Origin of the sequence: Pseudoalteromonas sp. H105 (genome assembly GCF_001469215.1) — a bacterium.
Classification (GTDB): Bacteria; Pseudomonadota; Gammaproteobacteria; order Enterobacterales; family Alteromonadaceae; genus Pseudoalteromonas.
Map to the genome: position 1 here is coordinate 1 of NZ_LOFH01000005.1, position 115343 is coordinate 115343.

Genomic DNA, 115343 nt, shown 5'->3' on the forward strand with positions numbered 1-115343 from the left:
TAACCTTTCCTCCTGACTGAAAGTGCTTTACAACCCGAAGGCCTTCTTCACACACGCGGCATGGCTGCATCAGGCTTTCGCCCATTGTGCAATATTCCCCACTGCTGCCTCCCGTAGGAGTCTGGACCGTGTCTCAGTTCCAGTGTGGCTGATCATCCTCTCAAACCAGCTAGGGATCGTTGCCTTGGTGAGCCATTACCTCACCAACTAGCTAATCCCACTTGGGCCAATCTTTAGGCGAGAGCCGAAGCCCCCTTTGGTCCGTAGACGTTATGCGGTATTAGCAGTCGTTTCCAACTGTTGTCCCCCACCTAAAGGCATGTTCCCAAGCATTACTCACCCGTCCGCCGCTCGTCAGCAAAGTAGCAAGCTACTTTCTGTTACCGCTCGACTTGCATGTGTTAGGCCTGCCGCCAGCGTTCAATCTGAGCCATGATCAAACTCTTCAATTAAAAGTTTTTTGTCTTTCGACAGCTCAATGAATTCTGAATTTATTTAATATCTTTCGATATTGAATTGACTGTGCTGCAATTCCTACCGAAGTAGTTATTGCTGTTGGTCACTCAGTTTCAATTGAGACTCTAATTTTTTGCCTCGCTACCTAAGTAGCTTGGCTGTTAGAACTCAATCTGTACGAGTGCCCACACAGATGATTGCTTTATATTGTTAAAGAACGTTGCGATTAAAGTGTTTACTTTATCTCGCTAGGGCTGCGCATGTTACGCTTTCCAATTTTTTTGTCAACACTTAATTTTAAACTTTCTAAAAATCTAAACTCAAGTTTTACTCGACTTACTGAGTAGCTGCTTGCCTCGCTAAGCGTTGCCTGCTCTGCCGTCTCAGTGGGGTCGCATTATAGGGAGAACAGATTTTTACGCAAGCGCTTTTTAAAGAAAACTTGAAATAAAACTCTGTTCGCTCAATGTTTGTTCTAAACAGTGCAAAATAGATACTTAATTTACGTTTTACTAACTTTAAGCAGGTTTCTAACATAAAAAAGCCCAGTGAATATCACTGGGCTTTCGCTAAAAGACTTTAAAAACCTATTAAATTAAGCGATACCGTATTGCTCACGGTAAGCTTTTACTGATTCCAAATGTTCATTCATTGTACCTTTGCTTTCAAGGTAGCTTATAAGGTCAGCAAGTTTTACGATTGAAATTACTTTAGTTCCAAAGTCACGTTCGACTTCTTGAATAGCAGACAACTCTGCTTTACCTTTCTCTTGACGATCAAGGGCTATTAACACACCACTTAAATCAGCACCATTTTGAGCTATAATTTCCATTGATTCACGGATAGCAGTTCCAGCAGTGATCACGTCATCAACTAACATGATTTTACCTTTTAGTTCAGAACCTACTAAAGTACCGCCTTCACCGTGTGCTTTTTTCTCTTTTCGGTTAAAGCAATATGGCACATCTTTATTATAATGATCAGCAAGCGCTACAGCGGTAGTCGTCGCAATTGGAATCCCTTTATACGCTGGACCGAATAATACATCATAATCGATAGCTGCATCTTCAAGCGCGGCAGCATAAAAGCGACCTAGACGAGCAAGATCACGCCCGGTGTTGAATAAGCCTGCATTGAAAAAGTAAGGGCTAGTACGGCCTGATTTTAAAGTAAACTCGCCAAATTTAAGCACCTGCTTTTCAAGGGCAAATTCAATAAACTCTATTTGATAATCTTTCATTACTATTAAACCTATTACTTTATTAAGCTAATGCTTGTTTTTGAACGTCAATAATTTCACGGATTGAATGTTTTGCTAACGTAAGTAGCTCATCTAGTTCATCAAACGAAAATGGTTCACCTTCAGCTGTGCCTTGTACTTCGATGATTTTACCTGTTTCAGTTAGAATTACATTCATGTCTGTCTCAGCATCAGAATCTTCTAGGTATTCTAAATCACTAATCGCTTGGCCTTTATAAACACCTACTGAAATTGCGGCTATCATAAACTTAAGAGGATTAGAGTTAATCATACCTTTACTACGCATATGTGTAAGCGCATCAACCAAAGCAACACATGCTCCACTAATCGATGCAGTACGTGTACCGCCATCGGCTTGGATTACATCACAGTCAATTGTAATCGTGTTTTCGCCTAGTGCTTTTAAGTCAACAGCGGCACGAAGAGAACGCGCAATTAAACGTTGAATTTCCATAGTACGACCGCTTTGCTTACCACGCGCCGCTTCACGGCCATTTCGAGTATGGGTCGAACGCGGTAACATACCGTATTCCGCTGTGATCCACCCTTTACCTTGGCCTTTCATAAAACGCGGTACACCTGATTCAACTGTTGCTGTACACAGTACTTTAGTATTTCCAAATTCAACCAACACAGAGCCTTCAGCATGTAAAGTGTAATTACGTGTAAATGTAACCGGTCTAATTTGGTTAGGTGTTCTTTCGCTTGGACGCATTAACGATCCCCTTAATTCATAATTTGCCATATTATAAGTGTATGTGAGTACAGATGCCATGCTGATTTAAATAAAAGCCAATTGAAAAAAATTTCCTCTAGAGCTTGTGCAGTGATACGGTATAATCAATTTAATATTGTATAAACAAAACTAGGAAATCATTCATGATCCACAGTATGACTGCTTACGCGCGTCGCGAAATTAAAGGCGATTGGGGCACTGGCACATGGGAAATTCGTTCAGTAAACCAACGTTACCTTGAAACCTTTATTCGCGCACCTGAGCAATTTCGTGGCATGGAGCCTGTTATTCGTGAACGCCTACGAAAACACTTACAACGCGGTAAAGTTGAGGTCTTTTTAAAATTTGTCGCCAATCCTGCGCACGTGGGTGAACTTTCAATTAATGAAGCCTTGGCTGCACAACTTATTAATAGTGCTAAATGGGTGCAACAGCAAAGTAATGGCGACATTAACCCAGTAGATATTTTACGCTGGCCTGGTGTGATGGAAGCAGAAGAACTTGATATGGACAGCGTTCACACAGCCCTTATTTCTGGTTTTGATCAAGTGGTTGAAGATTTTAAATCAGCGCGTGGTGATGAAGGCGCCAATCTTGAAGAAATGATAGCCACTCGCCTTGACGCTATTTTGGAGCAAGTTGCTGTTGTTGAAACTCACATGCCAGAAATAACAAAGTGGCAACGAGAAAAACTAGCTCAAAAACTAGAAGATTTAACAACTACTATTGATGAGTCTCGTCTTGAACAAGAACTTATCTACCTTGCACAAAAGCAAGATGTAGCCGAAGAGCTCGATCGTTTAAAATCGCATGTCAAAGAAACTAAAAAAATTCTTAAAAAAGGCGGGGCTTGTGGCCGTCGTTTAGATTTTATGATGCAAGAGTTTAACCGCGAAGCAAATACGCTGGCCTCTAAATCAATTAATAGCGACATCACTAATGCCGCTGTAGAGCTAAAAGTATTGATTGAACAGATGCGTGAGCAGATCCAAAATATCGAGTAGAAATTAGCACAGTTAAAAATGGCCGTAATTATTAGTTACGGCCTTTTTTATGCTGTACATAAAATTTTTATAGTCCAGAAAGAGAGGCCTTTAATGTCTCAAATTTAATCGGTTTTGTTAGCACTTTATTCATCCCGACTTTAAAGCAAGAGGCTTTGTCATCAGTTGCTGCGTTAGCGGTAAGTGCAAAAATAGGAATATCACTCAAAAGCTCATTGCGAATAAATTGTGTTGCAGTTAAGCCATCCATCGTTGGCATCATAATATCCATGAGAATGAGATCAAAGTTTTTAAGCTTCATAAATTCAATCGCTTCTGCACCATCATTGGCAATTGTTACTTTATGATTTAACTTTTCTAAGAACGCTTTAATAAGTAATTGATTAGTTCTGTTATCCTCAGCAACAAGTACACTGAGTGTCGAGCAGTTTTGTGATGATACGTTTTCTACCTCACTTTCCAAGGCTGTATCAAATGGAATTGCGATGCTAAATGTACTCCCTAGACCTAACTGTGTCTGAACATCGATTGTACCATCCATTAATTCAATTAAATTTTTAGATATACTTAACCCTAACCCCACGCCTTCATCTTTTCTATTTATGCCATCATTGACTTGTCTAAAAGGCTGAAATATTAATGCGAGATCTTTTTGGGCTATTCCTACTCCGGAGTCTTTCACTTCAAAATTGAGTTGAGCATTTTCGATATATACTCTTAATGAAATACTGCCAGACCGGGTATATTTAAACGCATTGCCAATAATGTTAAATAGAATTTGTCCTAATCTAAATTCATCCCCCATGATAAAAGTAGGTACTTGGTCATCAATACTAATGGAGAAAATAATATCATCGCTATCTTCAATAATATGTAATTGCCCTACTATGTTTTCTATCAATAACTTTACATTGAGGGGTTTATTCACCAGTAAAATTGTACCCGATTCAATTTTCGAGAAATCGAGTACATCAGTAATCAAACCGTAAAGTATATCGGCACTGGAGTTAGCATAATCAAGCCACTGACGTTGTTCCACCGTTAGTTTAGTATCTAGAAGTAGCTCAATAACACCCATAATTGCATTCATAGGGGTACGTATTTCGTGCGACATGACGGTTAAAAATTTAGATTTAGTTTTACTTGCATCCTCAGCTTTTAACCTTGCGCTTTCTAGTGCAACCTCTCGCTCTTTGGAAAGAGTAATATCCTTTGCGATTCCCAAATACCCTATAAAATGGCCTAACTCATCAAATTGTGACTTACCATTTAATGAAACCCATAAACGTTGCGAAGCATTCACCTCAAACTCAAAGTTGTTAAAGTCTTCGCAATCTTCTACCATTTTTGAAAAGCGTTGCCATTTATCAATATTTTGTTGTTCTTTATGGGTAATAATAGAGGCTATTTTATTATTTAAAAATAATTGCGCATACGTGTTATCTTCACTCTCAATATTGTTCACGCTTACAAATGTCATCTCTGAATCTGTTCGCCAAAACCACTCACTCGCCAGTTCTTTGAACAAAATCGATAGCTGAGTCAGGTTATCTAACAGCAAAACTGATTTATTTGATTGATCATCTAAACGATTAAAATTGAAAAAAGCGAACACGACTTGTTGTAAATAGATCTTTATCATCGCAGATTGCGCGACTTTATCATGCCCTACCGTGTTTACATTTGTGAAAATATATAAAAAATGCCCCACTTCAAGCTCAACGCTTATTATTAAACAAGCCTTTGTATTGCGCTTTACTCGCTCATCTAAGTATGTAAACTCCAACTCTTCTGTTGCATTTTGGCAAAGGCTAAATCCATTTTTGAGAGCCTGTGAGAACAACGCACATTGTGGCCATTTATCAATATAAAAATCATGATTACTGGTTGCAACCACGGTGTATTGAGTGCTTTCTTTTTGCAAAATAATACAATCTTGATACTTCATCAATGGATTGATCACGTTATGCACCGAAGTAAATATATCTATTTCATCTTTACATTGAGATAGGCTCGCAAGGTATAGCTGTAAATCATTAACCGTAATGACATCATTGTGTTGCATGAATGCTCTCCGTTTAAAATGCATCGCGTTTTGCAAAAATTTGCATTCATCGATCTCATCACTCTTAAATATAGAACAAAATTTACTATATATCATTGAGTTAATATTTATTTGAAGATGGAATGATTTCTGCTTAATAGTAATAAGAGAGTTCTATGAGGCAAGAATATGAACATAGTGTGTATTGGTGGAGGTCACGGGTTAGCCCAGGTTTTAAGTGCGATAAAACCTGTATGTCATCAGTTGACGGCGATCGTTGCAACAACTGACAATGGAGGGTGTACTGGTAAAATCAGGCAATCACACGACTGCATTGCTCTTGGAGATATAAGACGCTGCTGTGTCCAGCTCGCGAGCAAAGCTAACAATACGAAAAGCATCTATGAACATAGATTCACCAACGGCGCTCTTAAAGGCCATTGCCTAGGCAATTTAATACTCTTAAATATGTTACAAAAAGCACGTTCAGCTACCGCGGCAGTGGCTGAGTTTAACAAGCTACTGAATAATTCTGAGACGGTACTCCCGATGTCTGAATCACCAACTGATTTGGTGGCAGTACTTCACAGCAAAGAAGAAGTTTTTGGCGAGTGCGCCATCGATGCATTAAACTCTTTACCTGAAAAAATATACTTATCTAATAAAGTATCTGCATCGCCCGGCTGTGTTGACGCTATCTTAAATGCCGACTTAGTCATTATTGGTCCTGGAAGCATTATATCCAGTGTGATGCCTGCACTATTAGTCGAGGAAATACTAGACGCGATTCAAAACACCTCAGCATGCCGTGTTTTTATCGAAAACACTGTTGATGAAGACAGTGTCATGAAGCATAGCGCAAGCGCTGGAGTAGATTGGTTACAAGCACAATTAGGTAGCAAAATATACGATTTAAGCATTTCGCCCTCAGCTATTTCTGAAATATTGAATATTGATTCATGTTACAAGAGTGACTGCGGCCATTTGCACGATATTAGTGAACTAAATCATGTGTTCTCTGCTTTTTTAAAAAGCTCTATGCACAAAGGTATCCAATCTTAGGGCTCTTTTATAAGTGATTGTATTTGTGCAAAACTAAGTTTGCTTTGAGATTCTGCTTTGGTTAATAGTTGTTGTAGTTCAGAGTCGATGCCAACTTGCTTGACCCTTGTCTCAATTTGCAAACACGTTTGAGCCAATTGAGTTGCGCCAAAACTATTACAGCTACTTTTTAAACTGTGAGCGTTTATTTCTATCTCGTGAGAATTAGATGAATTAATCATCTCTTTCACCAGTTTTTGAGATTCGCCAATAAAAACATGGATTAGTTCGATGGCTAAGCTTTCGCCCACATCTGATTTAAGTTGTTCAATTATGGAATTATCAATCATAGCGTTCTTTAGGAGTTATATATGAATTGTCATGTCGTTTTATTTGTTGACTCATCCATGATTGGTGGTATTGAAACCCATATATTGGAACTATATAAGCTGCTAAATAACAATCATGTTGGTTGCTCTGTATTATTTTATCAAAATCATCAGAATCAGGAATTCTATAAACTACTAGATAAAGAGAAAGTAGAGTATACCTTTGTTAAAGGTACACTCAGCAGCCTGATAAAGCAATTAACTCAGTATGATAAACAAACAGTTATTCACACTCACGGCTATAAGGCGGGTATTTTAGGTCGTGTAACATGCAAACTTATAGGCCGACACTGTATTAGTACCTATCATGCGGGAGAAGTTGGTACAGGCAAAATGTGGTTATACAATAAATTGGACCTTTGGCTATCACGCTTTTCGACTAATTTTGCAGTGTCTAATAAAATTAAAAATACAATTCACAATGCAACGTTGCTTGAAAATTTTATCGATCTCCCCCTTATTAAACCTCAATACGAATCAAGTAAACCTCTCAGAGTCGGGTTTGTAGGCCGATTATCTTATGAGAAAGCACCTGATATCTTTTTTTCATTAGCTAAAAACATGCAAGAGAATCTGAATGTTAGCTTTCATCTTTTTGGTGATGGACCAATGAAGAAAGATATCCCAGAGCTTAACAATCTTCACTACTACGGATTAGCCAAACGAGATGACATTTGGCATAAAATTGATGTGCTACTCATTTGCTCCCGTGAAGAAGGCTTACCAATGACGCTGTTAGAGGCGATGGCTGAAAATAAGCTGGTGATTAGCAGCCCAGTTGGCGCTATACCGAGTATTATTAATCATACCAACGGGCTGTTAATGAGCGAGGGAAATGAACAAGAGTGCCAACACTGCATTGAAACACTACTGACACTGACACCTGAAAACAGAATATCAATGACGCGTAATGCTTATACAGTGCTTGAAGAGCGGTTTTCAGGTAAGAAACAACTTTCATTACTGCTCAATGCTTACAATACACACTAACTAAGAAGCATTTTCCTCCCACCCTTTAATTTTTCTATAAAGCGTTGACGGGCTAACATCTAATAATGCAGCCGCTTTAGGAATATTACTGGCACAAATATCAATCACTCTCTCAATGTATTCTTTTTCAGCTAACCAGAGTGCTTTCACCTCAGTTTCTGCTTCTGGCAACGCTGTAATTACTTCTATCGGAGCACTCACTGTAGGCTGTTTTTTAACCTCACTCAGCTGCGGTGCTTTAATGTTATTGTTGGGCAACGTTGGAAGCATAGTGGCATCAATAAGCTCTTGCGGATTGAGTACTAATATATTTCGAATTACATTCTCTAATTGCCTTACATTACCCGGCCAATCATATTGATTGAATATTTGTTTTACATCCTGTGTCATCGATTTATATGGGTGGCTTTCCTCTTTCGCTAGTTTGATAAACAACGCTTCTGCTATTTCAATAATATCCCCTTCTCGCTCTCGTAAAGGGGGTAGCTCAATTGGAATAACATGTAATCGATAGTATAAGTCTTCTCGAAAACGGCCAGCTTCAACCTCCGCTAAAGGATTTCGATTTGTTGCACAAACGAAGCGCACGTCCACTTTAACTTCTTTTTCACTGCCCACTAACTGATAGGTACCTGTTTGGATAAAACGAAGTAACTTACTTTGTAAGTTGATATCCATCTCACACAACTCATCTAAAAAGAGAGTTCCACCATCAGCTTGGCCAGCAGCACCTGAGCGATTAGCAATTGCCCCTGTGAAAGCACCTTTTAGGTGACCAAATATTTCACTTTCAATAAGATCTTTTGGAATTGCAGCACAATTTAAGGCCACAAAGGGTTTATTGGCCCTGTTTGATGCTTGATGAACTGCGCGTGCACACAGCTCTTTCCCTGTTCCACTTTCTCCCGTAATAAACACCGTCGCTTTACTCACTGATGCAGAACTAATGATTTGATACACAGATTGCATTTGTTTTGAGCTACCGATCAAATCAAAATAACGACCATTTTCATACGTGTTTTTGTAAGTGGTTACTTTTTGTTTTAGGTCTTTAATCTTTAGTGCGTTATTTATGGTGATCCGAAAACGATCCGCTTCAACTGGCTTTTCTAAAAAATCACTGGCGCCAAGTTTAATAGCTTGGATAGCCATTTCTTTGGTGGCATGCCCCGTTAATACGACCACTTGAGGGGAATGTTCTGGCTCTAATTGCGCTAAAATATCCAAGCCATTCATATCAGGAAGCATAACATCGAGTACAATTAGATCAGGCTTAACTCGGTCAATAATTTCTAATGCAGTGGCGCCATCATTCGCAAGCAATGTATTCACGCCGGTAGGAAGTAAATATGCTTGGTACATCATAGCTAATGACTGGGTATCTTCTACAATCAAAATTGTCGGTGGCATTATCCTTTCCCCTTAGCTATCCACTAAAAATTACTTTATTTATTATTTGCCTAGCGAAATTTAAGTTAACTATATAAAGCCAATTAAATCAAATTCAATTAATGATCACTAAAGAGGCATCGTCCACTTCTTTTGACAGAATTACCTGCGAATTTTTCCATAATAATTGCGCGAACTCTTCTGCAGAATCCTGCTGAGGGGGGATTATTTTTTCCAATTCAGCTATTTCGTCCATATCCGCACATCGGTTTTCTGTCCATCCATCGGTATACACTAACAGATGTTCTACATTATTTAATTCAGCTTCATACTGTGTATAAGTATGATCTTTAGAAAGGCCCAGTAATGGACCCGTCCCGGTAAGTTGCGATACGGACCCATCGTTATAAATGACCACTGGCGCAGGGTGACCTGCATTCAACCAATACAGCTTATTGTCTTTTATAAAACAAATTACCAGCGTCACAAGACTCGACTTACATAACTGCTGCTTATAAAGCGCATCGTTCAGTGCGCTTAACATATCTTGATAAGGTAAACCCGTCGCTAAAAAGCCACTTATAAACCCTTTAATTGCAAAGCTTTCTTTTAATGCTTGTAATCCATGCCCCATCATGTCGCCAAGTATAAAAGCACTGCCTTCATCATTTATCGGCATAAAGAAGTCGCCACCATTGCCCACACTGATAGAACCAAAAATATGCGCTGTTTTTTTATTCGCTAGGTGCACTTTTGCTGGTGCCTGACCAAATGTACTTTGATACGATAAATAAGCGAACCGATGTGTTACACGCTCAATACTTTGTAATAGCTTATTTTTTTTAACGGGTTTAATTAAGTAATCATCAACACCTAAACGGTTAATTTTACTAATGACTTCTTCACTATCATCACCCGTGAGCATGACGACAGACAATTGAGATTTAAGATTCGACCGATTTAACTTTTCTAATAGCGGCTCACAAGTACCATTTTTTAGCTTATGATCCAGCAGCAGAATACTCGCATCCGACGTTAATATTGCTTGCCAACCTGCGTCAATATTTTCACATGTAATGACTTGAAACTTATCTTTTAAATAGGCTTTCATCAGTGCAAGCTGTGTAACATCATCATCGACATAAATGACGCAAGGTCTTTTATCTATGTGGGTTAAAGGAAACGAGAAAAAGTTTTTTGACTCAGCAGTTTCATAGGAAGCATCAGCGAAATAATGACGAATTAATTCAACCCCCATTCCACCTTCTACCAGCTCTTCAGAGTCTATTTTCCAGGAGGAGTCATTTTTTTCAAATAAGTTATAAGGCTTTAGTTCATCAATAAAGGTTAAGGTATATGAATCACTGCTAACTTGGCTAATACGCACAGTGATCCATTGTTCACTGCCTTCATTATGGCGAATAAGATTAGTTAAGTATTCCGTTGCAACCAACCCAGCTGCATCAGACTCATCACGCTTAACAGATAAAGCCCCTAATACATGCTTAAGTACTTGGCGTATTTCGGTTAATGTTGGCCAGAGTAATTCAAAACGTCGTTCAAATAAAATATCCATGCAGCTCTCAATAATGTTTAAACAGCCATTTTTGTTTGTGTATTTTATTTTTTAATAGTGTACACAACTTAGGCCATTTCTCTTTTCTGCTTTCTAAGAACAACAATATTCTTTCACCTAAAGGTGCAAAATCATGTTGGCTGACTAACACTTTGATATTGCTGTGCCCTGCTTGTTTGAGCTCACGAACGCCTTCACATAATGACTCTTCATCATTGATGCCCAAACCAACAGTAACCAGTGTTAAGTCACTGCAAAGGCTAATTGAATGTAGAGGTACATTGTTACGGTTAAGTTTTAAAGCAGGCGACATATCCAACAAAATATAATCATACTCTTGCTTCAAGCGAATGATTGCTTCATTTAAAACCTGCTTGTTTTTTGCTGACTCAATAGCCGATAAATTTTTGATAGTCAGTATATTCACTTCTTTGTAAGGAAGCACACTGAGCTGACATGAAATATCATCAAATCGCCACTCATTCGTTAAGTTAGGTAAATGCTCATCAATATTAAAAGAACTTATCGGATTTAGATCGATGATAAGAACCGATTTATTTTGGCTTTGTAAACGCCTTGCTATGCTTATACATGCGCTCGATGAGCCCTCCGCACCATGTAATGAGATAAAGGTCACGCAGCGAGCATTGTCATCATTTATGGTATTACAGATTGTTTCTAACTCATGAAACTGCTCTGGTATAATTTTCATAAGCTCACCACCAACGCAATAATGGTAATAAAGTCAAGGAAGTTATCTTTGAATTGGCTGAGTAAGTCTTGGCCTTTATCTGGCACATACAATGTATCACCAGCGCGTAATACAGGGATGTTGGCTGAATTGGGTGATTTAATAAATGCCTCTAAATCAAATACCCTTGATTGTTCTTTACAGCAAGAGTGATTTACAACAACAATCTTATCAATTAACGCTGAATTCAATGGCCCGCCAGCTTCTGCCAATACATCAAGAATAGACATCGTATCATCAAAATTATAACGGCCAGGCTTTTGCACAGCCCCCATAATACGAACAACCCGCTCTTTTGGTGTGCGTAACCAATCCTTATTTTTCTCAGGAATAAAAATAGTATCCCCAGGCTGAACGTAAGGAAACAGTGTTTCATCTCCTGTTTCAAAATAAAGCGCTAAATCAAGTTTACTCACCCGTGCTCGATTGCTATTGCGGTGTGTTACGCGAATATTCCGAATATCAGCATTTCCATTAGGCCCATCTGCCGCTGCAAGAATATCAATGAAATGCATATTCTCATTGAAAGCATATCGACCTGGAGACCCAACTTGCCCCATGATATAAATTGACTTACCTGACTCTTGGCGTATCCACTGTGATTTATTATCTGATGGATCAACCGGTAACTCTTCCACGATAATTGTATCCCCGGCGTTTAAATCAGGTAAAGCGGTTCGCCCGTCAGTGATCGTATATTTTTCCAAATCAAAACGCTGAGTAACATCACCCTCTCGAATAATTTTGATGTCATTGATGTTTGCACCTTTTGTTGGACCACCAGCATGTGCTAGCAAATCAGTGAAGTCCATTTCATCACTCCACTCATAGCGTCCGGGAGACTGAATTGCACCAATAATTTTTATTGCACGCTTAGTGGGGATCTTTAACCAGCTTTTTTCATTTACGTCTGTTTTCTCTGGCACAAAGATGACATCGCCAGGGTTAAGATCAGGCACTTTCACTGTTTGCGTACCTTCGCTGTAACCTTGCAAATCAAACAGAATACTTTCACCTTTGGGAGTGAGTATTTTTATCAGGCGCGTTTCAGCAAATCGAGTCGGTCCACCTGCATTGGCTAATATATCTAAAAAGTTAGTACTGTCTGCCGCTTCATAGGCTCCGGGCTTTTGCACTTCTCCCATGATGTAAACAGTACGAGACGTAGTATTCACATCATCTACCATGATGGGCACATAAATGGTCGAACCAGCTTCTAACTGTGGCATGCTATTTACAGGCTTATCAAGGTACGCTTTTAAATCAAATATCACTGGTGATTCATTTACAATCACTCTAATTTTGGTTACATCGGCATAACGCGTCACCCCTTCAGCACGCATTAATGCATCTAAAATGGTCATTTTTTCTTTAAACGAAAAACTTCCTGGGTTATGCACTTCGCCTAATATGGTGATAGCACTTTTATCGCTGGCGTCACCCGTTGCACTCAGCGTTTGAGCGTCAAAATCTATTTGTACATTGCCTAATAAAGGAGATACAGGCACAAAAACAGTGTCTTCACTTTTAAGCTTAGGTAGCAGACTACTATTTCCCGTGTCTAAGTAAGCCTTGTAGTCAAACTCAATAACCTCGTCACCACGTCTAATCTGTAATCTGTCTAGTTGGGCACCGGGCTTTAATCCATTGGCTTTAGCAATAACCATTTGAATATTACCATCGTCAGGAATGCTCACTTGCGATGGATTTATGACATAACCCATAACATTAATAAAAATATCACGGCTACGTATTTCTACGTAAAAGTCATCTATAGCAACGTATAGCTCTGTTAAAATAGGCTTTAATTCAGCCTGAATTTGTGCAGTCGTTTTATTAGCAGCATTAAATTGCCCGACTTCAGGAATGTTTATCTGCCCATTTTTATCGACTTCAAATAAGCCATCAAACTCAGCTTCTCCCGGTATATACAAGAACAGTTTATTACCGACTTGAACTTCAAGTTCATCAGTAACGGGGTTTGCAAAACCAGGGCTTATCAAAAATAGTAATATCAACATAGTAAAAATGGTTTTCATGGCACTACTCCTTTTTACCTGCAATAATTTTTGTCCATTTAACCAATGCTTTTTCTTTTTTATCTTGCGGGTTTTGGTTATTTGCATCGAGTATGATTGCTTCAACTCGGCGATCTGAATGACGAGAGCTGTCGTTTGGGGTTGTCTCGCTGTAAGGCTTTAAACTCCCTTGCGTCAACGTTGTAATACTTACTTTAGGCACGCCGTATATCACCAACCATTGCTTTACTGTTTCAGCACGCTTTAGTGCAAGCTCATAGTTACTGTTCGTTGTACCCACTCTATCTGTATGACCCACGAGTAAAATATTGACACTTTCTAACTGCTTAATTAAATCGGCGGCTTGGGCAACCCTAACTGCATATTTAGGCGTTATTTCAAACGCATTAAATGCAAATTGATTGTCGCTGTTAAGCAAGTCCGACAATTGCTTTTTAATCGTTTCAAGCGCTGGTTTTGTGATACTTACCGATGCACAATCTGTAAGCTGACGCACAGTATCAAAGTGATTAGTAAGTTGATTCAGTGCATGATAATGAAGTAATAAATCATGCTCAGCGTCTTGCCACATTTGCGCTGAAATTAAACGACGGATCCGATTCTCGTATATTTGTGCTTTGAGTAGTTGAGCAGGCATACATGCCTTAATATCTTGTGATTTTAATAGCTCAAGTTTAAGCACTAAATGCTCAAACTCGCTGGTCACAACATCTTCAGGTTGTGCATAGTTACTATCGTATAACTCATCTTCAAGCGGGTAGTTTTGATATTTTTCGGCCAGTCCCCCTTTACCGTGCTCAGGCCAAGAAGAACACCCACCTAACAATATAATAACGGCTACGATGACATAAGATCTCATTATACTCTCCTTAGTCCATTTAAATTGAGTCAATAAATGGGATTGTTTTATCCACTCTTAAAAGGTTCATTAGCTTAAACGGCTGACCCGTCACGTTGAGTAAAGATAATGAATTACTTTGTTTTTCAATTCTTTTATATAGAAAAACAATAGCACCTATTCCAGAAGAGTCGATAAATTCCGTTTTTGAAAAATCAAGAATAACCGAGCTTGCATCGTGTTCTACTAGATGCTCAAACTTATCTTTTAATTCGTCTACTGCAAAACCTGAGAAGTCTGTAGGAAGTGCTAAAACTTTTTGCTCTGTATCGTTAGCTAAATTCATCATGATCATTACCTTTTAAGTTTAAAGACTCTTAAAGTAATCCAAGAAGAATGCCAAGTTTAAGCTATTGAATTTTAAGGATTTGAATTTAATCAGAAGGAAGGGGCTGACCAAATACGCATAATGCAATCGCTTTTTAAGTATGCTTTTGCATTATGCGAAAATTAATTACTGTCCTTTACCCGTGAAAACCACGACAAATGTTTTAAATAAAATGCTGCACTCCATATAGCACCAACTACGCGCTGAGGATGTACTGAGCATATAAGCATAATCCCACCCTATTTTATTTCGTGCATCATCAATACTTTCATCATACCCGTTCATAACTTGCGCTAAGCCTGATATACCTGGTTTTATGCCATATGTTCTTTGGCAAAAATAAGGGATGTCTTTTTCTAGCTTCGAATAAAATACAGGGCGCTCTGGACGAGGGCCAATTAACGACATATCACCCACTAGCACATTCCAAAGCTGTGGCAACTCATCAAGCCGAGTCTTACGGATAAAACGGCCCACTGGCGTTATTCTAGCGTCATTTTTACTTGCCCACACTGCCCCGCTTTTACTTTCAGCATCAACGACCATCGAGCGAAACTTAAGCACATTAAACAATGCAACAAAATCATCATTACTTTCACCCACTCTTTGCTGTCTAAATAAAACAGGTCCCTTCGACGTCATTTTTATACTTAGCGCGACCCCAAGCATCACAGGAAGCAGTAAAATTAGCCCTGTTACCGAGCCTATAATATCAATCCCGCGTTTTACCGTTTTAATCCATGCATTATTTTGCGGCTTTAAGTGATGCACACGTTGCCAGTGCGTTTTGTAATCACCGCGTTCAAATTTAACAATCCCCCAAAGCGCCAACGCATAAGCACCTACAAGGTAATTAATACTGTCAACAATTGGAAATTTAACTTTAATTTTTGCACTACTTTTAATAACCCCAGCGCCGTGTACGGCAAGCATCAGCCCACTCGCAATAGACGGTAATACCCAATTAGACACCAACGCTAACGTAAAAGTGAGTACGTATACACTTAACAATATAATTGGCATAAGGCCACGCAATACTTTGTGGGAAAAAAAGTTAAAACTAACCCATCCGAGCTTAGGGTTAAGTAAGCTAAACAATGCTTTTATTTGCTGCCAGTTCCCAGCGCCTATTCTAACTCTTCTTGCATTATCGTGACTTTGCTCATCACACTCTCTTTCTAAAATATTGATGTCACTATTGACCTGTGATTTCCCCCCTTTCTTAAGTGCTTTCATCGAAAGGATAAAATCATCATTTATGGTACTGTCGTCTAAAAGTTCAGCTGCGTCAGAACGTATAGCAAACATCGCACCGGGCATACCAATAACAGCGCCAAGTGAAGACTCCATACTTTTCACTTTATTCTGGTAGTGCCAATACTGCTTCTGCTGTGCTGAAGCTAATTCATCAAGGACATACACTCCGGTGATGACATTGACTTCAGGGTTTTTAAAATCTGCGTCGATTTTATCCAACACATCAATACTTAGTAATGCACTGACATCTGTAAACAGTAACGCATCATAATTTGACTTGGTGAGTTTAATTAATTCATTAATACCATATGCTTTGCCTTTGTTCTCTTTGCTAAAATGCAAATGACAATTGACATTTTGCTTTGCAAGATGCGATTGAGCAATCATGGCTTCTTGATACGTTTTATCAGTGCAACCATCAAGGTAAACATGAATTGCATAATGCTGAGTATCATAAAGCATAGACCCAAGATTATGCAGTTTCTCTTTAATATGTGCCTGCTCATTGTAAGCGCACATTAAAATACCAAAGCGTGTGGTGGGAATTATAGCTGGCTTATTTTCCTTATGTTGTTCATTACTAAATAGTTTTAGAATAATTAAATAACCAACGTGATGATACAAAACAAGCACAATTAAAATTACCCATATCGTAAATAAGACAGTCATAATGTTTCCCCTATAAAGCTAAACCATTGTAAAAATGATCGTATGCTTTGCTCATTTGATCTGCATCGGCAATTGAGAAGATATATTCTCGAATACATTGCCCTTGCTTCATGTTTATAGCTTTTAATAGAGCAACTTTTAAACCAACTGGATCATTTAACCCAATAAGAATTCCCTGCTCTTGCGTTACCACTTCACTAATCCCACCCACATCACTGGCAACAATCACTTTTCCGCATGCCATCGACTCCAATATCGATAACGGTAAGCCTTCTCTTTGAGAATAAAGGCACATCACACTTATCGCGGAATAAAACAACTGCATATGCTGTACATTCCCTAAAAAATGTACCCGCTTTAACACCCCAAGCGCAGACGCTGCGTTTTGAAGAGACAGCATTAAACTGCCATTACCAGCAAACACGAGTTCAATATCTTCGTCTAACTCAGGCAGTAGTTGTATTAAATCTGCATGCCCTTTGCCAGGCTCTAATCGGGCAGAACAACCAATCAGTTTCCTATTTTGAGGCAATCCAAGCTGACTGCGGGCAGTGGCTTCATTGATGTGAGTAAACTGCTGGAAATCAATCCCATTGAGTATGGTTTTATCCGCCTTAATCGCTGTTTGTTGATAAAAATCATTTGCAACTACCTGCGCATCAGCAACCCAGTTAATTTTTGTCAGGCCATTTAATACTTTCGTAATCAAGCGTTGTTTAAAGTTGTTTAAATACCATGCATCGTGAATAGTAGACACATGACGCACGCTTTTATTCGTCATACATACAAGGCTGGCATAAAGCATTGGCCCTACATGGTGACTGTGTACGACTTGTATATTATGCTCTTTAATCAATCGACTTAGTTTTTTAAGGACCGTTAAGTCAAACTTTGGCGCTTTATTTAAGCTCACCATTTGGTGGCCAAATTGTGCAAGCGCTGGCCATTCTTTTATTGCATCTTGCTCCTTACCTTCAAGAGAAACAATCAAGCTGTTATGTGCAAACTGGCTTTTTTGCATGAGTGTTACGGCCATTTTTTCCAAACCGCCAATTTTAAAATGCTGAACCAAATGTAAAACATTCATGTTAATTCCCCTTACTTAAGAAGTTCATCGTTGAGTTTGAGTTTGTATACAACTCCCCCTTACCCACGATAGGCAAAATAGTGACCACCTCGACCGCTGATAATTTCTCGATGGTTTGGATATCTTTTAAGTGACTATCAAACAGCGTTGCAACAAAAACACTGGTTCCACTTGCAAATAAACCTAATACAATTCCAACAATAATGGCGACCATCATTGAGGTGTTTATTGGTTGAGTTGGGCTGTAAGCACGCTCAATCGTTTTAACTTTATCCGGGCCTTCATATTTCACTAACTTGCCGGTTACTTTAGCCATTTCGTAGCGCCCTAACATGTCTTTGTACAAAGACTGTTTCACATCATAATCGCGCTCAAGTTTTCTTAACTGTTTTTCAATATCACTGGTGACAAGTAAACGCTGGCTAAGCTCATTAACTTGTTTTTCAAGCATTTCAAACTCTTGCTGGTGTTGATGAACTTGATTTTTAGCTTCTTCTAATGCAAGTATTTGTGAAACAAGTACATTACTTTCATTATTTTTATTAGCAGGTAACGTATTAGCCATTTGCCATAACTGTTCGATATTGGCGGCGTCTAAATTTTTACCACTTTCGATTAATGCTTGTTGACGTGCTCTGATGCTGATCAATTCACGTTGTTTAGAAATGACTTTACTGTGCTTATCTGTGTAACGCGTTTTTAAAAAGCTGAGTTCCGACTCAACAGTAATAATCCGCTCTTCTATACGCCCTAGAATAGGGTTCGCCTGGCCCATTTTAGAAGTTAGTGCCTCAAGCTTAGCGCTTGCACCAGACAAAACGATTGATTTCTGTTGCAAATCGCTCAATAACTTATCAAACGTCTGTCTATTACTGTGAAGAACTGTGGGTAGCGTATTACTATTTTTAGCTTTAAACGCGGCGAGCTCTTCTTCTGAAAGCTCTAGCTCTTGACGTAAGCTAACGAGCTGTTGATAGAAAAACTGTTCAGATGTATCTAACGATGCCTTTGTGGGAGCCAACAAGCTTTCGATAAACTTTTCAACGACTTTCTCAAGCACTGGCTTCATTTGCGAGGGTTCATGCCACGTAAAATTGACCCGTACTAGCTCATCACCCACTAACGATAATGACAGTGATTGTGATAACTCTTGGTGTATTTTCTCAATTGCTGCTGGGCTTGCATTTTCTGACACTAGATTAGTCTCTTTGGCAACAGCAATAAGCACCTTGCGGCTAATCACTAGAGTTCTTAATGCAGCCATACGGTTTGTTAAGTCAAACGAAAATGATAAGTCATCTAAATAAGGGTTCAATAATGCCGACTCTTCAATTAAGATCGTCGCATGGTTGGTGTATTTTTTTTCAGCAGTTGCAGCAAGAAATATAACAACAATAGGCACAATCACTAAAGGCAACACAAAAAGTTTAACTCTGGTATACAGTGCATACAAAGCTAAATAAAGTAACCGTTTTATCTGCTCTCTAACTAACATAATCTCTACCTATATATTTGCATTTTGCTATGCATAAATGAGCGGTTATTTGCAAAATAAAAATGATTAACTGCTAATAACTGGCTTTCTTAGGTAGTTGCACAGGGCGCGCCAACATTACGTTTAGATATAAATTTTAACGGTTAAGCAAGCGCATATCGCTGACAACGATACTCGCTTTCGACTGCCAACTATGCTGACTCGCTATGTGTTGTTGCGCCTGTTCTAAGTCCATTAATTGTGATTCACTCAGCGCTAAAGCACTATCAAGCTGATTTATAAATTGCGCTGCCGTATCAGCTATAAAAAGGTGTGAATCATAACGATTTACAGCAGGAAAACCTGTCGTCACAATGGGCTTCCCTGCAGCTAAATATTCTTTTAATTTGAGTGGATCACATGCCCGTATTTGTTCATTAGTAACAAACGGTAAAATAGACACATCCCAATGTGCTGAAAAAGACGCTAACCGTTTATGGCAAACCGCAGGAATATGCGTCACATTCTTAAAACTTAATAATCGCTCAACGTTAGTAACAACATGGCCAATCAATACGAGTTGATAGTCAGGTCTTGCTGCAGCGAGTGCCTCAAGCAAGTCAATATCAAGCCATGCATTTATACTGCCGTAAAAACCCACTACGGGACCAGTCAGGGCTTTTATTTCATCTGCTTTGATTATACTTTCGCTAAATAGCTCAACACTCACTCCATGACTTAACATTTTTGCTTTACCCGCGGGCATTTTTGCCAATAAGAAGTCACTAATAACATAAATTAAATCAGCCGTTGCAATTAATTGCTTTTCAAATGGCGCAACTAGATCAGCGTCAACCCCCGCTAATGCAGAAAAATCATCACCGCAGTAGTAGATCATTTTGTCTTGGGATTGTGTATTAAAAAGGTAAAGTGCCGTTGGTACACTTAACCAGTAATTCACAGGTTCGGCCTGTGTATTTGCTTTAAAGAAATAAGAAAAAATGCGCTTATTTACATAGCGAATAAATCGATTATCGTGCCAAGGTAAAATAGGGAGTTTATACACTTTCATGTTGGCTGGTGTGGCGATAGCTTGCGTCTTAGGGCTACTAAAAAGTTGCAAAACTTTATCAAAAACACGTTTAATATCATGAACTCTAATGCGAGGTTTACGCATACCAACAGAGTTTACCCAGTGCACCTCATGCTTTTTTGCAAGCTCAGAAAATAAATGTTGAGTACTGCTTGGATGGCTTCCCCAGTCTTCCGCAAATACAATAAATTTCATACGTCGCCCTCTATCGTTTTCACTATTTTCGCAGGGTTTCCGGCTGCAATACTGTTCGCAGGCACGTCTTTTGTAACAACACTACCAGCTCCTATAATAGCCCCTTTACCAATCGTTACCCCACCGAGTACCGTAACACCAGTCCCCAACCATGCACCTTGTTTGATAATAATGTCACCCACTTGTGAATCATCATCACTTTCACCTGCAGCTCTGCGATCACAATCAACAGGGTGGCCAGGGAACCCTGCAAGAAAGACCCGACCAGCGAGCCGAACGTCATCCTCAAGAATAATATTTCGACCAACCGAAAACGCATTTTGCCAACCAATATCAACGTTATTGCCAATCCTAAGCTTAGCCTGCATATTTACAGAGGAACGACCGCATAATGTGCTAATACCTGAAATCCTGACATCATCACCACACTCAATTTCAAGGTCACCGAGAATTTGCGGCATCCCAGAATACAAATATAACCGCTTCTTAGTACCTAAGATCTGGCTTTTAAAAAGTGGTGTGAAATATAAAACTCGTAACAACTCCTGGCATAGCTGCTTAATCAAATTGTGGAGGTGGAATAACCCAGAATGAAAAACGGGTATCACCATCATTTGCGGATTGCGAACCGCTTTTGCAAAACGAAAAAATGAGGAGGCCAATGGGTGTTCACTATTTTTTAGCCAATGCTTTAATTGTATTAACATGCAATTATTCCTTATTGTTTTCAATTGTGAGCTTTTCAAGTGCAATCGTCAGGGACAAAATTATGTAAAGAGGCCATGTAAAGGCTTGCGTTAAAAACGTGCCAGCTACCATAAACCCGATTAAACCCGCTTTTAATGCGTTGGCATTAACAGCAACATCAGGATTAAACTTAAGCTTATTAATACAAAGTACCCTTGATAAACTGCGATAAATCGCAGCAATCACCAATAAAAAGACACACAAGCCTACAAACCCTGTTTCACCTAACACCTGAAACCATGTGCTATGTACTGCATGATTCTTGCCATCCCAGTGTGGACTGTAAAAATAATAATTTACAAAAAAATTATTCACGCCAACACCGGTGAATGGATTCGCTATTGCCATATTTATCGCCGCTTGCCAGGCGTATATCCTTCCCATGGCTGATTCGTCAACACCTGATTCTGTGGCCCCACCACTTTGTCTATCGGCGATCCCTGCAAATACCATCATTGCCAACATGCCAAGCACACCAAATATGGCCACAACCACTGGGTTTTTAACTTTTTGGTACAAGAAGAAACTTAAAATTGCGGCTATACCCAATAGCCCTCCCCGACTTTGCGTTGCGATAACTCCCGAAATAGCTAAAATCAACCCGACCCCCGCAAAAATTCGTCGGTATTTATTTGCGTTAGAGTCAAACAGCTCTGCTGCTAAAAAGGAAACGGGAAACATAAGTACCAAGGATAAATCGTTAGGATCCCCTAATTGCGAACGATACTCTCTTGAAATAGTCACCCGCGAACCTTCAACCAAACCAACCCCATTCATTTTGTTATTCAGGGCAACTAATGAAATCGTCACCCCTGAAATCATTATTCCTAATCGCACAAAACTAAAATGAGAAAAACGTGTCAGCCACCAGCTGATAACAAACACCATTATAAAAACTTTAACCAACACCCCTGACCAATACTCAATAGCAACCCCTCGATTTGAAGCAGAAAACACACACACAGTGAGCCAAGCAAACCAAATGACAAAAATCAGATGAGTCGAACTCCAATGCGGCTTTAATGTTTTTGAAATGAACAAGTGCCATGCAATAGCCAGCAGTGAAGCTAATGCGAGTAATTTGGGTATTTTTAGGGGCATAAGCACTACAAATGCTTCATGGATTCTAAAATAACTAAAGAGAATAAAAAGTATGACAAATACTGTGCTTAAACGGATAGCTAAAAAGCCAGCAAATGGCAGCAGTAGTAACGCAAATGCAGCTATTGGACCAAACAATAAATATAGTACCGAAATTAATACCGTTATCAGTAGTCCATTAATTAATAAGTAATTGTTCTTATACCAGTTAACCATGGACACCCCTTTTCGTTAATTGCTGGAGCGCATTCATTACCAGTGGCTTATATTTGTTGGTAAGCACGATAAGTAAAGACAAAAACATTAGGCATTGAATACTCATTGAGTATGTAAAATCAACCACGCTAAAAACAAACACCCCCAAAAAGCAAAACCAACTCGGTATAATTCGATAAAAATTAAATGGTAAAGGTTCTAACTTTTGACTCATAAAAAAGAACAAAATAGTTTTAAGGGTTTGCGCCAAGGCCAACGACACAACAGCACCTAGTACGCCCCACGCAGGTACTAAAAAAGTGAGTAGTATCAACACAAAAACTGCACTTACACCATTAATTACTGAGACATATAATCCATTTAAGTGGATATAACAGCCAATATTTAATAAGTCGCTGTGATGGCGTAATACCACAATAAAAATAAGACTCGGCAGTAACCAAGCATTGAGCAAATAACTTTGCGGCAAAACAAACACAAACAGATGAGGCGTGATAATTAACATCAATATGCAAAGCGCAATACCAATCTCTAAGCTAAGTTCACACAAATAAACATAACGCGTTGGGCTTGAAGTTAATTCGTTAAACCGACGGGAAAACCACCACATTCTGATCGGCTCGAACGTAAAGGACGTCATCACTGCAAATTGCAAAGCAACATAATATTGTGCCAGTTTTTCTTTACCAATACTGGCTGCAATAAACCAGTTTTCAGCTCCGTTATTGGCATATACAAAAAGTGATGAAACTAAAATACTTAATAAAAACAAGCAATTTTTACGCGTTATACTCCAAGGTATTGCTTTAAAATCAATTTTAATTTCTGAAAAAATAATCCTAAGAGAGATAGCTAAAACAACAAAGCTTGCAACCGCACCTGAGGCCATTACACCCGTTACCCCAAAGCCGAGGTACAGTGAAGCAATGGTCAGGATTGTTTGACCTATGCCTTGCAAAATAGCTAGAAAACAAAACTGCTTAGCCATTTCGTAATACCTAAAAAAACAAAATACAATGGATAGTAGTGATGAAAAAGCGAGATTAATCGCTAATAATTGCAAGTCAATTAATGACAAAGAAATAGGAAGGAGCTCACTTAAAGGTTGAGTGAAAAACCAAAAAAGTAAGACAAACACCAAACTCAACAGACCGCATAACAGCAATGCATCTCTAAATAAGGCACGTTTGTGGACCTCACTTTTCATTTGCTGTTTGAATAGAAGTTCTGGTAACCCTAAGCATAAAAGCAACGACATAACAGCGGATATAGACACTAAAAAATTTAACTCACCAAACTGGGCTTGGTTTAATAGTCGCGTTGAGATAGGCAATAAAGCAAAGCCTAAACCTTTAAGCAGCAAGGTCGATAATCCAAAATAGGCTATTTGCTTTATTCCATTCATACTCTACCCCTGTGCTTTTTGCACCCACTGCGATAATTTTTTAGCTTGAGAATTCGCATTAAACTTCGTCGCTGCTAAGCGTTTAGCGTTAACCCCCTTTGTATATCTTTCATAAGGGCTTAACTCACAAAACTCCCTGAGTATTTTTTCCAATCCTGAAATACTCGCTGGCTCACACTTATATCCAACCGCATCATTTATAATTTCTTTCGTCCCCATTAACTCAGTTGTTAAAACAGGAATCCCACTGGCCATTGCTTCTTTTAACACCACCGGGCCGGTGTCTCTATCTCCGTTACGAGATACACAAAAAGGTGCAACGAGGGCAGAGTAATTACACGTGTTTTTTGACAACCAAAACGGTGTCTTACGACCTAAAAAACGAACATTATGCTCAATACCTAAGTTTTCACACAGAAACTTTAGATCATTTAATAATGGACCATCCCCAACAATATCTAAAGAAATTGGGTACTTATTATTTAACGCCTTAATTGCAGGAAATAGAAACTGCAACCCCTTCTTCTCAACCAAGCGACCCACAAAGAGTAATTTAACTGATTCACTTAGGCGGTTAGGTGCACAATTAAATAAACTAAAATCAACTCCACAATGAAGTAGCTCCACTTTTCCTACCTTGTACTCATTCAATTTTTCAACCATCCCCTCGCATACCGCCACAGAAAAATCGCAAAGAGACAGCTTCACCTTCAAATCTGAATAGTTAACATACACATCATGGCCATGCCCGATAGAAGACACACTCACACCAGCCATTTTGCTCCCTGCGATTGCATAGGCCAGGGGGGCATGCATAAAGTGACAATGTATGTGCGAAATTTTGTGCAGTTTAATAATGGCTGCGATATTCGCACCAAAGCCTAACAGTGATGTTGTCGAAATTGATTTAAATTTAGACGCAATAAATGCCGTTTTTAAGAATTTGAATGGGTGTGCTGCTGCAACCTTGGCGGCTTCTGGCAGCGATCTTTTTACAACAATCACGTTGACGCTTTTATCAATGTTGCTTGATTCATCTGAGTTCTCAAATGTAATGACACTCACTTTGTGCCCAGCTCTAACAAGCGCATTAATTTCTGTCACCACAAATGTTTCTGACGGTACGTGAAAGGTAGGGACGACTATGCCAATGTGTTTCATGGTGAATGCTCCTAATAATAACTTAACGTTATTTCGCAAGAACCATGCCCACTCAATCGCCCTTATAAATCGCTAAAACAAACCTAATTTGCGAACATATATTGCAAAATGCAAAGCATTAGACAAAAAACATCCTAAATAGCCACTAAAATAGTTGGCGCTTAAATTGCGTATAACCTTAGTAAGTTACTTTTAAACTAACAGGTGAATATCATGAGCGTAGATGTCAGCGTAATCATTCCAAACTACAACTGTAAGCAGTATTTAGCTAAAGCGATTAGTAGTGTTGTTAAACAATCTAATGTCAACGTCGAGATTATTGTTGTTGATGACGGTTCAACAGATGGCAGCCTCGAGTGGTTAAAAAAAGCACAGCAAACATTTCCACAATTGGTTATCTTAGAACAAGAAAATACAGGGGTTGTTAATGTCAGAAACAGAGCCATTGGCGCAGCAAAAGCAGAATATATTGCATTTTTAGATGCTGATGATTACTGGACCGATGATAAACTTTTTGAGCAACTACATTACATGAAACAGCACAACGACTGTGTATTGAGCTTTACTAACTATATGCACGTAAATGAGGCATATGAGCCGATAGTCGATTGCTTTTCATTTTGGCCTGAATTTGCAAAACACATAGACAAAAATGATTCTGGCTATCAAGACTTAAAATCACCGATGGATTTACTCATTTATGCCAATGTTATAGGTACTTCATCCGTTATGGTAAAGCGCTCTACCATTAACTACATCGGACGCTTTGATAACGCATTAAACAGTGCCAGTGACTGGGATTGTTGGCTTAAACTGGCACGCATAGGCGCTGTTGCGTTTTCACCTAATGTTTCTATGGACTACTTAATGCGAGTTGGCTCTATCACAGCTAATAGAACCAATAGGCTCAACGCGATGAAAGAAATTGTATCGCGCTGTAAAGATGATGCTGGTATGTTTGCACAAGTCAAAGCGCAAGCACGTATACTAGAATGCTATGGCGAATACTATCGCGAAATAGGCAATAAATTTAAAGCACTTACAACAGCTGCAGCGGCCTTTACCCTATTCCCTCATAAAAGAAATTTACGTCATTTATTACATGACCTAAAACGCTCATTATCATCATCTCAAAACTAACCAACCAACAATAAAGCGTGCATATAATATGCACGCTTTTACGTTTTATTCTTTAGCTTTTATTCAAACTTAGCTGATAACTCAACATTTTATGGTCGCTTCCTTCAAAGGAAGTCACCGATAAGTTTTCAAGCGAAAATTCATCACTAAAAATACAATGATCTATCGGCAACCCTGTGAACAATGAATCAAAAAACCTAAACGGCGTAAAGCTAACATAGGCATTCGCTTGGGTGTAGCAGCTACTTGCTGTACCAAAATCAAAATAATATGACCAAGGCACAACATTTAAATCCCCTATCACTAACCAGGGCGTTTTTTCACTCAGTAAAGCCTCTCTCATAGCAGCCAGTAGATAATTTCTATTTTGCCAATGTTGTTTTGTTCTCGGAGAAGGTGGGTGCGCTATATAAGTCGTAATAACCGTGTCTTTAAATAACAAACGAAGTTTAATGAAACCTAATCGATCTCCGTCTAGTTTGACTTGTTGTCTATAAACAATAGGTAAACGTGAAATCACGACTATTCCATAAGGGATCCCCTCAACCTCCCGGTAACCAAATAAGTCAGCTTGAGTTAAAAAAGGGCGAAGTAAATGCCGATTTAAATCACTATACTCTTGTAGAACTAACATATCCCACGATTGATTTTTTAATGCAGCCAACTGCTTTGCAATATGTGGATTATTATAATTTAAGTTAATTTGCTTGATGCTAAGCATTTCAGCCGAGAGGCTAGTGGTCCATGAAGGTGAAGGCAGTAAAGTCAACAACCCCGCAATACACGCGGCGAGTATACCTAACGCTATTTTCTTCACGTTCATCAATAGAAGTAGCAAACCACATACAAACGTTAATACTAATAACGGCATTCTTAAAGACGTAATGAGATCGCCGAAATAGCTATCAAAAGGCAAATAGGCACAACCTATAAAGACAATGCACAGCATTATTATCCCCGACTTTAAGAGGCTTCTTCGCAGTAATTTCATAGACTTTTTCTGTTTAGTTAAATCAACCATTGCCTGCTTACCCTCATGCAAAGAAAAAGAATATACCTAGGTATATTCTTTTTTCTTTGCATTATTACTTTCTATTAGCGAATCTCGAATACCTGGTCATTTTGTTGTGTATCGAACTGCCATGAATAGGATAATGGCTCAGTGCTGGCGTCATAAAACCAAATCTCAGCGACTAAATCGATATCTTGACGACTCATGACAATGGTTGTTTCAACCATGCCTTGCATTAAAGGCGTTCTTACAACACAATTATTGTAGTCTGCACGGTCTGAATCGCCTTTTCTGTAACACACATTTAGATATGCACGTTGGTCACCCGCATTTAAGTTTACGTCTATATCGAGTTCAAACTTAGTCGATAAATTAAAATCATCCTCGATAGTTAACCCCATTACTCCCTCTGAAGCAGGCTCTGTCGTTGATGTATCGGTTGATACTGTGCTCGTAGTTGTAGTGGCTGTTGTTGCTTGTACTGGTGTTGGCGTTGATTTTTCATCGCCGCCGCCACCACATGCCGTTAAGCACACTGAAAAACATAAAGTAATCGTTAACTTATTCATTATTGTTCCCCTTCTGCAACGACATTGTTTGCATTGTAATTTTCAAACCATTGAGAGTTTTGTTGCCCTGAAGATTCAGCAAAGCGAGCAAAGCGGTCATAAGCAATTGTAATATCAACGCCTTCAAGTGGGTGTAGCCACTGTGTGCCGACTTCGATAGCCCAAGGCAAGCCGTTTTCAGTTTGAAAAAATAAGTTACTTGCTGGGTCACTTATGTCGTCACTTTGTTCATACTTAAACAACGCGTTATCAAATGCCTCTGTTGGTTGCTGGTTTTTCATATGAACCTCCCAACTGCGCGCTTGTTTACCAACTAAGAAATCACCATGATAAAACCCTTCACTCGCAAAGATAAACGGATCTAACAAGGTACCAGGAGATACCGATTTTGCTTTAGGTGCTTTGAGAGGAATAGTCATTGAAAACGACACTTTCATATTAATATCGCAATCTTTTTGCGTTCGAAAGTAGCTGCATCCAGTTTCAGGGGTAACATACTCCCATGTATCTTGCATAAATATCAAAATAGCGTTTTTACGATCAGCTTCTAACACAGGCTTATTCTGTAATTTTCCATCGATAAGATAGGTGATATTTGCCTCATCAACCTCATCACGCAAAATAGCCAACGTGTTGTTGCCAACCGTTTCTGTCAAGCTAACCGCAAAGCCATTGTGATAGGTTGCGCCAATCCCGATTAATTGACCTTCAATTCTGTAACCAACAACATTGCTATCTTCAATTAATTGCGTGGTACGGTAGTTTAAAACAACATCATTAAAATCATAATCCCCTGCAAATGGCCATTTGTCTTCATAAGCAAGGGTAACCCAATCGCTCTCACCGGGGTAAACAGCACTGGCAAATGTAGTGATTTCGTAATCTTCAACCTCGCCACCTAATACGCCACCCGTTGCCGTGATCAACGATGCCTCGGTTCCATCCGTAACCCTAAAGCGCGCCCACGTTTGGCCTGACTTTGTATCACTGGGAACATCAACTAAAATACTATTGTCCCCCGCGTTTAACACCGTTTTAGTCACCATTCGTTCCGTTTCGCTGAATACTCCATTTTGATCCCAATCAAACCAAGCATATAAAAAGCTTTCTGCTGAAGCATTCACAATAATTTGACTTGTTTGCCCTGCCGAAAAGGCAGTAACAAAGCGAACACCATCATCAGAAGCATCAACAAAGTTGCTAGCAAGGTCGCTGTCTGTATTTATATTCTCACCGTCAACACTGGCCCCTAAATAAATCAGATTACTGTTATCACTGTTAGGATCAAATAAGTGGCGTGCCCCGCTTTGTTCTAAACTAGTTCGGTAAGGAAAAGGCGCGTCACCAAAGTCGATTGAACTATCCGTTACTTTTACCTCAGCAATTGCGCAACGAGCGCCATCATTTTGGCTTGATTTAGGCCCAGAGGTAAAAACATTTGCTACCGGCGTGTAACCCACAACAGGACTGGTACTTAAATCTACTTTGTGAATTTTACCGCTTTTATTATTACTAAAATAAAACTGACCATTGATATCAAAATATGCCGCGCCAAATGCCCCTGTATCAGTGCCGATATCAAGTTGGGTGATAAACTGACTGGTGTTTGCGTCTACATTTATCTCATGTAAATCACCATTAGACTCAACGGCATAAAGCAAATTACTTTGAGGGTGAAATGCAAAATCATAAATCCCTAGTTTCCAATTTTCTGTTCCAGGCATAAGATTAGCGTTAATGGGCGCATCTAAGTCGCCATCTAAATCGATTTCATACAGCCCGAACCTTGGAGAATACACATAATATGAAGCGCTTTGTGCTGCATCTTCGCCTATGACACGCACATCGCCAACATAAAAATTAGTATCTGGGAGGCCTAAAATATCAAGGCGAGTCATCTCGTAATCACTACCAATTTGTACAACACTTTTGGGGGCTTGACGACTAAAGCCATACAGGTATTGATTTTTGTAGTTAAAGCCAACCGCATTAACGCTTTCATTGTTCGCTTCTGCAGAGAACGTAAGCTGCGAAGCTAAAACGGTTGATTTTGCTGAAACCAAGTCTATTCCATAGAGTTGTGCATTCGCATCCTGCATTAAAAATGCTTGGCTCGGACACGTATCGAATGACTGGCTAAACGCGGTGCATGGGAGTAGCAATAAACATGCTTTTGCTAAATAGGTTAATTTCATTAGATACCCCTAAAAAGTTAAGTGATTAAACAAATGCAGGCTTCATTCCAAAATTTAACCAATTGATATTTAATATTAAATATATTCATAAAAGGCATAGAGTGCATCTTGCAACTCAATTTTTTGCATTATGCGAGTCTTTTTCGAACTAATACGAGGCCAAGGACTAATAACTGGCAGTTTGCCTGTGCGTTAACGCTATTAGCGTGATAGTTGAGTAAGACAAGAAAAATACAGTACAATAATAGAATTAAGGCTTAGCTCCATTAACGCTAAGCCTCTTTCATTTTAGGTAACGAGCATGGCACATAATCGCGGAAATCTATTTATCCTATCAGCCCCTTCGGGAGCTGGTAAATCAAGCTTAATAAATGCGTTATTAGCAAAGCATACAGATATGAAAGTATCTGTATCACACACCACTCGTTCTCCTCGACCTGGAGAAGACAATGGTGTGCACTACCACTTTGCAACAGTTGATGAATTCAAAGCACTTATTGAAAAGAATGATTTCTTTGAATGGGCTCAAGTATTTGATAATTATTACGGCACATCTAAACAAGCTATCGAAGAACAACTTGCTGCGGGTATTGATGTATTTTTAGATATTGATTGGCAAGGCGCACAACAAATGCGCAACCTAGTTGATGATATAGAAACCATCTTTATTTTACCTCCTTCTAAAGATGAATTAGAAACCCGTTTAAACAATCGAGGTCAAGACTCAGCAGAAGTGATTGCCGGGCGTATGGCACAAGCACAATCAGAAAGCTCGCATTATAATGAGTATGATTATTTAGTGATAAACGATGACTTTGAAACCGCACTCACGCAGCTAGAAACAATTGTGCTCGCAAAACGCCTGTCATTAAAATGTCAGGCAGTAAAACATCAACGATTAATCGCTGATCTGATAAAATAACTGTTTAAACATTTATAGATAAAAATTAACCACTAGCTATTGGCGAATCTTACTCTGTGCAGTAAACTACGTCTTTGCTTAAAAATTTATTTGGAGTGCTGAAGATGGCTCGCGTAACTGTTGAAGATGCAGTAGATGCAATTGGTAATCGTTTTGACTTAATTTTAGTTGCGGCTCGTCGTGCCCGCCAAATCGCTGTGGGCGGTAAAAACCCACTTGTTGACCCTGAGAACGATAAGCCAACCGTTGTTGCTTTACGTGAAATCGAACTTGGTTTAGTTGATAGCTCATCAATGGATGTTATTGATCGTGAAGAGCAACAACATCAAGAAGCGGCGGAAATGGCTGCTGTTGCTGCTATCGTTGGTGGCAACCAATAATCTGACTTCCCGGTCTGATTTAGCCAGCGGCGTAGTATTTCTACTCTAGCCGTTGGCAATCCCCTCTTTTCATCGTATATTCTAAACATACCGTTACCTATTTGCTTCACTAGAACATTGGAGTGTGAATGTATCTTTTTGAAGGTCTAAAAAAGAAAATATCAGAATATTTGCCACCGGCAGATGTAGAACTGGTGCAAAAAGCCTATGTTGTTGCGCGAGAAGCGCACGAGGGGCAAACTCGCTCGAGTGGCGAACCTTATATTACTCACCCTGTTGAAGTAACCCAAATTCTTGCTGGCATGCATTTAGACCATGAAACCCTCATGGCAGCTTTGATGCATGATGTGATTGAAGATACTGACTTCAGCCAACAAGACTTAGCCGACATCTTTGGTGACACTGTCGCAGAATTGGTTGAGGGTGTCAGTAAGCTCGATAAGCTCAGCTTCAAAGATAAAAAAGAATTTCAAGCAGAAAACTATCGTAAAATGATTATGGCAATGACGCAGGATATTCGCGTCATTTTAATCAAACTCGCTGATCGTACTCATAATATGCGCACGTTAGGTGCACTTCGCCCAGATAAGCGCCGTCGAATTGCACGTGAAACGCTTGAAATCTATGCCCCGATTGCCAACCGCTTAGGTATTCATGATATTAAAAATGAACTAGAGGATTTAGGATTTCAAGCCCTTTACCCTATGCGTCATCGCGCTCTGAAATCACAAGTGGCAAAAGCCCGTGGTAATCGCAAAGAAGTCATTTCTAATATTCAAACTGAGATCACTGCACGCCTTGAAGAAGCAGGCATAAAAGCGGGTGTGTCAGGTCGTGAAAAGCATTTGTATAGCATTTATAAAAAAATGCTAAATAAAGAGCTTTTATTTAATGAAGTCATGGATATCTATGCTTTTAGAATTGCAGTTGACTCCATGGATACCTGCTACCGCGTGCTTGGTGTTGCGCATAATCTTTATAAACCAATAGAAACACGTTTTAAAGATTATATTGCAGTACCTAAAACTAATGGCTATCAATCGCTCCACACCTCCTTGGTTGGGCCTCATGGGATACCAGTCGAAATACAAATTAGAACTCACGACATGGATCACATGGCTGATAAAGGTGTTGCTGCACACTGGATGTATAAAAAATCAGGTGATGGTGCTGGCCATACAGCGCAACAACGTGCTCGTCAATGGATGCAAAGCCTACTTGAACTTCAGCAAAGTGCTGGCTCTTCGTTTGAATTCGTTGAAAATGTTAAAACTGAGCTTTTCCCTGAGGAAATTTATGTATTTACGCCAGATGGTAGAATAGTTGAATTACCGATGGGCGCCACTGCTGTTGATTTTGCTTATGCAGTCCACACAGATGTAGGCAACACCTGTGTAGGTGCGCGTGTTAATCGCAAGCCACACCCATTGAGTAAAGCGTTAGACACAGGACAAACAGTCGAAGTTATTACCAGCTCTGGCGCACACCCAAATGCAACATGGCTTAACTTTATTGTGACTGGTAAAGCACGATTAGGCATTCGTAACTATTTAAAAAATCAACACCACGAAGAAGCATTACAACTGGGTAGACGTTTACTTGACTCAGCATTAGGTGAATCAAATTTAAATGACTTGCCAGATGAAAATATAACTCGCGTACTGAACGAACATAACTTAAATACCGTATTAGAACTGTTGGTCGAAATTGGCTCTGGTAATCTTATGAGTATGCTCATTGCACGACGCTTGTTACAAAACGACGATGAAGATTTAAGTGATATAGCCAAAAATGCCAAAGCCACTATTATCGGCACAGAAGGTATGCTCGTTAATTATTCTAAATGTTGTCGACCTGTACCAGGTGATGCGATTACGGCACACATTAGCCAAGGTAAAGGTGTTACCGTGCATCGCCAAGAATGTAAAAATATTCGTGGCTGGGAGTCTGAGCGCTCTAAATACCTCGTAGTGAAATGGGATGACAACCCTGAAAAAGAATACATAGCTGCACTGCGTGTTGAAATAATTAACCACCAAGGTGCACTCGCTAAATTGACCAATGTAGTTGCGACTACACAAGCAAACATTGTAGAAATAGCGACCGACGAAAAAGAAAGCAACCTCTATGTGATAGACCTTGGGATCACCGTGAAAAATCGTATTCACGTTGCAAACATTATGCGCAGAATCAGAGTTATGCCTGACGTACAAAAAGTCTATCGAAAAAAATAAATAGGATAATCATGAATAAAGCATTTATTTCTACTGATGATGCACCAGCAGCAATCGGTACTTATAGCCAAGCAGTTAAAGTAGGCACCGCTGTTTACTTATCAGGTCAAATTCCGTTAGTGCCGGCAACCATGGAAGTGGTTTCAGAAGACTTTGCGGAGCAAACACATCAAGTTTTCAAAAATATCAGTGCAGTCTGTGTTGAAGCGGGCGGTACAATACAAGACTTAGTAAAAGTGAATATTTATCTCACTGATTTATCAAACTTTGCTACTGTAAATGAAGTAATGAGCCAATACTTTAAAGCCCCTTACCCAGCACGTGCTGCAATTGGTGTACGTGCACTGCCTAAAAACGTGCAAGTTGAAATTGATGGTATTATGGAATTGCCTTCAACCAACTAGCATTTTTACTGAAACACTTGTTTGAGTATGCAATGACTAAACAAGTGTTTGCCAACAATATCAACCCACTTACTCCTTCTCCCTAATTCCTTGACAGTTTCTAAATTCTCTAGCACTCTATGGTTATAAATTTTGATGACCTTTAACTTTAGTAGTGTAAAAGGATAATGTGTGTTTAAGCTTGCCCATAACGGAAACGTATTACTGGATGTTGTAGAGCATTCGCCACCTAGTGCGGCCTTCGTCGTCGAGGCACTTGAGCGCTCACAATTTTGCGACTATCGAGTAGAACATGACTCAATAAAAGCCTATTTTGATGCGCCAAATAACGAGCGTACAATTGTTGTTGCCAGTAAACATGATGCTAAACTAGAAGTAACTATTGATAGTGAAAAGATGCTTGCTACGGGTGAACTAACCTTAGCTGAAGGTGGCAAAATACTTGACTTAGATACCGCTAAACAATTAATAGTCAAAGCTGGTGTCTCGCGTGGTTATAAACAAGCCTTTTTAGAACATTTACTACAACAACAATTTGAACTCGCCGCAGGTAAAACGGCAAAGGGAGTCCTTGCTAAAGGACGCCTCCCCGTAGATGGTCAATCATCACGCTTAATCCCTCATGTTGAAACATTAAAAAAACGCTTAAATTCTCCAAAACTGCGCGAAGATGGCACCGTTGATATGAGAGACTTTGGCAAGCTTGCCAATGTTGAACCTGGTACTTTGCTTATTCAACAATTACCTGCAACCCCAGGTAAAGAAGGTTTCACAGTCACTGGAGATAGTATTTCAGCAAAGCCTGGAGAAAGCTCCCCCCTTGTCGCTGGCGACGGCACTGAAATATCAAAAAACAATCCTTTAGAGTTAGTTTCAACAATTTCTGGTGTACCTATTGAAATAGCGAATGGGATGCGAGTAGATGATATTTACACAGTCAAAGATGTTGATGTAAAAAGCGGCCATGTGAACTTCGATGGCAGTGTGATAGTTACTCATAATATAGAACCAGGCATGAAAGTAACCGCCAAAGGCGATATAACGGTTCTGGGAACTGTCGAATCGAGTGAGCTAACGGCACAAGGCAGCATTACAATTAAACAAGGTGTGATTGGTCACCAACTTGATGATAAAACGTTGTCTTGCAAAATAACTTGTCAGGGGGATGTTCATGTTTCGCATGCTCAATATAGTTTTTTGAGTGGGCACAATATATTTATCGACCGTCAAGCAAGCCACTGCACAATGAAAGCTATTTCACTTTTGCAAGTGGGCCAAAACGAAAACCCACAAGGTAAAATATTTGGGGGTGAAATTATTGACGCAGGTATGGTGATAGCCGGAGAAATTGGCAATGAATCTGGCGCTAAAATGGTACTAAATATGGCGTCATCAGCGGCAGACATCACAATACAAATAGATGAATGTTTAAAAGAAACCGCTAAGGCAGAAGAGCAATTAGATACACTTCAAGCAACACTAGATAGAGCCGCTCTTGTAAAAGATGCTGAAAAGAAAAAAGCACTGCTTGCCAAAATAGGGGCGACACAGCAGCATTATTGTCAACATGCGGAAGAGCTCGAAAAGCGTAAATCAAGCCTCGAACAACATTTGGATGATCTACTAAGTAACGCCAACTTAGCGGTGAATAAAGCACTTCACTCTGGGGTTGAAATTCACATATTCGATAAAGTACTCAAAACTAACCGTAACTACCCTCCATGTAATGTTAAGTTGCAAGAGAAAAAAATAGAGATTGAGTTTAAAACCAGTTAATAAAGAGGCTTTTCAGCCTCTTTTTTGACTCATGTTTATAAAATTTCGCTCACTTGCTGTTTTACCTCATCGCCCCACACACCGACTTGCACTTGACCAATATGCTTCTTTTGTAATAGCAACATAGCTAAACGCGACTGCCCTATTCCACCACCAATCGTCTGTGGAAATTCATTAGCTAACAATTGTTTATGCCAATCAAACTCTAATCTTGCTTGATCTGCGGTAATGGCAAGTTGTTTTACTAGCGCCGTCGCATCGACACGAATACCCATGGATGAAATTTCAAATGCATCTTCAAGTACAGGGTTCCACACAATAATATCACCATTGAGTCCACTGTATTGCTCACAGGTTGCACTAGACCAATCATCGTAGTCTGGTGCGCGCACATCATGTATTTTCGCATCCCCTAACGGCCCACCAATGCCGATTAAAAAGACGGCGCCATATTCTTGCGATATCGCTTTTTCTCGCTGTTTTGCTGTGAAATCAGGATACATTTGACGCAGCTGCTCAGAATGAACAAAGGTAATGTCTGCAGGTAAAAAACCACGGATACCAAATTCATCTTCAACAAATTGCTCTGTGGCTTTTAGGCCTTGATACAATACTTTTACGGTGTGTTTTAATTTATCTAAGGAGCGTTCAGAGCTGGCACAAATCACTTTCTCCCAATCCCATTGATCAACATATACAGAATGGATTGGACTCAAAGACTCTTCGTCAGGGCGCAATGCTTTCATATGAGTATATAAGCCCTCCCCTACGCTAAATTCATATTGCGCTAATGTTTTGCGCTTCCACTTAGCTAATGAATGTACAACCTCAAATTGACTGCTTGGTAGCGTTTTAACATTAACGCTAACCGCATTTTCAGTACCACTTAAGTTGTCCTGAATACCATCACCTACTTTAGCCAAAATTGGCGCCTGCACTTCAACTAACCCAAGCAGCTCTTCCAGTTGCTGTGAAAAAAACTGCTTAACTTTACTTATTTGCTGCTGTTGCTGCACATAGTGTGAACTCATAATAATTGGCCTCATTCCCAGTTATTGTTTTTTAGTTGTTTTACCCTGCGGGAAAACTCAATAAAACAATCCTCAATCATTTAGCAACTAAATTCAATAACCGATAACAAAAAGACCTTTTATATATAAATACAATCAATTTAATGGTATAAAAAATAAAAATACGATAATTAAAGCAGCTTATTTATATGGAAAATTATCAAATCGATAATCTCGATAAACAGATACTCTACGCATTAATGGATAATGCGCGTGCCGCCTATGCAGAATTGGCCAAACGTTTTGCAGTAAGCGCAGGCACAATTCATGTCCGCGTTGAAAAAATGAAGTTGGCAGGTATTATCACGGGAACTCAAGTCACTATCGATGCAAAGCAGCTAGGCTATGACGTATGTTGCTTTATAGGAATTAATTTAAATAATGCACGTGATTACCCGCAAACCCTGTTACTTTTAAAAGAGCTTGAAGAAGTAGTTGAAGCTTATTACACCACAGGTAACTACAGTATTTTTATTAAAGTGATGACTCGCTCAATCGACCACCTACAGGATGTGTTAATTAATAAAATCCAAGCAATTGAAGCAATTCAATCGACTGAAACGCTTATATCACTACAAAACCCGATTAGCCGCAGCGTAATGCCTTGAGGAACTAATTGGCGTATAATCACGCTACTTTAAAGCTAATAGAAAAGGTAAATGATGGAAAACACACGCTTTCACCGCGTTAAAAATGTATTGGATCGTCGCCAAACAGATTTAACCGTGTGTTTAGAGGATGTGCACAAGCACCATAATTTATCAGCAATTGTGCGTAGCGCTGATGCCGTGGGCTGCCATCATGTTCATGCCGTATGGCCTGAGAACCAAAAATGGCTGACCAACAATACCTCTGGGGGCAGTAAGAATTGGATTGAAACGCACCTTCACAAAAATATTGATGGCGCTGTAGATACAATGCTTCACCATAACCCTGACGTACAAATCCTCGCAACAAACTTATGTCCAGATGCTGTGGATTACCGTGAGATTGATTACACGAAACCCACTGCTATCATTGTGGGCCAAGAAAAAACGGGGATTTCACCTAAGGCACTCGCCTATGCAGATAAAAATATTATTATTCCAATGCAGGGCATGGCGCAATCACTGAACGTATCTGTAGCGGCAGCATTGATTCTATTTGAAGCACAACACCAGCGCCTAAAGGCCGGATTATATGATCGTGATATGCTAGATGAACGCATAAAACACGCCATGCTATTTGAAGGCTGCCACCCTATAATTGCGCAAAAATGCAAAGAAAAAGCACTGCCATACCCTGCACTTGATGAGAATGGAGAAATTGTGGCTGATGAGATTTTTTGGCATACACTAAAACACACTTGATGCCTTGCCTATTCGCACGTAAACTCAAAAACAATCTAAAAATTAAAGTGTTGAGCCTATTTTGTCAAAGCCCGATTTAAATCGATTTCCGATAACCGAACTAAAAGGTGTTGGGCCAAAATTGGCTGAACGCCTAAAAAAATTAGGCATTTTCACTGTACAAGATATGCTCTTTCACTTGCCTCTTCGCTATGAAGATCGCACGCGAATATATGCAATAAATGAATTACAAGCTCACAGCCATGTGAGTATTGAAGCCACGATAGAGACTAGCCAAATCACATTTGGCAAACGTCGTATGCTAGTGTGCCAGGTTAACGATGGGACTGGCAGACTTACACTCAGGTTTTTTAACTTTAGCGCCGCACAAAAAAATGCCATGGATGCAGGGAAAATCATTAGATGTTTTGGTGAGGTGCGCCGTGGCCGTGTTGGCTTTGAAATGACCCACCCAGAATATAGCATCAGCGACTCACCCGCAGAGCAAACTAGCGCCAGCACACTGACACCCGTTTATTCTACAACAGAAGGGTTAAAACAACTTTCAATTAGAGCATTAAGCGATCAAGCCATTGCACTTTTAGACAAATATCACGTTGAAGAACTGCTACCAGATAAATTTCAACATGCTGGGATGGGACTAACAGGAGCACTGCATATACTGCACCGACCTAGTAATGACGCCGATATCAGCGCGTTAGAGCTCGGCTCACACCCTGCGCAACAAAGGCTTATTTTTGAAGAGCTGATTGCACAAAACCTGAGTTTATTAAAATTACGCCAGCAAGGTCAGCAAGTTAAAGCCGTCGGATTAACTCCCTCGAATACGCTAGAGCAAGATTTTCTTTCGCAACTCCCATTTACACCTACGAATGCTCAAAGCCGAGTAGTGAGCGAAATTAAGCATGACTTACAGCACCCTTATCCAATGATGCGTTTAGTACAGGGTGATGTAGGCTCCGGTAAAACCTTAGTTGCCGCATTAAGTGCCCTAACAGCGATAGCACAAGGCTATCAGGTTGCACTAATGGCGCCAACCGAGATATTATCTGAGCAGCATGGCATTACATTTTCACAGTGGTTTTCTGCTCTAGGAATAAAAACAGCATGGCTTGGTGGGAAAACCAAAGGCAAAGAGCGAACAACCACACTTGAGCAAATAGCATCAGGTGAAGCACAAATGATTGTAGGCACACACGCTTTATTTCAAGAGCAAGTCGTCTTCAACAACCTCGTCCTTATTATTATCGATGAACAGCACCGTTTTGGCGTTCATCAACGATTATCGCTAAGAGAAAAAGGTCGCTTTGGCGATTGCTATCCACATCAGTTGGTCATGACTGCCACCCCAATACCTCGAACCTTAGCAATGACGGCCTATGCCGATTTAGAAACTTCAATTATTGATGAGTTACCCCCTGGCAGGACTCCAATAACAACTGTAGCTTTGCCCGATCTCAGGCGTGAAGAAATTATCCAAAGGGTTAAAACTGCCTGCACAGAGCAAGGAAGGCAGGTCTATTGGGTATGCACTTTAATAGATGAATCTGAGGTGCTTCAGTGTCAAGCGGCTGAAGACTCAGCCTTACAGCTTACCCAGGCACTCCCAGAGCTCACGGTGGGCCTTGTTCATGGCAGAATGAAGCCAGCTGAAAAACAAGCCATCATGAGCGACTTTAAAGCCGGTAATATTCATGTGTTAGTTGCAACGACTGTCATAGAGGTTGGTGTCGATGTACCTAATGCCAGTTTAATTATTATTGAAAACCCAGAGCGTCTTGGGCTTGCTCAGTTACATCAATTACGCGGACGTGTTGGCCGTGGAGCCACCGCTTCCCACTGCGTATTGCTTTACCATGCACCACTTTCAGCAACCGCGCAAAAACGCTTAGCAGTACTGCGTGATAGTAATGATGGATTTGTTATTGCTGAGCGAGACTTAGAAATAAGAGGGCCTGGTGAAGTGCTCGGTACCAAGCAAACAGGGTTAGCCGAATTTAAAATTGCCGATTTAAGTCGTGATAAGTATATCTTGAACCAAGTAAGGCCAATTGCCTCAGAATTGCTTAGAACACACCCTAAATTAGCTGATAAGTTAATTAACCGCTGGTTGGCAGGGAAATCAGATTACGCACTAGCTTAACAACACCTTCAAGCATAAAAAACCCAGCAATTCGGCTGGGCTTATTATCAACTATTAAAAGTGACGATAGTTTAGAATTTGTATTCGATACCAACACCCATGTAATCTTGGTCTACTAAGCTATCCATATCGAAGTTAGAGTAGAAACCAAATACTTTCGTGTTTTTAGTAAGTTTGTGGTCAACACCTGCTGAAATAGCTGTTTTAGTGTCACCTTGATCAAAGTCGATAACTTGGTATTGTACTTTGAAGGTATTGCTGTTTAGCTTGTAAGCCGCATTGACCAAGTAGCCATCTGCTTCACTGCTGCCATCTACCTTTTCCTGTGTTTGGTACATTGCGCCTAGTTTAAAGTCGCCTAATTTACCTTGCACAGTAGCACGAACAACATCGTAGCCTTTCACTTCGCTGTCTGCGGCAACTGATGCATAAATATCGCTTTTCTTAAGGCCTACATCGCCGTAGGTTAAGGCTACTGAGTAACCATTATCACCATCGGTTGAATCTTCAGCGATATAAGAGGCAAGCACTTTAAATCCATTGAGGTCATTTGACGCGTAAGAGATGCTATCGCCAACACGGTTTTCGCCTTTAAATAAATTTTTAAGGTCAGCTTCTAGGTCGTTAAATAAATCGATTTTGCCCTGAGACTGCTTCGTGGCAGTGTCATTTCGGCCAATAACCACTTGACCAAAACCACCTTTGATACCCACATACTGGTTGCGAGAAGTAATGTTGTCTTTATCACCTTTTGAATCGGCATCAGATACATCTACGCCAAACTCAAATTTATAAACAGCTTCAAGGCCGTCTGTTAAGCTTTCAGATCCTTTAAAGCCAAAACGAGAGCTATTACTTTTAATTTCAGTAAATGAACCTTCACCATCATCTGATGATTGTACAGTAACGTTCGCTTTACCATAAACGTCGACATCTGCTGATGCAGAAAAAGATAAAGCACCCAATACTGTTAGCAACAGACTAGATTTTACAAATTTCATATTAACAACCTCATAATCGCAACAAACTAATTTTCAAAACAGCTGCAGTTTGCCCGCATTTAATGACAGAATTATTACAGCGGAAATATTTCTGCCTTATTTGTTTAATAAAAAAGAACAATTAGCGACACGTAACTGTCATAGTTACTCGTTAAGCTACTGACCTAGCTTTGGCCCTAACTCAATTAGCAAATTCACTAGCTTTTCAAGTAATTGTTTTTGTTCATTATCTTTATGGTAAGCAACAAAAATATCCCTTGAAGTATGTTCAACATCAGGCACTTCAAATAATTCACCCGCTTCGATGTAGTTTTTTACCAATACATCAGGTATAAACGCACTTCCGCCACATTGCAAAATTAAATCTAATGCAATTCTTCCTGTGCTTGTTCTAAAGAAAGGTGGTGTACGGCCATTAAACTGGCGAGCATGCCACAGTGAAAATGTAGTTCCCCAGTCAACATAAACATATTTATTATCAAAGAAATTTTCATTTTGAGCAGTCTCATAGGCACTCACAGGAATGATTGGCAGCTCACAAATACGCTCGACCACCAGCTCATCCACCTTGGGAGGATCAAACAAAATAGCTAAGTCCAATGTCCGCTCTAACAAAAGTCGAGTGCTTTCTTGTTGTGCTTTAACTTCAGCGATTAAGGAAACGCCTGGCATGGCTGAAACAATATTTGTGATACCAAATTGTAAAAACGCATCCCATATATTAGGCGTGCCTGCTAAGCTAACTTGCTTATGCATATTATCAGCCAACGCCACATCTACTTTTGCACGTTGCATACCTGTAATAATCATTTGCGCGTGAGGTAACAGTCGCTCACCAGGAGCTGTAAGCTGAATATTATTACGTTGGCGAATAAATAAATTTACACCCAACCCCTGCTCAAGTTGACGTATTCGAAAGCTTACTGCAGACTGTGTTATATATAAGTTTTCAGCAGCTTTACCAAAGTGCCTTGTTCGTACCACTTCTACAAACGTTTTTAATAAATCGATATCCAATTATTTATCCTCACGATAAAAATTTCTTGCTTAAAAAATCACACAACTTGTTCCATACTCCTGCATGAAATTAAGGCATGAGGAAACAGCCATGAGCAATGATATTTCAGTACTTCGTCAAGCATTCGTAAACCAACGTCAGTTCTATGATGATAAAAATTTCCCACGCGGGTTCAGCCGCAGTGGTAACTTCACACTGCTTGAAGCAAGCATCCTTGAGCAACATGGTGTTATTCTTAATGGGTTATACAACAAAACCCTCGCACCGCAAAATGAAATTCAAGAACAATTTTTAATGGTCATCAATGGAGAATCTGCACTAAGCAATTCAATTGAAAGAGCATGGTTAAAATACTTAAAGTTAACAACCTGTAAAACCAAGTTCCATACGTTATTTGGACGCTCAAAAATGGCAGCCCCTGTACCGCAAAGCAAGCTATTTCATTTTGAATCTGACGGGGCTTAAACCCTGTCAGTTTATTGAATAATATCGTAATGTAATTTGCTTTTTTGTGTTTTACCAGTTACAACTTGTACTAGAAGCTGTTATTGCTTAAGTAAATTAGTATCAGGGTGATACGTGACACGAAAAATTCTAATCATTGAAGACACGCCGACTATTGCAATGGTACAAAAACACATTGCGATAAAAGCCGGTTATGATGTTGATATTGCGGGCTCACTTGCGCAAGCAAAAAAATGCATTGAAAATAACAAGTACTTTTGCGCTGTAGTAGATTTTATATTACCAGATGCTCAAAATGGCGAAGCCGTACCATGCACTGTTGGTGCAGAAATCCCCACAATTGTAATGACGGGCAGTTTAGATTCTGCGACCCGGGATACCGTTGAAAAGTACCCTATCATTGACTACATCACAAAAGAAAATAAACAAGCCTATCAATACTTATCTAAGCAACTTTTAAGATTACCAAGAAACGAGAGTATAAAAGTACTCGTTGTTGATGACTCTTCATCCACAAGAAGACACATCTCTAACCTTCTCATACGACACAAGTACCAAGTATTACAGGCTGACAGCGGTCACCAAGCTCTGAAAGTGCTTTCCCAAACGCCTGATATAGATGTAATCATTACAGACAATGAAATGCCAAATATGAATGGTGACGAATTATGCAGTGAAATTCGAAGGCTCTACAGTAATGATGAAAAAGCGATTATTGGTATTTCAGGTTCTGATGCAGAACACTTATCAGCTCGTTTTTTGAAAAGCGGAGCGAATGACTATTTACGTAAACCATTTAATAACGAAGAGTTTTATTGTCGCTTAAGTCAAAACGTCGATATGCTTGAAAATATAGCCACTATTAGGCTGCAAGCAAACTCTGACTATCTGACTAAACTACCTAACCGGCGTTACTTTTTTGAAGAAGCTAACAAGTCGTTAAAGCATCTGCAAAAGCAAACTGAAAATTCATCATTGGCAATGATAGACATTGACCATTTTAAATCAATTAATGATACCTATGGCCATGATGCTGGAGATGAAGTATTAAAAGGCTTATCAGTCTTTTTTGCTAAACACTTTAAGAAACAGTTAGTGGCACGTTTAGGGGGCGAGGAGTTTGCAGTTTACTTTGCCGACACACCGGAATCCGAAGCCATACCGCTACTTGAAAAGTTTCGGCAGTTCATTGAGATAAACAGCCCAAAATTCAGTGCTGAAAAGATTAAGTTCACCATTTCTATTGGCTATGCCCGTGGGCCTGTCTATAAAATAGATGAACTATTAAAACAGGCCGATATAAACCTTTATAAGGCAAAAGAGTCTGGGCGTAATAAGGTGATTGCTTAAACAGCCTTTGCCGGCGCAAGTGTACTTTCTCGCTTGCGCTTTTGTGATTGACGATATGAATCCCAACTAAAAATAGCTAGCGCACTCCAAATACAAGCAAACGTCACCATACGCTCATTACTAAACACTTCACCGTACAACATAACCGCTAGAATAAACATTAAGCTTGGGCCTATGTATTGGAAAAACCCCAAAGTCGAGTACTGTAACCGCTTTGCGGCACCAGTAAAACACAATAAAGGTAGCGTAGTAACTACACCTGCACTGACCAATAATAGATTGGTATGCCACTCATTCAGCATTAAATCAGAGCTGGGGGTAGGCGCCATTAACCACCAATATACAAGAGCAATCGGGAGTAAAATTACAGCCTCCAACAGTAATCCTGGTAAAGACTCAATAGGCAGTTTTTTTCGTAACAAGCCGTATATAGCAAACGAGCCAGCAAGTGAAAATGCGACCACTGGAAAGGAGCCAAAGCTCACAAGCTGAATAACCACACCACTAAACGCAAGTACGACAGCAACACCTTGCCATTTACGTAGTTTCTCCCCTAAAAACAGCATTCCAAGCAACACATTGAGTAATGGATTAATATAGTAACCCAAGCTAGCATCAAGCATATGGTCATTATTGACAGCCCATATAAACAACCCCCAGTTAAACCCGAGCAAAGTCGCTGTAAGCCCTAACATAAGTAGTAGTTTGGGTTGTACAATAACCTGTTTTATTTTATGCCACTGCTGCATGATCGAGACTATGAACACAATAAATAGTACAGACCATACAACGCGATGCATTAATATTTCAAATGCCGAAATATGCTGTAATAATTTAAAGTAAATGGGTGCCAAACCCCACATAAAAAAGGCCATACAGGCTAAAATAACGCCCTTACGTTGTTCTGGATTTGTTGGCATGAGTCTATTCTAAGCATGGAAAAGGCCGCTAGTTTACTCCTCAAGTGCTGTTTTATCCAACTAAATAAGTCCCTGTGCCAAAGGCAATTTGTACACCCAGTTCATTATGAAGTTCCATCCGACATACACAGACTTTATTTCCTGAGCGAATCAACTTAGCACTGGCGGTAAACTCAGCGCCTTTACCTGGGCGTAAATAGTCGGTTCTTAAATCAATTGTGCCCAGTGTTGATAGCTGTTTTTGAATACTGACTACATCAATCGTTTCAAGCTTATCAATGATAGAAGCCGCAGCAAGCATACCACCGACATTATCAAGTACTGCGGAGATAACTCCACCATGCAGAATTTTTTGCGAAGGATTACCAATAAATACATCCTGCCAAGGAAAGGTTATCTGTGCTTGCTCTGCATTAAGTGATTTAACACTAATTTGTAAAAATTGATTAAACGGCATTTGCTCAACAAAAACGTGGGCAACTTGATTGGTTAGCATGGTTTTATTCATTGTTGTTTTTCACTATTGCAAACTGGTAAGATGAGTAAAGCACAACTAAAAAGAAAGTGCGATAAAAAGCTCCTATGCAAGGTCGCATAAAAGCTCTAAAATAACCGCGATGAATACACTAGCCCCTACTTCAAGCGCCGTAGTGCGCACTCCCGCAGCCATACTAAAGCAAGTATTTGGTTATAGCGAATTCCGAGACGGCCAAGAAGCCGTGATTAATGCTGCACTTGATGGCAAGGACTCGCTTGTACTGCTTCCAACTGGCGGAGGTAAGTCAGTGTGTTACCAAGTTCCCGCGCTGGCTTTAACTGGCCTTACCGTTGTCATTTCACCACTGATCTCCCTCATGCAAGATCAGGTAGCTCAATTGCAAGCCCTTGGTGTAAAAGCTGCGTATATTAACAACAGCCTAAATCGTGATGAACAACAACAAATTTACCAACAATTACACAGTGGTTTAATAAAGCTGCTCTACGTTGCACCAGAAAAAGTACTCCAGAGAGAATTCTTAGATCGACTGTCACATCTTAATATTAGTTTATTTGCTGTTGATGAAGCTCACTGTGTATCCCATTGGGGCCATGATTTTAGACCACATTATTGCCGTTTAAGTGAGCTTAAGCAGCACTTTGCGCATGTACCAATGATGGCTTTAACTGCAACAGCAGATAAAGCAACTCGCTTTGACATAGTACAACAACTAGGACTACAAAAGCCTTATATACACACGGGCAGTTTTGATAGACCGAATATACGTTACACCATTGAAGAAAAATTCAAGCCGCTTACGCAACTGCTTCGCTACTTAAAAGAACAACAAAATCAAAGTGGTATTATCTATTGCACCAGCCGCAAACGTGTTGACGATGTCGCTGAAAAGCTCGCTGATGCGGGTTTAAATGCTGCCGCTTATCATGCAGGCATGAGCAATGAACAACGTCAGTTTGTACAAACAGGCTTTGCCCGCGATGATATTCAAATTGTTGTTGCTACTGTCGCGTTTGGAATGGGAATAAATAAACCCAATGTACGCTTTGTTTTGCATTACGATATCCCCAAAAGCGTTGAAGCATACTATCAAGAAACAGGCAGAGCGGGACGTGACGGACTTGCAGCAGAAGCAATCATGTATTTTGACCCAGCAGATATAGGCCGGGTTAGGCGTTTTTTTGAAGATATTGAAGATGAACAGCGTCGTCGCGTTGAAGAACAACGTTTTAATGCAATGGCCAGTTTTGCCGAAGCGCAAACGTGTCGTAGGCAAATACTGCTTAACTACTTTAGTGAATATCAACGTGAGCCCTGCGGTAACTGTGATATCTGCTTAAACCCACCAAAAAGCTTCGATGGCACTTTAGTTGCCCAGCAAGCTCTTTCATGTGTTTATCGTGCTGAGCAACGCTTTGGCTTAGGTTACATAGTGGAACTTCTGCGTGGTGCAAATACCAGCCGAATAAGGGATAACAACCACCACCAATTAAGCACTTACGGCATTGGAAAAGATCACAGCAGTGAATTTTGGCTCAGTATACTGCGCCAGCTGATTCACCAGGGGTTACTAAGCCAAGATATAACGCAAGGCTCAACGTTACGCTTAACCGAAGGTGCACGTGCTGTATTGAAAAGTGAATACAGCTTGCAAATGGCTGAACCTCGATTACAAGCTAAACACGTATACCAAGACAAGCTAGCGCAATTTAATTACGACAAAAAACTATTTGCGAAGCTGCGCGCTCTGCGTAAACAGCTTGCTGACGATGATGATGTACCACCGTATGTCGTATTTAATGATAAAACGCTGGCAGAAATGGCGCAGCTTATGCCGACCAACGACAGTGAGTTTTTAAAAGTGTCAGGGGTTGGGTTTACGAAACTCAATAAATACGGCAGCCCTTTCTTAACAACTATACGTAATTACTTAGCCACACCATAAATGACGGTAACACCATGATAAACTTTCAATTCGATAATAAGCATAGCGCCATTATCATTTCACCAACAGAAATGCCAAACGATGAAGACTTTGAATTGTGGGCCAACTTGTTTTTGCACTTTCCCCTGATCACCATCACAGCGTTTGAAGCAGGTGCCGATCGCCATCAATTACGCTTTAATTATGAACAACACAATTTTAATTTAAATTTTGAGCACTATACTAATAGTATCTGGATAAATGGAGAAGGCACAGAGGCCGAACACTTACTGGCAGCATTAACACATTACTTTATAACCCAAATGAAACAATGAACTAGACATAAGCCAGTACTTAGTGTTTAGTAGATATACACAAACCATCTAAAGATACGAGTTGCAGTTGGAATGAAACGCGATTTAGACAAGGCATTGATTGCAAGTAATAGTGGTTCTATTGTTAAAATCAATAACGCAGCATAAACCGCTCTAAACCAATCCCTTGTAAGTTTTACAGGCACTTCCTCTCATTGTTGTTACTTCTTAAAAGTGACTGCCATTTTTATTAAGTAACGCCTTGATATTAAGTCCTGTGAAACGCTGAATCCTGCATCTTGAGGTGGCTTGGATACAACACTAAATAAGGGATTTAAATGGGCGCAAATAGTTATTACACAACAATATTACTTAGCTACTTTAGTATCGGCTTATACAGCCCACTTACTAATGCAGCCTTATTTGATAATGACAGTTGTAGTAATCAACGCACTATTTCCCCTTCAGAACAAAACCTAAGGCGCCAACTTGATGGGGCGGAGCTTTTACCCGAAAAAACAACCGATGCTACAGTAGCCAAAATCACTCTCAATCAACTCAATGTCTTTAATACTGAATTAGAAGAAGAAAATAACGCTATTTTTAGATTCGCAAACCGCGTACATATGACCACTGAACCTGACGTCATCACTAGCCTATTACTTTTTCAACCTGGCGATGAATATGAACCTCGAAAGTTATCTGAGTCAGAGCGCTTACTCCGTAAACAAAACTATTTATACGACGCTAATATAAACGCAGAACTTAATTGTGATGGCAACATTGATGTGCAAGTAACCACGCGAGATTTATGGACTTTGTTACCTGAGATAAGCTTTAGTCGCAGCGGTGGTGAAAATAAGTCCAGTATCGGCTTTCGTGAGTCAAACCTATTTGGTTGGGGCAAACGTTTATCGTTATCACGTACAAGTGATGCTAATCGTGATGGCTACCTATTTGTTTACGACGACCCAAACATACTCTCTACAAGATACCGTGGTCGTCTTGAATACTCTGATAATGACGATGGAAAGCGTCACCTAATGGAGCTCACTTATCCATTTTATTCTATCGAAACACCCTATAGCTATGGTTTAACCAGTTATTCAGACCAACGCATTGAGTCACTTTATAAACGAGGCGAAGTGTACAGTGAATTTGAGCAAAAAACGGATTACAACCAGCTTCATTTTGGTCATTCTAAACAGCTAGAAGATAGCTGGACGCAGCGATTAAGTGTGGGTTATATTTTTGAAGCTCACTCATTTAAACGTACCCTTGACACTCAAATACCATTAGCACAAAGCCGAGATCTTAGTTACCCCTATGTAAGTGGGCACTGGTTCGAAGACCAGTTTATTAAAGTACGCAACTTCGACAGTATTTACCGAACGGAAGATTTAAACTTGGGCTGGAATATAAAAGCGTTAATGGGCTATTCTAGCGAAAGTATAACTGGTGACGATAGCCGAACGGTCTATTCATTTAATGCTAAAAAGGCCCACTTTAGTAGTGATAATACATTATGGCGCTTTTATGCCAATCTCGATGGTAATTGGAACGAACAACAAAGTAAGTTTGAAAACCTGTTTGCTACCAGTCAAGTGCAATACTACCTCAATACTAGCCTTCAACAGTCATGGTACACCAAAATACGTTTGGATTTCGCGAAAAACCTAACCCCTGATAAACAGCTTAATTTGGGTGGCGAGAATGGTTTGCGAGGTTACCCCCTCAATTACCAACAAGGCGATCGCAGCTTTTTAATTAATTTAGAAAAGCGCTATTACTGGGAATATGATTTATTACAATTATTTAAAGTCGGTGGCGCCGCTTTTGTTGATATTGGCAGAGCGTGGTTCAACGATAAGCACAACGGTGCCAATGGCCAAGTATTAAAAAATGTCGGCGTTGGCCTGAGATTAGCACCGAGTCGTGCAAATGCTGGCACTGTTATCCATATAGACATAGCAGCACCGCTAGATAAGCGTGATGACGTTGACTCAGTGCAATGGCTAGTGAGTGTGAAAAACGCCTTTTAAAGGGCGCTAAACACGTTACACTACGTTTATAAAAACTAAGCGTTGGAATCGGGTCTTGGAACTACTAGATATTCTTAATATGCAATACAGATGGGTGGTCACTTTAGTCGCCTTAGTATCTTTTCCTGTATTTTTAAAATTAACTAAAAAGTTACTCGAAAAAACAATCAAAGGTAAAGTAGATATTCACCGCAAATACCGTGCAGAACTTTTATTGAAAATTATTCTCGCGATTGTGATGTTCTGTTTAGTACTGGTTTTTTGGGGCATTGAGCTACGAGGCCTCTTAGTCCTCGGTTCGTCGTTGTTTGCAATGCTCGGTGTAGCCCTGTTCGCTGCGTGGTCGCTCTTAAGTAACCTCACTTCTTTCTTATTAATGTTCATCCAAAATGATTGCCGTGTTGGTTATTGGGTTCGCGTTATTGATGGCGCTAATTTTGTTGAAGGACGCATCGTTGAAATGGGTTTAATGAATGTAGTACTTGAGCATATCGATGGTCACCGCATTATTTATCCAAACAATTTATTTGTTACGCGCCCAGTGATGGTATTAAAAAATGAGCCAAAACCATCAAAGGGAGTTGCAAACAAGCGAGTTCTGGGTCCGAAAAAGTCCTAAATTAAAAAAGGCGCTTGTAAGTTGCCCTACAAACGCCTTTTTATAGCCAATGAATAATTAACTAATTATTTAATTATTTAATTCAGCTGTTTTAAGCTCATCTTCTAGATCATTAATACCATCAATAAAAGTTTCTAATTGCTGCTCTACTAGACTATTTGCATGAGCAAAGTAAGCAATATGGAATACAGCGTCACCTTCATTTACAAGCGGCATTGTTTGCTGACCAATAATAATTCCGCTGCGCGGAGCTAATAACTCCAGCTCAGAATCACCTAGTGGGCTGCTGATGTATGCTAATATTTGCCCCTTAACCACCCGCTCACCTAACGATACTTGCGCACGAACGATGCCGTCGACTTCAGCACGCACCCAACTCGTTGAGCTGGCAATAATAGGCTCAGCTAATTTTTTAGCGCGCTTACCACGAATCATTTTTAAATGACGCATAACATAATCTACGCCTTGTACGCCTGCAGCAATCGCGATTGGATCAAAACGCAACGCTTCTCCTGCTTCATAAGTAATAACAGGGATTCCTAGATTAGCCGCCTCACTTCGTAGTGAACCATTGCGCAATGAAGCATCAATTACAGCAGGTGTACCAAATGCCTTGGCCATTTCAGCTGTTGCCCCATCACTCAAATCAGCCCTTATCTGTGGCAAGTTGGTGCGGTGTATTGCCCCTGTATGTAAATCAATAATATGCGTGCAATGAACAGCGACCTGTGAGAAAAACATGTGCGCCATTCTGCCAGCCAACGAGCCACGAATAGAACCCGGAAAGCTTCTATTCATATCTCGGCGATCGGGTAAATACCGTGACTTATGAATAAAGCCAAATACATTCACTATCGGCACAGCAATAAGTGTTCCGCGTAACTGGTTAACATCAATTTTAGAAAGTAGCTGGCGTACAACTTCCACCCCATTGAGTTCATCACCATGGATAGCCGCACACACCATCAGAACAGGGCCTTCTTGTACACCATTAACCACTTCAATAGGGATATTTAATGGGGAATGGGTATAAAGCTTCGCAGCTTCTAAAGCGAGTGTTTTGCGCTCACCTACACCGACCGTTTCACCTAGTAATGAAAAGGCGCGATTGATCTTAACCTTTGCCACGTGTTGCGGTTCCTTTGGTGATTGCGGCTTTTTCGATAAAATCGATTACCATACCTGCAATGTCTTTGCCTGTTGCAACTTCAATGCCCTCGAGGCCTGGCGATGAATTAACTTCCATCACAAGTGGGCCGCGCGATGAACGAAGTAAGTCAACACCCGCTACATTCAAGCCCATCGCTTTAGCAGCAGCAACTGCTGTTTTACGCTCCTCAGGTGTAATTCGCACCAAGGTTGCGCTACCACCACGGTGAAGGTTTGAACGGAATTCACCTTCCTGTGCTTGACGCTTCATCGCTGCAATCACTTTATCACCTAACACAAAACAACGAATATCCGCACCGCCTGCTTCTTTAATGTACTCTTGAACCATGATGTTCGCTTTTAAGCCCATAAACGCTTCAATTACACTTTCAGCGGCTTTACGCGTTTCAGCTAACACCACACCAATACCCTGAGTCCCTTCTAGCAACTTAATGACAACAGGTGCGCCACCGACCATTTCTAGTAGATCTTTCACGTCATCAGGCTTGCTTGCAAAGCCTGTAACAGGCATACCGACCCCTTTACGAGATAAAAGCTGCAATGAACGTAATTTGTCTCGTGAACGAGAAATTGCCACAGATTCATTAACTGGGAATACGTTCATCATTTCAAACTGACGCAAAACAGCACAGCCATAAAACGTAACAGATGCACCAATACGTGGCACAATCGCATCAAAGTCTTTTAGGTTCTCACCACGATAATGAATTTCAGGTTGCTCTGAGTTAATGTTCATGTAGCAGCGTAATGCATCAATCACTTTAACTTCATGACCTCGCTCTGTAGCGGCTTCAATTAAACGGCGTGTTGAATACAAATTTCTATTACGAGATAAAATACCAATTTTCATAGTTAAAACCTTAACTACCTAATAAATAAGATAAAGCCGGATCAACGACTATGCAATTTTCCATGGCGGTACGCCCTAATAACATTCTAAACTTCATACTTGAGCGACGTGTTAATGTCACTTCAATTGGCCAACTCTCGCTTCCTGCGTGGAGCATGGTCTCAATAAAATAACGTAACTGGCGCTCTCCACTAGAGCTGGTGACGTATTTCATTTTTTTTACTTTTGCCTCACACTCTATTTGAGTGTGTTCATTATCTTGTATCGGCTGAGCAATAAAGCGAACCCACTGCTGTTCGTCTCGCTCAAATTCTTCAATATTAATAGCATGTATGCATGACGTTCTGGCACCAGTATCCACCTTCGCTTTTATTTTATTTATACCAAGCTCAGGTAAGCTTACCCACTCACGCCAACCAACTGTAATTTTTGCCGTCATAAATGCGCCCTTTAATAAAAAAATGACTTATACGCGATTGCCAAATAAACACCAACGAAATAAATTACTCTTATCGATAAAAAACTTTAATTGACCTAACCTTCACTCTAGTCAACTATATTCATCATAAAACATTAATGGAAATCTTCTATGTTCGACGGCTTACTTCATGCGGTGCTTCTCGATGGAAAAGGCGGTGCACGCACACTAGACACTAGTAGTAATGTTAATGATTGGCAACCTGAACAAGGAAAACTTTGGTTGCATCTAGATTACTCTAAAGATCAAGCTGTTAACTGGTTAAAAAACAGTGAGCTTTTGACTGACTATGAATTAGAGTCTTTTATTGCCGATGAAACCCGACCACGCCTAAGCAAAGCGGCCAAAGGCTCGATGCTCTTTTTACGCGGGGTCAATCTCAACCCAGCACAAAGCCCTGAAGATATGGTGTCACTGCGTCTATTTATTAATGATGATATTGTGATTACGGCTCGAAGACGTCGCCTGTTATCAGTACAAAATGTACTGGACTCATTGATGCAAAACGATGGTCCATGCAATATTTCTGAATTAGTGTGTCATTTAACACAAAGTTTAACCTCTCGAATGCAAAGTGTGATTGATGAGCTCGACGATACTTTAGATATTTTTGAAGGTGAGATTGATGAGCCTACAAAGCGCTTTGATAACCAAGGCTTATCACAGCTGCGTAGGCAGACTATTGCTTTAAAGAGATATTTACGACCACAAAAGGAAGCATTAAGCTCGCTTGCCAACAACCGTTTTTCATGGTTAGAAGACACGGATAAAGCCAAGCTAAATGAAACTACTAACTTACTGGTAAGGTACCTGGAGGAGTTGGACAGCTCGATTGAGCGCGCCCAAATTATTCAGCAAACACTCACCAACCAAGTGTCTGAGCAGCTTAATCAGCGCATGTATGTAATGTCTGTTGTTGCGGCGCTATTCTTACCGCTAGGCTTTTTAACAGGCCTGCTGGGCGTTAATGTAGGAGGTATTCCGGGCACTGATAGCCCGTACGCGTTTAGTGCATTTGTGGTTTTTTTAATTATGCTCACTGGCGGTATAGGCGTTTATTTTAAAAATAAGAAATGGCTTTAATTTTATCAAGGCGTACTTGATGTTCGCCTTGCTTTTCGCAACGTATAAGCAAAAACTCCCCCTGCCCTTTGCAGTTTTCAAGGTTAATCGCTTTACCAATTAAAATTTCATCGTGAGTTGTCGTAATTGTGACCTTAGCTTGCTGCATACAAAAAAGCTCAAGCTGATCGTAACCACTACACTTAATAGGCTGATAAGCCATAACTAATCTCATAAGAGTAAAAATTGAGTGTAACAAAGAAAGTGAGATTTAACATATAAGAAAAGCAAATGGCGCTCTCGGCAGGAATCGAACCTGCAACTTAGCTTCCGGAGAGCCACGTGATATCCATTTCACCACGAGAGCACATTTGTTGCCGCCACACCAACTCGCGATATCGATGCTTTAGCACGGGCAATAATAAAGACATCTTGGGCTAAATGCTAGCATCTGTTGCTTATATGCTTATTAATTAGACTAATTATAATAATTTACTTCACATGCAGACAAAAAACAGCTATTAAATTATACTTAGTAAAAATTAATAACTATTTTGTAACATGTGCACGGTTAAAAACCGCTTTTCGAAATAGTTAACCACGAGGAAGTAGAGTTATGAGTTTAATGTCGACAGAACAAGTCGCCGAGTTTTTAGGGGTTAAAGTTGAGCGAGTTAAGCGCCTAGCCAGAGAAAGCCTATTAATAGCAAAGTCTGAAGATGCCAATGGGGAGCCGCAGTTTGACGCGGAAGAAGTAGCAAAATACAAAGAGTTAGCTGCTCGTTTTGGTGGTCTCTAACAAACGGTAAAGACGACACTTACAATTTGATTATCAAATTATCCAATTGCGCACGTAAAGTCGTTACTTTATCTTCAACATTGCGTGCGCTGTACCAACATATACACAACACTAAAAAAATCACTTCAAAGCATACCAACTTGTCCATAGAGTGTTGGAATGCAGCCCTATTTGAACGCTTGTTTTGATAAACAGTCAGTAAGTCTATTTTTTGTTTTTCATTTAATTTAAAGCTCACCGCTAATGCCGCCAAATCAAAATACACGTCATTGCTTTTAGCGTATTCAAAATCAATTAAATACATGCCAGTCTCATTCTCAATGATATTTTCTTTGACTAGATCATTGTGACAAAAACCAAGATCAACCTCAAAAGCATTTATCCTTGCCAACGCGTGCTCAATATTACTCAGGTAATGTTGATAAATAGGCGTGGCGAGATAATATTCAAGCTCGTGTTTAATATCCATTGGTTCAGTCAATACTGAGTACTGATGAAGATGAACAAGCTTACTAATTAGCTGTGGTTGCAATCCGCTTTGAGCCGTTGCACCCTCTATGTATTCGAATATAGCTATTCGTTGTGTTTGATCAGTCCATAATGGGCGGGAACAAATACTTAATTCTGCAAACTTCAATTGCGCAGTTAAACCAATGACAGGCCAGTGTTCCCGATAGACTTTTAATAAATATGCATGATGTGAAGTGCGAATAAGGAAATTATCGTTACTTAAACCGCTGTGTAAACGTTCACTATGAGTAATAACTAACTGAGGATTAAAAGCACTAAATAATGCGCTGATTTTATCAAAGTTCATTGCTACTCATTATAATTGTGCTAAAGGTTTTGCTTGCTCTTGCTCGTACTCTTCGTACCAGGTTTTAAATCCCCATGCAGCCATCACCGTATAAAATACAAATAACGCGAGCGTTGGGTAATAGCCTTTTTCATAATATAGATACATTGATGCGGCATCTATCACTATCCAATAAAGCCAATTTTCAAGTACCTTTTTAGCCACTAAATACGTAGTTACCACAGCAAAACAGGTTGTAAAGCTATCTAAGTAAGCAAAATCTGCATGGGTATAATTAGTCATTATGTAGCCTAATACAACGGCAACTAACGAAGTACCTATAATGATAGCTATATGCTGATTAATGCCCCATGAGGTAATGGCCAGCCCTTGTTTATTTGTGCCACCTTTACGCCATACCATCCAACCATAAACAGCCATGTACATATAATAAAAATGAAGAAATGACTCCATCAACAAAGCACCATTCCAATACATGATGGTATAAATTAGCGTGCTAAAGAATGCTGCCGGCCAGCACCATAAATTTTCTCTAATAGCCAACAACAAATAGGCCATAGACAAAGCGACTGCAATATATTCCCAATGTGACATTGCAGTAAACCCTGCAAGAGTTTGCGTAATAAAGTCCATTATTGGCTCACTAAAATATGAAGTTTATTCAGGTGAAAGATCACCAGAGAGAAATTTACACACAAAAATAGCTTTGCCAAACTCTTCATAGGAGCGCTTTATTTCAGTATTGAGAACTGACATAACCAAATCATAGTCACCAAATATTTGCGTAGATAGCGTATTCGTTATGACTTTTAAATCATCGTAGGTATTTAAACGATCAATAAAACCTTTTATAAATGGGATGTAGTCTTGGTGCAGGGGGTATTTACTGATCTCAACAGATAATTTCATAACTTACGCGCTCATTATTAAAATAATTGCCATATTGTAACTCGGTACCGCTTACAAGTCATTCAATGGTAGAGAGGACGGCAAAGAAGGTGTAAAATTAGCATATTAGTTTTTATTATGAGTATCTCATGGCCAGACGTATTACCTACACCTTCAAAAACCAGCCTCGCGAAATTAACTTCGCCAAAGATAAATACCAAGATATGTATCAGGCAATAGCTGCAGCTGAAGGCATCGATTTAACTAATTATTTAAATATGGTACGACAAATTGAAATGACATCAAAAGGGTCAGCTGCTGTTCGTAACTTTCGCGATCAAGAGTTTGCTCGCATGGGCTTCAGTGATATTTATTTTATTAAAGAATAACCTTAATCGAGATACTCGTAGCTCACTCGTGGGGTAATATTACACAGTAACTCATAAGGGATCGTGGTTGCACATTGCGCGATCTCTTCAACAGGTAATTCAGGACCCCACATAACGACTTCATCACCTACCTTGACATTATCTGGGTTTTGGCCAATATCAACGCTTATCATATCCATTGAGACATTTCCGGCAATACCATAGCGCTTATTACCGATTACCACTGGCGTTCCGTGCTTCGCATGACGCGGGTAACCATCCCCATAGCCCATAGCGACAACAGCTAACTTAGTTGCGCTTTGAGAGTGCCAGCTACCACCGTAGCCAACACATTGCATTGCATCTACGTCGCGAATAGCAATCACACGGGTCGTTAAGCGCATGACTGGTTTTAAGCTATGCTGACTACCCAAAGCGCCCAACATAGGCGATACACCGTAAATCATTAACCCTGGACGCACCCAATCACCATGCCCTGCAGGCCATGCAATAATCCCAGCTGAATTTGCTAAGCAATGTGCTTGTTCTTTACCTGCCACTAAGGAGTCAAATAAGGCGATTTGTTCAGCTGTTTTTATATCATTAATATCATCTGCGCATGAAAAGTGCGTCATTAAATTAATCGTATTTTTAGCATTTTTGGTTGCGCTTAAGCGCTGATAAAAATCAGTGAGTTGAGATGGTGCAATACCCAAACGATGCATACCCGTATTGATTTTAAGCCAACAACTAATTGGCGCATCTAATTGTGCTTCTTCCAATGCTATCAACTGATTTTCATCATGGATAATGGTTTGAAAATTATTCGCTAAAAGAATGGCTAAATCTTCAGGGTGAAAGACCCCTTCAAGCAGCACTATTGGTTTGGTTAGGCCTCCTGCACGAAGCGCTAAGGCTTCATCAATTCTTGCCACTGCAAACGCATCCGCATCATTTAAATGCTGCGCTATTTTAACTAAACCATGGCCATAGGCATTGGCTTTTAATACCGCCATCACTTTACTATTAGGCGCAAATCGTTTTACTTGCGCAAGGTTATGCGCAAGGTTTGATAAATTTATTTGTGCTACTGCTAAACGCATTAATACTCGTCATCAACTGCTGGGCCAGCGTAATTATCAAAACGCGAGAACTGGCCTTGGAAGGTCAAACGTACTTTACCGATAGGGCCGTTACGCTGTTTACCGATAATGATTTCAGCGATGCCTTTTTCTGTACTGTCTTCGTTGTACACTTCATCACGATAAATAAACATGATCAAATCGGCATCCTGCTCGATAGAGCCTGATTCACGTAAATCCGAGTTGATTGGTCGTTTATCAGCACGTTGCTCTAGAGTACGGTTAAGCTGAGAAAGTGCGACAACAGGGCATTTTAGCTCTTTTGCTAAGGATTTGAGTGAACGTGATATTTCTGCAATCTCTAAGGTACGATTATCTGACAGGCTCGGTACTCGCATTAACTGTAAGTAATCGACCATGATCATACTAATACCACCGTGGTCACGCGCAATACGACGAGCTCTTGAACGCACATCGGTTGGTGTTAAACCGGATGCATCATCCACATACATCTTACCTTTTTCCATCAGTAAGCCCATGGTTGATGATAAACGCGCCCAATCATCATCATCTAATTGGCCCGTTCGTACTTTAGTCTGATTAATACGTCCTAGCGATGCCAGCATCCTCATCATGATTTGCTCAGAGGGCATCTCTAATGAGTAAATCAGTACAGGTTTGTCTTGCGTCATTGCGGCGTGTTCGGCTAAGTTCATCGCAAACGTGGTTTTACCCATCGATGGACGCGCGGCAACAATGATTAAATCAGAGGGCTGTAACCCCGTTGTCATTTTATCTAGATCGGCGTAACCGGTGCTTACACCCGTTACACCATCTTGTGGTGACTGGTAAAGCTCTTCAATCTTATCAACCGTTTTTTCTAAGATATTATGAATACTTTGCGGGCCTTCGCTGCTTTTTGTTCGTTGCTCAGCAATTTTAAATACTTTACTTTCTGCAAAATCAAGCAAATCATGGCTGGTTCTCCCTTCGGGGTTAAACCCCGCCTCGGCAATTTCGTTAGCCACACCGATCATTTCGCGAACCACTGCACGCTCACGTACGATATTAGCGTAAGCATCTATATTGGCTGCACTTGGCGTATTTTTGGCAATTTCAGCTAAGTAGGCAAAACCACCTATATTACTCAGTAAATTCTTTTTTTCTAAACTTTCAGAAATCGTGATTAAATCTATAGGATCACCAATTTCAGCCAGCTCCACCATGGCTTCAAAGATAAGCTTATGAGTACGCGTGTAGAAGTCTTGTGCAACAACCAGTTCCGCAACTCGGTCAAAGGCTTGATTATCAAGCATTAAGCCACCTAAAACAGATTGCTCTGCTTCAATGGAATGGGGAGGAACTTTAAGGGTGTCGACTTGTTTATCTGGTTTAGCCATAACTTCGCAATACTTACAGGGAATAGCTCTATTCTATCGACTTGCTGAGGTTGTGAAAATAGCAAAGCAGGAATTCTTTTCCTGCTTTGCCTATAAAGTGGCAGCTTATTTTTTACGTAATTCAATGCGACCGCTGATTGTATCAATTTCAATATCAGCATCACCGCCATTTACGCTAAACTCAAGTTCACTTGACGGGCCATATTTAGCTTTTTTTACTTTATCATTACTTAGCTCATTAACTATCTTGCCATTTGCATGCGCTTCAATTTCAAATTGAGCCGAAAGGTCATCAGGAAAAAAGAATTCTACATCACCACTGACAGACTCATATGAAACTTGCGCGCCTTTGAGCAACTGATTAATGTGTACTTCACTTTCGCCATTGACTGTACTGATCCTCAACTTTTTTAACTTATTAAGTTTAAAATCAATGTCACCATTGACGTTTTCCAAACGTACTTCTTCTGCCGAAGTTGTCGATTTTATATCACCATTAACGGCTGTGAACCTAAGTGTACCGTTCGAGTTTTTATCGTTGATTTCACCGTTGACGGTTTCGTAACGAATATCCCCCGTCAAATCAGTTGCGCTGACGTTACCGTTGACCGTTTCAACACTGATGTCACCCTTGATTGTATCCAAAGTAATATCGCCATTAACAACATCAATATCAGTACCATTATTAAGTTCACTTGCCACAACATTTACATTTACACCCGACAATTCTAGCTCACTGCTATTTGGCATGTAGATTACAAGCTCTGACCCATCGCCGCTATTCCAGCCGTAGTTTTGACTGCGCGGCATTTTGACAATAAATTCAATACGATCATTTTCAACTTCTAAACGATAACCTTGCGCTTTATCATCAAGCTCGCCGCTTATTTTCAGTTCAGCTTTATCCCAGCCTTCAACGCGGATATCACCTCGCTGATTATCAATAAAAATACGTTTGTTGGCAGGCACGCTAATTTGCTCATCAATTTTTTGCCCTGCGACTGCCATCAGCGGCAGCATACTCATCGCTAAGATTAATGCTTTCATACTTCTCACTCCTAAATTGTTTGCCACTTAGGTGCATGCACCTTATTAATTAGATCTAATTGCTGTTGATAAACTTGCGCTAACATTTTTAATAATGCGGAGTTTTCTGGCTCATTCTCTAACGCTTGTTTAATTGCCCGCTCCGCATCTTCTAATTCAGCCAGCTGTTGCTGCCAGTTATCCGTTAACGCGGGCTGGTTTTGGTACTGCACTAATAGTGTTTGCTTTTGCTCTGCAAAAAAGTCACTCATTGCAACGCTGGTGTCATGAGCAGGACGAGTAAACACAAGCTGCACGCTTAATAATGCAGCAACACTGCATGCTGCAATACCTACTAATTTTGGCCACACAGATGATTGGCGTTGCTCAACAGCAGGATTGGAAATTGCTTTTTCAATCCCTTGCCATAACTCTTTTTCCGGCGCAATGTGCGCCTCTGAGTTACTAAGTGACTCCGCTAAGAATGTTTCAAAATCTGGTTTACTCATTTTCATACCACTCTTTTAATAACTGTTTTGCACGATGATATTGCGATTTACTCGACCCGACGGCCATTCCTAACATGGTCGCAATTTCTTCATGGCGGTACCCTTCAATAGCATGAAGCACAAATACCATCCTGGCTCGCTCAGGTAATCGCAGCACTAATTTATCAAGCCCGTTTAACCCTTGGCAGTCAGTCGTACTTTGTTCATCCATCCCACTTTGCTCAAAACTCACCACCTTTTGTAGCCAGTTTTTATGCTTTCTTAAGTAACTAATCGCAATATTACTGGTGACACTGTGTAACCATGTGGAAAATTGTGACTGCCCTTCAAAGCTCGCAATTTTATGCCATAGCTGAACAAAGACCTCTTGTGTTGCATCTTCTGCATGCTCTTTATCCGCAAGTAAGCGTAAGCACAAGCCATAAACGCGCTTTACATGTAATGTATACAGTTGAGCATAGGCGTGTTGGTCACCCATTTTTACTTGCGCAATTAATGCATCCTCAGAAGGCGGTGCAAAAGCCTCTTTAGCATCTATCAACATCGTTGATGTTGTCCCTTTATGATTGTTATTATGAGTTGAGTTTATACCCAAGCCATTAAAAAATATGTTTTATTCATATTTATTTAGTTTCTTGAATAGTTAGACGTTAGGTAAGGTAGAAAAGGTTTAAAGGAAAAAAATTATTTTATTGTCCAGATCAAAAGCCAGTGATTAGCTGGTTCTTAGTATTCGCTTGACGTGGCCACACTGGCGTGTAGCCATATTTCTATGGGGTTGCCTCTTCTTCGGTCTCCTCTACAACCGTTTTAGGGGCTTTGTATGACCACCCTAAGAACTGTAATTTAGGCATTGTAGCGCCCCCGCCTCCAGCACTAATATTTTTTAAGCGTTTGTCATAATGAATCCCACCATTTCCGCAAGTTGAGACCGTTTTTCCTCTCAATGAACCATTAAAATCATTGCCAGAATCTGAGTTAACTTGGATATGAGCTCGAGGAGCATAAATCGCGGCATACATCGACGCATTAGACAAAAGTTCGACACCAACTTTATTACCATTTGAAGGCACTGCATGGCACACCAACGATTCCATATCTGGTGTTTCGTAACTTGAAAAAATACTAAAAACAGCTCGCCCAGCTGACGAAATAGGTTCGTGAGTCGTTATTTCATCATCAATAATAACGCGCCCTTCAATATAAATTGTTAACGTGGCACCCGATGCAATCTCAAACCCGTTGCTAGGATGATTATTATATTTAAAATCATTTTTGATATATAAAGTGACATCACCACTTTGAATAGTCAGTTTGCCGCCTGAAACGGTTAAACTATTCAAGACATAAACTTGTTGATTTGGTTGTTCGAAAACCGTTCTAGAAACAGGAGTAATACTTCGCCCTATCGGTTTTTTCCAGCTAGGCCACTTGGTAAACGTGCCCTGACTTTCGGTCAAGTTGAACGCTGAAAACTCGATAATATTTAAGTCATTCAATGTATCATTGCCCGCCAAATTTTCATTGTTACGAACAACGAGTATTGGGTCACAGTTAGTGCGCGGGTCGGTATAATCGTGATTTGGATCTGGGTTAGTTGGATCTACTGAAGGCACAGGCTTTATATCGGGTACTTTTTTAAATATATCATCAGAGTAAGGTTTACTGTTTTGATATTGATGAGCACCTAAATCACTCGGGAATTGACCTTGGCCACCGTACATAATATCAAGCCCATTCGCATCTTTGTTTTCAACAATAGCGTCATCATTATTACGAATCGTTATATCTTTTATCGCTCTTAATACACCTAAAACACGTCCCCCAGTGAAATCAATGCTTTGCACTGATAAAATATCACCGGCTACACGAGTGTCCGTTGGATAACCGGCAGGCACACCTGTACCAGTACCGCCATTAATCGTAACGCTTCCATTGGCATGAATATCCCCCATAACCGGCGAACTTCCACTTAGAGTCACACTCCCTGTTACTATAACATCACCCCAAATAGGTGAGCCACCACTTAGAGACACATCTGAGTTATAATGAATCGTACCAATCCGTGCATCTGTCCCTGCATTTTCTTCTTTATATGGCCCATCTGCTGAGTCGTAACTGTCAATGCGACCACTGCCATTAACTAACACTCCTTCACAGCCCACAATGGCTTGTTCAAAAGGTGACTTGGGTGCACCTGGGATCATTTTATACCGCGCAACCAGGTTACTTACAGCATCACCACCATATCGCCTACCCTGACTGGCGATTTCAATTTCTCCTGCTGCGTTTTTGCTTAATGTCGCATTATAAATTGCATCGTCGCCAATTAGACCGCTCCCTGTCGCATTGCCTGCTGCAGCGATCAAGCCATCGACATCAAGTGCCTTATTATCGTTCAGTGCCTGTTTTAATAATTTAGCCTCTTCAAATACTCCTTTTTCAGCTAACAGGCGGCTGTTAATCTTTTTCTGGAAATTGCCTGTTAAGCGCTCTTGTACCAGGTTTTCACGTAGTGAATTAAGCACAACAATGCTGGCCATACTTGTTAAAATAAGCACTGTTATTAATGTAAAGCCACGCTGTTTCTTACTCATTAACTACCACTATATACTTTTTCAAGAATAACGTTAGATGCTGCAAGTTCGATTGTAACTGCCCCGCCAAACTGTGCCGGCAACTGCTCTGGCTTCACTTTAATAGTTATTAAATCATTATTAATACTAAAACTCAGGGACTCAATACCGGTCAGCAATCGCTCTGCAGGCAAGCCTCCGAGTGCACACATAAGATTGTTTGCGTCTAACTGATATGTTTCATTTACGTTGGCTATTGCAACACTCCCCGCACAGGTTACAACCCCTGCCGATTGCATTATCGTAATGGATGAGCCATCCGCACTAACGGTTGGGATCACGGGTGTTTGTTTAATACTGCGAGTAAACACTTTGCTGGTATAGCGTATGACTTCTTGTGCATTTTCTAGCTCTTTACCAACTAACACAGTTCCTTTTATTGCCGAATAAGCCAAGCTGATGCCACTGAGCAAAAATGCGCCTGCAGCAAGGGCCACCATCAATTCAACTAATGTATAACCACTGTGTGTTTGCCTAAAATGTAACATCAGCTACACCCTGCTGATAAATCAGGAAAAGTTGCATTGAGTGTAATTTGATTTTCTAAAGATTGAGGGTCATTTTGCTGAATGCGCTCATCATTCCAACTCACCACAATCTGCATTTCATTACTAAACGCTTCGGGTAATGTTAATGTATAATCGGTAATTTGCGGCTCAAGCGATGCGCGAAAATTCACATCAGTAAATAAATCTGGACTCGTTGTTTGTAGCTCACAAATATGAGGCCAAAGTCGCTCTATGGTATTTTGCGCTTGGACTAAAGAAATCGTGTAATTAAAGCTATTTGTTGCATATTGCAAAGATTTGAGCTGCGCAGAGGCAAGCCCTAGTAAAGCAATACCCGCAATAACAACCGAGATCATTACTTCAAGCAATGAAAAGCCATTTTGCAACCTCATTAAGCACACCCTGTTGACTTTTCGGCTAACCAATTTTGACCACTTTTTAAAACACAAAGGTAGTAGTCTGTTGTTTTTTCATTATTGTCTTTAACCAAAATGGTACTTGCTAACGACACCTCACCTGTAGACATAATCGTTCTATCAACTAATGAAACATCAATACCTTGATGTGAAATAGCAAACTCACGTAGTAAGGTTTCTACACCGTCAACGGGTGCCTTTACTTGCCATTTTTTTCCGCTAACAACTAATTTTACATCACTGTCGCGCTTTACCGCCTCACTACGCGCAAACTTGTATACACTGTTCAGCTGATTAGCAGTTGTAACAACACGATCTTGCATTATTTGTTGGCTAAATGAAGGAAATGCAAGCACAGCCATAATCGCGATAATACCAACCACGACCATTAACTCAACAAGGGTAAAACCTGAGGCCTTGTTCATTTATCTAACCCCAGCAATTATTAGAATTAGGTAGCTGTGAACCATCGTGGATTAACGTCATGGCACCACAACGGTCATTCGCTTGAGCTGAGCCTACTTTAGGGGTCGCTTTTAAAGTGTACTTTCGACTACGAAAATCATCATCAGCAGCGGCCCCGGGGACTCTATCTGATGGCGTGTATGAAAAAGTATAAAATTCAGTATTTACGGCAGCATTAAACGCATTTGGGTAACCTCCATTGCGAGAATATATTCGCTCAAGGCTCGCTGCATATTGCAACATCACATGTTGAATATCTGCACGACGGCTACGCTCCATATGCTCTGTGTATGAGGGTAAAGCAACACCATAAAGAATACCGATTATCGCCACAACGATTAACAATTCAGTTAATGTAAAACCTTGCTGTAAAACACTTTTTTTCATTTCATTGTTCACTAATTACTTCCTTCACACCATGCCCAGTGCACAAACAATATACAGTGACAACGCTGTCAATGTCAACAAACTGTAATCAAAATGAAAACAACAAATAAATATACGTTTACTCTTTGACTTTTCTTCGATTTAACTCGGTGATGTAATAACACCGAAAAAATAATAGGTAGGCTAATACATTTTCACTAGCAGTTACCTAGATAATACGAACACTATAAGTAGTTAGTTCATTCTAATAGGTAACAAAAAGCCGTGCTCAATGAGCACGGCTTTTTTAACTTAATTAAAAATTAAGCTTCAGCGATTACGATTACTTTAATAGTAGCCGTTACGTCTGAGTGTACTGCGATTGCAACGTCAAATTCGCCAGTCTCACGGATAGTACCTAGAGGTAAACGAACTTCTGATTTAGCAACTTCAACACCAACAGCTGAGATAGCGTCAGCGATGTCACGAGTACCGATTGAACCGAATAATTTGCCTTCGTCACCAGCTTTAGAAACTAGTGTAACTTCTGCTAATGCTTCAAGTTTATCAGCGCGTGCTTGTGCAGCAACAAGCTGGTCAGCGATTTTCGCTTCAAGCTCTGCACGACGTGCGTCAAAAGTCTCAACGTTAGCTTTAGTTGCAGGAACTGCCTTACCTTGCGGGAAAAGGAAGTTACGTGCGAAGCCAGATTTAACAACAACCTGGTCACCTAGGCCACCTAGGTTAGCGATCTTATCTAGTAGAATAACTTGCATGTTTCTACACCTTTTAAAAACTGTTAATCCGCTGCTTACTTATGTAAGTCAGTGTATGGAAGAAGGGCTAAGTAGCGAGCACGCTTAATAGCAGTTGCTAGCTGGCGCTGGTATTTAGCGCTTGTACCTGTGATACGGCTAGGTACGATTTTGCCACTTTCTGTAACATAGTTTCTAAGAGTAGCTAGATCTTTATAATCGATTTGTTGTACGCCTTCCGCTTTAAAGCGGCAGAACTTACGACGTCTGAAATAACGTGCCATGAGATAAATTCCTCAATTAATTCTTTCTATATGCTGAGCATGCAAAACCAATTGGCTAAGGCCGTTACGGCCTTCGTGGCGATTTAAAAAACCACTCACTTGCAATGCCTGCCCAACGTGCAAATGTTGAGTCTGTTGTTGCATTTGCTTACCACTAGCAACCACTTGAAGTTTTACATAACTATTACGGTTAAGGTCAGCTTCAATTTGCATCGATTTATGTTCAACAACAAAAATACAATGCGGTATGCCAGCAGGGCTTTGGCTATATTTGGGTGTTTTACAAACAACTCCAGATAATGTTAGTTGGTTCATATAAGGACTAAGCTTTTGGCTCATCTTAAAATCTCAACTGAACAGCGCCATGCTAGGACTCAAAACAATTAAGCAGCTGGTGCTTCTTTCTTCTCTTCTCTTACAAGAGGAGACGCTTCAGTTACAGCGTTTTTAGTACGCATAACTAAGTTACGAAGCACTGCATCGTTGTAGCGGAAAGTAGTTTCTAGCTCGCTGATTACTTCAGTAGGTGCTTCAACGTTCATAAGAACATAATGAGCTTTGTGAAGCTTGTTGATTGGGTAAGCCAATTGACGACGGCCCCAGTCTTCAAGACGGTGGATAGTACCACCCGCTTCAGTGATAGAACCAGTATAACGTTCGATCATACCAGCAACTTGCTCACTCTGATCAGGGTGAACCATGAATACGATTTCGTAATGACGCATGGATATTCCTTACGGTTAATAGAGCCTTCTACCGTTTCAGCCAGTCGGTTTAAGGCAAGGAATCAATATTAAATAGGCCGAAATGAGCGCGCATTTTACGCTTAGTTTGATAATTAAGCAAGTAGGTTTTTAGCATTTAGCGGCAAGTTTAAAGCCAATTATCAGCTCATCAAGAAAAACCATGCTTATCAAATCAAGCATGGTCTCAAAGTTTATCTCTAAACAAACGGCTATAAGCCAAAAGTGAGATTAAGCTTGTGTCGCATTTCTCTGGCGCAGCACTTCAAACAAACAAATGCCCGTGGCAACAGATACGTTTAAGCTTGAAACACTGCCTGCCATAGGTATTTTAACTAATACATCACAATGTTCACGCGTTAAGCGACGCATGCCTTCGCCCTCAGCGCCCATAACAATCGCCATAGGGCCTGTTAAGTTTGCATCAAAAACGTGGGTATCGGTTTCGCCTGCCGTGCCTACAACCCATACACCCGCATCTTTTATTTCACGTAACGTGCGAGCAAGGTTGGTCACTTGAATCAATGGCACGGTTTCAGCTGCACCACACGCCACTTTACGTGCTGTACCGTTGAGCTTTGCAGACTTGTCCTTTGGTACAATAATGGCATGAACCCCCGCAGCATCAGCACTGCGTAAGCACGCGCCTAAATTATGCGGATCAGTAATGCCATCAAGCACCAATAAAAACGGGGTGTCTTCACGGGCAATGATCACATCAAGGTCTTTTTCATTAAAAGTAGGTGCTGCTTTTACATTGGCAATAATACCTTGGTGCTTCTCATCTTTTGCTTTATTGTCCAACGCTTTTCGCTGCATAAACTGTACAGAAATACCAAATTTACGTGCTTCATTAATAATCGGCGTAAGACGCTTATCATCACGCCCTTTCAAGGCGTAAATCTCTAAAAAACGCTCAGGCTCTTTTGCTAGAATTGCTTCAACAGAGTGAAAGCCAAAAATTAATTCATTACTCACGTATTACTTGCTCCTGGGCTGGTACGTTTACGGGCATTTTTGCCGGGTCTTTTCGGCTTTTTGACAGCCTTTTTCTTGGTTTTCTTTTTAGTCACGCCATCAGTTGTCGCCTTTGATTTAGAACGACTGGCAGGTTTATTTTTACCTTTTTTACGGGGTTCTGAATCTGCTTCACCCTTAGTGCGGGTTGATGACTTACCTTTGCGTGGCTCTTTTTCATCGCCTTTTTTGCCAGGAATTTTACCTGCTTTTAATTGCGAACGAACACTCGCCGGTGCATGGCCACTTTTCGATGAACCACGACGGCGGGAATAACGATCTTGAGCTACATCACCGCTTAAAGTTAAGTTTATACGACGTTCATCTAGGCTGACAGAAGCAACCCGCACAGTCACTTTATCACCTAAACGATATACCTTATGAGTTTGCTCACCAATCAAGCAATGTTTAGCGGCATCGTGTTGGAAGTATTCGCTGCCTAAATTTGTGACGTGAATTAAACCATCTATTTGTAAATCAGCTAAACGAATAAACAAACCAAAGTTTGTCACTGAAGAAATTACGCCTTCAAATTCATCGCCAACATGATCTTGCATATACTCGCATTTAAGCCAGTCAGCAACCTCACGGGTAGCATCATCAGCGCGGCGTTCAGTTGTTGAACATTGCTCACCTAATTGATCAACTTCGTCATCACTATAAACATACTCACCTGATGTGTGCATGCCCTGCGCTTTTAAAACACCTTTAATAGCACGGTGAACAACTAAATCAGGGTAACGGCGAATCGGTGAGGTAAAATGAGCATATTCACCTAGAGCTAAACCAAAGTGACCAATATTATCAGCCTGATAAACGGCTTGCTTCATTGATCTCAATAACATTGTTTGAATCAATTCAGCTTCTGGGCGATCTCCTAACTTGGCTAGAACATGGGTAATTTCTTTTGGTGTTGGTTCATCACTTAATGTTGATTCAATGCCCAGCTCCGATAAAAACTGCCTAAAGTTTCCAAGTTTTTCACTGTCTGGCTCATCATGAACACGATAAAGGGCACTGGCTTCATGCTTCTCAAGCATTTTAGCTGCAGATACATTGGCTAAAATCATGCACTCTTCGATAAGCTTATGCGCATCGTTACGCACGACTGGCACGATTGATTCAATCTTACGTTGCGCATTAAAAACGAAACGGGTTTCTAATGTTTCAAATTCAATAGCGCCACGCTGTTGACGCGCTGACTTAAGCGCCATATACATTTGCTGTAAATCAGTTAAGTGCGGAACAACTGCAGCATATTCATTACGTAACTTTTCGTCACCTTGCAAAATAGCATTGGTTTTAGTGTACGTTAATCGTGCATGAGAGTTCATCACTGCTTCATAAAAACGATAGCCTGACAGCTTGCCAGCCTCTGATACCATCATTTCTGCGACCATACATAAACGGTCTACTTTTGGGTTTAACGAACACAAACCATTAGACAACACTTTTGGCAGCATCGGAATAACTTGCTCAGGGAAATACACTGAGTTGCCACGCTCTATCGCTTCTTTGTTAAGTGGTGTATTCATACCGACATAATGTGACACATCCGCAATCGCAACCCACAAACGCCACCCGCCTGACTTTTTGCGCTCACAGTAAACCGCATCATCAAAATCACGTGCATCCTCACCATCAATGGTGACCAAGGGTAAGTCACGTAAATCAACACGATTTTGTTTATCGGCTTCTTCAACAAACTCACCTAAATGAGCAACTTGCTTTTCGACCGCTTCAGGCCATACATGAGGAATATCGTGGTTTCGCAGCGCAACTTCAATTTCCATACCTGGGGCTAAATGCTCACCGAGTACGTCAATTACTTTGCCGACAGCGTTCATATTTCGACTTGGATTTTGTGTTATTTGTACTTGCACCATTTGATTATGGCGAGCACCTTTTTCAGTGCCAGGTAAGATAATGATGTCTTGCGTAATGCGAGGATCTTCAGCAACGACAACAGCAATTCCATGCTCAACAAAATAGCGTCCTACAATGGGCGCGCGCTCATTAGTAAGTACCTTAATGATCCGTGCATCACACTTACCACCTGAACCACGTTTTGTCCCTTTAGCGAGTACGATGTCACCATGAAGCACCATATTCATCTGATGCTTGGCAATAAACCAATCTTTGTTTTCACCTTCAATTTCTAAAAAGCCAAACCCATCTCGATGCCCTATTACTTTACCTTTCGTTAGTCCTGCTTCGTCAATTAAGGCGTAACATTTAAACTTATTAAAATAAAGTTGCCCATCACGTTCCATAGCACGCAAACGACGCTTAAACGCAATTTGACGCTCATCATCATTTACAGCTAGCTCGTCACATAACTGATGAAAGTTTGCTGGCTTGGCACGGTCTTTAATATGAGTAAGTATAAACTCACGGCTAGGGACGGGATTTTCGTACTTTTCTTGTTCTCGACTGAGATTAGGATCTTGGTTTGACATTCACTATCTTGTTAATTGGTTATGTTGCTATTTTAACCCATAACCGAACAATGAGACAGGCAAAAGCTATGAAACTTTTAAGAAACCCTATTTAGTAGCAATAATGCGCATTAAAACCGCTATAACCAGCCCTTTTGCTTGGCTATGCGTGCAGCATCTACACGGTTACTGGCATTTAATTTTGCGATGGCCTCAGATAAATAATTACGCACAGTGCCTTCACTCAAAAATAACGTTGAGGCAATATCAGCTGTTTTCAAGCCTTCACCTGCTAACTGCAACGCTTTTCGCTCTTTATCTGACAAAGGATCGTTATCTTCAAGTGCATTTAAGGCGAGCTCTGTATCAATCACTTTTTGCCCCGCCATGACTTTTTTTAAAGTAGCAATTAAACTCTCACTGGGCGCCTCTTTAAGAACAAACCCTTTAACACCAGCAGCCATGGAGCGGCGAATATACCCCGCTCTTGAGAAGGTTGTCATAATAACTACTTTGATATCAGAAAAATCTGTTTTTAACCGCTCAGCTAACTCAATCCCCGTCATAATGGGCATTTCAATATCTGTTAATACGATATCAGGTTTTAATTCGGTGATTTCTTGTAAGGCGGTTTGACCGTTGGTTGCTTGACCTACTACCTCGATACTAATGTCTAAACTCAATAAAGCAGCAACAGCCCCACGAACCAAACCTTGATCTTCAACTAAATACACTTTAATCATACAAGCTCCTTGCGTGATTCTAATAATGGCAACGTAACGTTTAAGTCAAAACTTTTGCCCGTGTTAATTTTAACAATCCCACCTAACTGCGCTGTACGTTCTTTAATTCCATTTATGCCATTTCCGAAGGTGACTTTTTCGCATTTGTCTTGATTAGTGATAACAATTTCAAGTTGTTCATCTGTTTGTGAAATCGTAATTTCACATTGCTTACTTATGCTATGGCGCATTAAATTTGTTACCCCTTCTTTAACAATCAGGCTTGCAACGCTCTCCACAACCGCGGGTAATTTATCAACCTGCGCTTTAAAAACAACATCAAACCCTTGGGAAATTAAACGCTGCTGTAAAATATCAAGCTGACTATGGATATTTAATTCTTTTAAATCACTCACTGCACTGCGAACATCGCTTAACAACTGCCTAGCAAGCTCTGCAACTTGCTCTATCTCATTGTTTGCTTGTGTATAACGCTCAGCATGGTTTAGCTTACTAGCCAATTCTGATTTTAATGCGATTGATGACAACGAGTGCCCTAAAATATCATGTAAATCACGGGCTATTCTTTCGCGTTCCGCTATGGCTGCGAGCTGCTCTAACTGCTTGGCGCTTTCTTGCTCTCGTAACTTATGAATATGCTCTTTTTGCGCGGCCGATCCAAAACTGAATAATGCAATACTCAGAATCAATGACCCACCTAAAAAATATTCAGGGTTGTGAATATCTGCAATATATGCACTCAACAATACACCAATAAAAACACTGCTAATAGCAACCCATTTTGGTAATTTTATAAAGCTAAACCCTGCTATATATGCCGCAAAACCAAATAGTGTAGAGGTACCTGTTGTAAAAAAGCTGGCACAAACACACACCAAAATTATGGCTATAAATAATGAGGTAACATCTCCCTGCTTTTTATTTACAGCAAATATATATAAAACAATGAAGGCAATGTACAAAACAAGCGTGGCAGAGATATTTAACACACTTAATTGTGAAAAATTAAATATTGTGGGCAACAAATAAAAACCAGTAAAAAGCAAAGGCCCCCAACTCCAAAAAGATTTGGTTTTAATATGCTTATTAACTATTGTGCTCAAATTCATAATAACCTACTGAAAAAAATGATGTTAATACCCGAATGCAAGTGGCACGACGGGTATACCGTAAATAAGATACACTCTCAAAATTTCACAATACTCCGCAACCTGCAAACTGAATAAAGCAATATCATTCATATGTAACTCGTATTTATATTGTTATTTGATAGATTAAATATCGCTTTTAATTCGAGCTGTGTGTAGTGTAAATTGTCACTAATCAAGCTGACAAATGTCATGTAGTTGATATAAAAAAAACCATAACATGCCACTCACTTTAGTCAGTATTATTTAAGAAAAAGAAGAATTTAATGCAACCTCAACAACAGAGCTTACTCTATTTACACATTGCAGTATTGCTATTTGGCGGCACGGCATTGTTTGCTAAATTGATTAACCTAAATGCGTTAGACATCACTGTATATCGGGCTACAATTGCAGGCATTGCCATTTTGCTGTTGCTCTTAATTCAAAAGAAAAATATCCAGCTACACGCGAAAAAAGATTATTTCATTGCGCTTTTTCTAGGTGTGACGGTAGGTATTCATTGGGTGACCTATTTTGCAGGTATGCAAATGGCCGGTATTGCGATAGGTATGATTGCTTTTTTTACTTACCCCGTAATAACCGTTTTCATCGAACCTTTTTTTAACGGTAGTAAACCTAAATTAAAAGATTTAATAAGCGCAGCAGTTGTCATGCTTGGGATATATTTATTAATCCCCAGTGCAGATATTGGTAACGATGTCACTTTAGGTGTAATAACTGGTATTGTATCGGCTTTATTTTTCGCTGCTAGAAACATCATTCACAAACGTTATTTCAGCCAATACGGTGGACCTCAAACAATGCTTTACCAAACGGTGGTCGCGAGCTTGTTGTTATGTGTATTTGTAGAAGTACCCATCACAAAAGTATCTCATTATGATCTAAGCTTGCTTATCATTGCAGGTGTTATTTTCACGGCAACACCACATTCATTATTTGCATCGAGCTTGCAACACTTATCAGCGTCAACGGCTGGGCTTATCTCTTGTTTGCAACCTTTATACGGTACATTTTTAGCGTTTTTATTACTGCATGAAAAACCATCTATAGTAACCTTAATTGGTGGCTCGCTTGTAATTAGCGCTGCATTCTATGAAACTTGGTCTGTCACACGGAGAAACAAATGATAAAAGTATTTGCTCACCGCGGCGCAAGCGGTACTTATCCAGAAAATACAAAACTCGCAATACAAGCAGCTGTTGATATCGAAGTTGATGGTATTGAAGTTGATGTGCAAAGCTGCCTAGATGACTATGTAATCATTCATGATTCTTGGCTTGATCGCACAACCAACGGCCATGGAAAAGTAAATTCATTAACCCGCGAAAAAATACAACAGTTTGATGCTGGCAATGGTGAGTGTGTGCCCACACTTGCACAGTTAATCGAGTGGGTTGGTGACAAAACACTCCTAAATTTAGAGCTTAAACACACCTATTCACTAGACAAATTTGTCACAGAAATTGAGAGAAGCGTTTCAGAGAATAAACTCTCGAGAAATAACCTATTAGTTTCATCCTATGACCACCATCAATTAATGTGGCTTAAGCAACAGTTACCTTGGGTAAAAATCGGAGCGCTCACGTCATCAATTCCAATAAATTATGCTGAATTTGCTCAACGATTACATGCATTTAGCATTCACATTGATAAAAACTTTATCAATCATGAGTTTGTTGCTGATGCAAAAAAACGTAACTTGCACGTTTATGCTTACACGGTCGATAAACAAGAGGATATAGAGCAAATGCTTAGCTATGGTGTCGACGGCGTTTTTACTAATTACCCATGTAATACTAAAATGATTTTAAACTCACTGTAATTGTGACATGCCATTAGGACTATATATACCCAAGCCACCTCAAGGTGCAGAGTTCAGCGTTTCACAGGGGGCTAACATCAAGCCGTTACTTTGCAAAAATGGCAGTCCCTTTTAAAAAGTAATAACGATGAAAGTAAGTGACTGTGAAACGCCTAGAGGGTTGGTTTGGGTATATATGTTTGAATTAAAATATAATTGAACGATACTGAGTAAAACACTATGCAACAGCCAAGTGGAACATTAATGAGTGGGTATATGCGTATTTATAATTTTATTGAACAAAGCTTTTTTTTTACATTAACCCGAAAGATCATAGGCAACCTTAGTTTTGTATTTGCTTTTCAAGCTATTACACTTATATGGTTGTATAACAGTTTAACGGCTCAAGCCTCCAACACAGGGTTGTTTTGGCTACTCACCGTGGTCATTATTGCCGGCTTTATTTTCACTGTTTTTTATATGCGTTTTTTAATCGTACGCCCAGTTAAAGCAATGCGTGACACATTAACGCAAATTAACTATCAAGATGCTAATCTAGCAGCTAAATTGCCACAGTTTACTTACGATGAATTTCGTGAAATAAGTGAACAATACAATGTATTTACAACCCACTTAAGTGAATTGCTTGCGACAACCTATCAAAGCGCTCAGGCTAGCGCACAGAGCAACAGCGATGTCACCCATTCTATGCAACAAACGGCAACATTGAGCGAACAACAAATTAATTTTAGTCAAACGATTACCTCGGCAAGTAACCAAATTACAGATAGCTTGCAAGCAATTGTAAGTAACACTGACAGTGTGCATGAAGTTAACTCTGAGCACTTAGGCTTTGTTAATCACTCTGCAAACGAATTAACCGAGCTTGTTACCCAAGTGAAAGCCATTGGTCAGGTACTTGGTAAGTTTTCAGAAACTATCACGGGCTTAAAACAAAATAGTGAAAATATTCGCAGTATTCTGAAAATGGTTGAAGAGTTTTCAGATCAAACCAACTTATTAGCTTTAAACGCAGCCATTGAAGCAGCACGCGCAGGTGAAGCTGGCCGTGGTTTTGCCGTTGTTGCAGACGAAGTAAGAACATTATCCGTCAAGGTAAGCGATGCAACGCGCCAAATCAGTGATTTTATAAACCAAATGGACTCTTTAGTTGGGCAAACAAATAAAGAGTCAGAGCAACTAATGAGTTACTCAAATCATGCTGAAGATACAATAAGTAAAACATCGCATGGCTTTACTCAAAGACTGATTGAATTTGAACAAAATCAGCAACAACTTCAGCAAATCGTAAGTGCTGTACACCTGCTTGAAGAAACACAAAACCAGACACATCAATCCGTTGAACAAATCGTTGAATTGGGATCGCAAGCCAAAGCACAAATCGATATTGCACTGGCTGACTGCCAACAATCGCAACAGTTGAGTGAGCAAACCCAGCACCAGCTCAAGCGTTTTGTATAGTGTGTCGTGATATTTATAAATCATTATGGTAAGTTACGCAGCCATTTAATACCTGATGAGCCCGCAGTGTGACTAGCCAAACTTCTGATTACAAACAACTCGCTTTAGATATTAAACGATGGGGTGAAGAACTTGGCTTTAGCGAAGTAGGCATTACTGACGTTGACTTATCGGTCCATGAAGCGCAGCTTCAACGCTGGATTGATCTGGGTTATCACGGTGACATGGATTACATGGCCGCTCATGGAATGAAACGTGCCCGTCCTGCTGAGTTAGTTCCTGGTACCCAGAGAGTCATTTCAGTCAAAATGAATTACCTACCACCTGACGCGCGCTTTGCCAAAAACTTAAAAGAAAACAGTAAAGCCTATATAAGCCGTTACGCACTTGGGCGTGATTACCATAAACTCATGCGTAATCGCCTTAAAAAGCTAGGCCAAAAAATAGAGCAGAACGTTGATAAATTAGGGTTTCGTCCTTTTGTAGACTCCGCACCGGTGCTTGAGCGCCAGCTAGCAGAAAAAGCAGGGCTTGGATGGCAAGGAAAACATAGTCTATTAATCAATAAAGAAGCTGGATCTTGGTTTTTCTTAGGTGAGTTGTTTGTTGATATCCCGCTGCCTATTGATAAGCCAAATGAGTTTGAGGGCTGTGGAAAATGCGTAGCGTGCATAACGTTATGCCCGACTGGCGCTATCGTCGAGCCATATGTGGTTGATGCGCGTAAATGTATATCTTACTTAACGATTGAACTACAGGGGCCTATCCCTGAACAGTACAGAACACTATTGGGTAACAGAGTATATGGATGTGATGACTGCCAATTAGTGTGTCCATGGAATCGCTATGGCCAAATTACAGACGAAGCTGATTTTCATCCACGAAAACAGCTGAAAGACAAAGAACTACTTGAACTGTTTGCATGGGATGAAACTACGTTTTTAACGAATACAGAAGGAAGTCCAATACGGCGTATAGGTCACCAACGCTGGCAGAGAAATTTAGCCGTTGGCCTGGGCAATGCGAACTTTGATCAACGAATTATTGATGCGCTCAATGCTAGCCGTGAGTATGCAACTGAATTAGTCCAAGAGCATATTGACTGGGCACTCGCGCAACAATTAAAAAAACAAAAGCAACTTCGTAAAACGGCCCGCTTAATACGTATAGTAGAAAAGGGGCTACCCAGAGATGCCTAATTTTGCTATTCCTTACTGGTTAATAACGCAAGGTCTTGCTCAATTTCACTAAATGCTTTTTTCACATCGTGCACTGACTCTTCTCTGGCGACTGAGTTTTGAATAGTTTGGTCTACCTTTTGGTAAATAAAGACCTCTTGATCCTCATCTAACCCCATGCTTGGAATACGCTCTTCTAGCTCTTCTTGCAGTTGCTTAAAAACGGCCTCATTACTGATACGATTTGTATTAAGTAAATCAATTAGATCATGAAACTTTCCATGAAGCATGGCAACTACGTCATTAAATTTAGCCTGTTGTGATTCTAATTTTTGTCGAGTCAAGATCGCGCGAAACTGCTGCTCAGTTACGCTGACTAAAAAACAAACATGGTCACGAATTCGGCCATGTTTGTCAGGGTCATGGTCCGGCATATTTAAAATCAACATACTGATCAATTCGTAATTAACTAAAATTCGGTGGGAAAACTCGTGCAATCGCCCTTTATTCTTAAGCATATCAAATAACTCAATCACAATTGGAGAGCAACTACCATGCAATGCAAAGTGTTGTGGCGGCGCAGAATCAAATCTAAACTCAAGGTTACTTTGTAAATCAAAGCTTTTCAGGCAACTTACCAACGCGCGTCCAAGCTCTGGAACATTATCAATTAACGCAATGCTCTCTATATAATTAACTATTTGGCCCATTTCACTGCTATTTGCCATCGCATTAAAAGCAGTAGAGGTTGCATCTTCGACTTGCTGTTCTAAGTTTTCTTTTTCTATGATCACCTGGTTTAAATGCATGAGTTTGGCCTTTAACTCATTATGACCAAATGGCTTAACGATGTAATCTTCTGCCCCTACTGAATACCCTTCCATCCGCTCCTCAACGGTGCCTCTAGCAGAAACAAACATAACAATAATATGAGCTGTATTAGGATTAGCCTTTAAGGCTTTACATACTTCATAACCATTCATTTTAGGCATGCTTACATCCAGTAAGATCACCTGCGGTGAGAAATCTTCCACCACTGCTAAACATTCAGGACCACTGTTTGCTAACTTTAATTCAAATTGTAAGTCTTCTAATATTTCTTCAATAATTTCAAGATTAAAAGGCTCATCATCTACAGCTAAAACTCTCGTTACCGACATAATAATTTATCATCCATTTTCATCATCATTTATAAACAGTCTAGTACCAATATATATTCTTACAACAAGCCATTAGTATTTGTTTTCAGAACAGTCAATCTCTTCAATTTTTAAAGGCAAGACAATGCGAATTGTTGTTCCTCCCAATTCATTGTTATGCGCCGAAATTTGACCTTTATGAAGCGAAATAAACTCCCTACACAGTGCAAGACCAAGCCCTGTCCCGCCCGAACCATTATCAGTTTTACTGCTCTGCACAAATTTAGAAAACACGTGCTCTAGTTCGTCTTCGGGTATCCCTACCCCACTGTCAATTACTTCTATCAACGCCTTATCATTGTCAAGGTTGAGCATAACGATGATTTCACTGTGCGGGCTACTAAATTTTAAAGCATTGCCTAATATATTACGCAGTAGTTGGTTTATTTGTTCTTCATCGCATTGCGCCGAAACTTGCATCGCAGCGTTCTGGTATTTAATGTCAATTCCCTTTTCCATGGCTGTACCAGATACATCATCTATTGCCGTTTTGATGATGTTACTCAGTAAATGAAGTTTAGGGTTAAATGGAAATTTGCCCACATCCAACTTTGATAAATCAAGTAAGTTGTTTAGCAATGATAATAAACGCTCTCCACTGGACTCTATCCGCGTAAAATATTTGAGTAACTTATCAACTGCCAATTCACCTTTTCTCAGCTTATCTAGGCCAAATCGTGCAAAGCTCAGTATTGAATGCATAGGAGTACGAAGTTCATGAGACATATTTGCTAAGAACTCTGATTTACTGTGGTTTGCAGCTTCAGCTAAATTTTTAGCATGCTCCAACTGTGATGTACGTGCTCTAACTTGCTCCTCAAGCATATCTTTAGCTTCGAGTAGCAAGTCTTCCTTTTGTTTTAAATGAGTCACATTCTTAAAAATAGCGGCTAATGCAATCTCACCATGATGGTCAATTTCATTAAATGAACCAACAAGTGGTATCCCTTTACCACCCTCTCTGGGCAAATATAAATCACAACTAAATTGGCGATTAATATTGAGCGTAAATAGTTTTTCACTAATATTATCGGCAGACGGTTGATCTAATAGGTTAAATACATTCAAACCTTGAAAATCATTACTCGTCAAATTAAACAAAGAGCAACACGCATCATTTGCTTCTATTATTTTTCCATCTCGTTCAAAAAGCATGATTGCATCAGGTGTGTGCTTATAGATTACTCTCAGTAGGCTGTCTTTCTCGATTAAAGCATCAACCGTATCTTGAAGTCGTTCAACCAGCTCACTGTTGTGTCGCTTTAATAATTCTGTTTGCCAGAGTTTATGAAGTGATTGTAGCAATGCATTTTCATCAATCGGTTTAACTAAAACGTCCTCAACCCCTTGACGAATAGCCTCAATCATAGAGACTTGATTAGGTTTAGATGTAAACAGTAGGCACCTACATTGGGGCTGTATTTGCTTCATTTTGGCAAATATTTCAAGGCCTGAACCATCAGGTAAACTGAAATCACTGAGTAATAAATCAAATTTGTGTTCTTGCGCCAAAGCAATTGCTTCATTATAAGTACTTGCTGATATTGTTTTGATGTGCGCGCCGACAAGGCTATTTTTTACTTTTTCGAGTCGCTCTGGCAAGTGATCCACAAGTAAAACTATCGGTAGCTGCAAAATATAATCAGGGCCAAGATCTAAAATACTTTCAAGTAATGAGCTAATTTCTTTATTAGCAAAAAAAGGATAGATAACGACAGCATTAGGAATAAGCTTATTTAATTCGCTAAATGCACTTAATTGATCACCGCTTTCAGCTTTTGGTGCTAAGAGCAAATAGTTATTATTAGTTACTTTATGAATAAACGAACTGACACTATCTATTGGTACCCCATGAGCAATAACTGTTAAATCATAATAGTCATAAACGGTGTCTTCATCCAACATTGAGTAATGCATAAGATCAACGTCGCATTGGATAAGCTCTAATAACACCTTTACCCGCATTGCTATTACACTACTACTATCAACAATCAGAATTTTGCGCACAATAGGTCCATCTTTTGAATACACTATATGTAAAAGCGTAGCTTAAAAATATAGAATTAACATAAATGTGGACTTTTTAATCTAAGCGTTTACCCAGTATAGAAAGGCTGTAAGTATTTCCATCCATAATTGCTACGTTTGGCAACAACCCCCATTGCTCATAAGCAAATTTTTGGAACAAATAGATACTCGGTAAGTTATGACTGAAGATAAACGCTAACAGTACTTTGATATCTAGTTCTTTTGCTTTGTGCTCTGCAAAATTTAGTAACTTCTTACCTAACCCCTGCCCTTGGACTGATGAGGTGATATAAATACTAATTTCAACTGTACCATCATAAGCAGGGCGGCCATAAAAAGACTTATAACTAAGCCATGCAACAACTTTATTATTTTGCTCAAACACATATATAGGCCGCTTCGTTGTGTGACTGTCAAACCAAGCTTGTTTATCTGATACACTCACAGGCTGAGTATCTGCTGTTACCATGCGACTAGCAATTGTCTCATTGTAAATAGCCACAATCGCTGGTAAGTCACATTTATTAGCAATTCGAGTCATTATTAGATTACTTGTTGTTGATCTGTTTATTGCATAGTAACGTAAGATTTGCGACTACTCTACAGAAAATAATGGGCACGACTGGACTGGCTCAGCATCATATGTACCTATAAGGAATTGAAAAAATGATAAAAAATATAATATTTAGTACAGCGATTGCTGGTTGTAGTCTCATGGTTAACGCAGAGCCTATGCAAAACAATCAGACTCAAAGTGCTGAACAAAGTTGCAATGACTTCACTAATGTCAGTATGCGAAAACTGCGCTCAAAAGACATGCTGAATTTATGTCAATTCAAAGGCAAACCATTACTCATTGTTAACACTGCGAGTAATTGCGGTTTCACATCTCAATTTGAAGGGCTAGAAGCTGTTTACAAGAAATACCAAGACCAAGGATTAGTGGTATTAGGCTTTCCATCTGATGATTTTTTTCAAGAAGAAGACGATGAAAAAGATGTCGCTAAGGTTTGCTATATTAATTATGGTGTGACGTTCCCGATGTTTGCAACAAGTGAAGTTCGTGGCAGTGATGCTAACCCAATATTTAAGCACCTCAATGAGCAAACAAGCTCGCCAAATTGGAATTTTTACAAATATATTGTGTCAGCAGATCGAACTCAAGTTGAGCGTTTTAATAGTAAAACAAAACCAAATTCTGATAAATTAACGCAAGCAATTGAGCATGCCATAACAAAGATTTAAAATTTATACTAGTACTAACGGTTGAATATAGACTAGACTAGAAAACATATAATTTTGTTTGAAAAAACACCACTAATCCACGGGGAGATTTTATGACAGTTGCAAGTGCAAGACATATACTAGTTGATAGCGAAGCACAGTGTTTAGATTTAAAAGAAAAAATTGAACAGGGTGAAGACTTTGCAGAACTAGCCAAGGCACATTCAAACTGTCCATCTGGCCAAGATGGCGGTGCACTGGGAGAGTTTGGTCCAGGTATGATGGTGCCAGAGTTCGATAAAGTCGTTTTCTCAGCTCCAATTAATCAAGTTCAAGGGCCTGTTCAAACGCAGTTTGGTTTTCACCTACTCGAAGTAACAAGCCGCACTGACTAAAGAAATATTTCCATATAAGCAATCAAAGCCACATTTACTTTAAGTGATTGTGGCTTTATTTTTAATAATAAAAAATATAACTCATTCGCTCTACATTTTTTCTCGGATAGCCGTATTCACATGTAATTATTACGTCACAACCTTGTTTTAGCGTTTAATAACTTCGATATACTTTCATACATAGTTCGCAAAAAACGGGCTAATAATAATCCTGCCCATAAAACTCTCATTTTAATCGACACCATCCAGACGACTCTGGATTGATAGTACTACTCGTTACTTGCTCAAAAAATTACTCAGCGATGACATGGCAGCAATGAAGCGTGCTCATAATTGGGTTTAATGACAATTCCTATGACTTCAGTGCTCGTTTTAATACAAAAACGAATAAATTACTTTTTAATCTGCAAAACGAACGTATTACTGACACATTGCGCTATTTAAATAGGCACTAACTGATGAGGTATTCATTAACTGTGAATAGCGATATCAGCGTTTGCACAGGCTTAATATCAAGGCGTTACTTTGCAAATTTTAAAAACTAACAACGAAGGGTAAGCCCATGCTAAACGCCCTCAGAGGTAAATTAAAAGCGATTTATGCTGGGTTATTGATTTTAACAAGAGAACCACCGCTCTCTAAAATCAACGCTTTGCTTAAATCACTTTGTATTACAACTGAAACCCGTATATTGAAGTGGCTTGGGTATTCACATCAGTTTATACTGCTTACTTGATTGGATTTGTTTTCGTAAATTCGAAGATCTTGCAGCTTTTAAGGCCCTCACTGATTTTTATCAGTCGTTTGACCTGCAAATCTTCGCAAAATAAACCGATCCCCGAACTTAATATAAAGGATAAACACATGAGCGAAATCGAAATTGAATCTGAACTAGTTAGTTTTGTCGAAAAAGTACGTCTAAGTGAACAGGTTTGGGCACTTGGTGCAGAAGATGGCGGCTTTGTTGTTTGCGAATCTAACCAGTTTGAGAACACCGATGTGCTACTCCTGTGGGAAAGTGAAGCTGCGGCAAAAGCGCAATGCAAAGAAGAATGGACTGAATACAGCCCCGTTGAAATTAACCTAGATGAATTCTTAGATGACTGGGTTGAAGACTTGAAAGAAGATGATGCATTAATTGGCCTTAATTGGAACGATGATCAAGTCTGTGTTGAAATTGAGCCAGTGGGTCTTGCACGCGCATTGAGTGAATAACTTTCGTAATGTAAGTTCGCTAGTTTATTTGCTTCGTAAAATTTGCTATAAACTAGCGCAAATCTTTATTTTCAGGGTATTACGTTGAAATCCCATCTTGGTCGGCGTCCATTTTCAGCAATGGAATTACATACCCTTTCCCACGGTTATATCTATGGTGATCACCGCCTACCTCGAGAGCAGCCGAAACATTGGCATTTTTGGCTTCCTTTAATAGCCTACTATACTGGGGCATACAGTGACGAAATTGGCCATTTGCAATTAACCGACATAGTGACTCATGACGGTATTGCATGCTTTAATTTTCACACCCACGGAAAAATAAAACCCCGTATGGTGCCTGTTCACAAAGCCTTATTTGAGGCTGGTTTGACAGACTATATTGCATTATTAGAGCAACAAAATGAGACACGTTTATTGTTTGATCTACCTTCAAAGTCAGGGCGGTACAGTGAAAAAGTACGTATTTGGTTCTCTGGTGAGGGTGAACGCGCTGGCTATTTACAGAAGTGTGATATACCTACCGTTGATCAGCTTGGAATGAAAACCGCGATGAGCAGCTTACGACTCAACTTTGAGCAGCAAATTCGTATTTTTGCCTTACAAGCAAATTCTAAAGATGCTTTTAATTACTTGATGGGTTTTATTGACTACTCAGAAGAGACTTTTACTAACACCGAATTGCTGAATTGCGTGTTGCAACAACTACGTAATATTAACCCCCATATTCACTGGAAGCGCTTTACCGCCCGCCTAAGTGCCTGACAAACTTTGTTACTAACTAGTTCAACACTCTGAACTTGAAAACTGCTAGGATATACACCCAAATCACCTCAATATGCAGAATTCAGCGTTTCACATTAGCTTACTCAAGCGTTACTTTACAACAATGGCGGTCTCTTTTAAAAGTAACAACAATGAGCGTAAGCCCCAGTAAAACGTCCAAGAGGTTGGTTTGGCTATAGTTAATCACAACAATATAAATTCTAACAAGAAAAGTTTCAGGGAACCCTATGTTCATAAAAAGCCTACTTACGCTCAGCGTTGCTTTAGCCGTTAACGCCGCGCAAGCAAACGAATACGTTATTGAAAAACTCGCTAAACCTAATTCTCAACAGGTGTCACTGACTCTTGACCCTGCGCAGGATAATTTTAGTGGTAGCACACAGATACAACTTGAAGTGCTAAAGCCGACAAAATACATAGAGTTGAATGGCGTTGATTACGCAACCCAAATGGCGCAATTGCTCGGTGAAGAAAACTGTGATTTAAGTGCTGAGATGCTAAAAACGGGCAAAGTAAAGTTTGTCTGTGAGCATAAAATACAACCAGGTAAGTACACCTTAAAAATTGATTTTACAGCCCCTTATAATCGTAAAAGTGTGGGGTTATATAAAACTCTTGATCAAGGTACGCCTTACTTATTTACACAATTTGAAATGAGTGATGCACGTCGCGCTTTCCCTGTATTTGATGAGCCAAGTTATAAAATTCCATTTCAGTTAACAATCACTGCACCAAGTTCGCAAAAAGTGTATGCCAATACACCTGAGCTAAAAACCACGGTTAAGGGTGATATGACAACCCACTTTTTTGATAAAACGCCCCCTATCCCTTCTTACTTAGTGGCAATGGCGGTGGGCCCTTTTGAAGAAAGTGAAATCAAAGGGATGCCAATTCCTGGCCGTGTAATTACACCGCAGGGGAAAATTCACTTAGCCAAATACGCTGAACAAAATATGCCTCGTGTCCTTGCTGCACTAGAGGATTACTTTGGCATTCCTTACGTTTACAAAAAATTAGATTCAGTAGCAGTACCTGAATTCCCGTTTGGCGCAATGGAAAACTCAGGGCTGGTAACTTATCGTGAAGATATCCTTCTGGTTGATATTGCGACTGCCACACAAAGAAAAAAACAACAGAACGTTTCAATCATAGCTCATGAACTGGCACACCAATGGTACGGTAACTTAGTCACCATGAAATGGTGGAATGACTTATGGCTTAATGAAGCATTTGCAAGCTGGATGGCTGCTAAAATAACAAAGCAATTAAACCCTGAGTTTGAGTCTCACTTAGACTTACCACAAAATCGAGTGATGGCGCTAGATGCCCGCTTAAGCACTAAACCTATTCGTAAGCCAATTAAAACTGAAGCTGACATCATGGACGGTTTAGGCCTTGCTTATAGTAAAGGCAGCGCAGTACTTTCAATGGTTGAAAACTGGATTGGCGAGGAAGCTTTCCAAAAAGGGATTCAAACTTATTTGAAGAAGTTTTCTTATAAAAATGCAGAAGCGGCTGACCTATGGCAAGCCTTGGGTGATGCATCAAATAAAGATGTAGCAGGTGTTTTGAAATCGTTCATTGAGCAATCTTCATTTCCACTCATAGAAATAAGCCAACAAGGTCAAACGATTACAATAAACCAAAGTCGTTTCACTAATGCCGGTGTTAATGCACCTACGCAGTTATGGAACGTGCCTGTTGCAATTAAGTATGGTGCAGGCGATAAAGTCAAAACAGCCAATATATTACTCAACCAAGAAACACAAAAAGTAGAGTTAGATTTTGTTCCGCAATGGATTTACCCAGATCAAGGTGCTTTAGGCTATTACCGCTGGGTGATGGACGATAAGCAATTTGCTTCTTTAATTGATAATGCAGCCGCGCAATTAACGGTGCGCGAACGCCTTGCTTTATTATCTGCAGCGGATGCACTTTTAGATGCTGGTGTAATTTCTGCTGCACACTTAATGCAAACACTTGAAACTTTTGTCAGTGACAAACACCCACGCGTAGCAAGTACTGCTTTGGGGTATTTAGCATCGCAAAAACGAACGTTTGAAGATGACAGTAATAAAGCCCTGTGGCCTGCCTTTATCCGTAAAAGTATTACTCCAGCAGCTAAACAGTACGGCTTAACAGCTAAAGTGAATGAGGATGCAGCGATTGCTCAATTACGCGCACAAGTTGTTTCACGTCTTGGTTTTGATGGTGAAGATCAAAATGTAATAAACACTGCAAAAGCGCAAGCACAGGTTTATTTAAACAATCCTGAAAAAGTAGACCCTTACTTAGCCTCTACCTATTTAAACTTAGCGGCATTTCATGGTGATAAAAACCTTTTAGACGCCTACATAAAGACCTTTAAAACCACCAAAGACCCACAAGTGCGAACTAAAATGCTTGCTGCGATGAGCTATTTTGGCAACCCTGAACTACAAACTATGGTGCTTAATTACAGTTTAACGGATGATGTAACTGCATCTGACATGCGTACAATTATGTCTGGTCAAAAGTACACGAGCGCCCGCGACGCACTCTTTATTGAATGGATATATGCAAACTACGACAAAGTAGTTGCTAATTTACCGCCGTTCTTTGTGCCTAACCTCCCGTATTTTACAACGTCAGGATGTGATGCAAGTAGCTTAAAGAAAACCAACACATTCTTTAATGATAAAATTGCTGATGTGCCAGGTTATGCGCGAACATTAAGTAAACTATCAGAAAGTGTGGACAATTGCATAACGCTTAAAAAGCGAGAGCTGGCTTCAGTTAACAGCTTTTTAAAACGTTAACAGCGCTATACCTTTATAATAAAAAACGGCAAGTGTTTAGCTTGCCGTTTTTTTATAGCCAACACATCGTATATTTAGCTATCCATTAATAATTTTAACTAGCTGAGTGATAAAAGATGTAGCGCCCTCAACACTTGTCATTTTAAATCCAATACCATAATGAATAGGGTTTGCACTCTTAAAGATACGTGTTGGAAAACGCGTCATTTCACTACTATGGAAAAAGCCCGCGATGCGGCTTACCCCATCAATTGCATTAAAATCATCGCTGAATACTTCAAGAGCTGGACGTAACACTAGTTTTGCTTGTCCACCTTCAACATGCAAATAAATCGCCTCTTTTGAATTTGGTAACATGTATTCAGAGATGTTTTTTATTTTGAAGTTACTGCGACATGCTAATGCAACAAGTTGTTCGTGAATCTGCTCAGGTGTAACTGTCATGGTTATCCTTTATTCTCAATAGATTATTGGCTGTCAGTTATTTTACAACTCGAGGTTGAAAACCCCTAAGCTACTTGCTGCATACAAATGCAAGCTGCTCATTATTATAACTTAAACGGGTGATCTGTGTGCTGCAATAAGGCGTCAAGTCAAGCCATAAAGACACGCTACCCGGCTCACTAATGCTGCGCTTGTAAATACGGTTATGAAGTGAGTAAATAACGACATCATCATTAATAAATGCATAATATTGCACATTCTCAGGTAAACGAAATATATCGCTGACAGCCTGAGTACTCGGGGAGTAGCTGGCTAGCCAATTCTTACCTTCTTTGTTGTAGCTAAAAGTAAACGCAGACAATGTTGTATTAAACGTAAGTGTTCGACCTATATCTTTGGCAACTACGTTACCTTTTGCAGCTGCCACTTTGGTGTATTGTAGTGTATGTGGTTCACCTAATATAAACATGACCACATCATTATCACGCCCCCATGCATGGTAACCAACGGGCTCTATCCATTCAAAAATACGGCGTGGCTGTTCGTTTGACTCAAGCGGGTATTGCCACAACTTTTGCTGACCACTCGCTTCCACCACAATCGCGGATAATGCATCGCCTGAAGGGGTTAAAGTAGGCGAATATTCGCTAACAGCACTGTTCGTGAGGTTATAACTTTGCTGGTCCGCAAAACTGTAAAATACCAAGTCCGTTTGACTTAACGTCTGCTCTTGCACTTCTTGTGTGAAGTAAATGCCTTTTTCTGTCAGCAAAGGCTGATTATTATAACGATCTCCCGATGTAATTCGGCTTACCTGTAAACCATATTCAGTATTTAATGTGGCGAGTAAAATTTCACTTTTGGGCATCGCACTGCTTGCAAAAAATGGTAGTAACAAAGCCGTAATGGCAAATCCTTGTCGTATTAAAGTCAATTTGATCTATCTCTATGGTTATTATTCTGGCTATATCATAGCGCTATTTTGAATGGATCCCCAAATCTGTTCTCTATCTCTATTTTTAACGAACTATATAAGCATCCTCAAACCTAAAAAACACTTCAGTATTACTAAAGATTAATTTAACTAGTTTTACAAATAGCTATTTACTCATAAAGAGTAAGGGTTTAAATCGGCAGTTTCGCTTTCTATAACGTAATCACTCGTTGTCATTGTTTAACAAAAAACAATTTTTTTACTGTGCTTAAACGTTGTATATTTCACTAACCTAGATAGATGCTACTTGACCTACCCCCTTGCTACACTTTATAACTAGTGTGCTACCTAAAACGAGAGTAACTATGTCAGCTAAACACCCTATCATTGCAATTACTGGTTCATCAGGCGCAGGCACTACAACGACGACGAACGCAGTAAAGCATATTTTCCGCAGCTTGAATATTGCAGCAGCTTTTATTGAAGGCGACAGCTTTCATCGCTACACCCGCCCAGAAATGGATAAAAAAGTACGCGAAGCACAGCAAGAAGGAAAACATATTAGTTACTTTGGCCGTGAAGCAAATGATTTTGGAGCGCTAGAAGATCTATTTAGTAACTATGGCGAAACAGGTGCAGGTAAGCTACGTCGATACTTACATACCTTTGATGAAGCGGTACCGTATAATCAGTTACCTGGTACTTTTACGCCATGGCAAGATCTGGAAAACAATACAGATATTTTATTCTATGAAGGTTTGCATGGAGGGGTTGTGGATGAAGATCACGACGTCGCTAAACATGTTGATTTACTTATTGGCATGGTGCCTATTATTAACCTTGAGTGGATCCAAAAACTAATTAGAGACACCTCAGAACGCGGTCATTCTCGTGAAGCCGTAATGGGGTCTATTGTGCGCAGTATGGATGATTATATCAATCACATTACCCCTCAGTTTTCTCGCACTCATATCAACTTTCAACGGGTGCCCACTGTTGATACCTCAAATCCTTTTAGTGCTAAAGATATTCCTTCATTGGATGAGAGCTTTGTGGTTATTCGTTTTCGCGGTATTGAAGACGTTGACTTCCCTTATTATCTACAAATGATTGAAGGTAGTTTTATGTCGAGAATTAATACCTTGGTTGTACCAGGCGGTAAGATGGGGCTCGCCATGGAGTTAGTATTAACCCCACTCATTAAAGATATCATCTTAAAAAAACGCGCCCTTGCAGACTTATCACCCATTGATATTCCTATTTAAAATATACTTTTAAGTTATATGCGATACACTACCGCTTTGTGATGAAGGAGTAGTGTATGGCACCTAAAACTAAAATACTTAACATTATTGTTGGCTCAAAAAACCCTGTTAAAATCAATGCAGCCAAACATATTTTCACTGCACTTTTCCCTGAGCACGAAATCAAGTGCATTGGTATACACGCCCCTTCTCAAGTGCCTGATCAACCCATAGGCGAAGACGAAACCCGCACTGGAGCGCAAAATCGCGTAGCGTATGCACAACAACATCATCAAGCTGATTTTTATGTCGCTATGGAAGGAGGCGCTGCCAAATTTAGTTACGGACCTGCAACCTTTGCCTTTGTGGTTATCGCCGATTCAACAACCAAAAGTATTGGGCGCAGCTGCAATTTACCCCTACCTCAAGTGCTCTATAATGCATTGTTGGAAGGCCAAGAGCTTGGCGATGTAATGGATGATGCGTTTAATACCCAAAATATCAAGCAACAAGGTGGCGCAATCGGCTTATTAACAAATAATCATGCAACACGCCAAAGTACCTACACTCAAGCGCTCACATTAGCTATGGCGCCCTTCTTGCACCCTGAACTTTACAAAAAGGAGGTGTAAATGAAATACACCCATGTTTTATTTGATGCCGACGAGACATTATTTAGCTTTAATGCATTCGCTGGCCTTAAGCGCATGTTCGCAACCCACGATGTAGATTTTACTCAGGCAGATTATACCCATTACCAATTAACGAATAAGTCTTTATGGCTTGATTATCAAAACAACAAAATTTCAGCAACGTACTTACAAGTCACACGGTTTAGTGAATGGGCCGATAAGCTTAACGTGCCTGCGCAACAGCTTAATAATGACTTTTTAACTGCGATGGCTGAAATTTGTGAGCCTTTACCAGGCGCTAAAACGCTGCTTAAAAAGCTCAAGCCACACGCCAAGTTAGGTATTATTACCAATGGCTTTACTCAGCTACAAGCGCGACGTTTGGAGCACACTGGCTTAAAGGATATGTTTGACTGGCTAGTTATTTCTGAGCAAGTAGGAATTGCAAAACCCGCGGTTGAAATCTTTGATCACACCTTTAAATTAATGGGTAACCCTAATAAAGAAAACATTCTGATGGTAGGCGACACTGCAAGCAGCGATATCCTAGGCGGTATGAATGCTGGTATTGATACCTGTTGGTTGCAACACCCAGGGTCTGAATTACCACCAGCAATTACGCCAACGTATAGAATTACTGAACTGGTGCAATTACAGCATTTATTGGAACTGTAAGAGCTGCGAGTTATTGAAAGTTAAGCAAAAAAAATGACGCTATCAAGCGTCATTTTTTATAACTGTTAGTACAAGCAATTAAGCTGTAGCTACTTCTAAGCCTGGTGCAGGCATAGTTACAGGCGTTTCAAATGTTGCCCACTCCCATGCTGACTCTGTTGCCATGATTTTACGAAGTAGTTTATTATTTAAGTCGTGACCTGATTTATAGGCAGTAATTTTACCTAAAATGTTGTGGCCCGTCATAAACATATCACCAACACAATCTAGTATTTTATGCTTAACAAACTCATCGCTGTAACGTAAACCATTTGGGTTAAGTACTTTAAACTCATCCAATACAACTGCGTTATCCATGCTGCCACCGAGTGCTAGGTTATTAGCATGCATGTACTCAATGTCTTTCATAAAACCAAATGTACGTGCACGGCTGATCTCTTCAGTAAAGCTTTGCGCCGTAATATCTAAACCGATACGTTGGCGGCTTTCATTGATTGCCGGGTGATCAAAAGCAATTTCAAAGTCGATATGAAAACCATCATATGGTTCAATTTCGGCCCATTTATCGCCTTCTTCAATACGTACTTTTTCTTTAATACGAATAAAGCGTTTAGCAACTTTCTGCTCTTCAATTCCGCCTTTTTGTAACAAGTAAATGAATGGTAATGCACTACCATCCATAATAGGCACTTCTGAGCTGTCTAATTCAACAATTAGATTATCAATTCCCATTGCTGCTACCGCCGCAATAAGGTGCTCAGTTGTTGATAAGCGAACACCATCTTTATTTGTTAAACAGGTACACAACTGCGTATCACCAACGGCTTCAGGTGTTGTTTCAAAATCAACAACCGGATCAAGGTCGACACGACGAAATACAATCCCAGTATTTGCGCTCGCAGGTCGGAGAGTTATTGTGACCTTCTCACCTTTATGAAGTCCAATTCCTATGGCTTTGACTACTTCTGCAATCGTACGCTGTTTAATCATAGGTTCGCTCACTTATAGTTACAGTTAGACGGCGGATAATATCACAGATACGACCAGCTGCCAAATTTGTTCACTTTTTATGCAAATTATTTTTGCTTAATCAGCCTGTTTTCTTAAAAATGCTGGAATGTCGAAGTAATCACCACCTTCTGACTTATCCGATTTATTACCACTTTCAGTGGTTTTTGCACTGCCACTTTGAGCCGTCATGCCTGAATCTTGTTTTTCTGTCGCTGACGCATTATCGATTTCATGGCTACTGCTACCTTGGCTAGCAAAGCTTGGTACATACATACTGCTGCTTGTCTGGCTCGTTGAGCTTGCCACATCAGAACCTGATGCTTTTTTAAAGCCATTATCAACAATACCAAATTGCGGACGACGATCGCCACCTAGACCTGTTGCAACAACTGTTACTCGTAGCTCATCAGTCATTTCTGGGTCAATAACAGCACCCACAACAACCGTCGCATTTTCAGATGCTAATGCTTTTACATGATTACCGACGATTTCAAATTCTTCAATCGCGATATCCATACCCGCAGTAATGTTAACCAAAATGCCTTTAGCACCGGTTAAATCAACATCTTCTAAAAGCGGGCTTGAAATAGCAGCTTCTGCGGCTTCTTGTGCACGATCAGGGCCTGATGCTGAAGCCGTTCCCATCATTGCTGTGCCCATTGCTGACATGACCGTACGTACGTCGGCGAAATCCACATTGATCAAACCAGAACGTGTAATTAATTCAGCAATACCTTGCACAGCACCAAATAACACATCGTTTGCCTTAGCGAAGGCATCTAATAGTGTAGTCCCTTTGCCTAAAACTTTAAGCAATTTATTGTTAGGAATTGTAATAAGTGAATCTACAATTTCTGACAACTCATTAATGCCTTGTTCAGCCGCTGCTGCACGCTTTTTGCCTTCAAAGTCAAACGGGCGTGTAACCACTGCAACCGTTAAAATACCTAAATCTTTCGCTATTTTAGCAACAACAGGCGCTGCGCCTGTGCCTGTACCACCGCCCATTCCGGCTGCGATGAATACCATGTCGGCACCTTCAAGGCTGTTGCGAATAGTTTCTGCATCTTCTTCTGCCGAGCTACGACCCACTTCTGGATTTGCACCGGCACCCAAACCAGAGGTGATTTGCGTACCAAGTTGAACTGTGATGTCTGCTGATGAATTACGTAACGCTTGCGCATCTGTATTGGCCGCAATAAAGCGTACACCTTCAATTTGTTGTTTTACCATGTGCTCAACAGCGTTACCGCCGCCACCGCCCACGCCAATAACTTTTATTACAGCTTCTTCGCTGTGTTGTTCCATTATATCAAACATGTTTACTCTCCGACTTGAGTACTAAAACTCGCCTTGGAACCACTTTGTTATGCGGTTCCACCAATTGTTATCACCTTCAGGTTTCGATTTTTGTGCATTCATCGATTGCATTGTTCGGCCGTATTGCAATAAGCCTACTGCCGTTGCATATGAAGGATCATCAACATAATCTGTTAAACCAACCATCCCGATTGGTTTTCCTACTCTAACTGGCATTTGGAAGATATCTTCAGCTACTTCCATGGCACCTGCCATTTTTGCACTTCCGCCTGTAATTACAAGCCCAGCTGCAATTTGGTCTTCTAACCCTGAGCGACGGATCTCTTCCATCGCTAATTCAAATAGTTCTCTAAAACGCGGTTCTACCACTTCAGACAACGTGTGGCGTGACATCAATCTTGCTGGTCGTCCACCCACACTCGGAACTTCAATAGTCTCTTCGCTGCTGGCCATTTGGCTGCTTGCACAGGCATATTGTACCTTGAGAGACTCTGCATGTGATATCGGCGTACGAAATATTTTTGCAATATCACCCGTTACTTGATTTCCCGCAACTGGGATTACAGCAGAATGGCGCAAAGCCCCATTAATATAGATAGTGATATCCATTGTACCACCACCAATATCAAGTACCGCCACACCTAGCTCTTTTTCGTCATCTGTGAGAACGGAGTAACATGACGCCAATGCAGTAAATATTAACTGGTCTACTTCTAAGCCACAACGCTCGACACACTTTTCAATATTTTTAGCCATGTCATTTGAGCATGTAATAATGTGGGCTCTAGCTTCCATTCGCACGCCACTCATACCCAGTGGGTTTTTAATCCCTTCCTGCATATCAATACTGTACTCTTGCGGCAGCGCATGCAGCATCTTACGTTCTGCTGATATCGGCACTGAACGGGCAATATGAATGACGTTTTCTACGTCTTCTTCCGTCACTTCGGTATTGTTAATTGCAACGACGCCATTTTCATTTTGGCATTGGATGTGCTTCCCTGAAATACCCAAATATACAGAGCTAATACGACAATCGGCCATTAGCTCTGCTTCATCAATTGCACGACGAATAGATTCAGACACTAAATTAAGATCATTCACGCCGCCTTTATCCATACCATGGGATACTTGACTGCCAATTCCAACAATACTGAGTTTATTGTCTGCCGTGATTTCACCAACCGTGGCCACCACTTTTGAGGTGCCAACGTCCAATCCAATCACTAGGTTTCTTTCTGCTGACTTAGTCATGCCTTACTCTTATTTTGTAATTGCGCTTCTTCCAGGAGCTTCCAGCTCACTGCAAGGCCGGTATCATACCGTAAATCCACTACATCTACTTGTGCATCTGCACGCTTTTCCATACGTGGGTATACATCAATAAATCGCTGTACCCGCTTTGCTTTTTCTTTTCGACCTAGATTCAGCCGAATACCATTATCAAGCCAAAGCTGCCAAGAAAACCGCTCAGACAAAGCTAAGCTTGTTAACTTTAATTGATTTAAGTTCAGCATATCATCAAACTGTTGATAGGCTGTCCACGCTTCATGCTCACTGCCTTCTGGGCCATATAGCTGGGGTAACTTCTTATCAAGCTGTTCACTTTTAGCTTGAAATACCTCACCATGTTGATTAAGTAATAAATCACTATTCCATACAGCAACGGCTTGGTGCTCAACAACATACACCTGCAGTGTATCAGGCCACTGCTTTCGCACAGATGCCGTAGCAACCCACGGAAGCTCTTGCACTAAATGCTGCACATCCGTCACATTCAAATCAAAAAAACTGGACAAATCGGCCTTTTTTATTGCCATTATAATGGCTTTTTCATCCGTATACTTTGGTTCGCCAAGTACCGCTAAATGCTTTATTTGCGCGTCTTTGTTATCCACCAGCCACTGCTGCACCCCACTGGTAATGCGCACTAAGCTAACCACCACAATCAGAAAGAAGCTAATACCAAAAATCAGCGACCAATTAAGTTGCTGTTTTAACTGCTTTGCTTTTTCTAAAAGGGAATGCATTTTAAAGTGTTTGCTCCAAAATGCGAACAACTAATTGCTCAAAAGTTGCCCCGTTTGCTTTTGCGGCCATTGGCACCAGCGACTTTTCCGTCATACCAGGTACTGTATTAACCTCAAGCAAGTAAAAATTGCCATGTTCATCTTGCATAGCATCAACGCGACCCCAGCCACTTGCTCCCACTAAATCAAACGCTTGCAAAGCCATGTCTTGCAATAACGTGGTCTCTTCTGATGATAAATCCGCAGGGCAATGATACTCGGTTGTCGTCGATTGATACTTAGCTTGATAATCATAAAAACCATTCGGTGTGGTCATTTCAATCACAGGCTGCACATCGTTACCCAGCACCGTTACGGTAAATTCACGACCGGTTACCCACTGCTCAACTAACACTTGGTTATCAAACTTAAACGCTTCTGTTAGTGCTGCTTCTAATTCTTGGGCATTATTGGCTTGTGCCATACCAATACTTGAGCCCTCATGAGATGGCTTAACCATCACCTTTTTAAGCTCACCCATTATTGCTGCAGTATCAAAACCCCGTTTACTATCAACAACAGCGTAAGGTGCGGTACTGAGCCCTGCTGATTTAAACAGGTGCTTACAGCGAATTTTATCCATCGCTAATGCCGAACCTAAAACATTGCTTCCGGTGTAGGGTAGGCCCATAAACTCTAGCGCGCCTTGAATTGTACCATCTTCACCACCGCGACCATGTAATGCTATAAATACTCGCTGAACACCAAGCTCTTTTAATTGCCACAATGGCTGCTCTTTTGGATCAAAAGCAATCGCATCAACACCTGCACTTTGTAATGCATTTAAAACTGCTTGACCCGATTTAAGCGATACCTCACGCTCTGCTGAATGGCCACCCAATAACACCGCAACTTTACCAAACTGTGTATTAAGCTGTGTCATACATCTACCTGCTTTAGGTGTTCAATTGACAACCCTGTTGCCGCTAACTGTTTAACTAATTGACCTATATTACCAGCCCCTTGGGTTAAAACTAAGTCATTGTCTTGTAATATATTCGCTAATACGCCCGCAAGCTCTGAATTACTCGCTATATGTAATGGCTCTTTACCACGCTGGCGTAAGCTGCGGCATAAACTCTTACTATCAGCACCGATAATAGGCTCTTCACCTGCACTGTACACATCTAGTAGCAATAACTGATCAACATCGGCAAGTACCTTGACAAAGTCTTCATACAAGTCGCGTGTACGGGAAAATCTATGCGGCTGGTAAATCATCACTAAGCGTTTATCAGGCCACCCTTCACGGACTGCGGCAATCGTCGCCGCGACTTCTGATGGGTGATGGCCATAATCGTCAACAAGCATAACGTTACCGTACTCATTTTCAAACGTACCATAATGTTGAAAACGACGGCCTATCCCTTCAAATTTATCGAGCGCTTGTAAAATCGCTTGATCAGAAATTTTTTGATCTTTTGCAACAGCAATCGCAGCCGTCGCATTTAACGCATTATGTATACCAGGCATATTCAGCTGAATCGTTAAATCATTGCCCTGCTTGGTACGTACCGTAAACGTACAGGTATTGCCTTGTTGGCTAAAGTTAAGCATACGGTAATCTGCATCAGCCGACTCACCATACGTGATAACGGGTCGAGCAAATCGAGGAATAAGCTCTGCCGCAACCTCTGAATCAATACACACTACAGCTAACCCATAAAATGGTAGATTATGAATAAACTCCACATAGGTGTCTTTCATCTTCTCTAAACTGCCACCATAGGTATCCATGTGATCTTCTTCAATATTAGTGATCACAGAAACCATAGGTTGTAAGTGCAAAAATGACGCATCACTTTCATCTGCCTCAGCTATCAAAAAGTCGCTTTTACCCACTTTCGCGTTACTTCCTGCGCTATTAAGTAAACCACCAATTATAAATGTTGGATCGAGGCCAGCTTGCGCATAAATACTAGCGATCAAGCTCGTTGTCGTGGTTTTTCCATGGGTACCGGCGATGGCAATGCCATGACGAAAACGCATTAACTCAGCAAGCATCTCAGCACGACGTACAACCGGAATACGCGCAGCTTTCGCAGCAATAATTTCAGGGTTTGTTTCATCAATAGCGCTTGAAACGACAACAACATTCGCATCCTTCACATTACTTGCATGGTGGCCAATAAACACTTCGGCACCCGCCTTAATTAAGCGCTCAGTCATGGCGCTATGGGCTATATCTGAGCCAGTAATACGGTAACCTTCAAAAGCCAATACTTCAGCAATACCGCCCATCCCCGCGCCACCAATACCAATAAAGTGGATAGTGTTGATTCGTCGCATTGCTGGTCGTGATGGTTTATTTATATCGCCACTTTGTTTGTTTAATTCGTTCACACAACTCTCTTTTTATTTGTTACTTGCTCACAGTGCTGTGCAACATGCGCTGTGGCATCAATGGTAGCCAACGCTTTTGCGCGCTGCGCCATCTGATCTATTAATTTTGGTTGTTCTAAATAAGGTCTCAAGGTATCGACAATATTAGCTTGGCTAAATTCCCCTTGCGGCATTAATAATGCCGCTTCAGCAGCAACTAAAAATTGCGCATTTGCGGTTTGATGGTCATCAACGGCATGCGGGAATGGCACAAATAATGCCATTTTTCCAGCCGCAGCAATTTCACTCACGGTCAGTGCGCCTGCACGGCAAATTACAATATCAGCCCAGCTATAAGCCGCATCCATATCATCAATAAATTCAGCGACCTTTACTTGCTCTGTGCTAAATGCTTGCGCTTTATAGGCTTGAGTGACCCCATCAAGGTGACCTTTGCCTGTTTGGTGCCACACATTTATCTCGGTTATTTGAGATGACGCCTTAAAGGTCGAAGGCAGTGTGCTATTGAGCACCTGAGCACCTAGTGAACCACCAACAACTAATACGTTAATTGGACTTGATACATGTCGAACCGCGACCTTTGCTACGCTTTGACGTACCGGATTGCCAACCACTTCACTTTTGCCATGTTCAAATGCACTAGGAAATGCAGCGAGCACTTTATTTGCACACTTTGCAAGCCACTTATTACTCATTCCAGCTACTGCATTTTGCTCATGGATCACCAATGGAATTCCTAAGCTTCGCGCTGCAATACCTGTAGGGCCAGTTACATAGCCCCCCATGGCTAGAACCACATCGGGACGATGTCTTTTTAAAACGTTGCGCGCTTGCATGATGGCATTAATGACCATGAAAGGGGCTTTAATCAAACGTTTTAAGCCGTTACCACGGACGCCTTTAACATTAATAAAATCAATCGCAATATCATGCTTAGGCACTACCTGCGCTTCCATTCTATCAGCTGTACCAATCCAGCTTACCTGCCACCCTTGCTGTTTAAGATGCTGTGCCACAGCAATGCCAGGAAAAATATGTCCGCCCGTACCGCCGGCAACAACGATTAGCTTTTTACTCATCGCTTACCTCCTCGGGATGTTGCTTGTTTGGTTGCCATTTTAGTTTCAAAATCAACGCGGAATAAAATTCCTGCGGCAATGGTCATGATTAATAAGCTAGAGCCACCATACGATACAAAAGGCAACGTTAATCCTTTAGTAGGTAAAATACCGGCACTGGCGCCCACATTTACCATGGTTTGAAATGCAAACCATATCCCTATCGCGAGCGAAAAATAGCCTTCGTATTCTTTGCCACACTTCAATGCTTGCTGACCAATTAAAAGCGCTCTGAATACTAAAACACAAAAAACTGTTAAGATGCTTAACACACCTATAAACCCAAGTTCCTCACCAATCACTGCAAAAATAAAATCATTATGCGCTTCTGGTAAATATTGTAACTTTTGTACGCTATTGCCAAGCCCTTGGCCAAACCAACCACCTTGGCCATACGCCATTAAAGATTGCACCAACTGATAACCTTTACCAAATGGGTCATCCCACGGTTCCAAAAAGCCAACCACACGTGCCATACGGTAAGGCTCAACAATAATGAGTAATACAACTAAACCGATGCCTGTTAAAATTAACGCAAAAAACTGCCATAATTTAGCACCAGCTAAAAACAATAAACCGACCGTGGTAACAAACATAACCACAACCGTACCTAAGTCGGGCTGTAATAAAATTAATAACGCATACACAGCAAATACTGCGATAGGCTTTGCAAAGCCTTTTATGTTTTCTTGTACCTCTGCACGTTTTCGCACAAGGTAACCCGCGATATAACTAAAAAAGTAAAGCTTAGCAGCCTCAGCAACTTGAAACCCAATAGGGCCTACCGGTATCCATCGCTTAGCCCCATTCACTTCTCGACCAACGATTAACACAATAACCAGTAGCACCATGCCCAATATTAATAAATAAGGATTTGATCGCTTCCACCAATCCATCGGCACACTGCATGCAATCCAAAAAAGCACAAAGCTCATGGCTAAAAACATACTATGTCGAATAGTGATATGGTACGGGTTATCAAATAAACGCTCTGCCGTTGGCATCGAAGCACTGGTAACCATAACAAACCCAACTCCGATAAGCATGATCACGCAGTACAGCAAAGGTACATCGTACAACTGCGCAGATTGCTTTGGTGTCAAAGCACCACGGATATCTGCCAGTGCGATCATAAATCACCCGAACAAACGCATTCGACGAAATGTTCGCCACGCTGCATATAATTACTATACATATCAATACTTGCGCATGCTGGCGCCAGTAAAACATAATCACCTGGTGTTGCGAATTGCTTTGCAAGAGTAACGGCCTCTTGCATTGAGTACGTTAAATGCCCTTTTTCTGTTAACGCAACAAGCGCGCTTGCATCTTTACCAAAACAAATCAGTGCTTTTACTTTATCTTGTAAATAAGGTTTGAGTGCATCTAAATCAGCGCCTTTGGCATCACCACCAGCAATCACAATTAATTGCTGTGCTTGCTCTGATAAACTATCAATAGCAGCAATGGTGGCCCCGACATTTGTTGCCTTTGAATCATTAAAATATTTGACTCCACTTTGTTCAGCAACAAACTGACAACGATGAGCAAGCCCTCTAAATGCTGAAAAAGCGTCAGCAAATTGTACCGGTGAAATATCAAATGGCTTCAATAATGCCATAACTGATAACGCATTCAGCTGATTATGACTCCCCACAACACCAAGTGTGCTGACAGGTAAAATAGCCTTACCGTGAACAGTAAAGTAAGGCTCACCGTTTAATGTTGATATGCAATAATCCGCGCCAGATAGAGCAAAGCTCACTTGCGGGTTAACATCGGTATGTGTGGCTGTATCATTGTTGTTAACCACAGCCAATGCTGTATTGGTATAAATGGTTTGTTTAGAATTTATATATGCTTGATAGTCTACATAACGATCAAGGTGATCTTCTGACACATTAAGCACCGTTGCACTAACTGGTTTTAGACTGCTCGTGGTATCGAGCTGAAAGCTGGAAAGCTCGAGTACAAACACATCAAAATCACCCGCTAATAAATCCAGCGCGGCTGTGCCAATATTGCCCCCTAACCCGACATTATAACCCGCTGCTTTTAGTACATCATAAGCAAGTGTAACAACAGTTGATTTACCATTAGAGCCGGTCACCGCCACTACTGGCTTGTCATTTAAACGCGAAAATAACTCTATATCACCAATCACTTCAACACCCGCTGAAATAGCGCCCGCCACTGCAGGTATTGTTAAGCTAAGGCCTGGGCTGATAATAATAATATCGGCTGTAGATAGATTGGCACGGCTTAAATCACCAAAGTGGGTATTAAGTTCAGGTGCATTGCTTTGCAACCAATCTATACCAGGAGGTGACTGGCGGCTATCTACTACTGTTGGTGCAATATTATGAGACAATAAAAAACGCACAATGCCCAGACCGGTTACACCGAGCCCGAGCACTGTTATGTGTTTAGTTTTTATCTCGCTTAAATACGTCATTTACCTGATCTTTAATGTCACTAAGCCTGCTAATACAAGCACGATCGAAATAATCCAAAAACGCACTATAACCCGTGGTTCTGGCCAACCTTTTAATTCGTAATGATGGTGAATCGGTGCCATTCGAAATATTCGCTGACCCCTTAATTTATAGGAGCCCACTTGCAAGATAACGGATAAAGCTTCCATCACAAATACCCCGCCCATAATGACCAACACAAGTTCTTGGCGAACAAGTACAGCAATAATGCCCAATGCGCCACCTAGCGCTAATGACCCCACGTCGCCCATGAAAACTTGTGCCGGGTAAGTGTTGAACCATAAAAAGCCAAGTCCAGCCCCGACTATTGCAGTGCATACGACAACAAGTTCACTTGCCAACGGCAAATGAGGGATGTGTAAATAAGCTGAGAAATTAACATTACCTGTTAAATAGGCGATGATAGCCAGTGCAGCCGCCACCAAAATAGTAGGCACAATCGCTAAGCCATCTAAGCCATCAGTTAAATTCACGGCGTTAGATGTGCCAACCACAACAAAGTAGGTCATTACAATGTAAAATAAGCCTAACTGCGGTAATACATCTTTAAAAAACGGCACGACAAGTGACGTTTCATTGGCATGGTTCGCGGTAAAAAATAATGCGCAAGCAACAACCAACGCAATCACTGATTGCCAAAAGTACTTCCATTTAGCAATTAACCCTTTTGGATCTTTGCGGATCACTTTACGGTAATCATCAACAAAACCAACAATGCCCAATGAGCCAATCACAAACAGCGTAGCCCATACATACTTATTGGCTAAATCAGCCCACAATAATGTGCTGGTAAAAATAGACGCTAAAATTAACAAGCCCCCCATGGTAGGCGTGCCTTTTTTCGACAAGTGAGATTCAGGCCCGTCATCACGTACAACCTGACCAATTTGCATTTTTTGTAAACTACGAATTAATTTCGGGCCAAAATAAAGTGAAATGAGTAACGCCGTTAAAATACCAAATACAGCACGCACTGTTAGGTAAGAAAACACATTAAATGCACTGTAATATTGGGTTAAATACTCTGCCAACCACACTAACATGTTGGTGCTCCATTGCTGCCATTTTGTTGGCTGTTAACTAAATCTTGTACAAGTAATTCCATTCGTGAACTGCGCGATCCCTTCACGACAATAGTGGTTTTTTCTGACTTTTCAGACAACTGCGTCTCCAATTGCTGTAACAATTGGTCTCTGCTAGAGAAGTGGCGATTTGGTTTTTCAAATTCATCACTGGCGTACTTACTAAGTACACCTAGCGTATAGAGCTCATCAATGCCTTTTTGTTTTGCATATTCGCCTACTTGTTGATGATACATACGAGCTTGTTCACCCAGCTCCCCCATATCACCAAAAGCCAAAACTCGTTGGCCTTCAATATCACTCAGTAAGTCAATTGCTGCCTTTACAGACTGCACATTCGCGTTGTAGGTATCATCGATGACAGTTAGCTTGTCGCTCACTTTAATTATATTTACCCGCCCTTTTACTTCACCCATATTGGCAAGTGCATGCGCTGCATTTTTAAGGCTAACACCAAACTCAGAAGTCAGAGCTGTTGCAATAAGCGCGTTCATTACATTGTGTCGTCCAGGTAATGCTAATTTCACTTTTACGCGCTCAGAAGCGGTACAAATATAAAATGATGCGTGAGCTTGATCATCAAGCTGGATGTCCTCAGCCCATACATCAAGTTTCTGCGTGCTAGATAGGCGCTTAATCTTTTCTTTGGGGAGTTTATCTAACCACGATTGGCTAAACTCACTATCACAGTTAACAATCGCAATGCCGCCAGGTTTTAGGCCATCGTAAATCTCGCCTTTTGCAGTAGCAACGCCTTCAAGCGAGCCAAACCCTTCAATATGAGCTGCCGCCACATTACAGACGACAGCCACATCCGGTTTCGTCATTGCTGCGGTATACGCAATTTCACCAATGTGGTTGGCGCCCAGTTCAATGACGGCATACTGATGCTGCGGCTCCAATCTTAATAATGTTAAAGGCACACCGATATCATTATTAAAATTGCCTTTGGTAGCAAGTACTTCACCGTGACCGCAAAGAATTGCCGCACACATTTCTTTCACCGTGGTTTTACCTACGCTTCCCGTAATAGCAATCGTCTTAGGCGCAACATTGGCCATTACCGCAGCGCCAATTTGACCAAGCGCTAAACGAGTATCGGAAACTAAGAATTGAGGAATATCTACATCCACTTTACGATGTACAATAACCCCAATAGCGCCTTTACTTTTTGCTTGCGCTACAAATTTATGGCCATCAAAGTTAGGCCCTTGCAGCGCTAAAAATACCTCTCCATCGCACAAAGTACGTGTATCTGTATTTATATTTGTTATCGTTTTATTATCACTTGGGCTTTGCGTTGCTAACACATTAGCAAGCCAATCAAAATCCATAGGGATCATAACTGCGATCCTCTTTTTTGTTTTTTTAAGGTGTGTTGTACAAATTTTCGATCGCAAAAATCTATGCGCTGCGAACCAATAATTTGATAATCTTCATGGCCTTTTCCGGCAATTAAAACAACTTCATTTTCTTTTGCGTTATCAATAGCAAACTCAATTGCAGCGCCACGATCCGCTTCTAAATGTGCGTGATGCGGATTATATAAGCCCGCTGCAACTTCTGTTATTATTTGCATTGGGTCTTCGCTGCGAGGGTTATCACTGGTGATAATCACTTTATCGGCATTTTGCTCTGCTGCGCGTGCCATCATCGGGCGTTTACCTTTATCACGGTCACCACCACATCCAAACACACAACTCACGCCACCTGGCACATGCTGTTGTAACGCTTGCAATGCTAATGCAAGCGCATCCGGTGTATGCGCATAATCAACAATACACGTTGGTTGCCCCTGCACACTAAAAGCCTGCATACGCCCAGCAACTGGTTGTAAACTCGCACAACCTGCCGCCAAAGCTTTAAGCGGGTAGCCTAAACCTAACAAAGTCGCAATGGCTGCCGCTAAGTTATACAAGTTAAACTCTCCAAAGAGCGGGCATTGTATCGCGACGTCACCCCAACTTGTAGCTAACTGTGCCGAAATACCGGCTTTGTGGTAATTTACATCGGTAAAATACACAAACTTTGCACCCGCTGGCACCAAACCTTTACGGCCATAACAAACCAAGTTTGCAAAATCATATTGTTCTAACCACTGTTGTACTTGGTTGTCATCTTGGTTTACCACGGTTAACTGAGCATCAAAATCTTGCAATAACATTAACTTGGCTTGTGCGTAACTGGCCATGTCTCCATGGTAATCGAGGTGATCACGCGAAAGGTTTGTAAATACTGCGGCTTTAAAACGACAGCCTGTGACACGGTGTTGCACTAAACCATGGGATGATACTTCCATTGCAACCAAGTGCGTTTGAGCTGCAGCAAGTTCAGACAAAATGCGCTGTAGATCGACGCACGAAGGTGTCGTATTTACAAGAGGTGTAAGTGACTCAGGTTCGCCATACCCCAGCGTACCAATGATAGCTGATGGTTTTTCGCAGTAGTGAGCTAAGTGGGCAATCATAGCTGTGGTTGTTGACTTACCATTTGTACCGGTAACGCCAATTAAATCAAGCTGTTCGCTGGGCGATTGATAAAAGCAACTAGCCAGTACCGGAAGTTTCTTATCTAAATCGGATGTTAAATATAACGGTTCAAAGTCACTTTCAAATTCACATAAGCGATCTGCAATAACCGCCACCGCACCATTTTTAATCGCTTGCTCAATAAACTGCCCACCATCAAGCTCATGGCCTTTAATCGCTACAAATACATCACCTGGTTTTACATCACGACTGTCTAAGCGCAACTCATTCACTATCAAGCTCGTTGCGTCTATTTCAATGTGTTTTAATATTGTATGTAAGTCACGCACCATCATCGTTGCCCTTCACATAAGCCACCGAACCTTTATCTGGTGCTACGTTTAAAATTCTTAATGAATTGGAAATAATTTCAGCAAATGCAGGCCCTGCCGTCGCACCACCATAATAAACATCTCCACCGGGCTCATTGATCAATACAACAACAGCCAAACGCGGATTACTCGCAGGTGCAATACCGGCAAAATACCCAACATATTCGTCACCATAACCACCTACTGCGGCTTTTTTAGAGGTACCCGTTTTGCCCGCAGCACGATAGCCATCTACTTTAATCCGGCTCGCAGTGCCTCCATCCTCAAACACGCTTTCCATCATATGTACAACCGCTTCAACGTCTTTTTGTTGAAATACGCGTTCCCCTTCAGGAATAGCCTCTTGTTTCAATACTGTTAGCGGTCGATTAACACCACCTGCACCTAACATGGCATAAAAGCGTGCCATTTGAGCCGTGCTCACAGCAATATTATAACCAAATGATAATGCTGCAATTTCATGATCTGACCAACGACGATTTGGGTAAAATAAACCACTACTTTCACCGACCATCCCCGTTCCAGAATCAATGCCAAAGCCTACTTTTTGATATAAACCAACAAAATAATCTTTCGGCACGTCTTGGCTCACTTTTGTGACACCCATATTACTTGAGTATTTTAAAATATCTCGTAATGTCATATCACCATGATTGCGCGTATCTTGAACTAAACTACCGCCTAATCGCATCCAACCTGGGTAGGTATCAACTGTATCGTCCGGTTGAATTGTGCCGTAGTCTAATCCAGCCAAAATGGCCAGAGGCTTAACGGTTGAGCCTGGTTCAAACAAATCGGTAATTGCGCGATTACGACGTTTATGCGGCGCTGCATCGGTTAGATTATTAGGATTAAAAGAAGGGCTATTAACCATTGCCAACACTTCACCGGTTTTTACATCAACCACCATTGCAGATCCTGATGTGGCTTTATAAGTCAAAACAGCTGATTTAACGGCTTTATAAGCAATGGCTTGAATGCGTTGATCAATGCTTAATTGAATATTTTCAGGTTCAACGCGCTCTCGTTCATCAAGCACCTCAACCTCACGACCTCGTCCATCTTTACGAATCGTTCGGCGACCTTCTTCACCTGTAAGCGCATTTTCATAAAGCTTTTCAATACCTTCAATACCTTTACCATCGATATTTGTAAACCCTAATACATGGGCTGTCACTTCACCTGCGGGGTAATAACGCTTGGATTCATCAAGTAAATGAATTCCCGGCAAACGCAAGTCACCAATATAATTGGCGACAGCCGGCGTTACTTGGCGTTTAAGGTATACAAAACGTCGACTTGCATCATCGCGTAAACGGCCGTTTATTTTTTTCGGATCAAGACGTAATACGTCGGCAAGTTCTCGCCAACGTAAATCGTTCTTGTAGTAAAGTGCGACACGTTGATTAAGAAGGGCTTTATTTTCGCTTAATGCCTTTTGATCCTCGCCATTTTTACGCGCTTGTCTAAGTACTTTTGCAACTAATGATTTATGAAGGGCTTTTGGATCGGCGTACACACTAACCACAGGCACACTGACAGCGAGCTCTTTGCCATGACGGTCAAAAATCATTCCCCGTTGAACATGCAGCTTTTCAACTCTCACTGTGCGCTTATTACTTTCAGAACGTGCTTTATCAGGCTCAATAACTTGTAAGTAAGCTGCACGAGATACCAAAGTCACAAAAGCAAGCAGCACAACAGCGCACACCAGCATAAAACGCCATGTGATCAAACTATTAACTGGTTTTTTTGCTCTGCTTCTCATGGCAGTGTTATCACCTGTTCATCTTGGCTAGTTGGCCGCTTCATTTTGAGCTGCATAGTTGCTATTTCTTCAATCCGCGCATGCTGCGAATAAAACTCTTCTTCTACAAGCAAGTAGCGCCATTCAAGGTCAAGTTCATCACGCTCTTGTAACAGCTCATCCTGCTCTATCAATTCTTGACGTGCAAGATGTGTAATTTGAACCACACTCAAACTAGATGCGAATATCACAACCAACAAGGCCGAGGTTAGCTTATTTGCTCCTAGGCCTTTTAAAATCTCTAAAAATAAGTTGGGTTGGCGATGATTCGCTTTTGGTTTCATCCCAACCTCTGTGCAATCCTAAGTACTGAACTTCGTGAACGCGGATTACGCTCAACCTCATCTTTACTTGGCTTGATAGCTTTACCCACTGCTTTTAACGTCAGATTTTTATTTATTTGTGCATCTGTTAAAGGCAGACCTCTGGGTAATGCTGCTCCCTTACTCTGTTTTTTAATAAACTGTTTAACAATACGATCTTCTAGTGAATGGAACGAAATAACGACTAAGCGACCACCGGGCTTTAGCACATCAATAGACGCTTGTAACGCCGTTTGAATTTCTTCTAATTCACTGTTGATATAAATACGAATCGCTTGGAATGTACGTGTAGCTGGATGTTTAAACTTATCCTTGACTGGTACGGCTTCATCAACTAAATCAGCAAGTTGTTTCGTCGTTGTAATGGGAGTGTACTCACGCACTTCAAGCACTTTGTGCGCAATACGACGGCCAAATTTTTCTTCGCCATACGTTTTTATAACATGGGTAATATCTTCAAGTTCAGCTTCAGCCAACCACTGTGCAGCGCTGCGACCACTGGTTGGATCCATGCGCATATCCAATGGGCCATCTTTCATAAAACTAAAACCACGATCCGCATCATCAAGCTGTGGTGATGACACCCCAATATCTAATAAAATGCCATCCACTTTACCCAACAGATCGTTTTCCTTAGCCACTTCGTATATATTAGAGAAGCGAGTGTGGGCAATAGCAAATCGACTATCATTAGCAAATTTTTCAGCTGCTTTAATTGCTTGTGGATCTTGGTCAATTGCCTGTAAACGGCCAGCCTCATTTAATCGCGCAAGTATTTGCCCTGAATGTCCGCCGCGACCAAACGTACCATCCATGTAGATGCCATCTGGCTGTATTGCAAGGGCATCGATGGTTTCATCCATAAGCACGGAAATGTGTTCAAATTGCGCTGTCATTAGTTTTAAACTGCCTTTTTTATTAGCCGATCAAAGTGAGAAGTTATCTAGATCTGGGCTAGACTCAAAATCACCGAGCCTTTCAATCTCGGTATCCTGCTGCATTTGTTCATGCCAACGTTCTTCATCCCAGATCTCAAATTTATTCATCAATCCGACCAACATGATCTTTTTGCCTAAATCTGCGTGAGCACGTAGAGACGGTGCAAGCAAGATTCGACCATTTTTGTCGAGTTGATATTCTGTTGCATTTCCTAATAACATGCGTTGCATACGCCTAGCTCGTGGATTCATATTTGATATTTTCGCAAGGCGCTCTTCAATATCTTGCCACTGAGCTAGCGGGTACAACCATAAACAAGGTTCATTCAATGCAATAGTGCAGATCACAGTACCCATATTTTCAGACAGCAGATCGTTCCGGTACTTGGTTGGTACCGCAAAGCGTCCTTTGTCATCCATACTGAGCGAGCTCGCACCACGAAACATAGAAACCTATTGTAAATTTTGTTGTTAACGGGCTTTTATTAGTTTTTATCCAATTAGATCCACTAAAAACCACTTTTTACCACAGTACTCCAGTTTAGGGCTTGACAAGCTATATTGTCAAGTCGACAAAACGCCTTAATTGACTGTACAAGCCAGAAAAAATAAGGCTTCGCACAAAGCTACTGAATTACGTGGGAAAAAGTGGAAAGCACTAAAAAAAATATTTTCTATACTGATCACGTTATATTTGCTTCAGCGACGGGTCACTGAATGAACGATGAATAATTACAAATAATCAACCTCGTTAACGTACCCATTTTGGCTAGTGTAAAATTGACTTCAACTCGCTGTAATTTTTACTGTTCAATGCCAACCACTTAAGTACCTTGAATGATTCATTAAAATTAACACATTGAATATATTAGCTTTTATTTTTTACTATAAAGCCTGTCTCTATTTGGTTGAATTTCTCTCAATTGTTTAAGCAAAACATATTATGGCTACAACAGCCGCCAACTCAAAAACATCAGCAAACAGTAACGTAAATCCACATGCTTCATTAAACGATGCATCACTAACAAAAAAGCGACGTCAGCTAGACTCTCTAAAAAAAGCAGCCAGTTAAACGTGGAAAAGCATGTGCAATACCGTGGTAGAGCACATCAGTTGGCATTTAAAAATTCGCTTGAAACAGCAGGTATTGGATTGACCGCGGGCATAATAGTGATAGCGCTTTTTAACCATAAATAAGTTTTAGTATGCGTATTTCCAACACGCTAAAGAAACAAAGCAACGTGCCAAAATGTCAGGCTACTCACAGTAAATTTAAGCAGCTCAGTAAGTTTACATGGCTTTTAAGGGGGGTTAATATGATCCGCATCATTTAAGTGTACACTTTAGCTTCTCATTTTTAGTTATTTTAATTAACGTACAGCTATTAGAGTATGCATGAGAATATAAAAAGTGAAAAAACGCATCGTATTAACAGGTGGGCCCGGTGGTGGAAAAACAACGGCCATTGATCTATTACGCCGAGAGTTTTCAAAACAAATAGTGGTGGTTCCTGAATCTGCAACCATATTATTTGGTGGCGGCATCAAACGAAACGAGTCACCTCATCTTATAAAAGCCCACCAACAAGCCATTTTTAACCTGCAAAAGCACCTTGAACATATTCAACGCACCGAACACCCCAATCGCTTAATGCTTTGCGATCGCGGTAGCTTAGATGGTTTAGCTTATTGGCCTGATGAACCTAGTGCTTTTTTTGATTGCCTCAAAACAGATTTACATACCGAGCTTACTCAGTACGACGCCGTTATTTTCTTTGAAACCGCAGCTAAATCAGGGCAAAGCATTCATAGCAATAACCCTGTACGAAACGAATCTGACAAACAAGCCATACTCCTTGATGACAAACTGCAGGCGATCTGGTCTCAACATCCTAACTTCAACTTAGTTAAAAGCTCAGAATCTTTTATTCAAAAAGTAATGTTTGGTATTGAAACCATTAAAAAAGTCATGGACAGTTACAAAGCCTAATGACTAATTTAAACCCACATAACTCACCCCCGATTATGTGGTGTGAGGTAATCGATATAAGGCCCCTTGGGTACCACTTGTGTTGGATTAATCATGGTGTGGCTAAAATAGTAATGCCGTTTAATATGATAAAAATCAACGGTTTCATTAACCTTTCCTATCTGATAAAGCTCACGTACATAGTGACTCATTGCAGGGTAACTTTCTATGGTTCGTAAATTACACTTAAAGTGACCAACATACACACTATCAAAACGGATCAAGGTGGTAAATAAGCGCCAATCGGCCTCTGTAAGCGTATCTCCCACTAAATAGCGGTTTTTACCTAAACGGGCCTCAATATTATCAAGCGCATCAAATAGATTATCAAAGGCATCAGTGTATGCCTGTTGAGTGGTTGCAAACCCTGCACGATATACCCCATTATTTATATGCTTGTATATGAAGTCGTTTACTTCATCTATTTGTGAACGTAATTCACGCGGATAAAAATCCAATGTATTCCCAGTTAATGTGTCAAAGGCTGAGTTAAACATTCGAATAATCTCTGCAGACTCATTACTTACAATCCGACTGGTTTTTTTATCCCATAATACAGGAACAGTGACTCTCCCTGAGTAATCTGCTTTGTGCGATGTATAGATTTGATACATATAATCTTTATCAAATAAGTTATCGCCTGAGCTGTAATTAGCCTTATCAAAACTCCAACCATGCTCGAGCATATCCGGGCTTACAACCGATACACTAATGTAGTCTTCAAGCCCTTTTAAATGACGGAATATCAGGGTCCGATGCGCCCATGGGCAAGCCAGTGACACATATAAATGATAGCGCCCCTTTTCTGCTTTAAAACCCGCAACTCCAGTTTCGCCCGCACTGCCATCAGGCGTTACCCAATTGCGTAATTGAGCGGCTTCACGTTTAAATTCACCTTGGTTATTATCAGTGTCATACCACTTATCGTGCCACTGACCATCAACAAGTAATCCCATAACAATCTCCTATAAAGTACCAAATTTACCGGCTTGATAATCTCGAACGGCTTGCTGCAACTCAATCTGGGTAGTCATAACAAACGGGCCCATGTGAGCTATTGGCTGATTAAGAGGCTCACCCGCGAGCAATAAAACACCAGCCCCTATATTTGAGCTAAAAGAAATATCAGTGTGTGGCTGTAATATAAGCAAACTACCCGATTTAATCTTACCCGCTTGTGCTGTCTCAATTTCGCCAGTATGAACATAAATCATCGCTTTTGATTGCGCTAATGACGTATGAGAAAAGGCCGTTTGGGCAGGTAATGTGACATCTGCCACCATGCCATTAGCTGCTAAATTTTGTAAACTAGATACTTGCTGTTCATCAGCAAACTGCCAACTGCCTGCTAATGCAGTTAACTTAACACCTTGCTCATCGTGCATTACAGGTGCTGGGGACTGTGTTGTATCTTGATATTGCGGTGCTCTCAACTTGTCTTTGCTTGGCATATTGAGCCAAATTTGAAAACCATGCATGCCCTCCTTTGCATCCGCTAAGGGCATTTCACTGTGAATCACACCAAAACCTGTGCTCATCCACTGTACATCACCCGCACGAATCGCTTTTTTATTTCCCATTTGATCTTGATGTTCAAAGCCGCCTTTGATGATATAAGTGAATGTTTCGATCCCGCGATGTGGATGCGCTGGGAACCCCCCCATAAAATCGTTTTCATCATTTGACTTTAGTTCATCAATCATTAAAAAAGGGTCGAGGTGTTTACCATCAAAACCAGCTATACGGCTGATATTGACCCCATCACCATCACTGGTTGCATGGCTTGATAGAATATTTAATATTTGCATGGTTTATCTCATATACTTAACTATGCTTCATATTAGGCATGTGAACTGGAAACAACCATTGCTTAAAATAGTATCAATCATTCGTTTAAATAGAATGATAACTAACCTTATCTTTCGTATGGTTATTTTTACGTTTTTTAGATACAATTTTGCACCAAATGAAAATAATAAAGAGTATCATTATTTTATCTTTATCATTACAGACTCGTCTTTATCGCTTATTTTTCTTATTAAGCTTACCTGGCATTGTGGCTATTTTATTTAGCCTTTGGTACGCGAAAGAAAATGCTCTCAAAGAAAGTCGTTTGCAAGCACTCGCTATTTCCCAACAGCTTGCAACGCAACAAACTAATTTACTTAATGAAGTTAAGCATTTCACGGTGCAGCTTGCCAAACTTGATGACTTCACGTCCCCGCTAAAATCAGAATGCCCACCCTATCTCGAGAAAGTAGGCTCTCTCAATTCTGAGATAGCTAACATTGGTATTGTTGACTTACAGGGCAAGCCACAATGTTTGCTAAGTGGCATTAACAAAGAAATTGATATTACTGACCGCCAATATTTTAAAAATGCACTCACAACAAAAAGTTTTGCGATTGGTTTTTTTCAAAAAGATCGAAGCTTAGATACGCTTACCATTAATTTTGCATACCCATTACTAGACAAAAACAATAGCCCTTATGGGGTTGTTGTCAGCGTGATGACACTGGATTGGTGGAGCAAAAAACTGGCGAACTTTCACCTTCCTCAGGGGGCGTTTGCGATTATTACCGATAGCCATAATCGCGTTGTAGCAAACCACCCATATGATGTTCAACTCCTTGGTAAAAACATTAAGGAATACGGCTTTAGTGATGCGACATCAAAGGTAAACACCATTGTCGATTTTAATGGGGTGAACTATGCAATTCATAAACAACAGATGTATAAAGATGAAGTTAATAACACCCTAAACGCGTATGTTGCTATTCCTTTCGAAGAAGCAATTCAAGATGCAAATCAACTTTTTTTAAATACACTCGTCGCATTTATTATAATTTTATTAGGAATGTGTTTGTTTACACATTTACGCTTAAAACAATCAATCCTAAACCCCCTAGCGCAATTGACACTGGCGATTCAAGCACTTGCAAAAGGCCATTTACCCAAGCAGTTTAGTCTTCAAAGCTCTGAGCTCAACTCCTTATACAAACACTTTGAAACAATGGCACAAACACGTCTTGCCGCTGAGTCACATGTAAAACGCCAACACGCAGAATTAAACAGTCTATTAAATGCCTTACCAGACATTTATATTCGCATTAACATACATGGCGATGTGCTTAATTTGGGCGGTCAAATCGGGCGTTTAAATAAACCTGTGTTTGCTCATTCCAAAGCACACCTGCGTGATTTAGTCGGTGAAGACAATAGTAAGCAGTTACTTAGCTGCTTACCGATCGGTACAAGCACAGCGCAATTTGAACTACTTGACGCTAACATTCACTCAAAACATATATACGATGTAAGGATTAGCGCAAAACCAAACAGTAATGAATACACCATTGTTTTACAGGATATTACGCTTAGAAAACAAGCTGAAAAAGCCTCGAGTCTCGCGTCTTTAGTTTATGCCAATAGCAGTGAAGGTATGGTAATAACGGATCCAAATGCGACGATATTAGATGTTAACCCTGCCTTTTGCGAGGTAACCCAGTACCGAAAAGAAGAAGTGCTTGGTAAACCTATCTCTATTTTAAATTCGGGTAAACACAAAAAATCATTTTATAAAAACATGTGGAAAATGATTGAACAATCAGGTCGCTGGCAAGGCGAAATCCAAAATAGGCGTAAAGATGGTGAGCTGTTTACTGAATGGCTAACAATCGATACCGTCTATGATGAGCATGCAAATCCACATCGCCGAGTCGCTATCTTTACGGATATTACAGAAAAAAAAGCAGCTGACGAATTAATATGGCATCAAACACACTTTGACCACTTAACTAACTTACCGAACAGAGTTGAATTAAAAGACCGCTTAAACCAGCGTTTAAGTAAGAACTTCAGTAAAAGCTCCCCCCTTGTGATCATGCTTCTAGACCTTGATCATTTTAAAGATATTAACGATACGCTAGGCCACTTTTATGGTGACGAATTACTTAAAATGATCGCGCATAGACTGCATGAAACAAATCAAGACATTGATTTTATGGCGCGTATTGGTGGTGATGAATTTGTTATTGTCCATACAAAAATTGTCAGTGAGGAACACATTAAAAAGGTAGCAAACGATCTACTTAAAGCTATGTCGCAGCCATTTATGCTTGAAGGCGAGGAGATTTTTATCGCTGCAAGTATAGGTATTGCTATTGCACCAACGGATGGCGATTCGTGTGAACAATTACTTAAAGCAGCAGATCAAGCCATGTTTCAAGCTAAACAAAATGGCCGCAATTGCTATGAGTTTTTTGACCTAAAACTACGTGAACAAGCGCAATATAGGATGGACCTATTAAAAAGTATGCGCTACGGCATTGAGCAGCAAGAATTCGAGTTATATTATCAACCAATCGTTGATCTTGGTTCTGAGCAAATCCATAAAGCCGAAGGGCTACTTCGCTGGCAACATCCTGTGCAAGGATTAGTTAGCCCAGCTCAATTTATTCCTCTGGCAGAAGAGTCGAGATACATAAACCCGCTGGGGCAACTTGCCTTTACTAAAGCGTTGCAAACAGTTCAAACCATTCGCAAACTCGATGAAAGCTTTCAGATAAGTGTTAATGTCTCACCAGTCCAGTTCAGTTGTTTAGACAGCGGCATTGATAAGTGGCCACAATTGCTACAAGCAGCAAATTTACCCCTAAGTGCCATTGTTGCAGAAATTACCGAAGGCCTCATGATCACACCAGAGCCCCTAACTCAGCAACGGCTTAAAGCATTAGAACGCTCAGGTATGGAATTGGCACTTGATGATTTTGGCACAGGTTACTCATCTCTTGCTTACTTGCAACAGATGGATGCCGATTACTTAAAAATAGACAAATGTTTTGTTGATGACATAAAAGCAGGAAACCAACAACTCGCATTGTGTAAAGCCATAATCAATATGGCCCATCAGTTTAATTTAAAAGTGATTGCTGAAGGCATTGAGACGCGCGAACAATATAATTTATTACTACAATTAGGCTGTGATTATGGGCAAGGTTATTTATTTTCAAAGCCATTGCCTGAAAAAGAGTTCATTGAATTGGTTCGTAAACAACATCGTTAATTTAATACCAATCTGCTTAGATATGAGATTTATTTAATAACGAGAAAAGCGTTCAAACATTTATGCAAATTAGTATAGGATACAAAAAAGCCCGCTGCGTTAATTGCGGGCCTTTTTGTAGAATGAGTGAGTCTGCCGATAAATTAACAGAGAGACTTTATCACTTAATTAAAAATCAATACGTTAAAATTAATTATTCACCTATATTAAAATACTTTGGCACAGCTTTT

110 protein-coding genes, 1 tRNA gene and 1 rRNA gene are annotated in these 115343 nt (G+C 40.4%); 36 read left to right on the forward strand and 76 right to left on the reverse strand.

Annotated features, from left to right (window positions below; translation table 11 throughout):
• From ATS75_RS09820 to rph, 3 genes are all read right to left on the reverse strand, one after another.
• A 16S ribosomal RNA gene (locus tag ATS75_RS09820) occupies positions 1-452 on the reverse strand; the annotation flags it as partial.
• A gap of 599 nt (positions 453-1051) precedes the next feature.
• Positions 1052-1696, reverse strand: a complete 645-nt coding sequence (gene pyrE, locus ATS75_RS09825; protein ID WP_058560282.1) for an orotate phosphoribosyltransferase — start codon at positions 1694-1696, stop codon at positions 1052-1054.
• Positions 1697-1718: 22 nt separating this feature from the next.
• On the reverse strand, positions 1719-2432 hold the full coding sequence (gene rph, locus ATS75_RS09830; protein WP_058560283.1) for a ribonuclease PH: 714 nt from the start codon (positions 2430-2432) through the stop codon (positions 1719-1721).
• Positions 2433-2596: 164 nt separating this feature from the next.
• Between rph and ATS75_RS09835 the strand changes: the two genes are divergently transcribed.
• A complete protein-coding gene (locus tag ATS75_RS09835; RefSeq protein WP_058560284.1) occupies positions 2597-3457 on the forward strand; it encodes a YicC/YloC family endoribonuclease in 861 nt (286 codons plus the stop codon).
• Positions 3458-3524: 67 nt separating this feature from the next.
• Here ATS75_RS09835 and ATS75_RS09840 read toward each other — a convergent pair whose 3' ends face one another.
• The gene (locus ATS75_RS09840; RefSeq protein WP_082665455.1) at positions 3525-5522 is read right to left on the reverse strand and encodes a response regulator; all 1998 of its coding nucleotides are present in this window, start codon (positions 5520-5522) and stop codon (positions 3525-3527) included.
• Positions 5523-5690: 168 nt separating this feature from the next.
• Between ATS75_RS09840 and ATS75_RS09845 the strand changes: the two genes are divergently transcribed.
• Complete coding sequence (locus ATS75_RS09845; RefSeq protein WP_058560285.1) at positions 5691-6563, forward strand: gluconeogenesis factor YvcK family protein; 873 nt, start codon at positions 5691-5693, stop codon at positions 6561-6563.
• On the opposite strand, the gene ATS75_RS09850 is transcribed toward ATS75_RS09845, so the two are convergent.
• Positions 6560-6892, reverse strand: coding sequence for an Hpt domain-containing protein (locus tag ATS75_RS09850; protein WP_058560286.1), 333 nt, complete (start codon positions 6890-6892; stop codon positions 6560-6562). The genes ATS75_RS09845 and ATS75_RS09850 overlap by 4 nt on opposite strands.
• A 21-nt stretch (positions 6893-6913) precedes the next feature.
• On the opposite strand from ATS75_RS09850, the gene ATS75_RS09855 reads away from it, so the two are divergent.
• Positions 6914-7921, forward strand: coding sequence for a glycosyltransferase family 4 protein (locus ATS75_RS09855; RefSeq protein ID WP_058560287.1), 1008 nt, complete (start codon positions 6914-6916; stop codon positions 7919-7921).
• Here the strand turns inward: ATS75_RS09855 and ATS75_RS09860 are convergent, their stop codons facing one another.
• The 14 genes from ATS75_RS09860 to ATS75_RS09925 form a co-directional block, all read right to left on the reverse strand.
• Positions 7922-9331 carry a sigma-54-dependent transcriptional regulator gene (locus ATS75_RS09860; RefSeq protein WP_058560288.1) on the reverse strand — a complete coding sequence of 470 codons (1410 nt, stop codon included), beginning with the start codon at positions 9329-9331 and terminating at the stop codon, positions 7922-7924.
• Between the two features lie 94 nt (positions 9332-9425).
• Positions 9426-10886 carry a SpoIIE family protein phosphatase gene (locus tag ATS75_RS09865; RefSeq protein WP_058560289.1) on the reverse strand — a complete coding sequence of 487 codons (1461 nt, stop codon included), beginning with the start codon at positions 10884-10886 and terminating at the stop codon, positions 9426-9428.
• A gap of 7 nt (positions 10887-10893) precedes the next feature.
• Positions 10894-11598, reverse strand: coding sequence for an AAA family ATPase (locus tag ATS75_RS09870; RefSeq protein ID WP_058560290.1), 705 nt, complete (start codon positions 11596-11598; stop codon positions 10894-10896).
• Positions 11595-13658 carry an SLBB domain-containing protein gene (locus ATS75_RS09875; RefSeq protein WP_414858284.1) on the reverse strand — a complete coding sequence of 688 codons (2064 nt, stop codon included), beginning with the start codon at positions 13656-13658 and terminating at the stop codon, positions 11595-11597. Before ATS75_RS09875 ends, ATS75_RS09870 begins: the two co-directional genes overlap by 4 nt.
• 22 nt (positions 13659-13680) lie before the next feature.
• Positions 13681-14535, reverse strand: coding sequence for an OmpA family protein (locus tag ATS75_RS09880; protein WP_058560292.1), 855 nt, complete (start codon positions 14533-14535; stop codon positions 13681-13683).
• A 19-nt stretch (positions 14536-14554) separates the two neighbouring features.
• Positions 14555-14863, reverse strand: coding sequence for an STAS domain-containing protein (locus ATS75_RS09885; RefSeq protein WP_058560293.1), 309 nt, complete (start codon positions 14861-14863; stop codon positions 14555-14557).
• Positions 14864-15028: 165 nt separating this feature from the next.
• The gene (locus ATS75_RS09890; RefSeq protein ID WP_058560294.1) at positions 15029-16828 is read right to left on the reverse strand and encodes a sugar transferase; all 1800 of its coding nucleotides are present in this window, start codon (positions 16826-16828) and stop codon (positions 15029-15031) included.
• Positions 16829-16838: 10 nt separating this feature from the next.
• Positions 16839-17915, reverse strand: a complete 1077-nt coding sequence (locus ATS75_RS09895; RefSeq protein WP_058560295.1) for a glycosyltransferase — start codon at positions 17913-17915, stop codon at positions 16839-16841.
• 1 nt (position 17916) lies between these two features.
• The gene (locus ATS75_RS09900) at positions 17917-19410 is read right to left on the reverse strand and encodes a GumC family protein (protein ID WP_058560296.1); all 1494 of its coding nucleotides are present in this window, start codon (positions 19408-19410) and stop codon (positions 17917-17919) included.
• A 136-nt stretch (positions 19411-19546) separates the two neighbouring features.
• Positions 19547-20677, reverse strand: coding sequence for a glycosyltransferase (locus ATS75_RS09905; protein WP_058560297.1), 1131 nt, complete (start codon positions 20675-20677; stop codon positions 19547-19549).
• Entirely contained in the window at positions 20674-21384 is a 711-nt protein-coding gene (locus tag ATS75_RS09910) for an acyltransferase (RefSeq protein ID WP_058560298.1), read from the reverse strand. The genes ATS75_RS09905 and ATS75_RS09910 overlap by 4 nt, the downstream gene beginning before the upstream one ends.
• Positions 21385-21388: 4 nt before the next feature.
• A complete protein-coding gene (locus ATS75_RS09915; RefSeq protein ID WP_058560299.1) occupies positions 21389-22741 on the reverse strand; it encodes an O-antigen ligase family protein in 1353 nt (450 codons plus the stop codon).
• Positions 22734-24146 carry a lipopolysaccharide biosynthesis protein gene (locus ATS75_RS09920; RefSeq protein WP_058560300.1) on the reverse strand — a complete coding sequence of 471 codons (1413 nt, stop codon included), beginning with the start codon at positions 24144-24146 and terminating at the stop codon, positions 22734-22736. Before ATS75_RS09920 ends, ATS75_RS09915 begins: the two co-directional genes overlap by 8 nt.
• A 3-nt stretch (positions 24147-24149) precedes the next feature.
• Positions 24150-25307: a glycosyltransferase gene (locus ATS75_RS09925; RefSeq protein ID WP_058560301.1), complete on the reverse strand. Its 1158-nt coding sequence runs from the start codon at positions 25305-25307 to the stop codon at positions 24150-24152.
• Between the two features lie 213 nt (positions 25308-25520).
• On the opposite strand from ATS75_RS09925, the gene ATS75_RS09930 reads away from it, so the two are divergent.
• Entirely contained in the window at positions 25521-26447 is a 927-nt protein-coding gene (locus ATS75_RS09930) for a glycosyltransferase family 2 protein (protein ID WP_058560302.1), read from the forward strand.
• Positions 26448-26499: 52 nt separating this feature from the next.
• Here ATS75_RS09930 and ATS75_RS09935 read toward each other — a convergent pair whose 3' ends face one another.
• The 3 genes from ATS75_RS09935 to ATS75_RS09945 all read right to left on the reverse strand — a co-directional run bounded on the left by ATS75_RS09935 (position 26500) and on the right by ATS75_RS09945 (position 30223).
• Positions 26500-27396: an endonuclease/exonuclease/phosphatase family protein gene (locus ATS75_RS09935; RefSeq protein WP_235591170.1), complete on the reverse strand. Its 897-nt coding sequence runs from the start codon at positions 27394-27396 to the stop codon at positions 26500-26502.
• Positions 27397-27542: 146 nt separating this feature from the next.
• Positions 27543-28028, reverse strand: coding sequence for a hypothetical protein (locus ATS75_RS09940; RefSeq protein ID WP_058560303.1), 486 nt, complete (start codon positions 28026-28028; stop codon positions 27543-27545).
• Positions 28028-30223: an LruC domain-containing protein gene (locus ATS75_RS09945; RefSeq protein WP_058560304.1), complete on the reverse strand. Its 2196-nt coding sequence runs from the start codon at positions 30221-30223 to the stop codon at positions 28028-28030. Before ATS75_RS09945 ends, ATS75_RS09940 begins: the two co-directional genes overlap by 1 nt.
• Before the next feature lie 301 nt (positions 30224-30524).
• Between ATS75_RS09945 and gmk the strand changes: the two genes are divergently transcribed.
• The 5 genes from gmk to ATS75_RS09970 all read left to right on the forward strand — a co-directional run bounded on the left by gmk (position 30525) and on the right by ATS75_RS09970 (position 35939).
• Entirely contained in the window at positions 30525-31145 is a 621-nt protein-coding gene (gene gmk / locus ATS75_RS09950; RefSeq protein ID WP_058560305.1) for a guanylate kinase, read from the forward strand.
• A 104-nt stretch (positions 31146-31249) separates the two neighbouring features.
• Positions 31250-31525 (forward strand): DNA-directed RNA polymerase subunit omega, encoded by a 276-nt coding sequence (gene rpoZ, locus ATS75_RS09955; RefSeq protein WP_058560306.1) that lies wholly within the window; start codon positions 31250-31252, stop codon positions 31523-31525.
• A gap of 128 nt (positions 31526-31653) precedes the next feature.
• Entirely contained in the window at positions 31654-33759 is a 2106-nt protein-coding gene (gene spoT, locus ATS75_RS09960) for a bifunctional GTP diphosphokinase/guanosine-3',5'-bis pyrophosphate 3'-pyrophosphohydrolase (protein ID WP_058560307.1), read from the forward strand.
• Positions 33760-33770: 11 nt separating this feature from the next.
• Positions 33771-34163 carry a RidA family protein gene (locus ATS75_RS09965; protein ID WP_058560308.1) on the forward strand — a complete coding sequence of 131 codons (393 nt, stop codon included), beginning with the start codon at positions 33771-33773 and terminating at the stop codon, positions 34161-34163.
• A 171-nt stretch (positions 34164-34334) separates the two neighbouring features.
• A complete protein-coding gene (locus tag ATS75_RS09970; RefSeq protein WP_058560309.1) occupies positions 34335-35939 on the forward strand; it encodes a DUF342 domain-containing protein in 1605 nt (534 codons plus the stop codon).
• 35 nt (positions 35940-35974) lie between these two features.
• Here ATS75_RS09970 and asnA read toward each other — a convergent pair whose 3' ends face one another.
• Positions 35975-36970, reverse strand: coding sequence for an aspartate--ammonia ligase (asnA, locus tag ATS75_RS09975; protein ID WP_058560310.1), 996 nt, complete (start codon positions 36968-36970; stop codon positions 35975-35977).
• A 188-nt stretch (positions 36971-37158) separates the two neighbouring features.
• Here asnA and asnC point away from each other — a divergent pair, with 188 nt between their 5' ends.
• The 3 genes from asnC (at position 37159) to recG (ending at position 40501) form a co-directional block, all read left to right on the forward strand.
• Positions 37159-37617 carry a transcriptional regulator AsnC gene (asnC, locus tag ATS75_RS09980; RefSeq protein ID WP_058560311.1) on the forward strand — a complete coding sequence of 153 codons (459 nt, stop codon included), beginning with the start codon at positions 37159-37161 and terminating at the stop codon, positions 37615-37617.
• A 54-nt stretch (positions 37618-37671) separates the two neighbouring features.
• Positions 37672-38358, forward strand: a complete 687-nt coding sequence (gene trmH, locus ATS75_RS09985) for a tRNA (guanosine(18)-2'-O)-methyltransferase TrmH (RefSeq protein WP_058560312.1) — start codon at positions 37672-37674, stop codon at positions 38356-38358.
• A gap of 61 nt (positions 38359-38419) precedes the next feature.
• Positions 38420-40501 (forward strand): ATP-dependent DNA helicase RecG, encoded by a 2082-nt coding sequence (gene recG / locus ATS75_RS09990; protein ID WP_058560313.1) that lies wholly within the window; start codon positions 38420-38422, stop codon positions 40499-40501.
• A gap of 71 nt (positions 40502-40572) precedes the next feature.
• On the opposite strand, the gene ATS75_RS09995 is transcribed toward recG, so the two are convergent.
• Positions 40573-41502, reverse strand: coding sequence for a porin (locus tag ATS75_RS09995; RefSeq protein WP_058560314.1), 930 nt, complete (start codon positions 41500-41502; stop codon positions 40573-40575).
• A 156-nt stretch (positions 41503-41658) separates the two neighbouring features.
• Positions 41659-42519 (reverse strand): LysR family transcriptional regulator, encoded by an 861-nt coding sequence (locus ATS75_RS10000; RefSeq protein ID WP_058560315.1) that lies wholly within the window; start codon positions 42517-42519, stop codon positions 41659-41661.
• A 91-nt stretch (positions 42520-42610) separates the two neighbouring features.
• Between ATS75_RS10000 and ATS75_RS10005 the strand changes: the two genes are divergently transcribed.
• Both ATS75_RS10005 and ATS75_RS10010 read left to right on the forward strand, forming a co-directional pair.
• Positions 42611-42985: a DUF413 domain-containing protein gene (locus ATS75_RS10005; protein WP_058560316.1), complete on the forward strand. Its 375-nt coding sequence runs from the start codon at positions 42611-42613 to the stop codon at positions 42983-42985.
• 114 nt (positions 42986-43099) lie between these two features.
• On the forward strand, positions 43100-44335 hold the full coding sequence (locus ATS75_RS10010) for a response regulator (protein WP_058560317.1): 1236 nt from the start codon (positions 43100-43102) through the stop codon (positions 44333-44335).
• Here the strand turns inward: ATS75_RS10010 and rarD are convergent.
• Positions 44332-45255, reverse strand: a complete 924-nt coding sequence (gene rarD, locus ATS75_RS10015) for an EamA family transporter RarD (RefSeq protein WP_058560318.1) — start codon at positions 45253-45255, stop codon at positions 44332-44334. The two genes, ATS75_RS10010 and rarD, sit on opposite strands and share 4 nt — an antisense overlap.
• Before the next feature lie 52 nt (positions 45256-45307).
• Positions 45308-45763, reverse strand: a complete 456-nt coding sequence (locus ATS75_RS10020; protein WP_152996212.1) for a thioesterase family protein — start codon at positions 45761-45763, stop codon at positions 45308-45310.
• A gap of 109 nt (positions 45764-45872) precedes the next feature.
• Here ATS75_RS10020 and recQ point away from each other — a divergent pair, with 109 nt between their 5' ends.
• The 4 genes from recQ to ATS75_RS10040 all read left to right on the forward strand — a co-directional run bounded on the left by recQ (position 45873) and on the right by ATS75_RS10040 (position 50650).
• Entirely contained in the window at positions 45873-47696 is a 1824-nt protein-coding gene (recQ, locus tag ATS75_RS10025; RefSeq protein WP_058560319.1) for a DNA helicase RecQ, read from the forward strand.
• Positions 47697-47710: 14 nt separating this feature from the next.
• On the forward strand, positions 47711-48010 hold the full coding sequence (locus ATS75_RS10030; RefSeq protein ID WP_058560320.1) for a DUF3630 family protein: 300 nt from the start codon (positions 47711-47713) through the stop codon (positions 48008-48010).
• 317 nt (positions 48011-48327) lie between these two features.
• Complete coding sequence (locus tag ATS75_RS10035; RefSeq protein WP_152996213.1) at positions 48328-50031, forward strand: POTRA domain-containing protein; 1704 nt, start codon at positions 48328-48330, stop codon at positions 50029-50031.
• Positions 50032-50110: 79 nt separating this feature from the next.
• Entirely contained in the window at positions 50111-50650 is a 540-nt protein-coding gene (locus ATS75_RS10040; RefSeq protein WP_058560321.1) for a mechanosensitive ion channel domain-containing protein, read from the forward strand.
• A gap of 69 nt (positions 50651-50719) precedes the next feature.
• Here the strand turns inward: ATS75_RS10040 and ATS75_RS10045 are convergent, their stop codons facing one another.
• Genes ATS75_RS10045 through ATS75_RS10055 form a run of 3 tightly spaced genes read right to left on the reverse strand, consistent with a single transcriptional unit; the run spans position 50720 to position 53109 of the window.
• A complete protein-coding gene (locus ATS75_RS10045; protein ID WP_058560322.1) occupies positions 50720-51778 on the reverse strand; it encodes a succinylglutamate desuccinylase/aspartoacylase family protein in 1059 nt (352 codons plus the stop codon).
• Positions 51765-52670, reverse strand: a complete 906-nt coding sequence (rimK, locus tag ATS75_RS10050; protein WP_058560323.1) for a 30S ribosomal protein S6--L-glutamate ligase — start codon at positions 52668-52670, stop codon at positions 51765-51767. Before rimK ends, ATS75_RS10045 begins: the two co-directional genes overlap by 14 nt.
• Before the next feature lie 10 nt (positions 52671-52680).
• Positions 52681-53109, reverse strand: a complete 429-nt coding sequence (locus ATS75_RS10055; RefSeq protein WP_058560324.1) for an ATP-dependent zinc protease — start codon at positions 53107-53109, stop codon at positions 52681-52683.
• A 150-nt stretch (positions 53110-53259) separates the two neighbouring features.
• On the opposite strand from ATS75_RS10055, the gene zntB reads away from it, so the two are divergent.
• Complete coding sequence (gene zntB, locus ATS75_RS10060) at positions 53260-54231, forward strand: zinc transporter ZntB (RefSeq protein WP_058560325.1); 972 nt, start codon at positions 53260-53262, stop codon at positions 54229-54231.
• On the opposite strand, the gene ATS75_RS10065 is transcribed toward zntB, so the two are convergent.
• Both ATS75_RS10065 and ATS75_RS10070 read right to left on the reverse strand, forming a co-directional pair.
• Positions 54209-54433: a Rho-binding antiterminator gene (locus tag ATS75_RS10065; protein ID WP_058560326.1), complete on the reverse strand. Its 225-nt coding sequence runs from the start codon at positions 54431-54433 to the stop codon at positions 54209-54211. The genes zntB and ATS75_RS10065 overlap by 23 nt on opposite strands.
• A 69-nt stretch (positions 54434-54502) precedes the next feature.
• Positions 54503-54577 (reverse strand) — tRNA-Arg (locus ATS75_RS10070).
• Between the two features lie 249 nt (positions 54578-54826).
• Between ATS75_RS10070 and ATS75_RS10075 the strand changes: the two genes are divergently transcribed.
• Entirely contained in the window at positions 54827-55009 is a 183-nt protein-coding gene (locus ATS75_RS10075; protein ID WP_058560327.1) for a hypothetical protein, read from the forward strand.
• A 19-nt stretch (positions 55010-55028) separates the two neighbouring features.
• Here ATS75_RS10075 and ATS75_RS10080 read toward each other — a convergent pair whose 3' ends face one another.
• The 3 genes from ATS75_RS10080 to ATS75_RS10090 are packed head-to-tail and all read right to left on the reverse strand — an operon-like array spanning position 55029 to position 56735.
• Complete coding sequence (locus ATS75_RS10080; RefSeq protein WP_058560328.1) at positions 55029-55826, reverse strand: phosphotransferase; 798 nt, start codon at positions 55824-55826, stop codon at positions 55029-55031.
• Between the two features lie 9 nt (positions 55827-55835).
• Complete coding sequence (gene pnuC / locus ATS75_RS10085; RefSeq protein ID WP_058560329.1) at positions 55836-56459, reverse strand: nicotinamide riboside transporter PnuC; 624 nt, start codon at positions 56457-56459, stop codon at positions 55836-55838.
• 24 nt (positions 56460-56483) lie between these two features.
• Positions 56484-56735 carry a hypothetical protein gene (locus ATS75_RS10090; protein ID WP_058560330.1) on the reverse strand — a complete coding sequence of 84 codons (252 nt, stop codon included), beginning with the start codon at positions 56733-56735 and terminating at the stop codon, positions 56484-56486.
• A gap of 128 nt (positions 56736-56863) precedes the next feature.
• On the opposite strand from ATS75_RS10090, the gene ATS75_RS10095 reads away from it, so the two are divergent.
• The gene (locus tag ATS75_RS10095) at positions 56864-57103 is read left to right on the forward strand and encodes a DUF2960 domain-containing protein (protein ID WP_058560331.1); all 240 of its coding nucleotides are present in this window, start codon (positions 56864-56866) and stop codon (positions 57101-57103) included.
• 2 nt (positions 57104-57105) lie between these two features.
• Here ATS75_RS10095 and alr read toward each other — a convergent pair whose 3' ends face one another.
• The 18 genes from alr to ATS75_RS10185 all read right to left on the reverse strand — a co-directional run bounded on the left by alr (position 57106) and on the right by ATS75_RS10185 (position 72580).
• A complete protein-coding gene (gene alr / locus ATS75_RS10100; protein ID WP_058560332.1) occupies positions 57106-58185 on the reverse strand; it encodes an alanine racemase in 1080 nt (359 codons plus the stop codon).
• Positions 58185-59564, reverse strand: coding sequence for a replicative DNA helicase (gene dnaB, locus ATS75_RS10105; protein WP_058560333.1), 1380 nt, complete (start codon positions 59562-59564; stop codon positions 58185-58187). Before dnaB ends, alr begins: the two co-directional genes overlap by 1 nt.
• A gap of 105 nt (positions 59565-59669) precedes the next feature.
• Positions 59670-60611 carry a DUF4097 family beta strand repeat-containing protein gene (locus tag ATS75_RS10110; protein ID WP_058560334.1) on the reverse strand — a complete coding sequence of 314 codons (942 nt, stop codon included), beginning with the start codon at positions 60609-60611 and terminating at the stop codon, positions 59670-59672.
• A gap of 11 nt (positions 60612-60622) precedes the next feature.
• Positions 60623-61105, reverse strand: coding sequence for a hypothetical protein (locus tag ATS75_RS10115; protein ID WP_058560335.1), 483 nt, complete (start codon positions 61103-61105; stop codon positions 60623-60625).
• On the reverse strand, positions 61092-61643 hold the full coding sequence (locus ATS75_RS10120) for an RNA polymerase sigma factor (protein WP_058560336.1): 552 nt from the start codon (positions 61641-61643) through the stop codon (positions 61092-61094). Before ATS75_RS10120 ends, ATS75_RS10115 begins: the two co-directional genes overlap by 14 nt.
• 226 nt (positions 61644-61869) lie before the next feature.
• Entirely contained in the window at positions 61870-63696 is a 1827-nt protein-coding gene (locus tag ATS75_RS10125; RefSeq protein WP_058560337.1) for a pilus assembly PilX N-terminal domain-containing protein, read from the reverse strand.
• On the reverse strand, positions 63696-64223 hold the full coding sequence (locus tag ATS75_RS10130) for a PilW family protein (protein ID WP_058560338.1): 528 nt from the start codon (positions 64221-64223) through the stop codon (positions 63696-63698). Before ATS75_RS10130 ends, ATS75_RS10125 begins: the two co-directional genes overlap by 1 nt.
• Positions 64223-64636 (reverse strand): prepilin-type N-terminal cleavage/methylation domain-containing protein, encoded by a 414-nt coding sequence (locus ATS75_RS10135; RefSeq protein WP_058560339.1) that lies wholly within the window; start codon positions 64634-64636, stop codon positions 64223-64225. The genes ATS75_RS10130 and ATS75_RS10135 overlap by 1 nt, the downstream gene beginning before the upstream one ends.
• The gene (locus ATS75_RS10140; RefSeq protein ID WP_058560340.1) at positions 64636-65085 is read right to left on the reverse strand and encodes a GspH/FimT family pseudopilin; all 450 of its coding nucleotides are present in this window, start codon (positions 65083-65085) and stop codon (positions 64636-64638) included. Before ATS75_RS10140 ends, ATS75_RS10135 begins: the two co-directional genes overlap by 1 nt.
• Before the next feature lie 4 nt (positions 65086-65089).
• Positions 65090-65524 (reverse strand): type IV pilin protein, encoded by a 435-nt coding sequence (locus ATS75_RS10145; protein WP_321164314.1) that lies wholly within the window; start codon positions 65522-65524, stop codon positions 65090-65092.
• A gap of 290 nt (positions 65525-65814) precedes the next feature.
• Positions 65815-66267: a 50S ribosomal protein L9 gene (gene rplI / locus ATS75_RS10150; protein ID WP_058560341.1), complete on the reverse strand. Its 453-nt coding sequence runs from the start codon at positions 66265-66267 to the stop codon at positions 65815-65817.
• 35 nt (positions 66268-66302) lie between these two features.
• Positions 66303-66530 (reverse strand): 30S ribosomal protein S18, encoded by a 228-nt coding sequence (gene rpsR / locus ATS75_RS10155; protein ID WP_002962753.1) that lies wholly within the window; start codon positions 66528-66530, stop codon positions 66303-66305.
• A gap of 12 nt (positions 66531-66542) precedes the next feature.
• Positions 66543-66845: a primosomal replication protein N gene (priB, locus tag ATS75_RS10160; RefSeq protein ID WP_058560516.1), complete on the reverse strand. Its 303-nt coding sequence runs from the start codon at positions 66843-66845 to the stop codon at positions 66543-66545.
• A gap of 68 nt (positions 66846-66913) precedes the next feature.
• A complete protein-coding gene (rpsF, locus tag ATS75_RS10165; RefSeq protein ID WP_036980061.1) occupies positions 66914-67255 on the reverse strand; it encodes a 30S ribosomal protein S6 in 342 nt (113 codons plus the stop codon).
• 249 nt (positions 67256-67504) lie between these two features.
• On the reverse strand, positions 67505-68251 hold the full coding sequence (gene rlmB, locus ATS75_RS10170; RefSeq protein WP_058560342.1) for a 23S rRNA (guanosine(2251)-2'-O)-methyltransferase RlmB: 747 nt from the start codon (positions 68249-68251) through the stop codon (positions 67505-67507).
• Positions 68248-70749 carry a ribonuclease R gene (gene rnr, locus ATS75_RS10175; RefSeq protein ID WP_058560343.1) on the reverse strand — a complete coding sequence of 834 codons (2502 nt, stop codon included), beginning with the start codon at positions 70747-70749 and terminating at the stop codon, positions 68248-68250. The genes rlmB and rnr overlap by 4 nt, the downstream gene beginning before the upstream one ends.
• Before the next feature lie 119 nt (positions 70750-70868).
• Entirely contained in the window at positions 70869-71471 is a 603-nt protein-coding gene (locus ATS75_RS10180) for a DNA-binding response regulator (RefSeq protein ID WP_058560344.1), read from the reverse strand.
• A complete protein-coding gene (locus tag ATS75_RS10185) occupies positions 71468-72580 on the reverse strand; it encodes a sensor histidine kinase (RefSeq protein ID WP_058560345.1) in 1113 nt (370 codons plus the stop codon). Before ATS75_RS10185 ends, ATS75_RS10180 begins: the two co-directional genes overlap by 4 nt.
• Before the next feature lie 305 nt (positions 72581-72885).
• Between ATS75_RS10185 and ATS75_RS10190 the strand changes: the two genes are divergently transcribed.
• The 4 genes from ATS75_RS10190 to queG all read left to right on the forward strand — a co-directional run bounded on the left by ATS75_RS10190 (position 72886) and on the right by queG (position 77104).
• Complete coding sequence (locus ATS75_RS10190) at positions 72886-73749, forward strand: DMT family transporter (protein ID WP_058560346.1); 864 nt, start codon at positions 72886-72888, stop codon at positions 73747-73749.
• A complete protein-coding gene (locus ATS75_RS10195) occupies positions 73746-74444 on the forward strand; it encodes a glycerophosphodiester phosphodiesterase (protein ID WP_058560347.1) in 699 nt (232 codons plus the stop codon). The genes ATS75_RS10190 and ATS75_RS10195 overlap by 4 nt, the downstream gene beginning before the upstream one ends.
• A 243-nt stretch (positions 74445-74687) precedes the next feature.
• Entirely contained in the window at positions 74688-75905 is a 1218-nt protein-coding gene (locus tag ATS75_RS10200; protein WP_058560348.1) for a methyl-accepting chemotaxis protein, read from the forward strand.
• 68 nt (positions 75906-75973) lie between these two features.
• Positions 75974-77104 carry a tRNA epoxyqueuosine(34) reductase QueG gene (gene queG, locus ATS75_RS10205; RefSeq protein WP_058560349.1) on the forward strand — a complete coding sequence of 377 codons (1131 nt, stop codon included), beginning with the start codon at positions 75974-75976 and terminating at the stop codon, positions 77102-77104.
• Between the two features lie 5 nt (positions 77105-77109).
• On the opposite strand, the gene ATS75_RS10210 is transcribed toward queG, so the two are convergent.
• From ATS75_RS10210 to ATS75_RS10220, 3 genes are all read right to left on the reverse strand, one after another.
• Positions 77110-78243 carry a response regulator gene (locus ATS75_RS10210; protein WP_058560350.1) on the reverse strand — a complete coding sequence of 378 codons (1134 nt, stop codon included), beginning with the start codon at positions 78241-78243 and terminating at the stop codon, positions 77110-77112.
• A 72-nt stretch (positions 78244-78315) separates the two neighbouring features.
• Positions 78316-80292 carry an ATP-binding protein gene (locus tag ATS75_RS10215; RefSeq protein ID WP_058560517.1) on the reverse strand — a complete coding sequence of 659 codons (1977 nt, stop codon included), beginning with the start codon at positions 80290-80292 and terminating at the stop codon, positions 78316-78318.
• Positions 80293-80365: 73 nt separating this feature from the next.
• The gene (locus ATS75_RS10220) at positions 80366-80851 is read right to left on the reverse strand and encodes a GNAT family N-acetyltransferase (RefSeq protein WP_058560351.1); all 486 of its coding nucleotides are present in this window, start codon (positions 80849-80851) and stop codon (positions 80366-80368) included.
• A gap of 125 nt (positions 80852-80976) precedes the next feature.
• On the opposite strand from ATS75_RS10220, the gene ATS75_RS10225 reads away from it, so the two are divergent.
• From ATS75_RS10225 to ATS75_RS10245, 5 genes are all read left to right on the forward strand, one after another.
• Complete coding sequence (locus tag ATS75_RS10225; RefSeq protein ID WP_058560352.1) at positions 80977-81555, forward strand: glutathione peroxidase; 579 nt, start codon at positions 80977-80979, stop codon at positions 81553-81555.
• Between the two features lie 92 nt (positions 81556-81647).
• On the forward strand, positions 81648-81929 hold the full coding sequence (locus tag ATS75_RS10230) for a peptidylprolyl isomerase (RefSeq protein WP_058560353.1): 282 nt from the start codon (positions 81648-81650) through the stop codon (positions 81927-81929).
• Between the two features lie 864 nt (positions 81930-82793).
• A complete protein-coding gene (locus ATS75_RS10235) occupies positions 82794-83144 on the forward strand; it encodes a DUF2750 domain-containing protein (RefSeq protein ID WP_058560354.1) in 351 nt (116 codons plus the stop codon).
• An 84-nt stretch (positions 83145-83228) separates the two neighbouring features.
• Positions 83229-83909 carry a hypothetical protein gene (locus ATS75_RS10240; protein WP_058560355.1) on the forward strand — a complete coding sequence of 227 codons (681 nt, stop codon included), beginning with the start codon at positions 83229-83231 and terminating at the stop codon, positions 83907-83909.
• Between the two features lie 248 nt (positions 83910-84157).
• Positions 84158-86728 carry a M1 family metallopeptidase gene (locus ATS75_RS10245; RefSeq protein ID WP_058560356.1) on the forward strand — a complete coding sequence of 857 codons (2571 nt, stop codon included), beginning with the start codon at positions 84158-84160 and terminating at the stop codon, positions 86726-86728.
• 78 nt (positions 86729-86806) lie between these two features.
• Here the strand turns inward: ATS75_RS10245 and ATS75_RS10250 are convergent, their stop codons facing one another.
• On the reverse strand, positions 86807-87172 hold the full coding sequence (locus ATS75_RS10250) for a hypothetical protein (RefSeq protein WP_058560357.1): 366 nt from the start codon (positions 87170-87172) through the stop codon (positions 86807-86809).
• Positions 87173-87242: 70 nt separating this feature from the next.
• On the reverse strand, positions 87243-88112 hold the full coding sequence (locus tag ATS75_RS10255; protein ID WP_058560358.1) for a hypothetical protein: 870 nt from the start codon (positions 88110-88112) through the stop codon (positions 87243-87245).
• 359 nt (positions 88113-88471) lie between these two features.
• Here ATS75_RS10255 and ATS75_RS10260 point away from each other — a divergent pair, with 359 nt between their 5' ends.
• Genes ATS75_RS10260 through yjjG form a run of 3 tightly spaced genes read left to right on the forward strand, consistent with a single transcriptional unit; the run spans position 88472 to position 90657 of the window.
• A complete protein-coding gene (locus ATS75_RS10260; RefSeq protein ID WP_058560359.1) occupies positions 88472-89371 on the forward strand; it encodes a phosphoribulokinase in 900 nt (299 codons plus the stop codon).
• 56 nt (positions 89372-89427) lie between these two features.
• Positions 89428-89982: an inosine/xanthosine triphosphatase gene (gene yjjX / locus ATS75_RS10265; protein WP_058560360.1), complete on the forward strand. Its 555-nt coding sequence runs from the start codon at positions 89428-89430 to the stop codon at positions 89980-89982.
• Complete coding sequence (yjjG, locus tag ATS75_RS10270; RefSeq protein WP_058560361.1) at positions 89983-90657, forward strand: pyrimidine 5'-nucleotidase; 675 nt, start codon at positions 89983-89985, stop codon at positions 90655-90657. It abuts the gene before it with no gap.
• 78 nt (positions 90658-90735) lie between these two features.
• On the opposite strand, the gene lpxC is transcribed toward yjjG, so the two are convergent.
• From lpxC to mraZ, 16 genes are all read right to left on the reverse strand, one after another.
• A complete protein-coding gene (gene lpxC, locus ATS75_RS10275; protein WP_058560362.1) occupies positions 90736-91647 on the reverse strand; it encodes a UDP-3-O-acyl-N-acetylglucosamine deacetylase in 912 nt (303 codons plus the stop codon).
• A gap of 96 nt (positions 91648-91743) precedes the next feature.
• Positions 91744-92988, reverse strand: a complete 1245-nt coding sequence (gene ftsZ, locus ATS75_RS10280; protein ID WP_058560363.1) for a cell division protein FtsZ — start codon at positions 92986-92988, stop codon at positions 91744-91746.
• Positions 92989-93009: 21 nt separating this feature from the next.
• Positions 93010-94242 carry a cell division protein FtsA gene (gene ftsA / locus ATS75_RS10285; protein WP_058560364.1) on the reverse strand — a complete coding sequence of 411 codons (1233 nt, stop codon included), beginning with the start codon at positions 94240-94242 and terminating at the stop codon, positions 93010-93012.
• Positions 94239-95018 (reverse strand): cell division protein FtsQ/DivIB, encoded by a 780-nt coding sequence (locus ATS75_RS10290; RefSeq protein WP_058560365.1) that lies wholly within the window; start codon positions 95016-95018, stop codon positions 94239-94241. The genes ftsA and ATS75_RS10290 overlap by 4 nt, the downstream gene beginning before the upstream one ends.
• Position 95019: 1 nt before the next feature.
• Positions 95020-95940: a D-alanine--D-alanine ligase gene (locus ATS75_RS10295; protein WP_058560366.1), complete on the reverse strand. Its 921-nt coding sequence runs from the start codon at positions 95938-95940 to the stop codon at positions 95020-95022.
• On the reverse strand, positions 95937-97346 hold the full coding sequence (murC, locus tag ATS75_RS10300) for a UDP-N-acetylmuramate--L-alanine ligase (protein ID WP_058560518.1): 1410 nt from the start codon (positions 97344-97346) through the stop codon (positions 95937-95939). Before murC ends, ATS75_RS10295 begins: the two co-directional genes overlap by 4 nt.
• A gap of 50 nt (positions 97347-97396) precedes the next feature.
• Positions 97397-98479: an undecaprenyldiphospho-muramoylpentapeptide beta-N-acetylglucosaminyltransferase gene (gene murG, locus ATS75_RS10305; protein ID WP_058560367.1), complete on the reverse strand. Its 1083-nt coding sequence runs from the start codon at positions 98477-98479 to the stop codon at positions 97397-97399.
• Entirely contained in the window at positions 98476-99651 is a 1176-nt protein-coding gene (gene ftsW / locus ATS75_RS10310; RefSeq protein ID WP_058560368.1) for a cell division protein FtsW, read from the reverse strand. Before ftsW ends, murG begins: the two co-directional genes overlap by 4 nt.
• Positions 99648-100973: a UDP-N-acetylmuramoyl-L-alanine--D-glutamate ligase gene (gene murD / locus ATS75_RS10315; RefSeq protein ID WP_058560369.1), complete on the reverse strand. Its 1326-nt coding sequence runs from the start codon at positions 100971-100973 to the stop codon at positions 99648-99650. The genes ftsW and murD overlap by 4 nt, the downstream gene beginning before the upstream one ends.
• Positions 100974-102056, reverse strand: coding sequence for a phospho-N-acetylmuramoyl-pentapeptide-transferase (gene mraY, locus ATS75_RS10320; protein ID WP_058560370.1), 1083 nt, complete (start codon positions 102054-102056; stop codon positions 100974-100976).
• Positions 102050-103438, reverse strand: coding sequence for a UDP-N-acetylmuramoyl-tripeptide--D-alanyl-D-alanine ligase (locus ATS75_RS10325; protein ID WP_058560371.1), 1389 nt, complete (start codon positions 103436-103438; stop codon positions 102050-102052). The genes mraY and ATS75_RS10325 overlap by 7 nt, the downstream gene beginning before the upstream one ends.
• A complete protein-coding gene (gene murE, locus ATS75_RS10330; RefSeq protein WP_058560519.1) occupies positions 103435-104913 on the reverse strand; it encodes a UDP-N-acetylmuramoyl-L-alanyl-D-glutamate--2,6-diaminopimelate ligase in 1479 nt (492 codons plus the stop codon). Before murE ends, ATS75_RS10325 begins: the two co-directional genes overlap by 4 nt.
• Entirely contained in the window at positions 104906-106723 is a 1818-nt protein-coding gene (locus ATS75_RS10335; RefSeq protein WP_058560372.1) for a penicillin-binding transpeptidase domain-containing protein, read from the reverse strand. The genes murE and ATS75_RS10335 overlap by 8 nt, the downstream gene beginning before the upstream one ends.
• Positions 106720-107046 (reverse strand): cell division protein FtsL, encoded by a 327-nt coding sequence (gene ftsL / locus ATS75_RS10340; protein WP_058560373.1) that lies wholly within the window; start codon positions 107044-107046, stop codon positions 106720-106722. Before ftsL ends, ATS75_RS10335 begins: the two co-directional genes overlap by 4 nt.
• A complete protein-coding gene (rsmH, locus tag ATS75_RS10345) occupies positions 107043-107981 on the reverse strand; it encodes a 16S rRNA (cytosine(1402)-N(4))-methyltransferase RsmH (RefSeq protein ID WP_058560374.1) in 939 nt (312 codons plus the stop codon). The genes ftsL and rsmH overlap by 4 nt, the downstream gene beginning before the upstream one ends.
• Before the next feature lie 30 nt (positions 107982-108011).
• Positions 108012-108470, reverse strand: a complete 459-nt coding sequence (mraZ, locus tag ATS75_RS10350) for a division/cell wall cluster transcriptional repressor MraZ (protein WP_058560375.1) — start codon at positions 108468-108470, stop codon at positions 108012-108014.
• Positions 108471-108966: 496 nt separating this feature from the next.
• Between mraZ and ATS75_RS20740 the strand changes: the two genes are divergently transcribed.
• Together ATS75_RS20740 and ATS75_RS10355 are read left to right on the forward strand one after the other, a co-directional pair.
• The gene (locus ATS75_RS20740) at positions 108967-109095 is read left to right on the forward strand and encodes a hypothetical protein (protein WP_268801565.1); all 129 of its coding nucleotides are present in this window, start codon (positions 108967-108969) and stop codon (positions 109093-109095) included.
• 338 nt (positions 109096-109433) lie between these two features.
• The gene (locus ATS75_RS10355; protein WP_058560376.1) at positions 109434-110012 is read left to right on the forward strand and encodes an AAA family ATPase; all 579 of its coding nucleotides are present in this window, start codon (positions 109434-109436) and stop codon (positions 110010-110012) included.
• A 23-nt stretch (positions 110013-110035) separates the two neighbouring features.
• On the opposite strand, the gene ATS75_RS10360 is transcribed toward ATS75_RS10355, so the two are convergent.
• Entirely contained in the window at positions 110036-111007 is a 972-nt protein-coding gene (locus ATS75_RS10360) for a glutathione S-transferase family protein (protein WP_058560377.1), read from the reverse strand.
• Between the two features lie 9 nt (positions 111008-111016).
• Positions 111017-111859, reverse strand: a complete 843-nt coding sequence (locus ATS75_RS10365; RefSeq protein WP_058560378.1) for a pirin family protein — start codon at positions 111857-111859, stop codon at positions 111017-111019.
• 158 nt (positions 111860-112017) lie between these two features.
• Here ATS75_RS10365 and ATS75_RS10370 point away from each other — a divergent pair, with 158 nt between their 5' ends.
• Positions 112018-115113, forward strand: a complete 3096-nt coding sequence (locus ATS75_RS10370) for an EAL domain-containing protein (protein ID WP_201020960.1) — start codon at positions 112018-112020, stop codon at positions 115111-115113.
• Positions 115114-115343: the final 230 nt, after the last annotated feature.

Excerpts from the sequence above, each read along its gene's own strand:
- ftsA (WP_058560364.1), bottom strand. The coding sequence starts at position 94,242 with ATGACTAAGTCAGCAGAAAGAAACCTAGTGATTGGATTGGACGTTGGC.
- ATS75_RS10080 (WP_058560328.1), bottom strand. The coding sequence starts at position 55,826 with ATGAACTTTGATAAAATCAGCGCATTATTTAGTGCTTTTAATCCTCAG.
- ATS75_RS10115 (WP_058560335.1), bottom strand. The coding sequence starts at position 61,105 with ATGAAAATGAGTAAACCAGATTTTGAAACATTCTTAGCGGAGTCACTT.
- ATS75_RS10125 (WP_058560337.1), bottom strand. The coding sequence starts at position 63,696 with ATGAGTAAGAAACAGCGTGGCTTTACATTAATAACAGTGCTTATTTTA.
- ATS75_RS10230 (WP_058560353.1), top strand. The coding sequence starts at position 81,648 with ATGACAGTTGCAAGTGCAAGACATATACTAGTTGATAGCGAAGCACAG.
- murC (WP_058560518.1), bottom strand. The coding sequence starts at position 97,346 with ATGCGACGAATCAACACTATCCACTTTATTGGTATTGGTGGCGCGGGG.
- ATS75_RS09935 (WP_235591170.1), bottom strand. The coding sequence starts at position 27,396 with ATGCTGTGCATTGTCTTTATAGGTTGTGCCTATTTGCCTTTTGATAGC.
- ATS75_RS10040 (WP_058560321.1), top strand. The coding sequence starts at position 50,111 with ATGCAATACAGATGGGTGGTCACTTTAGTCGCCTTAGTATCTTTTCCT.
- priB (WP_058560516.1), bottom strand. The coding sequence starts at position 66,845 with ATGAACCAACTAACATTATCTGGAGTTGTTTGTAAAACACCCAAATAT.
- ATS75_RS10250 (WP_058560357.1), bottom strand. The coding sequence starts at position 87,172 with ATGACAGTTACACCTGAGCAGATTCACGAACAACTTGTTGCATTAGCA.
- pnuC (WP_058560329.1), bottom strand. The coding sequence starts at position 56,459 with ATGGACTTTATTACGCAAACTCTTGCAGGGTTTACTGCAATGTCACAT.
- ATS75_RS09915 (WP_058560299.1), bottom strand. The coding sequence starts at position 22,741 with ATGGTTAACTGGTATAAGAACAATTACTTATTAATTAATGGACTACTG.
- ATS75_RS09925 (WP_058560301.1), bottom strand. The coding sequence starts at position 25,307 with ATGAAACACATTGGCATAGTCGTCCCTACCTTTCACGTACCGTCAGAA.
- ATS75_RS10130 (WP_058560338.1), bottom strand. The coding sequence starts at position 64,223 with ATGTTACATTTTAGGCAAACACACAGTGGTTATACATTAGTTGAATTG.
- ATS75_RS10030 (WP_058560320.1), top strand. The coding sequence starts at position 47,711 with ATGATAAACTTTCAATTCGATAATAAGCATAGCGCCATTATCATTTCA.
- ATS75_RS10365 (WP_058560378.1), bottom strand. The coding sequence starts at position 111,859 with ATGCAAATATTAAATATTCTATCAAGCCATGCAACCAGTGATGGTGAT.
- ATS75_RS09855 (WP_058560287.1), top strand. The coding sequence starts at position 6,914 with ATGAATTGTCATGTCGTTTTATTTGTTGACTCATCCATGATTGGTGGT.
- ATS75_RS10095 (WP_058560331.1), top strand. The coding sequence starts at position 56,864 with ATGGCCAGACGTATTACCTACACCTTCAAAAACCAGCCTCGCGAAATT.
- ATS75_RS09965 (WP_058560308.1), top strand. The coding sequence starts at position 33,771 with ATGAATAAAGCATTTATTTCTACTGATGATGCACCAGCAGCAATCGGT.
- ATS75_RS10295 (WP_058560366.1), bottom strand. The coding sequence starts at position 95,940 with ATGACACAGCTTAATACACAGTTTGGTAAAGTTGCGGTGTTATTGGGT.
- rnr (WP_058560343.1), bottom strand. The coding sequence starts at position 70,749 with ATGTCAAACCAAGATCCTAATCTCAGTCGAGAACAAGAAAAGTACGAA.
- dnaB (WP_058560333.1), bottom strand. The coding sequence starts at position 59,564 with ATGGCTAAACCAGATAAACAAGTCGACACCCTTAAAGTTCCTCCCCAT.
- zntB (WP_058560325.1), top strand. The coding sequence starts at position 53,260 with ATGTTCGACGGCTTACTTCATGCGGTGCTTCTCGATGGAAAAGGCGGT.
- ATS75_RS10360 (WP_058560377.1), bottom strand. The coding sequence starts at position 111,007 with ATGGGATTACTTGTTGATGGTCAGTGGCACGATAAGTGGTATGACACT.
- ATS75_RS10120 (WP_058560336.1), bottom strand. The coding sequence starts at position 61,643 with ATGTTGATAGATGCTAAAGAGGCTTTTGCACCGCCTTCTGAGGATGCA.
- ATS75_RS10020 (WP_152996212.1), bottom strand. The coding sequence starts at position 45,763 with ATGAATAAAACCATGCTAACCAATCAAGTTGCCCACGTTTTTGTTGAG.
- rplI (WP_058560341.1), bottom strand. The coding sequence starts at position 66,267 with ATGCAAGTTATTCTACTAGATAAGATCGCTAACCTAGGTGGCCTAGGT.
- ATS75_RS10290 (WP_058560365.1), bottom strand. The coding sequence starts at position 95,018 with ATGCATTCCCTTTTAGAAAAAGCAAAGCAGTTAAAACAGCAACTTAAT.
- ATS75_RS09920 (WP_058560300.1), bottom strand. The coding sequence starts at position 24,146 with ATGAATGGAATAAAGCAAATAGCCTATTTTGGATTATCGACCTTGCTG.
- rsmH (WP_058560374.1), bottom strand. The coding sequence starts at position 107,981 with ATGACAGCGCAATTTGAACACATTTCCGTGCTTATGGATGAAACCATC.
- ATS75_RS09895 (WP_058560295.1), bottom strand. The coding sequence starts at position 17,915 with ATGAATGTTTTACATTTGGTTCAGCATTTTAAAATTGGCGGTTTGGAA.
- rph (WP_058560283.1), bottom strand. The coding sequence starts at position 2,432 with ATGCGTCCAAGCGAAAGAACACCTAACCAAATTAGACCGGTTACATTT.
- ATS75_RS09885 (WP_058560293.1), bottom strand. The coding sequence starts at position 14,863 with ATGATGAATTTAGCTAACGATACAGAGCAAAAAGTTTTAGCACTTCCT.
- mraY (WP_058560370.1), bottom strand. The coding sequence starts at position 102,056 with ATGTTAGTGTGGTTGGCAGAGTATTTAACCCAATATTACAGTGCATTT.
- ATS75_RS09905 (WP_058560297.1), bottom strand. The coding sequence starts at position 20,677 with ATGAAATTTATTGTATTTGCGGAAGACTGGGGAAGCCATCCAAGCAGT.
- lpxC (WP_058560362.1), bottom strand. The coding sequence starts at position 91,647 with ATGATTAAACAGCGTACGATTGCAGAAGTAGTCAAAGCCATAGGAATT.
- ATS75_RS10335 (WP_058560372.1), bottom strand. The coding sequence starts at position 106,723 with ATGAGAAGCAGAGCAAAAAAACCAGTTAATAGTTTGATCACATGGCGT.
- yjjX (WP_058560360.1), top strand. The coding sequence starts at position 89,428 with ATGGCACCTAAAACTAAAATACTTAACATTATTGTTGGCTCAAAAAAC.
- ATS75_RS10090 (WP_058560330.1), bottom strand. The coding sequence starts at position 56,735 with ATGAAATTATCTGTTGAGATCAGTAAATACCCCCTGCACCAAGACTAC.
- ATS75_RS09850 (WP_058560286.1), bottom strand. The coding sequence starts at position 6,892 with ATGATTGATAATTCCATAATTGAACAACTTAAATCAGATGTGGGCGAA.
- ATS75_RS10035 (WP_152996213.1), top strand. The coding sequence starts at position 48,328 with ATGGGCGCAAATAGTTATTACACAACAATATTACTTAGCTACTTTAGT.
- ATS75_RS10370 (WP_201020960.1), top strand. The coding sequence starts at position 112,018 with ATGAAAATAATAAAGAGTATCATTATTTTATCTTTATCATTACAGACT.
- ATS75_RS10185 (WP_058560345.1), bottom strand. The coding sequence starts at position 72,580 with ATGAATTTGAGCACAATAGTTAATAAGCATATTAAAACCAAATCTTTT.
- ATS75_RS10245 (WP_058560356.1), top strand. The coding sequence starts at position 84,158 with ATGTTCATAAAAAGCCTACTTACGCTCAGCGTTGCTTTAGCCGTTAAC.
- ftsZ (WP_058560363.1), bottom strand. The coding sequence starts at position 92,988 with ATGTTTGATATAATGGAACAACACAGCGAAGAAGCTGTAATAAAAGTT.
- murD (WP_058560369.1), bottom strand. The coding sequence starts at position 100,973 with ATGACGTATTTAAGCGAGATAAAAACTAAACACATAACAGTGCTCGGG.
- rarD (WP_058560318.1), bottom strand. The coding sequence starts at position 45,255 with ATGCCAACAAATCCAGAACAACGTAAGGGCGTTATTTTAGCCTGTATG.
- ATS75_RS09900 (WP_058560296.1), bottom strand. The coding sequence starts at position 19,410 with ATGTTAGTTAGAGAGCAGATAAAACGGTTACTTTATTTAGCTTTGTAT.
- ATS75_RS09875 (WP_414858284.1), bottom strand. The coding sequence starts at position 13,658 with ATGTTGATATTACTATTTTTGATAAGCCCTGGTTTTGCAAACCCCGTT.
- ATS75_RS10065 (WP_058560326.1), bottom strand. The coding sequence starts at position 54,433 with ATGGCTTATCAGCCTATTAAGTGTAGTGGTTACGATCAGCTTGAGCTT.
- ATS75_RS09870 (WP_058560290.1), bottom strand. The coding sequence starts at position 11,598 with ATGAAAATTATACCAGAGCAGTTTCATGAGTTAGAAACAATCTGTAAT.
- asnA (WP_058560310.1), bottom strand. The coding sequence starts at position 36,970 with ATGAGTTCACACTATGTGCAGCAACAGCAGCAAATAAGTAAAGTTAAG.
- ATS75_RS20740 (WP_268801565.1), top strand. The coding sequence starts at position 108,967 with ATGGCTACAACAGCCGCCAACTCAAAAACATCAGCAAACAGTAACGTA.
- ATS75_RS10220 (WP_058560351.1), bottom strand. The coding sequence starts at position 80,851 with ATGACTCGAATTGCTAATAAATGTGACTTACCAGCGATTGTGGCTATT.
- alr (WP_058560332.1), bottom strand. The coding sequence starts at position 58,185 with ATGCGTTTAGCAGTAGCACAAATAAATTTATCAAACCTTGCGCATAAC.
- ftsW (WP_058560368.1), bottom strand. The coding sequence starts at position 99,651 with ATGATCGCACTGGCAGATATCCGTGGTGCTTTGACACCAAAGCAATCT.
- ATS75_RS09845 (WP_058560285.1), top strand. The coding sequence starts at position 5,691 with ATGAACATAGTGTGTATTGGTGGAGGTCACGGGTTAGCCCAGGTTTTA.
- ATS75_RS10055 (WP_058560324.1), bottom strand. The coding sequence starts at position 53,109 with ATGACGGCAAAAATTACAGTTGGTTGGCGTGAGTGGGTAAGCTTACCT.
- asnC (WP_058560311.1), top strand. The coding sequence starts at position 37,159 with ATGGAAAATTATCAAATCGATAATCTCGATAAACAGATACTCTACGCA.
- pyrE (WP_058560282.1), bottom strand. The coding sequence starts at position 1,696 with ATGAAAGATTATCAAATAGAGTTTATTGAATTTGCCCTTGAAAAGCAG.
- ATS75_RS09890 (WP_058560294.1), bottom strand. The coding sequence starts at position 16,828 with ATGACTGTCTTATTTACGATATGGGTAATTTTAATTGTGCTTGTTTTG.
- ftsL (WP_058560373.1), bottom strand. The coding sequence starts at position 107,046 with ATGAAACCAAAAGCGAATCATCGCCAACCCAACTTATTTTTAGAGATT.
- ATS75_RS10180 (WP_058560344.1), bottom strand. The coding sequence starts at position 71,471 with ATGATTAAAGTGTATTTAGTTGAAGATCAAGGTTTGGTTCGTGGGGCT.
- ATS75_RS10210 (WP_058560350.1), bottom strand. The coding sequence starts at position 78,243 with ATGTCGGTAACGAGAGTTTTAGCTGTAGATGATGAGCCTTTTAATCTT.
- ATS75_RS09910 (WP_058560298.1), bottom strand. The coding sequence starts at position 21,384 with ATGTTAATACAATTAAAGCATTGGCTAAAAAATAGTGAACACCCATTG.
- ATS75_RS10005 (WP_058560316.1), top strand. The coding sequence starts at position 42,611 with ATGAGCAATGATATTTCAGTACTTCGTCAAGCATTCGTAAACCAACGT.
- rpsR (WP_002962753.1), bottom strand. The coding sequence starts at position 66,530 with ATGGCACGTTATTTCAGACGTCGTAAGTTCTGCCGCTTTAAAGCGGAA.
- gmk (WP_058560305.1), top strand. The coding sequence starts at position 30,525 with ATGGCACATAATCGCGGAAATCTATTTATCCTATCAGCCCCTTCGGGA.
- ATS75_RS09880 (WP_058560292.1), bottom strand. The coding sequence starts at position 14,535 with ATGAGATCTTATGTCATCGTAGCCGTTATTATATTGTTAGGTGGGTGT.
- ATS75_RS10260 (WP_058560359.1), top strand. The coding sequence starts at position 88,472 with ATGTCAGCTAAACACCCTATCATTGCAATTACTGGTTCATCAGGCGCA.
- ATS75_RS09865 (WP_058560289.1), bottom strand. The coding sequence starts at position 10,886 with ATGGATATTTTATTTGAACGACGTTTTGAATTACTCTGGCCAACATTA.
- rpoZ (WP_058560306.1), top strand. The coding sequence starts at position 31,250 with ATGGCTCGCGTAACTGTTGAAGATGCAGTAGATGCAATTGGTAATCGT.
- recQ (WP_058560319.1), top strand. The coding sequence starts at position 45,873 with ATGAATACACTAGCCCCTACTTCAAGCGCCGTAGTGCGCACTCCCGCA.
- rimK (WP_058560323.1), bottom strand. The coding sequence starts at position 52,670 with ATGAAAATTGGTATTTTATCTCGTAATAGAAATTTGTATTCAACACGC.
- ATS75_RS10200 (WP_058560348.1), top strand. The coding sequence starts at position 74,688 with ATGAGTGGGTATATGCGTATTTATAATTTTATTGAACAAAGCTTTTTT.
- yjjG (WP_058560361.1), top strand. The coding sequence starts at position 89,983 with ATGAAATACACCCATGTTTTATTTGATGCCGACGAGACATTATTTAGC.
- ATS75_RS10140 (WP_058560340.1), bottom strand. The coding sequence starts at position 65,085 with ATGAACAAGGCCTCAGGTTTTACCCTTGTTGAGTTAATGGTCGTGGTT.
- ATS75_RS10190 (WP_058560346.1), top strand. The coding sequence starts at position 72,886 with ATGCAACCTCAACAACAGAGCTTACTCTATTTACACATTGCAGTATTG.
- ATS75_RS09945 (WP_058560304.1), bottom strand. The coding sequence starts at position 30,223 with ATGAAATTAACCTATTTAGCAAAAGCATGTTTATTGCTACTCCCATGC.
- ATS75_RS10075 (WP_058560327.1), top strand. The coding sequence starts at position 54,827 with ATGAGTTTAATGTCGACAGAACAAGTCGCCGAGTTTTTAGGGGTTAAA.
- ATS75_RS10325 (WP_058560371.1), bottom strand. The coding sequence starts at position 103,438 with ATGATCCCTATGGATTTTGATTGGCTTGCTAATGTGTTAGCAACGCAA.
- ATS75_RS09995 (WP_058560314.1), bottom strand. The coding sequence starts at position 41,502 with ATGAAATTTGTAAAATCTAGTCTGTTGCTAACAGTATTGGGTGCTTTA.
- ATS75_RS10135 (WP_058560339.1), bottom strand. The coding sequence starts at position 64,636 with ATGAGGTTGCAAAATGGCTTTTCATTGCTTGAAGTAATGATCTCGGTT.
- trmH (WP_058560312.1), top strand. The coding sequence starts at position 37,672 with ATGGAAAACACACGCTTTCACCGCGTTAAAAATGTATTGGATCGTCGC.
- rpsF (WP_036980061.1), bottom strand. The coding sequence starts at position 67,255 with ATGCGTCATTACGAAATCGTATTCATGGTTCACCCTGATCAGAGTGAG.
- ATS75_RS10235 (WP_058560354.1), top strand. The coding sequence starts at position 82,794 with ATGAGCGAAATCGAAATTGAATCTGAACTAGTTAGTTTTGTCGAAAAA.
- murG (WP_058560367.1), bottom strand. The coding sequence starts at position 98,479 with ATGAGTAAAAAGCTAATCGTTGTTGCCGGCGGTACGGGCGGACATATT.
- ATS75_RS09930 (WP_058560302.1), top strand. The coding sequence starts at position 25,521 with ATGAGCGTAGATGTCAGCGTAATCATTCCAAACTACAACTGTAAGCAG.
- ATS75_RS09840 (WP_082665455.1), bottom strand. The coding sequence starts at position 5,522 with ATGCAACACAATGATGTCATTACGGTTAATGATTTACAGCTATACCTT.
- spoT (WP_058560307.1), top strand. The coding sequence starts at position 31,654 with ATGTATCTTTTTGAAGGTCTAAAAAAGAAAATATCAGAATATTTGCCA.
- ATS75_RS10225 (WP_058560352.1), top strand. The coding sequence starts at position 80,977 with ATGATAAAAAATATAATATTTAGTACAGCGATTGCTGGTTGTAGTCTC.
- ATS75_RS09835 (WP_058560284.1), top strand. The coding sequence starts at position 2,597 with ATGATCCACAGTATGACTGCTTACGCGCGTCGCGAAATTAAAGGCGAT.
- ATS75_RS09860 (WP_058560288.1), bottom strand. The coding sequence starts at position 9,331 with ATGCCACCGACAATTTTGATTGTAGAAGATACCCAGTCATTAGCTATG.
- ATS75_RS10110 (WP_058560334.1), bottom strand. The coding sequence starts at position 60,611 with ATGAAAGCATTAATCTTAGCGATGAGTATGCTGCCGCTGATGGCAGTC.
- mraZ (WP_058560375.1), bottom strand. The coding sequence starts at position 108,470 with ATGTTTCGTGGTGCGAGCTCGCTCAGTATGGATGACAAAGGACGCTTT.
- ATS75_RS10195 (WP_058560347.1), top strand. The coding sequence starts at position 73,746 with ATGATAAAAGTATTTGCTCACCGCGGCGCAAGCGGTACTTATCCAGAA.
- ATS75_RS09940 (WP_058560303.1), bottom strand. The coding sequence starts at position 28,028 with ATGAATAAGTTAACGATTACTTTATGTTTTTCAGTGTGCTTAACGGCA.